This is a genomic window from Bradyrhizobium sp. T-12 (assembly GCF_058314695.1).
The window spans coordinates 746,650-861,992 of the sequence record NZ_JBZFQJ010000002.1 but is presented as its reverse complement, the minus strand read 5'-3'; the positions used below and the strand labels follow the sequence as shown (position 1 = coordinate 861,992).

General features: G+C 59.1%; 69 protein-coding genes and 28 pseudogenes (1 of these 97 running past the window's edge). 60 read left to right on the top strand and 37 right to left on the bottom strand.

Annotation, left to right across the window (positions count from 1 at the left end; translation table 11 throughout):
• The 5 genes from istA (AC0WRY_RS38310) to AC0WRY_RS38290 all read right to left on the bottom strand — a co-directional run.
• Positions 1–685 carry the 5' portion of an IS21 family transposase gene (gene istA / locus AC0WRY_RS38310; protein ID WP_164934314.1) on the bottom strand. 215 nt of this gene lie to the left of the window's left edge, so only the first 685 of its 900 coding nucleotides appear in the window; its start codon is at positions 683–685; its stop codon lies beyond the left edge, outside the window.
• 291 nt (positions 686–976) lie between these two features.
• Complete coding sequence (locus AC0WRY_RS38305) at positions 977–1,216, bottom strand: hypothetical protein (protein ID WP_128929832.1); 240 nt, start codon at positions 1,214–1,216, stop codon at positions 977–979.
• On the bottom strand, positions 1,213–2,406 hold the full coding sequence (locus AC0WRY_RS38300) for an IS91 family transposase (RefSeq protein ID WP_128929833.1): 1,194 nt from the start codon (positions 2,404–2,406) through the stop codon (positions 1,213–1,215). Before AC0WRY_RS38300 ends, AC0WRY_RS38305 begins: the two co-directional genes overlap by 4 nt.
• A gap of 9 nt (positions 2,407–2,415) precedes the next feature.
• Positions 2,416–3,276, bottom strand: a complete 861-nt coding sequence (locus AC0WRY_RS38295) for a tyrosine-type recombinase/integrase (RefSeq protein ID WP_164935788.1) — start codon at positions 3,274–3,276, stop codon at positions 2,416–2,418.
• Between the two features lie 130 nt (positions 3,277–3,406).
• Positions 3,407–3,538, bottom strand: a complete 132-nt coding sequence (locus AC0WRY_RS38290) for a transposase (RefSeq protein WP_371746382.1) — start codon at positions 3,536–3,538, stop codon at positions 3,407–3,409.
• Positions 3,539–3,704: 166 nt separating this feature from the next.
• Between AC0WRY_RS38290 and AC0WRY_RS38285 the strand changes: the two genes are divergently transcribed.
• From AC0WRY_RS38285 to tnpC (AC0WRY_RS38265), 5 genes and pseudogenes are all read left to right on the top strand, one after another.
• Entirely contained in the window at positions 3,705–4,016 is a 312-nt protein-coding gene (locus AC0WRY_RS38285) for a transposase (protein ID WP_128929863.1), read from the top strand.
• Positions 4,017–4,278: 262 nt separating this feature from the next.
• Complete coding sequence (locus AC0WRY_RS38280; RefSeq protein ID WP_128929864.1) at positions 4,279–5,583, top strand: IS110 family RNA-guided transposase; 1,305 nt, start codon at positions 4,279–4,281, stop codon at positions 5,581–5,583.
• Between the two features lie 30 nt (positions 5,584–5,613).
• Positions 5,614–6,273: pseudogene (locus AC0WRY_RS38275) on the top strand (IS3 family transposase); the annotation flags it as partial.
• Between the two features lie 82 nt (positions 6,274–6,355).
• Complete coding sequence (locus tag AC0WRY_RS38270; RefSeq protein ID WP_164934318.1) at positions 6,356–6,520, top strand: hypothetical protein; 165 nt, start codon at positions 6,356–6,358, stop codon at positions 6,518–6,520.
• Positions 6,521–6,599: 79 nt separating this feature from the next.
• Positions 6,600–7,457, top strand: a pseudogene (tnpC, locus tag AC0WRY_RS38265) (IS66 family transposase); the annotation flags it as partial.
• A gap of 136 nt (positions 7,458–7,593) precedes the next feature.
• Here tnpC (AC0WRY_RS38265) and AC0WRY_RS38260 read toward each other — a convergent pair.
• The 3 genes and pseudogenes from AC0WRY_RS38260 to AC0WRY_RS38250 form a co-directional block, all read right to left on the bottom strand.
• Positions 7,594–8,162, bottom strand: a pseudogene (locus AC0WRY_RS38260) (IS5 family transposase); the annotation flags it as partial.
• 65 nt (positions 8,163–8,227) lie between these two features.
• Positions 8,228–9,322: a C45 family autoproteolytic acyltransferase/hydrolase gene (locus AC0WRY_RS38255; protein WP_164934298.1), complete on the bottom strand. Its 1,095-nt coding sequence runs from the start codon at positions 9,320–9,322 to the stop codon at positions 8,228–8,230.
• Between the two features lie 275 nt (positions 9,323–9,597).
• Positions 9,598–10,278 (bottom strand): hypothetical protein, encoded by a 681-nt coding sequence (locus tag AC0WRY_RS38250; RefSeq protein WP_128929867.1) that lies wholly within the window; start codon positions 10,276–10,278, stop codon positions 9,598–9,600.
• Between the two features lie 216 nt (positions 10,279–10,494).
• On the opposite strand from AC0WRY_RS38250, the gene AC0WRY_RS38245 reads away from it, so the two are divergent.
• The 10 genes and pseudogenes from AC0WRY_RS38245 (at position 10,495) to AC0WRY_RS38200 (ending at position 18,296) form a co-directional block, all read left to right on the top strand.
• Positions 10,495–11,169 (top strand): transposase, encoded by a 675-nt coding sequence (locus AC0WRY_RS38245; RefSeq protein WP_164939080.1) that lies wholly within the window; start codon positions 10,495–10,497, stop codon positions 11,167–11,169.
• A 14-nt stretch (positions 11,170–11,183) separates the two neighbouring features.
• Complete coding sequence (gene istB / locus AC0WRY_RS38240; RefSeq protein WP_128929869.1) at positions 11,184–11,945, top strand: IS21-like element helper ATPase IstB; 762 nt, start codon at positions 11,184–11,186, stop codon at positions 11,943–11,945.
• A gap of 375 nt (positions 11,946–12,320) precedes the next feature.
• Positions 12,321–12,674, top strand: coding sequence for an IS66 family insertion sequence element accessory protein TnpB (tnpB, locus tag AC0WRY_RS38235; RefSeq protein WP_128929870.1), 354 nt, complete (start codon positions 12,321–12,323; stop codon positions 12,672–12,674).
• Between the two features lie 51 nt (positions 12,675–12,725).
• Complete coding sequence (locus AC0WRY_RS38230; protein ID WP_232995629.1) at positions 12,726–13,001, top strand: transposase; 276 nt, start codon at positions 12,726–12,728, stop codon at positions 12,999–13,001.
• Positions 13,002–13,037: 36 nt separating this feature from the next.
• Positions 13,038–14,232: pseudogene (gene tnpC, locus AC0WRY_RS38225) on the top strand (IS66 family transposase).
• Positions 14,233–14,273: 41 nt separating this feature from the next.
• Positions 14,274–15,512 (top strand): tyrosine-type recombinase/integrase, encoded by a 1,239-nt coding sequence (locus AC0WRY_RS38220; RefSeq protein ID WP_128929871.1) that lies wholly within the window; start codon positions 14,274–14,276, stop codon positions 15,510–15,512.
• Positions 15,509–16,434, top strand: a pseudogene (locus tag AC0WRY_RS38215) (tyrosine-type recombinase/integrase). The gene AC0WRY_RS38220 and the pseudogene AC0WRY_RS38215 overlap by 4 nt, the downstream one beginning before the upstream one ends.
• On the top strand, positions 16,431–17,432 hold the full coding sequence (locus AC0WRY_RS38210) for a tyrosine-type recombinase/integrase (RefSeq protein WP_128929872.1): 1,002 nt from the start codon (positions 16,431–16,433) through the stop codon (positions 17,430–17,432). The pseudogene AC0WRY_RS38215 and the gene AC0WRY_RS38210 overlap by 4 nt, the downstream one beginning before the upstream one ends.
• A gap of 113 nt (positions 17,433–17,545) precedes the next feature.
• Positions 17,546–17,698: pseudogene (locus AC0WRY_RS38205) on the top strand (transposase domain-containing protein); the annotation flags it as partial.
• Positions 17,699–17,741: 43 nt separating this feature from the next.
• Complete coding sequence (locus AC0WRY_RS38200; protein ID WP_232995630.1) at positions 17,742–18,296, top strand: plasmid pRiA4b ORF-3 family protein; 555 nt, start codon at positions 17,742–17,744, stop codon at positions 18,294–18,296.
• A 41-nt stretch (positions 18,297–18,337) separates the two neighbouring features.
• On the opposite strand, the gene ccrA is transcribed toward AC0WRY_RS38200, so the two are convergent.
• Together ccrA and AC0WRY_RS38190 are read right to left on the bottom strand one after the other, a co-directional pair.
• Entirely contained in the window at positions 18,338–19,615 is a 1,278-nt protein-coding gene (gene ccrA / locus AC0WRY_RS38195) for a crotonyl-CoA carboxylase/reductase (protein WP_232995631.1), read from the bottom strand.
• A 517-nt stretch (positions 19,616–20,132) separates the two neighbouring features.
• Positions 20,133–21,674 (bottom strand): acyl-CoA synthetase, encoded by a 1,542-nt coding sequence (locus AC0WRY_RS38190; protein WP_237867202.1) that lies wholly within the window; start codon positions 21,672–21,674, stop codon positions 20,133–20,135.
• Positions 21,675–23,391: 1,717 nt separating this feature from the next.
• Here AC0WRY_RS38190 and AC0WRY_RS38185 point away from each other — a divergent pair.
• The 4 genes and pseudogenes from AC0WRY_RS38185 to AC0WRY_RS38170 form a co-directional block, all read left to right on the top strand.
• Positions 23,392–24,783, top strand: coding sequence for an MATE family efflux transporter (locus tag AC0WRY_RS38185; protein WP_128929874.1), 1,392 nt, complete (start codon positions 23,392–23,394; stop codon positions 24,781–24,783).
• 656 nt (positions 24,784–25,439) lie between these two features.
• Positions 25,440–25,598 carry a hypothetical protein gene (locus AC0WRY_RS38180; RefSeq protein WP_164934297.1) on the top strand — a complete coding sequence of 53 codons (159 nt, stop codon included), beginning with the start codon at positions 25,440–25,442 and terminating at the stop codon, positions 25,596–25,598.
• Between the two features lie 461 nt (positions 25,599–26,059).
• Positions 26,060–26,281: a hypothetical protein gene (locus AC0WRY_RS38175; RefSeq protein ID WP_128929875.1), complete on the top strand. Its 222-nt coding sequence runs from the start codon at positions 26,060–26,062 to the stop codon at positions 26,279–26,281.
• Positions 26,282–26,546: 265 nt separating this feature from the next.
• Positions 26,547–27,227, top strand: a pseudogene (locus AC0WRY_RS38170) (transposase); the annotation flags it as partial.
• Between the two features lie 338 nt (positions 27,228–27,565).
• Here the strand turns inward: AC0WRY_RS38170 and AC0WRY_RS38165 are convergent.
• Positions 27,566–28,594 (bottom strand): IS110 family RNA-guided transposase, encoded by a 1,029-nt coding sequence (locus tag AC0WRY_RS38165; protein WP_128929876.1) that lies wholly within the window; start codon positions 28,592–28,594, stop codon positions 27,566–27,568.
• Between the two features lie 128 nt (positions 28,595–28,722).
• On the bottom strand, positions 28,723–29,400 hold the full coding sequence (locus tag AC0WRY_RS38160) for a hypothetical protein (RefSeq protein ID WP_128955123.1): 678 nt from the start codon (positions 29,398–29,400) through the stop codon (positions 28,723–28,725).
• An 84-nt stretch (positions 29,401–29,484) separates the two neighbouring features.
• Here AC0WRY_RS38160 and AC0WRY_RS38155 point away from each other — a divergent pair.
• Positions 29,485–29,595 (top strand): annotated as a pseudogene (locus AC0WRY_RS38155) (IS110 family RNA-guided transposase); the annotation flags it as partial.
• A 132-nt stretch (positions 29,596–29,727) separates the two neighbouring features.
• On the opposite strand, the pseudogene AC0WRY_RS38150 reads toward AC0WRY_RS38155, so the two are convergent.
• From AC0WRY_RS38150 to tnpB (AC0WRY_RS38125), 6 genes and pseudogenes are all read right to left on the bottom strand, one after another.
• Positions 29,728–29,830, bottom strand: a pseudogene (locus AC0WRY_RS38150) (IS66 family transposase); the annotation flags it as partial.
• 140 nt (positions 29,831–29,970) lie between these two features.
• A pseudogene (gene istB, locus AC0WRY_RS38145) lies at positions 29,971–30,769 on the bottom strand (IS21-like element helper ATPase IstB); the annotation flags it as partial.
• Entirely contained in the window at positions 30,766–32,238 is a 1,473-nt protein-coding gene (gene istA, locus AC0WRY_RS38140) for an IS21 family transposase (RefSeq protein WP_128955187.1), read from the bottom strand. The gene istA (AC0WRY_RS38140) and the pseudogene istB (AC0WRY_RS38145), both read right to left, overlap by 4 nt.
• Positions 32,239–32,519: 281 nt before the next feature.
• Positions 32,520–33,545 carry an IS110 family RNA-guided transposase gene (locus AC0WRY_RS38135; protein WP_164934317.1) on the bottom strand — a complete coding sequence of 342 codons (1,026 nt, stop codon included), beginning with the start codon at positions 33,543–33,545 and terminating at the stop codon, positions 32,520–32,522.
• Positions 33,546–33,828: 283 nt separating this feature from the next.
• A pseudogene (locus AC0WRY_RS38130) lies at positions 33,829–34,454 on the bottom strand (transposase domain-containing protein); the annotation flags it as partial.
• A 69-nt stretch (positions 34,455–34,523) separates the two neighbouring features.
• Entirely contained in the window at positions 34,524–34,790 is a 267-nt protein-coding gene (tnpB, locus tag AC0WRY_RS38125; RefSeq protein ID WP_367401008.1) for an IS66 family insertion sequence element accessory protein TnpB, read from the bottom strand.
• 866 nt (positions 34,791–35,656) lie between these two features.
• On the opposite strand from tnpB (AC0WRY_RS38125), the gene AC0WRY_RS38120 reads away from it, so the two are divergent.
• Entirely contained in the window at positions 35,657–36,382 is a 726-nt protein-coding gene (locus tag AC0WRY_RS38120; protein ID WP_128955124.1) for an outer membrane protein, read from the top strand.
• Between the two features lie 445 nt (positions 36,383–36,827).
• The gene (gene ectB, locus AC0WRY_RS38115; RefSeq protein WP_128929879.1) at positions 36,828–38,108 is read left to right on the top strand and encodes a diaminobutyrate--2-oxoglutarate transaminase; all 1,281 of its coding nucleotides are present in this window, start codon (positions 36,828–36,830) and stop codon (positions 38,106–38,108) included.
• 580 nt (positions 38,109–38,688) lie between these two features.
• On the opposite strand, the gene AC0WRY_RS38110 is transcribed toward ectB, so the two are convergent.
• On the bottom strand, positions 38,689–39,774 hold the full coding sequence (locus AC0WRY_RS38110) for an amino acid kinase family protein (RefSeq protein WP_237867293.1): 1,086 nt from the start codon (positions 39,772–39,774) through the stop codon (positions 38,689–38,691).
• Positions 39,775–41,036: 1,262 nt separating this feature from the next.
• Between AC0WRY_RS38110 and rpoN the strand changes: the two genes are divergently transcribed.
• Entirely contained in the window at positions 41,037–42,641 is a 1,605-nt protein-coding gene (gene rpoN / locus AC0WRY_RS38105) for an RNA polymerase factor sigma-54 (RefSeq protein WP_128929881.1), read from the top strand.
• A 579-nt stretch (positions 42,642–43,220) separates the two neighbouring features.
• Here rpoN and AC0WRY_RS38100 read toward each other — a convergent pair.
• Positions 43,221–43,482 (bottom strand): annotated as a pseudogene (locus tag AC0WRY_RS38100) (transposase); the annotation flags it as partial.
• Positions 43,483–43,685: 203 nt separating this feature from the next.
• On the opposite strand from AC0WRY_RS38100, the pseudogene AC0WRY_RS38095 reads away from it, so the two are divergent.
• Together AC0WRY_RS38095 and AC0WRY_RS38090 are read left to right on the top strand one after the other, a co-directional pair.
• Positions 43,686–44,140: pseudogene (locus AC0WRY_RS38095) on the top strand (IS110 family transposase); the annotation flags it as partial.
• Positions 44,141–45,159: 1,019 nt separating this feature from the next.
• Positions 45,160–45,366: a cold-shock protein gene (locus AC0WRY_RS38090; protein ID WP_128929882.1), complete on the top strand. Its 207-nt coding sequence runs from the start codon at positions 45,160–45,162 to the stop codon at positions 45,364–45,366.
• Between the two features lie 706 nt (positions 45,367–46,072).
• On the opposite strand, the gene istB (AC0WRY_RS38085) is transcribed toward AC0WRY_RS38090, so the two are convergent.
• From istB (AC0WRY_RS38085) to AC0WRY_RS38070, 4 genes and pseudogenes are all read right to left on the bottom strand, one after another.
• Positions 46,073–46,885 (bottom strand): IS21-like element helper ATPase IstB, encoded by an 813-nt coding sequence (gene istB / locus AC0WRY_RS38085; protein ID WP_206736872.1) that lies wholly within the window; start codon positions 46,883–46,885, stop codon positions 46,073–46,075.
• On the bottom strand, positions 46,882–48,354 hold the full coding sequence (gene istA, locus AC0WRY_RS38080) for an IS21 family transposase (protein ID WP_128955127.1): 1,473 nt from the start codon (positions 48,352–48,354) through the stop codon (positions 46,882–46,884). Before istA (AC0WRY_RS38080) ends, istB (AC0WRY_RS38085) begins: the two co-directional genes overlap by 4 nt.
• A gap of 281 nt (positions 48,355–48,635) precedes the next feature.
• Positions 48,636–49,661, bottom strand: a complete 1,026-nt coding sequence (locus tag AC0WRY_RS38075) for an IS110 family RNA-guided transposase (protein WP_164934317.1) — start codon at positions 49,659–49,661, stop codon at positions 48,636–48,638.
• Between the two features lie 2,105 nt (positions 49,662–51,766).
• Positions 51,767–52,655 (bottom strand): annotated as a pseudogene (locus AC0WRY_RS38070) (IS110 family RNA-guided transposase).
• Positions 52,656–54,389: 1,734 nt separating this feature from the next.
• Between AC0WRY_RS38070 and AC0WRY_RS38065 the strand changes: the two are divergent.
• The 5 genes and pseudogenes from AC0WRY_RS38065 to AC0WRY_RS38045 all read left to right on the top strand — a co-directional run bounded on the left by AC0WRY_RS38065 (position 54,390) and on the right by AC0WRY_RS38045 (position 59,046).
• Entirely contained in the window at positions 54,390–54,701 is a 312-nt protein-coding gene (locus AC0WRY_RS38065; RefSeq protein WP_128929884.1) for a hypothetical protein, read from the top strand.
• Between the two features lie 131 nt (positions 54,702–54,832).
• Complete coding sequence (locus AC0WRY_RS38060; RefSeq protein WP_128929885.1) at positions 54,833–55,747, top strand: transposase; 915 nt, start codon at positions 54,833–54,835, stop codon at positions 55,745–55,747.
• A gap of 217 nt (positions 55,748–55,964) precedes the next feature.
• Positions 55,965–56,891 carry an AAA family ATPase gene (locus tag AC0WRY_RS38055; RefSeq protein WP_237867165.1) on the top strand — a complete coding sequence of 309 codons (927 nt, stop codon included), beginning with the start codon at positions 55,965–55,967 and terminating at the stop codon, positions 56,889–56,891.
• Positions 56,892–57,237: 346 nt separating this feature from the next.
• Positions 57,238–57,418, top strand: a pseudogene (locus AC0WRY_RS38050) (hypothetical protein); the annotation flags it as partial.
• A 914-nt stretch (positions 57,419–58,332) separates the two neighbouring features.
• Positions 58,333–59,046, top strand: coding sequence for an ATP-binding protein (locus tag AC0WRY_RS38045; RefSeq protein WP_128929887.1), 714 nt, complete (start codon positions 58,333–58,335; stop codon positions 59,044–59,046).
• Positions 59,047–59,353: 307 nt separating this feature from the next.
• On the opposite strand, the gene AC0WRY_RS38040 is transcribed toward AC0WRY_RS38045, so the two are convergent.
• Together AC0WRY_RS38040 and AC0WRY_RS38035 are read right to left on the bottom strand one after the other, a co-directional pair.
• Positions 59,354–59,734 (bottom strand): response regulator transcription factor, encoded by a 381-nt coding sequence (locus AC0WRY_RS38040; protein WP_128929888.1) that lies wholly within the window; start codon positions 59,732–59,734, stop codon positions 59,354–59,356.
• 56 nt (positions 59,735–59,790) lie between these two features.
• A complete protein-coding gene (locus AC0WRY_RS38035; RefSeq protein WP_164934295.1) occupies positions 59,791–60,462 on the bottom strand; it encodes a response regulator transcription factor in 672 nt (223 codons plus the stop codon).
• A 776-nt stretch (positions 60,463–61,238) separates the two neighbouring features.
• Between AC0WRY_RS38035 and AC0WRY_RS38030 the strand changes: the two are divergent.
• Positions 61,239–61,985, top strand: a pseudogene (locus AC0WRY_RS38030) (IS256 family transposase); the annotation flags it as partial.
• A 51-nt stretch (positions 61,986–62,036) separates the two neighbouring features.
• Here AC0WRY_RS38030 and AC0WRY_RS38025 read toward each other — a convergent pair.
• The gene (locus AC0WRY_RS38025) at positions 62,037–63,425 is read right to left on the bottom strand and encodes a transposase (RefSeq protein WP_128929889.1); all 1,389 of its coding nucleotides are present in this window, start codon (positions 63,423–63,425) and stop codon (positions 62,037–62,039) included.
• 72 nt (positions 63,426–63,497) lie between these two features.
• On the opposite strand from AC0WRY_RS38025, the pseudogene AC0WRY_RS38020 reads away from it, so the two are divergent.
• A pseudogene (locus AC0WRY_RS38020) lies at positions 63,498–63,747 on the top strand (transposase); the annotation flags it as partial.
• 312 nt (positions 63,748–64,059) lie between these two features.
• Here AC0WRY_RS38020 and AC0WRY_RS38015 read toward each other — a convergent pair.
• Positions 64,060–65,276, bottom strand: a pseudogene (locus tag AC0WRY_RS38015) (IS110 family RNA-guided transposase).
• Positions 65,277–65,528: 252 nt separating this feature from the next.
• Here AC0WRY_RS38015 and AC0WRY_RS38010 point away from each other — a divergent pair.
• Together AC0WRY_RS38010 and AC0WRY_RS38005 are read left to right on the top strand one after the other, a co-directional pair.
• Positions 65,529–65,788: pseudogene (locus AC0WRY_RS38010) on the top strand (transposase); the annotation flags it as partial.
• 2,635 nt (positions 65,789–68,423) lie between these two features.
• Positions 68,424–69,230 carry a helix-turn-helix transcriptional regulator gene (locus AC0WRY_RS38005; protein WP_128929890.1) on the top strand — a complete coding sequence of 269 codons (807 nt, stop codon included), beginning with the start codon at positions 68,424–68,426 and terminating at the stop codon, positions 69,228–69,230.
• Positions 69,231–71,127: 1,897 nt separating this feature from the next.
• Here the strand turns inward: AC0WRY_RS38005 and AC0WRY_RS38000 are convergent.
• Together AC0WRY_RS38000 and nolL are read right to left on the bottom strand one after the other, a co-directional pair.
• Positions 71,128–71,414 (bottom strand): annotated as a pseudogene (locus AC0WRY_RS38000) (transposase domain-containing protein); the annotation flags it as partial.
• 9 nt (positions 71,415–71,423) lie between these two features.
• A complete protein-coding gene (nolL, locus tag AC0WRY_RS37995) occupies positions 71,424–72,554 on the bottom strand; it encodes a nodulation factor fucose acetyltransferase NolL (protein WP_128929892.1) in 1,131 nt (376 codons plus the stop codon).
• A gap of 985 nt (positions 72,555–73,539) precedes the next feature.
• Between nolL and dctA the strand changes: the two genes are divergently transcribed.
• Positions 73,540–74,769: a C4-dicarboxylate transporter DctA gene (dctA, locus tag AC0WRY_RS37990; RefSeq protein ID WP_206733223.1), complete on the top strand. Its 1,230-nt coding sequence runs from the start codon at positions 73,540–73,542 to the stop codon at positions 74,767–74,769.
• Positions 74,770–75,608: 839 nt separating this feature from the next.
• Positions 75,609–76,280 (top strand): FkbM family methyltransferase, encoded by a 672-nt coding sequence (locus AC0WRY_RS37985; protein ID WP_128929894.1) that lies wholly within the window; start codon positions 75,609–75,611, stop codon positions 76,278–76,280.
• 169 nt (positions 76,281–76,449) lie between these two features.
• Here the strand turns inward: AC0WRY_RS37985 and AC0WRY_RS37980 are convergent, their stop codons facing one another.
• Entirely contained in the window at positions 76,450–76,620 is a 171-nt protein-coding gene (locus AC0WRY_RS37980; protein WP_476727273.1) for a transposase domain-containing protein, read from the bottom strand.
• A 232-nt stretch (positions 76,621–76,852) separates the two neighbouring features.
• On the opposite strand from AC0WRY_RS37980, the pseudogene AC0WRY_RS37975 reads away from it, so the two are divergent.
• From AC0WRY_RS37975 to istB (AC0WRY_RS37960), 4 genes and pseudogenes are all read left to right on the top strand, one after another.
• Positions 76,853–77,167: pseudogene (locus AC0WRY_RS37975) on the top strand (integrase core domain-containing protein); the annotation flags it as partial.
• Between the two features lie 331 nt (positions 77,168–77,498).
• Complete coding sequence (locus AC0WRY_RS37970) at positions 77,499–78,524, top strand: IS110 family RNA-guided transposase (RefSeq protein ID WP_164934317.1); 1,026 nt, start codon at positions 77,499–77,501, stop codon at positions 78,522–78,524.
• 281 nt (positions 78,525–78,805) lie between these two features.
• Positions 78,806–80,278 (top strand): annotated as a pseudogene (gene istA / locus AC0WRY_RS37965) (IS21 family transposase).
• Positions 80,275–81,159: pseudogene (istB, locus tag AC0WRY_RS37960) on the top strand (IS21-like element helper ATPase IstB); the annotation flags it as partial. The pseudogenes istA (AC0WRY_RS37965) and istB (AC0WRY_RS37960), both read left to right, overlap by 4 nt.
• A gap of 948 nt (positions 81,160–82,107) precedes the next feature.
• On the opposite strand, the gene AC0WRY_RS37955 reads toward istB (AC0WRY_RS37960), so the two are convergent.
• Both AC0WRY_RS37955 and hisC read right to left on the bottom strand, forming a co-directional pair.
• Positions 82,108–83,121, bottom strand: coding sequence for an LLM class flavin-dependent oxidoreductase (locus AC0WRY_RS37955; RefSeq protein ID WP_128955129.1), 1,014 nt, complete (start codon positions 83,119–83,121; stop codon positions 82,108–82,110).
• A 37-nt stretch (positions 83,122–83,158) separates the two neighbouring features.
• Positions 83,159–84,211 (bottom strand): histidinol-phosphate transaminase, encoded by a 1,053-nt coding sequence (gene hisC / locus AC0WRY_RS37950; protein WP_232995662.1) that lies wholly within the window; start codon positions 84,209–84,211, stop codon positions 83,159–83,161.
• A gap of 655 nt (positions 84,212–84,866) precedes the next feature.
• Here hisC and AC0WRY_RS37945 point away from each other — a divergent pair.
• From AC0WRY_RS37945 to AC0WRY_RS37935, 3 genes and pseudogenes are all read left to right on the top strand, one after another.
• On the top strand, positions 84,867–85,259 hold the full coding sequence (locus AC0WRY_RS37945) for a transposase (RefSeq protein WP_128929899.1): 393 nt from the start codon (positions 84,867–84,869) through the stop codon (positions 85,257–85,259).
• Positions 85,193–85,333, top strand: a pseudogene (locus tag AC0WRY_RS37940) (IS3 family transposase); the annotation flags it as partial. The gene AC0WRY_RS37945 and the pseudogene AC0WRY_RS37940, both read left to right, overlap by 67 nt.
• The gene (locus AC0WRY_RS37935) at positions 85,331–85,528 is read left to right on the top strand and encodes a DDE-type integrase/transposase/recombinase (protein WP_167506288.1); all 198 of its coding nucleotides are present in this window, start codon (positions 85,331–85,333) and stop codon (positions 85,526–85,528) included. The pseudogene AC0WRY_RS37940 and the gene AC0WRY_RS37935, both read left to right, overlap by 3 nt.
• A 151-nt stretch (positions 85,529–85,679) precedes the next feature.
• On the opposite strand, the pseudogene AC0WRY_RS37930 reads toward AC0WRY_RS37935, so the two are convergent.
• Positions 85,680–86,218 (bottom strand): annotated as a pseudogene (locus AC0WRY_RS37930) (IS30 family transposase); the annotation flags it as partial.
• Positions 86,219–86,778: 560 nt separating this feature from the next.
• On the opposite strand from AC0WRY_RS37930, the gene AC0WRY_RS37925 reads away from it, so the two are divergent.
• Positions 86,779–87,195: a MerR family transcriptional regulator gene (locus AC0WRY_RS37925; RefSeq protein WP_128929901.1), complete on the top strand. Its 417-nt coding sequence runs from the start codon at positions 86,779–86,781 to the stop codon at positions 87,193–87,195.
• A gap of 205 nt (positions 87,196–87,400) precedes the next feature.
• Here AC0WRY_RS37925 and AC0WRY_RS37920 read toward each other — a convergent pair whose 3' ends face one another.
• Positions 87,401–88,342 (bottom strand): LysR family transcriptional regulator, encoded by a 942-nt coding sequence (locus AC0WRY_RS37920; RefSeq protein ID WP_128929902.1) that lies wholly within the window; start codon positions 88,340–88,342, stop codon positions 87,401–87,403.
• Between the two features lie 725 nt (positions 88,343–89,067).
• On the opposite strand from AC0WRY_RS37920, the gene AC0WRY_RS37915 reads away from it, so the two are divergent.
• The 12 genes and pseudogenes from AC0WRY_RS37915 (at position 89,068) to nifA (ending at position 104,885) form a co-directional block, all read left to right on the top strand.
• The gene (locus tag AC0WRY_RS37915) at positions 89,068–89,661 is read left to right on the top strand and encodes a NodA family N-acyltransferase (RefSeq protein ID WP_128929903.1); all 594 of its coding nucleotides are present in this window, start codon (positions 89,068–89,070) and stop codon (positions 89,659–89,661) included.
• 11 nt (positions 89,662–89,672) lie between these two features.
• Complete coding sequence (gene nodB, locus AC0WRY_RS37910; RefSeq protein ID WP_128930191.1) at positions 89,673–90,317, top strand: chitooligosaccharide deacetylase NodB; 645 nt, start codon at positions 89,673–89,675, stop codon at positions 90,315–90,317.
• A gap of 7 nt (positions 90,318–90,324) precedes the next feature.
• Positions 90,325–91,635, top strand: coding sequence for a chitooligosaccharide synthase NodC (nodC, locus tag AC0WRY_RS37905; protein WP_128929904.1), 1,311 nt, complete (start codon positions 90,325–90,327; stop codon positions 91,633–91,635).
• Positions 91,636–91,715: 80 nt separating this feature from the next.
• Positions 91,716–92,324, top strand: coding sequence for an SAM-dependent methyltransferase (locus tag AC0WRY_RS37900; protein WP_128929905.1), 609 nt, complete (start codon positions 91,716–91,718; stop codon positions 92,322–92,324).
• A 30-nt stretch (positions 92,325–92,354) separates the two neighbouring features.
• Complete coding sequence (gene nodU, locus AC0WRY_RS37895) at positions 92,355–94,067, top strand: nodulation protein NodU (RefSeq protein WP_128930192.1); 1,713 nt, start codon at positions 92,355–92,357, stop codon at positions 94,065–94,067.
• Positions 94,068–94,075: 8 nt separating this feature from the next.
• Positions 94,076–94,990: a nodulation factor ABC transporter ATP-binding protein NodI gene (nodI, locus tag AC0WRY_RS37890; RefSeq protein ID WP_128929906.1), complete on the top strand. Its 915-nt coding sequence runs from the start codon at positions 94,076–94,078 to the stop codon at positions 94,988–94,990.
• Entirely contained in the window at positions 94,987–95,775 is a 789-nt protein-coding gene (locus AC0WRY_RS37885; RefSeq protein ID WP_128929907.1) for an ABC transporter permease, read from the top strand. The genes nodI and AC0WRY_RS37885 overlap by 4 nt, the downstream gene beginning before the upstream one ends.
• A 139-nt stretch (positions 95,776–95,914) precedes the next feature.
• A complete protein-coding gene (locus AC0WRY_RS37880; protein WP_128929908.1) occupies positions 95,915–97,948 on the top strand; it encodes a carbamoyltransferase family protein in 2,034 nt (677 codons plus the stop codon).
• Between the two features lie 181 nt (positions 97,949–98,129).
• Positions 98,130–99,158: a nodulation protein NodZ gene (locus AC0WRY_RS37875; protein ID WP_128929909.1), complete on the top strand. Its 1,029-nt coding sequence runs from the start codon at positions 98,130–98,132 to the stop codon at positions 99,156–99,158.
• A gap of 646 nt (positions 99,159–99,804) precedes the next feature.
• Complete coding sequence (gene gmd, locus AC0WRY_RS37870; RefSeq protein WP_128929910.1) at positions 99,805–100,875, top strand: GDP-mannose 4,6-dehydratase; 1,071 nt, start codon at positions 99,805–99,807, stop codon at positions 100,873–100,875.
• Positions 100,856–101,805, top strand: a pseudogene (locus AC0WRY_RS37865) (GDP-L-fucose synthase family protein). The gene gmd and the pseudogene AC0WRY_RS37865 overlap by 20 nt, the downstream one beginning before the upstream one ends.
• A 1,364-nt stretch (positions 101,806–103,169) precedes the next feature.
• Positions 103,170–104,885 (top strand): nif-specific transcriptional activator NifA, encoded by a 1,716-nt coding sequence (nifA, locus tag AC0WRY_RS37860; protein ID WP_128929911.1) that lies wholly within the window; start codon positions 103,170–103,172, stop codon positions 104,883–104,885.
• 2,122 nt (positions 104,886–107,007) lie between these two features.
• Here the strand turns inward: nifA and AC0WRY_RS37855 are convergent.
• Positions 107,008–107,619 (bottom strand): hypothetical protein, encoded by a 612-nt coding sequence (locus tag AC0WRY_RS37855; RefSeq protein ID WP_128929914.1) that lies wholly within the window; start codon positions 107,617–107,619, stop codon positions 107,008–107,010.
• 1,642 nt (positions 107,620–109,261) lie between these two features.
• Between AC0WRY_RS37855 and AC0WRY_RS37850 the strand changes: the two genes are divergently transcribed.
• A complete protein-coding gene (locus tag AC0WRY_RS37850) occupies positions 109,262–110,371 on the top strand; it encodes a glycoside hydrolase family 28 protein (RefSeq protein WP_232995663.1) in 1,110 nt (369 codons plus the stop codon).
• Positions 110,372–110,584: 213 nt separating this feature from the next.
• On the opposite strand, the gene AC0WRY_RS37845 is transcribed toward AC0WRY_RS37850, so the two are convergent.
• The gene (locus tag AC0WRY_RS37845; RefSeq protein ID WP_128930193.1) at positions 110,585–111,559 is read right to left on the bottom strand and encodes a pectinesterase family protein; all 975 of its coding nucleotides are present in this window, start codon (positions 111,557–111,559) and stop codon (positions 110,585–110,587) included.
• 262 nt (positions 111,560–111,821) lie between these two features.
• Here AC0WRY_RS37845 and AC0WRY_RS37840 point away from each other — a divergent pair, with 262 nt between their 5' ends.
• The 3 genes and pseudogenes from AC0WRY_RS37840 to AC0WRY_RS37830 all read left to right on the top strand — a co-directional run.
• Positions 111,822–112,133 (top strand): transposase, encoded by a 312-nt coding sequence (locus tag AC0WRY_RS37840; protein ID WP_128929916.1) that lies wholly within the window; start codon positions 111,822–111,824, stop codon positions 112,131–112,133.
• Positions 112,134–112,273: 140 nt separating this feature from the next.
• A pseudogene (locus AC0WRY_RS37835) lies at positions 112,274–113,363 on the top strand (IS110 family RNA-guided transposase).
• A 9-nt stretch (positions 113,364–113,372) separates the two neighbouring features.
• A pseudogene (locus AC0WRY_RS37830) lies at positions 113,373–114,257 on the top strand (IS3 family transposase); the annotation flags it as partial.
• Between the last annotated feature and the right edge of the window lie 1,086 nt (positions 114,258–115,343).

Below are 115,343 nucleotides of genomic sequence, written 5' to 3'. Positions count from 1 at the left end.
GCTCCTGGTAGGTGCGGTTGATGCCCGGCTCATAGCGACAGGTGGCGGTGACGCCGGCCTTCAGATTGTCGCAGACGATCGCCTTCGGCACGCCGCCGATCGCGCGCAACGTATTGGCGTGCAGCCCGATCCAGTCGGCCAGCCCTTCCGACCAACGCGCCTCGGCAAAGGTGTAGTTGGATGCTCCTAGCACCGCGACGAAGACATGGGCCAGCCGCTGCGCGCCGGTCGCGGCGTCGAACACCGGCACCGTGTCGCCCGCGAAGTCGACGAACAGCTTCTCTCCAGGCCCATGCGTCTGCCGCATGGTCGGCGAGATCGCCTCGCTCCATTCCCGGTAGAGATCGCAAAACCGGCTGTAGCCATAGCCGTCGGCGTGCTCCGCGCGATATTCCTCCCACAACAGGAGCAACGTCACGCTGCGCCGCTTCAGCTCCCGGTGCACCGCCTTCCAGTCGGGCAACGGCCGCGCCGGCTTCTCCTCGAATGTCGGCGGCGTGAACAGCCGGCGCTCGAGTTCGCCGTCGTCCATCCCTTCCGGCACCGGCCAGGTGATGCCGATCACGGCAGCCCGCCGCAGATACTCGCCAACCGTCGATCGGCTGATGCCGACCGTGACGGCGATCTGCCGCTCGCTCACGCCAAGGGCGTGCCGCAGTCTCAAAACTTCTCGAACCTTCCGCATCGGCGCTCTCTCGGCGGGCATCAGACCTTCCCTTGCTTGGTCGCAAAGGTGGGCTGGTCCGCGATTCGATCGCCGTCTTCGAGAGCGTCAGGCGGTCTCAACAGGGTGGCCGGCTTCGATCGGAATGGGTGGCCGACTTCCGTCGGAATCGGTGGCCGGATTGCGTCGGAATACTGGAGGGTTCAAATAGGTCCCGCGTCGCAGATCTCGCCGCAAGTCCAGCGCGGGACCTATTTGAAGCTGGATTGAACGAAGCCGCGTCTTGTGAGCGAGGACCTATGGGGGCTCGATCTAGGCGCCGGTAGGCGCGATTGACCCGATGTCGGGCCCGCGAGCGAGTGTGGCCGCAGATTGCCGTTGATATTGGCAGCAGAGGATGCCGGCGTCGATAGCGTCGAACGGCGCGTCAAGCCCAAGCGGCTGACTATCGCCCGTTCGCCGCGCGTTGTGAGCGTGCTTGATCGTTCCGACGGAGAACGTCGGCATGGCGATGCCTGCAGTGGGAGCGAACAAGTCGAGGTAGTCGGTCATGATGTATCGCAGCGAGGTGCTGCGCGTCGCGGCGTTTGCGCACGCGGCACAGGCCCAATCTCGACCATGCGGCCTCCGCAGATGGGGCACAAGTCGAGGCGGTGACCAATGAGGATGGCGCAGCGCTCACGATAGTCGACAGCTTCGGCAGGCGGAGGCGGCTCTGGCGCCTTTAGCGCCGCTCGGATGCGCGCGAGTTTGGCGACGCGGCAGGCGTTCGCCAGGAAGCCAAAATGACGGATGCGGCGAAACCCCTTCGGCAATACGTGGAGCAGAAAGCGACGAAGGAACTCCTCAGTGTCGAGCGTCATCACTTTGGATCTGTTGCCAGCGCGATAATCCTTCCACCGGAAGCGGACGTGGCCCTGGTCACAGGTAAGGAGCCGGCCGTTGGCGATTGCAACGCGATGGGTGTAGCGCCCGAGATAGGCCAGAACCTGTTCTGGTCCGCCGAAGGGACGCTTGGCGTAGACGACCCACTCGACCTTGCGGAGGGCGGTTAGATGGCGGGCGAATGCCGCTGGCTCGACGAGGTGCGCGAGATGGCCGAAGAACTGGAGCTTGGTGCCATTGAACGCCGCCTGCAGGCGCTCCAGGAACAGCCGACGATACAATCGTGACAGGACGCGAACGGGAAGGAAGAAGCCGGGGCGACAATGAACCCAGCTTCCATCAGGGGCGATCCCGCCGCCTGGCACGAGGCAATGGGCATGCGGATGATGCGTCAGGGTCTGGCCCCAGGTATGGAGAATGGCGATCATCCCGGTCTCGGCACCGAGATGCTTCGGGTCGGCGCTGATGAGACGGATCGTCTCGGCTGCTGCCTTGAGCAGGATGTCGTAGACCGCCGTCTTGTTCTGCAGCGCGATGGCGGCCACCGGCGCCGGCACGGTGAAGACGACATGGAAATAGGGGACCGGCAGCAGGTCGGCCTGGCGCTCGGCGAGCCATTGGGCGCGCGCGAGCGCTTGGCACTTTGGACAGTGCCGATCGCGACAGCTGTTATAGGCGACGCGGACCAGGCCGCAGTCGTCGCACCGCTCGACGTGGCCGCCGAGCGTCGCTGTGCGACACGCCTCGATGGCCGCCATCACACGGCGCTGATCGGAGGACAGCCGAGGACCCTGCGCGGCACGGAAGGCGCCGCCGTGGCGGCGGAGGATGTCCGCCACCTCGAGCACGGGGCGCATATGCGCAGCTCAGTCGGGTGGGATCACCCTGACGGAGAGTCCATCGAATGGGCTGGTCGTGCGGGCGAGCAGGTTGGTCGCAACCTGAGCGTAGCGCGCGGTCGATCCCAGGTCGGCATGTCCGAGCAGAACTTGAATGATGCGAATGTCGATCCCGCTTTCCAGGAGATGGGTCGCAAACGAGTGCCGGAGCGTATGGACAGTAATCGGCTTGGCAAGCCGAGCGCGGCGGCGGGCGGCGCGGCAGGCCGCCTGGACGCAGCGGACGCTGACATGTTCACTTGGGTCTTGGCCTGGAAATAGCCACAGCCCCGGTCGGGCTCGCATCCAGTACGTACGCAGAATCTCCAGCAGTCGCGGAGAAAGCATCGCGTAACGATCCCTGCCGCCCTTACCGTTCTCGATGTGGATCAACATTCGCTTGCTGTCGATCGAGCTCACCTTCAGGCGGACGACTTCACTAACCCGTAAGCCAGCCGCATAAGCCGTCGCCAGCACGACGCGATTGCGCACCCCTGTAACCGCGTCCAGGAAGCGCTCGATCTCTTCGGCACTAAGCACGAGCGGGAGCTTGTCGGGCTTCTGGCCACCAATGATCCGCTCGAATGCCTCCGTCTGCCCGAGTGTGACGCCGTAGAAGAACCGCAGCGCGCAGGCCACCTGATTGATGTGGGACCACGAGCGCTTTTGGCCGATGAGATGTAGTTGGTAGGCGCGGACCTGCTCGAAACTCAACCGGTCCGGGGCATAGCCGAAATGGCGGCTAAACTTTGCGATCGCATAGATATAGGATTGTTGAGTCGACGGCGACAGATTGCGGACCGTCATGTCCTCGATCATGCGCTGCCGAAGAGGGCTCATCGTAGCCATCTGGGTCTCCTGTCTTGAGAGGGGTGGTGCGAAGACCAACATCCTCTCAGACAGGACACCTCAGTTCAGCAGGTTTGCCCCCTACTGCCGCGTAGCGGGTTCGTTCAATCAGTGGCCGGCTTGCATCGGATTACGCATGCTGGGGCCGGCAGCCATGGCGACGGGCGACGTCTGTGACAACCGCCCCCAGCTCGAGGCTTTCCGCGGCAATCTGTGCCTTCAATTCATCCGGCCACCGCTTGCGACCTGCGCCAGCGAACACTTCAATACGCGGTGACAACGGTCGTCTTATGGTAAGCGCGAATTTCTCCGCACCTTTTGCTTTTGAGTGCCGTGATGCATGAGGTGTCCACCAAAATAGGTGGACACTGAACCTCCTCCGAATGAGTGGACACCTGTAGTAGGCTCGTTGAGCCCGGAGGTGTCGAATGGAACGTCAACGTCGGTCGTTTACCGAGGATTACAAGCGTCGGGCCGCCGAACTGGTCGCGTCGAGCGGTCGCTCGATCGGGTCGGTTGCTAAGGAGCTCGGTCTGCGGGATTCGGTGCTGCGACGGTGGGTAGATAAGCTCCGGCAGGAGCCGGGATCGGCGGCGTGGCGACCCACCACGCAGGCGACGCCGATGCCGGCGGACCAGGCTTCGGAGATCGCCCGCCTACGTCAGGAGAACGAACGGCTGCGCATGGAGCGCGACATTTTAAAAAACTGTCCAGCGTCGTGGCGCGCCTGCGCGGAATAGAAACAGCCTTGTGCTATCCTTTAGCTCGGAGGGTAGCGGCCGTCAGCTTATTGGAGGCGCTGTCCCCGTTAAAAAACGTGGTCCATGGGCGCATGCGGACTTGAGAGTGGTGACGCCGTTTCGACGGCGATCCCGATTAGGAAGATGACAAATTGGCATAGCCCTGACCCTCCAGCCCATCATCGGACGGAGGAGTTGCGATGCCTAACAGGACAACCGACCGCGGCCCGGACCTAAAGCTGGTCAACCTCGGCGCGGCCCTATCGATATCGGATCAAAGATGCACATGGCCGCGGTAAACCCGGCCTGCACCGACAAGCCAGTGCGTGCATTCGGCACATTCACGCAAGACCTGCATGAACTGGCGGACTGGTTCAAGATGTGCGGCGTGACCAGTGTCGCGATGGAATCCACTGGGGTCTATTGGATCCCAGTCTACGAGATCTTAGAACAGCGCGGGTTTGAGGTCATTCTGGTCAACGCGCGGTACGCCAAGAATGTACCTGGCCGTAAAACCGATCTCAGCGATGCCGCTTGGTTACGCCAGCTCCACTCCTATGGCCTGTTACGGGGCAGCTTCCGACCCGATGCCGAGATCGCAACGTTGCGAGCCTATCTACGCCAGCGCGAGCGGCTCGTGGAATATGCTGCCGCCCATATCCAACATATGCAAAAGGCTCTGATGGAGATGAACCTGCAGCTCCATCATGTTGTGTCGGATATCACCGGCGCGACCGGCATGCGGATTATCCGAGCCATTGTTGCAGGCGAACGCAATCCCGACGTCCCGGCAACCTATCGGGACGTGCGCTGCCACTCATCGATCGAGACGATCCGCGCAGCGCTCGTAGGCAATGACCGCCACGAACATGTTTTCGCGTTAGCTCAATCACTGGAGCTCTACGACGTTTATCAGGCAAAGATGCTCGACTGTGATCGCAAGCTCGAAGTCCTGATCAGTGCATTGAACACCAAAGGAGCAAGACCGGTCGGAAACCTAGCCAAGCCGCGCGTAAAGACCAAGCAGGTCAACACCCCCACCTTCGATGTCAGGACCGCACTGTACAGAGTGCGGGGCGTCGATTTGACTGAGATCCACGGGTTGGGTCCGTCGCTCGCATTGAAGCTCATTGGCGAGTGCGGTATCGATCTAACGGCATGGCCGAGCGCCAAACACTTCACTTCCTGGCTCTGCCTCGCACCCGGCAACAAGATCTCCGGCGGCAAGGTGCTGTCTTCGCGCACACGGAGATCTTCAAGTCGCGCAGCTGCGTTGTTGCGTTTGGCAGCCACAACCGTGGGGCGGAGCGAGACAGCGCTGGGAGCATTCTATCGCCGGTTGTCAGCACGTGCGGGTAAATCGAAGGCGGTGACGGCGACGGCTCGCAAGATTGCGGTTTTATTCTACAACACACTCCGGCACGGCATGAGCTACAAGGATCCTGGCGCCGACCAATATGAGCAGCAATATCGTAGCCGCGTCCTCGCCAACCTACAGCGCCGGGCGAAATCGCTAGGCTTCGTGTTGCAGGCCATCCCGGGCGACGCCAATCCGGCTGTTTCTTAGGAAGTCGATCGCGATCTTCGTCGGAACCCGGACATGAGCTTCCGCTTCATCGAAGACCATCGCGAGACCTATCCGGTCCGCCTGATGTGCGCCGTGCTCGAGGTCTCGCCGGCCGGCTATTACGCCCGGCGCGAGCGCCCGGTGAGCGAGCGGGCAAAATCAAATGCCACGCTCCGGGCAGCGATCCGGCTGGTCCATCAAGACAGCAGCGGACGCTACGGCAGCCCCCGCGTCCATGCCGCCCTGCGGGCGCAGGGCCGTGGTCCCAGTCGCGGTCGAATTGAACGGATGATGCGTCGGTACGGTATTCGCGCCATCATGGCACCGCCGCGCCGTGTGCGCACCACCGACAGCCGCCACGGTCTGCCGATCGCACCGAACCTGATCGCGCGGGACTTCACCGCGGAAGACCCGAACCGGGTCTGGCTCGCCGATATCACCTATATTCCGACCGCTGAAGGTTGGCTGTATCTGGCGGCCGTCATGGACCTGTTCAGCCGAAAGATCGTCGGCTGGGCCATGCGGGATCATATGCAGGTCGAACTTGCATCTGCCGCCCTGACGATGGCGATCCAGCAGCAACTCGCGCTCAAGTCCAGAGCGATATCTTCGCCTTCATCGAGGGCTTCTACAACCGAACCAGGCTCCATTCCGCCATCGGATATATCCCCCCGATCGAAATGGAGCTAAAAGCCGCTTAACCCGTCCACTTTTTCGAGGGAAGATCAGGATCGCTTATTATGGGCAATACACCCGCTCAGCGCTTTATCCGTTGGCGCGCTACATCAACCAGACGTTAGGTATTTGGTTGAAGCGAAAGTACAAGCGCTTCCATCACCGTTTAGGACGCGCGCGTCTCTTCCTGGAGAAGATCGTGCGTGAGAACCGCAGGCTCTTTGTGCATTGGCAACTCGGCGGTGGCGGCAAGCTTGCCTGATGGGAGCCGGGTGAGGCGAGAGTCTCACGCCCGGTTCTGCGAGAGGCTGGAGGTGAAATCCCTCCGGCCTACTCACCCCACCATCCGGATCCTGGCGAAGGGCAAATGCACGACCGGCCGGATCTGGACGTATGTGCGGGATGACCGGCCGTTCGCCGGGCCTGCGCCGCCGGCGGCGGTCTATTATGCCTCGGGCAACCGACGGGGCGAACATCCTCAGATGCATCTGGCCGCCTTCGCCGGCATTCTGCAGGCGGATTGCTATGGCGGCTTCGAGCCGTTGTTCGATCCAAAAAGGAAAGCAATGCCGATCACTCCGGCATTTTGCCTGGCCCATGCGCGGCGGGGATTCTTCGAGCTGGCTGACATCGAGAAAGCCGCCCGGGAAGGCAAGGGCAAACCGGTCTCCCCGATCGCGCTGGAGGCGGTCAGGCGTCTTGACGCCCTGTTCGAGATCGAGCGCGCCATCAACGGCCGTGGTGCCGACGAGCGGCGTGCTGTGCGCCAGGAGCGGAGCAAGCCGCTGCTCGACGACATGCACGCCTGGCTGCTCCGCGAGCGAGAAAGCCTCTCCCGCTCCGCCGAGGTCCTGAAGCCCATGAACTACATGCTCAAGCGCTGGGACGGCTTCGTCCGCTTCCTCGACGATGGCAGGATCTGCTTGATCAACAATTGCGCTGAGCGTGCATTGAGAGGCATTGCCTTGGGAAGGCGCAACTGGACCTTCGCTGGCAGCCAACGTGGCGCCGACCGTGCCGCTATCATGCTGACGATGATCACGACCTGTCGCCTCAACGACGTCGATCCCAAGGCTTGGCTCGCCGACGTCCTCGCCCGGATCGCCGATCTTCCCACCTCGCGTCTGCGCGAACTGCTGCCCTGGGAATGGAAGCTCCTTCACCAAGCCGGCAAGTCCGCCGATCAGCAAGCCGCCTGACCTTCACGCAACGCCATCGTAGAACTCGCCGTGCTCGCGCGCATGCGTCAATCAGGCGGCCTTCGTCGTATGCGTACGCTCCTCAAGCGGTGGAATTGGTGAAAGCTCCTGTCGCGGCTTAGCCCCGGCGGATACCGACAGGCTTGGCACCACGATCGATGATTTCGGCGCGAAAGCCGTCGCCGTCGTACCCTTTGTCACCAATGAGGGCAGACATCGGTGGCGCGAGTTCCAAAAGGGCCGGCGCTGCGGCTATATCTGCATCCTGGCCTGGAGTGAGATGAAATGCGCAAGGTCTGCAGTCAGGGTCGCTCAGCGCATGGATTTTCGTGGTCCGCCCACCGCGCGAGTGGCCGATCGCTTGTTCATGCTCCCCCCCTTTTCCGCCGCTCGCCGAGCGATGCGCTTGATCGAGGTGGAGTCGATGGATAAAGTCACGCCGTCCTTGCCACAGCGGGCGAGCGCTTCAAAGATCGCCTGCCAATGTCCACGCTTGGCCGAGCGATTGAACCGATTGTAGATCGTTGTGTAAGGACCGTAGTCGGGCGGACAATCGCGCCAGCGTGCGCCGCACTGAAGCATGTGAATGATACCGCTGATGATGCGCCGATCGTCATCGCGCGCCGGGCCGGTCTGGTTCATCGGCAGATGCGGCTCTATCTGAGCCCACTGCTTGTCGTTAAGCCAAAACAGCCCTTTGCGCATCGAAGTCCCCCGTGCCGAATCAACTCGGTGCGAGGGAATCAGAACCGGCTAATTAGGTACAGACCCTAAATCCAAAGATCAAATCGCTCAAGCGGCGCGCTGCACGGGGGTCCGTCAGTGGCGAACAAAACACGCTTGCTTAGATCCATAATGATGGCGGAAAGGGTACTATTCGGATACTGCGTATCCTGGTTCGGGTGACAGCAAATGGATGCCGGGTAAGAGAAATGGTCTTTGAGGCCCAACAAAATATGATCCACATCCACCTGCCCGAGCCTTGAGCGCAGATGTCGACCAAAGCGACGGGACCGAAACGGACTGTCGGGCACAAAGCGCTCCCATTCTGAAGGTATTCGTGTTCCCGGCTCAAAATGATTTGCGTGTGAAATTACCCCATCCTCAGGATAAATGTACCGTTTGTCATTGGGGGAGCTCTCAATGTTGATAATCTCGCCATCAGCATGGCCAATCAGGTAGTTCATAGAGATGTTTCGATCAGCGCGGATAATCGCGCTTATCGCGCGGTCGAATGTCGGCGCCTGAAGGATGGACCGGCACCTCAGCTTAAACGGGGCGGTCATGAGTGCCGAGCCATCAATAGGCGAAACCAAGCTGTTGCAGACTAGCCCGATCCCAGCTTCATTCAGTCCCGCTATGGGGCCGGCGCAGCCTGCTTCGAAGATGCCCAGCCATTGCGGGTTAGCGGGCGTCACTACTTTGCCTACAAAAAGGGTGCCCCGAACTGCCGCTTGCCCATCGATCGTTTGCGCCAGCATTGTTGTATTTTGCGCGGTTACCTCGGGCATTAATCCGGCAGACGTGCAGCCATCCAAAATCCCATACGATAGATCGGCGGCTCGACGTGCCATCAGGCGTAGCCAAATCTCATGCCGGACGTTAAGCATCACAACCGTATAGAGGGGCATAAAGGCAGCGTCGGCAATTCCCCTCAGCTCTTCAACGTAGTCGGGTCGTAGATCTTCAAGGAAGCGCAACCAACCAGTTGCTTCAGCTTGAATTTGCGCAAGATTAGTTCCGTTAGCGCAAAAGCGTTTTAAATAAAAGTCAGCATTGGCCGCGATTTCCGATCGCATCAGCTCTCCTTGCTGCTGTCCCCTTTCGCGGGGTATCGCAGTAAAGACGGTAAGCTTAAGACTCATTGAAAGATCTCCTTGCATTGGTATGTCCGCTTCTACGCGGTGGGCGGAGCGACGCGATAACTCGGATCGAAGTCGTGAGCCTTGTACGGTGACCCGGATGGTGTATAGAGATCCGATGGAGAGGCTGCTGGTAGCTGAAGTGCTTGGCACGCTCATTAACTCACAAGCGTATGGCATCTAGTCTAGAGAGCGGCAATCGGTGGGGCGTTAGCTCAAGACCTTCGTCGCCGGTATTGTTCCGGCCCGCAGCCCGCAAATGCAACGACGTTAGACGATCAGTTCAGGTCCGGCGTTACGTCTAACAATTGCTTAAGTTCATAGCCTGTCATCCAGAACAGCCAATCGTTAGCGACGATATTCTCTTGCACCAGGTGAATGTCTGCTCCGCCTGGTTCATTGTGAACCGGATCATAGACGTTCTTATCCAACGACCACCGCCCAGCTAGGCCACAGAGAAAGTCGGGAGCCCACATCGCAAGACTGACGCCACGCATAGTCCCCGTCATGATCTTGAGCAGGCCCGAGCCCCTGAAGTCGGGGCGGATCCAGATATCCCCGTGGTACACCACTTTACCTGTAATGCTGCGCGCCATCTGAGCAGTACAAACGCAGCGATCTTCAGGATGTGCATCTATCGTCGGATTCGCATAGAAGAACTTCAGCGTTTCGAGGTGTGCTGCAAGGGTGGTTTGCGACAGGTCATAGAAGCGCGCGGCCTCGACGAGCGCCACTTTGTTTTCCTTATCAAAACCCACAAGCCAATACCCTTCGCCCGTTCGAATCGGTGAGCGGTCTGGCCGAAAGATGGGATAAGTATTGGGTTTGTCTGCTAGCGAGGCTGTGATCGCGATGTACTCGTTGAAATCACACCCAATGGAAAGCCTGATGCCCATTTTCGCGGCCGCGTCATCGTAAACCTGGAGAAAGCGCAGCAAGGGATTCAAGGTGTATGTCATATTTGTTAGTCCTCTGTGTGAGGCTGGTTGTATCCTTTTATCGATCCTCACTGCTCGGCCGCAAGAGATTCCTGCCTATCTACTCTTGTAGGGTGAGTGATCTAGGCCGACCGCTCGTAGCTAGGAAACGTTCTCTTCCTGGATTGCCTAAGGAAAACCATGCTGTGAAAGCGACGGCCGTGCGGACGGCATGTCCTATCGTTAGGAGCAATAGGATTGAGGCGACGCCGATCCTATGCCAGGATCATGCGTAAACTCGGCGTGAGCCGCAACGAGCTGTTCGCACAGATCGACAAGCCGGCGCTCAACGCCCTGCCGCCGATGCCATATCAGTATGCCGAGTGGAAGAAGTGCCGAGTCGCGCCCGACTATCACGTCGAGATCGCCGGTCACTACTACTCGGTGCCCTCGCGTCTGATCCGCGAAGAGCTCGAGGCGCGCGTCACCGACAGGACGGTCGAGATCCTGCACAAGGGCAGCCGGGTTGCCAGCCACGCCCGCTCTGACGTACCCCAATGCCACACCACGATCCCGGAGCACATGCCGAGCGCGCACCGGCGTTATGCCGAATGGACCCCGGCGCGGATCAAGCGAGAAGCCGCCAAGATCGGCCCTGCCACGATCGCTCTCGTCGAAGCAATCATGAAAGCCAAACCACACCCCGAGCAGGGCTTCCGGGCTTGTCTCGGCATTTTGCGGCTCGCGCGCAGCTACGGCTCGGCCCGCATCGAGGCCGCCTGCCAGCGTGGCAACGACATCGGCGCGACCACCTACGGCTCGATCAAGTCGATCCTGCAGCACGGGCTCGATCGCGCCTACGCCAACGAGAGACCGCCAGACGGCCCACCGATCCGACACGGCAATATCCGCGGCACCGATTACTACCAGTGAAGAAAGGAGAGACGATGTTGACACATCCCACCCACGACCGCCTCGTCGCGCTCGGGCTTACCGGCATGGCGAAGGCCCTCGACGAACAGCAGCGACAACCCGACATTGCCGCGCTGGCCTTCGAGGAGCGCCTCGCACTGCTCGTCGACCGTGAAGCGACCGAGCGCGAGAACAAGCGGCTGGTTGCTCGGTTGCGGTTCGCAAGTCTCCGGCAGAACGCCGTCGTCGAGGATATCGACATGAAGGCGCCGCGCGGGCTCGACAAGCCGCTGTTCCAAAAGCTCGTCGCTGGCGAGTGGATCGACCGGCATCAGAACCTGCTCATCATCGACCCGACCGGCGTCGGCAAGAGCTGGATTGCTTGCGCCTTGGGCCACAAGGCCTGCCGGGACAACCGCTCCGTGCTTTATCAACGGCTGCCGCGGCTGTTCGAGGCGCTCACTCTCGCGCGGGGCGACGGCCGCCACGCTCGCCTGCTCAGGACCCTGGCGCGCGTCGAGCTTCTGGTCCTCGACGACTGGGGACTTGCCCCGATGACTGCCGAGCAGCAACGCGACCTGTTGGAGATGATGGAGGATCGCCATGGCCGCGGCTCGACCTTGGTGACAAGCCAGCTCCCGGTCGAGCATTGGCACGAGCTCATCGGCAACCCAACCATTGCCGACGCTATCCTCGATCGCCTCGTACACAACGCCCACAGGCTCAATCTCAAGGGCGAGAGCCTGCGCAAAGCCGCCGCCAAGCGTCAGACGCTTGACGACGAGCCCGCCAACTGACCTGATGACGACGTCGTCGCGAGACCCCGCCTCGGCAGGCGGCCGGGATCATCGGAATCCACGGCCGGCTTCAATCGGTACAGGCGGCCGGCTTCGCCCGGAATCCGCGGCCGACTTCGTCGGAATACGCACCCAGCAGGTGCACGACTGGCGACGCCGGGCACGTTTGGGCCAGTTGGTGCTGCCGACTTCGGAGACGCTGTCGTTCGTGCCGGTGGTATCGGAATCGGCGCTACCGGCGGCCGCAGAGCCGACCAGGTCGCCGGAAGCAGCCATTGTGACGGTTGAGCTCCAGGGAGCACGCGTGGAGGTGCGGGGGGCGCCTGGCCTTGCTGTGTTGAGCGACGTGTTCTTAGCGCTTCGACGGACACGTTCATGCTGACGCCGCCCGCGAGCCTCATGCTTTACGTGGCGACGCAACCTGTAGACTTCAGAAAAGGTGCGGAGGGCTTGGCGCTGTTGGCGAAGGAGACGCTGGGCCATGACCCGATGAAGGGTGTGCCGGTGGTGTTCCGTGCGATGCGCTCTAACCGGGTGAAGATCGTCGTCTGGGATGGCAGCGGCCTTGTGATGTACTGGAAGCGGCTCGATGGCAGCGGCTTCAAATGGCCTCACATTGTGGCCGGCGTGATGCGGATGAATGCCGCCCAGCTGTCGGTGCTTCTGGCTGGCATGGATTGGACGCGCATGCATGCGCCTCGCGACGCACCGCCGAAAGCACTTGCGTAAAGATACAAATCTTCGCTGCATCGGGGCGCGAAGCATGGCAGACTCGGGGCAATGAGTGATTTGCCTGATGAACTGCCGAGCGATCCGGCCGAGTTGCGGGTCTTTGCCGCGGCTCTGCTGGATCGCTGCGCCAGGCTCGAGCGGTTGCTCAAGCTTGCAAAAGATGCGCAGTTCGGTCGGTCCTCGGAAAAGCTGGACGCTGATCAGCTGCAGTTTGTTCTGGAGGATATCGATCAGGCCGTCGCCGCCCTCGAAGCAGCCGAAGATCGCCCCAATCCCAGAGTTTGCGAGAAGAGAGCTGCCGCGCGCAGAGCCAACAGGGTTTAACTTCCGTGGCATTTGCCGCGCATCGTCGAAATCCTGATGCCAGCGGAGACCAGTTGCCCGTGTTGTAACGGCGACCTCTTCGAGATCAGTCACGATGAGAGTCAGAGGCTCGATGTCGTTCCGGCGCAGTATCGCGTCATCGTAACCCGCCGGCCCAAGCTGGCCTGCCGCGCCTGTCACGGCGTCGTCCTCCAGCAGGCTGCGCCCGAGCGACTGATCAGGGGAGGATTGCCCACCGAGCGGCTGGTCGCGCATGTGATCGACGCCAAGTATCATTGGCATTTGCCGCTTTACCGCCAGGCGCAGATGTTGGCGACCCACGGAATAGCGCTGGATCGTTCCACGCTCGCCTTCTGGGTCGGCTATGCGGCCCAGGAATTGAAGGCATCGTCTGCGCCAGCTTCTGCTCGCCTCCTCGAAGCTCTGTGTCGATGAGACTCCCGCACCGGTGTTAGATCCGGGGCGCGGCAGGACGAAAACTGGCTACTTCTGGGCGCTGTCACGCGATGACAGGCCCTGGGCCGGACCTGACCCACCTGGGTGGTTTACGCTTATGCACCGGGCCGTGGAGCCGTCCGGCTTGAGGCTGCTCGAAGGCTATCGCGGCATCATCCACTGCGACGGAGCTTACAAGACGATGATCCGAGAGAGGCGTGCGGACGCCCTGTCCGGGACGCTCGCCTTCTGGTCGCATCTGCGGCGCCAGTTTGTGAAGATCGAGCGCGAGGCTTCGCCGGCGCCAGCTCCGGTTGCCCGCCAGGCTCTTGAACGCATCGCCCAGCTTTACGCAGTCGAGAAGGCCCTCCGCGGCCGATCGGATGCGGAGGGCTGTGCCGGCAGGCAGGCGCATGCTCGGCCTCTCGCTACAGCCTTGAAGCAGTGGGTTGAGGCCAAGCTTGATCACCTTGCACCGAAGAGCGACACGGCGAAGGCCTTGCGTTACGCGCTCCGTCATTGGAGCGGCCTGACACTCTACCTTGATGACGGGCGCATCGAGATGGACACGAATGCTGTCGAGCGTGCGATGCGGCCGATCAAGCTCAACGCCAAGAACTCTCTTTTTGCCGGGTGCGACGAGGGCGCCGAGGATTGGGCAGTCCTGGCTTCGTTCATTGAGACAGCCCTATGCCGCGCGCGGCATAGGGCTGTTTATGCCGCCCGCCGAACTATGCCGAGTCGGGTCGTTTTCCCCAGATTTCTGGCTGACCGGCGTTTGGTCGGTTCGGCATAGTTCGTTCTGTGCCTCCGCTTTCAACAGCGGAGAACAGGAAGATGGAAGTTGAAAAGTACTTGGGCAGAAGCCGGCTGTACCGGCGTCTCAGAAGCGGGCCGCACGGACAACTCGTCGAGCGCTACGCCGCTCGTCTCATCGAAGAGAGGCTCGTTCGGCACGGCACGTGGCGTTGCCTCAACGTGGTTGGCGGGCTCCTGAGTTGGATGGCGGGCCGTCGCTACAAGCTGGTCGATCTCGATGAGCAGGTCGTTGAGCGGTACCTCCGGCATCGAGGCGGAAGGCAGTCTATCCAACCCGGTGACCGGGCCGCGCTCAAGCGATGGCTGTCGGTGCTGCGCGAGGAAGGCGTGATCGCGCCGTCGGTGCTGCCGCCTCTCACCCCGCACGAACGGATCTTCAAGGAGTTCGATGCCTACCTGCGATCAGAGCGCGGCTTGGCCCCGAGGTCCATCGTCCGCCATCTCCCGGTCATCCGCAGGTTCCTGCACGAGGTGTGCTCCGGCGGCGCCGCCCTGGGCAAGATCAGCCAAGAGGACGTGATCCGCTACATTGAGCGCCACGCCCAGGATTGGAGCCCGGGAACAGGCAAGGCGATGTGCTGGTCGTTGCGCGCCTTTCTCCGTTACCTCCACCATCGGGGGCTGAACGCGCGCCCGTTGGCGGATTGCGTTCCATCGATGCGGCGATGGAAGCTCGCAACTCTGCCGACCTATCTGCCTGCGGCACAGGTGCGGAAGGCTCTCGACGGTTGCGACCGAGAGACAGTGATGGGACGGCGGGACTACGCCATTCTGTTGTTGCTAGCCAAGCTCGGCCTGCGGGCCGACGAGGTCGCGACGCTCACCCTTGATGATATCGACTGGCGCGCCAGCGAGATACTCGTTCGCGCCAAGGGCCGACAGCGTGCACGGATGCCGATACCGCCAGACGTTGGCGCGGCCATCGTTGCATATCTCCGCAATGGCCGCCCAAAGTCGTCGTGCCGACGATTGTTCGTCCGTACGCTCGCGCCACACGTCGGCTTTGCTTCCGGATGTGCGATCACCATGATCGCCAAGGCCGCTCTCGATCGCGTTGGAATCGAAGGTTGCGCACATCGCGGCGCCCATATCTTCCGACACAGTCTCGCTACCGAGCTTCTCCGATCTGGCGCCACCTTGTCGGAGATCGGACAGTTGCTGCGGCACGAGAACCACGACACTACCCGGATTTACTCGAAGGTCGACATCGATGCGCTGAGAACATTGAGCCTGCCCTGGCCGGGAGGCGTGCAATGACCAATCTGCGCGCCGCACTCGATAAGTACCTGAGCATGCGCAAGGGTTTGGATACAAGTACGAGCACCAGACCCGTCGGCTCGCCGACTTCGTCGCCTTCATGGAGAAGCGCAAGGCGAGGATCATCACGACGAAGCTGGCCATGGAATGGGCAACGCTGCCGCCCGATCGTCATGCATCCTGGGCGCTGCGATTGAGCGACGTGCGCGGGTTCGCGCGCCATGTCGCCAACTTCGACCCGAGAACGGAGGTGCCGCCCGTCGGCATGCTGCCCGGATGGAAGCGCGCCAAGCCCTATGTTTACAGCGACGCGGAGATCGATGCGTTGCTGACGGCAGCGCTGGCTCTGCCACCAGCGGACGGGCTGCGCCGATGGACCTACCATGCCTTGTTCGGGCTGATCGCGGTGACGGGCATGCGTATATCCGAGGCGATGGGCCTGGAGCGTGATGACGTCGACCTCGACGCCGGCGTGCTGACGGTCCGGCTGACCAAGTTCGGCAAGTCGCGGCTCGTGCCATTGCATCCGACGACGAGAACCGCGCTGCGCGACTACGCCCACCGGCGCGATGCGCTGCTCGGGTCACGCTGCGGCTCGACCTTCTTCGTTGCCGAACAGGGAGGCCGCTTGCTGCACCAGTACGTTCATCGCGTCTTCTGGCGATTGTCCAGAGAGATCGGGCTGCGGCGCCCAGGTGATCGTACCGGGCCACGCGTGCATGACTTCCGTCATCGCTTCGCCATCCGGACGCTGCTCAACTGGTATCGCGAAGGCAAGAACGTCGAGCAACAACTCCCAGTGCTCTCCACTTACCTCGGCCACGTCTGCGTGCGCGACACTTACTGGTATCTCTCGGCCTGCCCCGAGTTGATGGAGGAAGCCGCGCGGCGTCTCGATCGGCGATGGGAGGTGACGCCATGAAGCCCGCTTGCAATGTCGCCACGTTGATCGAGCGCTTCTTCACCGAGCGCCTCATGCGCCAGCGCAATGTTAGCGGCAACACGATCGCCTCCTACAGAGACACGTTCCGGCTGCTGTTCATGTTCGCTCGGGTGCAGCTGCGCAAGTCCCCATCGGCCCTGACGCTCGCCGATCTGGATGCAACGTTCATCGGCGCGTTCCTCACCGATCTCGAGGTAACGCGCGGCGCCAGTGCGAAGACGCGTAACCTGCGTCTGACGGCCATCCGATCCTTCTTCAGGTTCGTGTCCTTCGAGGAACCGGCACACAGTGCGCTGATCCAGCGCGTGCTCGCCATACCGAGCAAGCGTCACGACAAGCGAAAGGTGCACTTCCTGACGCGCCCCGAGATCGAGGCGGTTCTCGCAGCGCCCGATCGAACGACGTGGCTTGGCCGCCGCGATCACACCTTGCTGTTAGTCGCGGCCCAGACAGGCTTACGCCTCTCAGAGCTGACTGGCCTTGACCGGGATGCCGTCCACCTCGGGTCTGGCGCACACGTGCGATGCGTCGGTAAAGGGCGGAAGGAGCGGACCACTCCGCTGACCACACTCGCTCGGTGTGCGCTCCAGGCATGGCTCAAGGAACCGTTGCGGAAAGGAGCAACAGCGTTGTTCCCGAACGTGCACGGGGGCCGGCTCAGTGCCGACAGCGTCCAGTCCCTGCTGGGAAAGCATGTTCGTGTCGCTCACAAGAGTTGCCCGTCTTTGAAGGCCAAGAGCGTGTCGCCGCACGTGCTGAGGCACAGCGCTGCGATGGAACTGCTGCAAGCCGGCGTCGACTGTTCTGTGATCGCGCTGTGGCTCGGTCATGAATCGGTCGAGACGACGCAGACGTACCTGCACGCCCACCTCGCCCTCAAGGAAGCTGCCCTGGCGAAGCTCAAGCCGTACGAGCGCGGCAAGCTAACCCGCTTCCAGCCGAACGACCGCCTGCTCGCCTTTCTGGAGGCGCTCTGAACGACCAGACTATGCCGAATGGAATGGGGCTGCCCTGCACGCGATCGGCGGTGCCAGCGTGACAACGGCGTGCCATACCAACTCCGTTCGGCATAGTTCGGCGGGCGGCATAAACCTGTAAGCTCAATGGCGTCAGTGCCGAGCACTGGCTCGCTGATGTTCTCGCCAATCTCGTCAATGGTTGGCCTGCGGCGCGACTGGACGAACTGCTCCCTTGGGCATCGATCTACACGATGCTTCCATACGATCCGAGGCTGGCGGCATGAGCCTGAACACGACCGCGGTCCGGATCAAGGTGACCTCAAGGACGTGAAACCGGAGGTGATGCGTCGCCTCGTCGTACCCGTCACCCTGCGCTTGGATCGGCTGCATCTGTCGCTTCAGGCGGCATTTGGCTGGACGAACAGCCACCTCTTCGAGTTCTTCGCTGGTGAGGTCCGTTGGGGGATTCCAGATCCTCACAACGATTACGCCCACCAGCCCATGGATGCCAGCAAAGCGCGGCCTTGCGATGTCGTTCGCGAGACTGGCGCCAAGACGATCCATTATCTCTATGACTTCGGCGACAGCTGGGACCATGTGATCAAGCTCGAAAAATGGTTCGAGAACACCACGACGGAGGGACTTCCCTTCTTGCTCGAAGCCGCCGGTCGTTGTCCTCCGGAAGACGTCGGCGGTGCGCCGGGTTATGCCGAATACCTTGAAGCCATCAGAGACCCTGCCCATCCGGACCACGAACATATGCGCCTCTGGGGTCCGGCGCGGTTCGATCCCAACATCGTCGACCGGAAGGCGCTCGAAGCCGCCGTCAACGCGCTGTCCGACACATGGAAACCGCGGCGACGCGCGACGCGAACAAAATAGGCGTCAAGGGCCAGTCAAAAGCCGCAGAACTGCGCTTACGGTTAAGGCAACGCAGCCGCGGATAAAATGTCCTCCAAATTTCGTAGTCCGATTCGCGGCGCATTGATCAGAACAGCCATGTTTCCGGGCCTGTGCTGATTCTTCCACATCTTCGTATGCGCTCGCGCAACTTCCTCCCACGGCAGGACCTCGCTCATACTCGGGTCGATTCGGCGATCGAGCACAAAACGGTTCGCAGCATTTGCCTGTTTGAGATTCGCGAAATGAGAACCTTGAATTCGCTTCTGGCGCATCCAGATATAACGGGCATCGAAGGTAAGATTGAAACCTGTTGTGCTGCCGCAAACGACTACCATGCCACCGCGCTTTACGACGATCGTCGAGACGGGGAATGTTTGCTCACCTGGATGCTCGAACACAATATCGATATCGCGCTTTCCAGTAACATCCCAAATTGCCCTTCCAAACCGCCGCACCTCCTTGAGCCAAGGCCCGTATTGAGGTGAATTTACTGCCGGCATAGGGCCCCAGCAATTGAATTCAGTGCGGACTATAACACCCTTTGCACCAAGCGATCTTACATAATCGGCCTTAGTCCGATCGGAAACGACTCCGATTGCATTGGCGCCGCATGCTGTTGCAAGCTGCACTGCAGATACCCCGAGCCCGCCCGTAGCACCCCAAATCAGCACGTAGTCGCCAGCCTTTAGAATGTGCGGCGGGTGTCCGAACAACATCCGGTAAGCCGTTGCAAGCGTTAGCGTGTAGCAACAGGCCTGCTCCCAGCTGAGGTGAGCTGGCTTCGGCATCAATTGCCGTGGCTGCACGCGGCAGAACTGGGCGTAAGAACCATCAGGCGTCTCGTATCCCCAGATCCTCTGGGAAGGTGAGAGGAGCGGTTCGCCACCATTGCAATCCTCATCATCCCCGTCGTCCTGATTGCAGTGGATGACCACCTCGTCCCCAACCCTCCACCGGCGCACCCTTGCTCCTACCGCCCAAACCACTCCAGCCGCATCCGATCCGGCCACATGATAGGAGCATAGGTGCACATCAAAGGGGGACATCGGCGCCCCTAACGCCGCCCACACTCCGTTATAGTTGATGCCTGCAGCAGCGACCATGACCAATACTTCATCCTCGCCGATCGGCCAAGTCGGCACCACTTCTACCAGCATCGAACTCTCTGGCGGCCCGTGGCGCTCGCGCCGTATGGTCCACGCGTACATACGTTCGGGAACGTGTCCGAGGGGCGGCACTTCGCCGACCTTGTACAAATCCTTCTGGCGGGAGGCCTGTCGTGATGTATTGGGGTCCAACTTCAACTCCTCTGCGCTGTGATGTGGTGCGCGGGCAGAGTGCTCTCCGCCTTAGTACAGTCGTCGGCCTGCGCAGCCTCTCCAAGCAAGCAGCAATTAACGTGCCGCCACAGTGAGAGGAGTAGACGGAGGCAAACGCTTAACGTGGACACGATGCAAACGGGACAGCTTCACCTTGCACCAGGATCGTCGACCGCGCCTGTCGAGGCTGCACGAAACGCTTCCATTGGAGACTTCGACTTCTAAGTCTATCTGCCACCATCCTAGCACTACGACGTCGGTAAGTCGGAGTGGACACCTCATCGAACGGTAGACCCATCCAGCCGCTTCGTCGCGGCCACAGTCAGCGTAGAGAGGACCAATCAACCCTTCTGTCATCGCGCATCCCGAACTGACGACCTTGCGACAGAGGAGATCCATGACGGCAACCAATTGTAGCTAGCGACCCTCAAGCCGAGGGCCCACGGGCAGAACAGTGCCTTTTCAGATGCGGGGTTTTGTTCCGTCTCGAGTCCTCTCAAATCCTGCGTCCTGACTTCTCCCAATAAGGATCTTTCAGCAGCCTCTTGAATAACTTGCCAGACTCTTCACGCGGAAGGCTGGTCCGGATCTCGATTATTTTCGGAATCTTGTAGTCCGCCAACACCGTCTTCAACTTCTCGCGGATGTCATGGACTCTAAGCACCTCCCGTCGGCGCGGTTCGATCACCGCCATCAGTGCCTCGCCAAAGTCCGCGTCCGGAACGCCAAACACAGCACAGTCTTGAACGCCCGGTATCATATGGAGAGCCGCTTCGATCTCCGCGGGATAAATGTTGACACCGCCTGAGATTACAACCTCCCGTTTTCGGTCACAAAGAAATACATATCCATCAGCGTCGATATAACCGAGGTCACCGGAAGCAGTGAAACCGTCGTCATCGGCCTCGGCAGAGCTCCCAGGTCGATTGTGGTACTTGAACTGTGGGTACCATACGTTGCGTGAACAGATTTCTCCTATTTGTCCGGCCGACAATTCTCTTCCGTCTGCACCAATCACACGCAGCTGAACGTGCTCTAGCGGCTTGCCGACCGTTCCCGGCTTTGCAAGTGATTCTCGCGAACTCGCAAATGTTACCGCACCGGCCTCCGTCGAGCCGTAGAACTCGCATATAATGGGGCCCCACCAATTTATCATGGCATTCTTCACGATCGGGGGGCAGGGCGCAGCCCCGTGGACTACGTGTCGCAAGGACGCGAGATCATAGCTTCGTCGAATACTGTCGGGCAGCTGCAGAAGGCGAATAAACATAGTCGGCACCATCAAGATGGTGTCGATCCTCTCCGCCTCTATCAGCCGCAACAACTCTTCAGGCTCGAACCGCGGCATCAGCACAAGCGCACCACCGCGGCGGCTGAACCACATTCCAAATAAATTCGGCGCTGAATGATAAAGCGGGCCTGGGAGTAGCGCGCGAGTGCCAGATCCATAGACTATGGCTCGCATTTCCTCCAATCCGATCGCCTGCTCGCTGGTTGGTGGGCTACGACGCACGCCTTTAGGACAACCAGTCGTTCCTGAGGTGTAGATCATCGTCATCGGCTGCCGCGCGGGCGCTCCTGCAAAGAGCGGCTGATCCGCTATCCACTCTTCAAAATCCCGCGCGAAGTGCGGCACTTTGAGGCGCGTCCCTTCAATCTTGTACGCCTCTGCTACTTCGGGCGGCGTCGGAACGCTTAGAATTGGCAATCTGCTAGCGAGATCGGCATCCAACAAATGCAAGAGGTCCGCGTGGCCTATTAGCAAACGTGCTCCACAGTCGGCCAGAATGTACCCGATCTCCTGTCGCTTGAAATGCCAGTTTACAGGTACTGCAAGGGCTTCGGCTCTCATGATCCCATCGGTAACTTCGACGAATGCGATATCATTCCGCATTAAGATGCATACACTGTCCCCTTTCCCAATGCCGAAGCGCTTGAGCCCCCCAGCAACGCGAATTGCGCGATCTGAAACCTCAGAATGACGGCGGCGCCTCTTACCTGAGATAATACCCCGAAATCGTTTAGACGGCTGATACATCGCTCTTCCTTTAGTGGAGAAGGGCGACGTCGACGATCCGGCCGTTGGCTGGACATGCCCGAGACACGTGCCCTGCCTTGCCTCAGAGCAAAGCGCGTGCCGATTTCATACAAATTGGGACAGTGTAGAAACGCAAGAGACACCTCAGCTGCTCTGACAACTACTATGCTTTTTCTGACACTCGTGTTTGTCCGCCGCACGCGGGTACCTTTTCATCCGGCTTCACCACTCTGGAGCCCGCGTCGACATTATGGCAAGGCGCGTCGGCCCCCTTTTCCTGCAACACAAGCTCGCAATCGGAGAACTAAACTCAATCCCATTCGATGTGTTGGAATCGGCTTACTGACCGGCGACGACTTATCTGATGTCGGTCCACAGACTTGGTTGTCCCAATATCGCGATCATGATGATGATGGAGATCGACCTGAAGTCGCTGACGAGGGTCGAAATACAGTGCAGGCTAGCTGCGAACCCGGGTCGTGTTGGCTTTCTTGCAGAGGGCAGAACCAGAAGGAGACGACCACATGGACCTGAAGTCCGAAATGGGAGAAGTGGCGGCGCCCGATTCCCGCATCGAAGCCGGTGATCGCGCGAGGGAAACTGCCCCAAGACGACCAACCATCGGAGTTTTCGCGGCACGGTAAAGGCCAGCGGCGGCCGGTATCGACATGCACCGCATTCGCCGGCCTTCCGGCTCCCCGCGCCTCGGATCAGAGAGATTCAGGCTCGACCGATCCGTACGTCTTGATCGACATTCGCGATGCCGTCGGATTTTAGGGCTCCCCAAGGATCGTTTCGTGTGCGGACACACAGTAGTAGCCTCAAGTCATGCTTTGGGCCGCAGCGCGCCGATGTTGCCGATGCGTCCTGGCCACCCAGCCGCAAGGAGCCATGACTACAAGCTGCATGGCGCCAAATCGCTATTCACGTTTAACATTGCGAGGCAAACGCCGAACTGGCACTGCGAATAACCCGAAAGAAACACCTAGATACTACTCAGTAACTGGTTTCAAGTTATTATTACAGCCGCCTCAGGCTTTGAACCGCAGGAGGTCATGGCCCGAAGCTGACTTGAGGCTTTAATCGTTAGGTTGTTTGGACCACAAAGAGTTGACCGTGACACTCTGCGCGGCTGGTTGGATTGACCGCAAGTGCCAGCCCTGAGTGACCCAGCAGCCCCGCTCTTCCCAACGGGGACTGTCGCAGATGCGACAGCTGTCCGCCTCATGGCGCCTTCCCTTCGGCAAATTCACTCAGACTTTCATTGTGGCACAGGTTTTGAAAGGACTTGCTCATCTGCCGGGACGGTAGAAAACGCCCCAATGACAGAGCACTACCTTACGGCACTTCGGCGCATCCTACACTGCGCACTTAACCTCAAGACTAGCTGGACAGCGTTAGCGATACTTTCTTGGAGAGAGAGACGCACCAGCGCGCGGCGCTCACTATGGCGGCTTCCGTACGTTCATCATGTCTTCTTCCAAACCAACATGCACCTTAGCACGTTGATCGCGTTTTCGTTGTCAACGGACACAGGCTCGCTTGGGCCTACCAATGACGGCACTAGCATCGAACCGGGGCACCGTATCCTGAGGGCTGCGACGCACCTGGTTCTACCTTCTTTACAGAATCAACACCTTTTGCACTCGACGCCCAACATCGCGGGACCGTGGGCTCGAGGCGGGCAGGCGTCTTCACCGAGCACGAAATACACCAAATGAAGCAGCTTTCTGCCTTGCGTCGCAATCCAAGGACACGAACGGTTTTGAGTAGATTCGCTGTCGAGCTCCGTGCGACCGCGGTGTTGGCTTGGCCAATGGCACTGGCGCAGCTTGCTCAGGTCGCAATGATGGCGACGGATCTTGCCTTTGTTGGTCGTCTTGGGCCCCGGGAGCTCGCGGCCGCAGCATTGGCCACCACCCTGTATGTCATAAGCTTCACGTTCGGCGCCGGGTTACTGACGCCGATCGCACCTTTGACGGCACAATCTCTTGCCGGCAAGGGTGCGGCCGATGTGCCGCGTGCACTGCGCATGGGGCTTTGGCTGGCCCTGCTTTTCTCGTTGCCTATTATGGCTGTTTGTACGGCAGGCGAACAAGTTCTGCTCGCCCTCGGTCAGGAACATTGCGCAGCACGGCTATCTCAGCAGTACCTGCTTGGACTCGCGTGGGGCGTGACGCCAGCGCTGTGGTTTCAGGCCATTCGACATTTCATGGGCGCAGTGGGACGGCCGCAACCGATCTTCCGAATTACCCTGGCCGCTATCCCGGTCAACGCGGCCATTGTTTATCTTCTGGGCTTCGGAAAGCTCGGGCTGCCACCACTAGATCTTCTTGGCGTCGGCATTGCGACCGCCCTCGTAAATTGGGGCATGTTCGTAGCAGCTCTATGGCCCGCAATAGCTTGCCGCCCGTTCCGCGACTACCAGGTGCTTGCGCACCTGTGGCACTTCGACTGGCCGCTCCTACGAGCGATCATTTTGATCGGAGCGCCGATCTCGGTAGCAGTCATCATGCAATACGGCGTGTTCGCCGCCGCCGCACTCCTTGTAGGTAGGATCAGCCCGAGCGCGCTTGCCGCTCATCAGATTACGATGCAGATCGCCACAATCGCCTACACGGTGCCCTTCGGCATCAGCATGGCGGCCGCAGTGCGGGTCAGTCATGCGGTCGGGCACAATGACGCCTCCGGTATCAAGCGCGCAGGCCTGGCTGCGATCCTGCTCGGTGTTTTGGCCTCTGCGCTTGTGACGGTTGGGGTCATTGCGACGCGTTTTCGGATCGCCGCGTTTTTCTTAAACAAGTCACTGAACGACACGGACACGGCAATCGGACTGACGTCATCCCTCCTTATGGTTGCCTCAAGCTTTTTCGTAGCTGATGCAGCGCAGGTCATTGCGGGTGGCGGGCTCCGTGGGCTGAAAGACACGGCAAAACCGCTTCTGTTCGCAATCTTTGCGTACTGGCTAATCGGCTTCCCGGTCAGTTTCGCCTTGAGCTGGGTCTTTGGTGCAATTGGAGTCTGGATCGGGTTATCCGCCGGCGCAATTACCTATGCAGGTTTCCTCGTCACCCGTTTTCTGTTGCTGGCAAGTCGCTTTACTGTATAGGCCGCTCCTATGCCTCTTAAACCCAAGGAGAAGATTCCGTGCTCGCGCGTGCCTCCGGGGTGAACTTCATGTTCGGCCTTTAAGCAATGAAACGCTGACTGCAGCAGCATTTTTAGCGTTTCGACGGGAGATACTCTCATTACGAAGGCCGCCTTACGAATCGGAGGAGGCCGCCGGCCACGAAAACAGTCATACAAAAACGGGGTTGCACACCGTCCTCACCATGAGCTTACCATCGGGGCTCCCAGTGACTGAATACATCCGTCACAATCTGAGCCCCGATGGTAAGCTCACGGTGCGGGCGTCGAAACTAGCGGCCGGGATGACGCAGCCGGAACACCAGGACGAATTCCTGTGCGAAGTCCCGGAGGGTGCGAAGTTCGTATGGGATCAGTAAATCGAGGGTGTGAGTGACGCTCGATGTAGATGTGATCTGTACTGCGGCCATATTCCATAGCTCGTGTGGCAGCGAGCGAACGGGGCCTTCGTTCAGAACCGTCGCTCATATAAGAGCGCGTATTCCGCTTTTAAATGACAACGGGCAAATATCCCGGCCTCCTCGGTTGTTGATTTACTCAGCGCAGCGGCAGGGCGCTATTTTCGCGCCGTTGGCGCACGCGCAACAATAGTCCCCTTCCTACAAGGAAAGAGCGATCATGGCTAAAGTCCCTCCATTCCATTCGATCAAACCCTATTCAACGAATGTCTATCATGACAACGACAAGTGCACTGAAGGCAACAACATCGAATGGCAGTATCGCCTTCTGGCGCAGCCGGTCGGCCCCGTTGCGAGCCACTGCATCCGGCTTGCCTGACTTCAACGGTGGTCGTGGTGTACGGCGCAAGCAGTCCCACGCTTCGTGATTATCCAATGCGGCACCGAACAACCTTGTTGGGGAGCACGTCCGCTTCCATCACCATCGGAAGCAATATTCGCGCTTTGGCGGCCTTCTTTCCGGCGATAGTTAGCGCAAAACGCCGACAAGTCGCATCCGATATGGATTCTAGCCTGCCCGAGCCGCCCCTGTCTTCAAAGGCTCGGGTCCTGTCGCAAACGCAACACTATAGCGACCGTATCGCACCACGCTCCTCGGCGGCAGGTATTCTAATAAGTTGGGCAGTTCCGAGGTCTGTTTGGGCGAGCTACGAGATCGGTTTGCCCTTAGCAAGTCGGCACATGCAAGACAACTGTGGGTCCACGCTGCTTCAGGCCAGCCTTTGGCAAGGATTTCGCAGGAGATCCCAGCAGATATTGCCGGATTCGCCAAGAGAGCCGATGCCCATCAATGATGAATTGGCTGCCATGCGTAGTCATCGTAACCGCATTCACCGCTACAGCCAGCTCCTGGAACGCGAGCTGCCAGAGCACGATCGCAGCTATTTGGAAGGACGCTTGTCTGAAGAATGCCGCGCGCTTAGACGCCTGACAGACGCCGTTTTTCCCATCGCGCTTGGACTCCCGCGCAGAATTACTCTTTCCGTACGGTCAGCCGAGTAGAGTAGGCGGCTAGCACGTGGCTAAAATCCAGGTCACGCTGCCCGACTGTGCCATACCGTAAACCCAACGGCTCGCCACTCGTAAGCTAGTCCCCCGTGAAGTAACGCGAACAGCCTGAAGTTACGGGCTAGTTCGAGGAATGCCGGCGATTGATTTTGCCGGCAATCGCGATGGCGAGGCCGATTTCCTTGCAAGATCGAATGAGGTATTCCGTCGAATTCAATCGTGATCCTCTGCTCGTCGGAGTGCATGAGCGGAGGTTTTGATGCGGCCACGGGAGCGGCGCGAGACCGGCGAGCAGGATCTGTTTCGCTCCCTGCTCGATCAGATCATCGATAGAAAGCATTCGCTGGCGACGCTGGCGCGCACGGTGGATTGGGGCTTCCTGGAGCAGGCGTTCGGAATGGTCTACACGGACGGTCCTAGCCAGTCGCCGCTGCCGACGCGCTTGATCGCAGGGCTCGGGATCCTTAAGCACACCTATGACCTGTCCGACGAGGTCCTGTGCGAGCGCTGGGTGGAGAACCCCTATTACCAGTTCTTCTGCGGCGAGGAGTTCTTCCAGCACCGGCTACTGGTGTTCGATCACTCGTCGTTGAGGCGCTAGCGCAACCGTATGGGCGAGGAGCGGCTTCAGGCCCTGCTAAGAGAGCCTGTCGGTTGCCGTCAGGACCAAGGCGATCGAACCGTCGGAGTTCTCCCGGGTGATGGTCGACACGACGGTGCAGCCCAAGAATGTGATGTTTCGGACTGATGCCAAGCTTCTGAACCGAGCGCGCGAGAAGCTGGTGCGGCTGGCGCAGCTCACCCGGGTGCGTTTACTCCAGTCCTATGCGAGGGTGGGCAAGTTCGCCCAGATAAAACATTAGCGCTACGCCCATGCCAAGCGGTTCAAGCGTGCCAGGCGGGCGCTGAGACGATGCGTACCTATTTCGGCCGGGTAATGTGTCATTGTCAAGCTCACATTTTTGAACTCTCCAACGGCAAGGTGGTAGCGCTCGTGCCGTCGCAGCTGGTCAGGGTTGCGGAGACGGCACGGGCGCGGGTGATACATGGTTTGCCGGCCAGGCTTGGGATCGCTCGGACCGGTTGACGTCGTCGCTGGGGTCATGGTCCTTTCCGAGGTCGCGCAGCGCCTCATGATGATGTCCGGGTCGGGTGCCTCAACGTCTGCAGCGGAGTACGGTCAAGCCGCCACCAGCCGAATGAACGAGGTCGCCACAACACCGTCCCAGCTGGACATCGCCAGTCCGGCGGACCGGACCAGGAACTTCACAAATCGGATCAGGCTTCCTTCGCCTGGCCCCAGTCGAACGATGTGCCGTCTACCCAGATACAGTGAAGAACTAGGGCGATCTTCCGCGCGATAGCAACCTTTGCCTTTCTCATGCCAATCCGCTTGGCAAGCTTCATTCCCCAAGCCTTGAGAGAAGACCATTTCTTCGTCCGATAAAGCAGAACTGTCGCCGCTTCGAACAGGTAAGTTCGGAGAAGACGGTCGCCCCATCGGGATATCTTGCCATTGATATCCGTTTCGCCAGACTGACTGCGCCGCGGTGTAAGACCCAGATAGGCGCCGACGCTCGATGCTGATCGGAATCGCGATGGGTCATCGATCGTATGCCGGAACGTCAAGGCAGTCACCACACCAACACCAGGAACCGTCATTAAGCGACGCGTCGTCTCATCCGACCTCGCAAGCTGTCGGACTTCATCGTCGAACTTGCTTTGCTGCTTGCAGATCTGCTCATGGATCGACAGAAGCGGCGCGATCACACCGAGGAGCTGATGACCGTCAGCCAACAGGTCACGGACCAGATTGCGGAACTGCAGGCCTATCGCGCGTGGAAACAGCAGCCCGGATTCTTTGATCAGGCTGCGGACCTGGTTTTCGATATCTCGACGAATGGCCACGAGCCGGGATCTCGCGACGAGTATCGCGCGAATCTTCTGACTTTCCTCGCTCTTGACTTTGACTTCTCGATACCAGCCAACTCGCACCAGTTCGGCCAGACCTCGAGCATCATTCTGATCGCTCTTGTTCATGCGTACCGACAAGGCCGCGTGGGCATGCCGAGCGTCGATGCAAACCACCGGAAGATCGACCCTGCGAAGTTCATGCCACAGCCAACTCGCCATCGCGCCGGTCTCAAAGCCGATGCGCTCCGCCTGTGGCGCCCGCTTGCGAAGCAGTGCCGTGAGCGCCCCCGGGTCGGACTTGGCCTTCCCCTCGAACAAGACCTCGCCCTCTTCATTGACCACGCACATCGAAGTTTCTTTTTGCGATACATCGAGTCCGACATATTGCTTCATGACAGGTTCTCCGAATCGGTTGATTGCGAGAGCTCGATTCTAATGGAGCTTTTCGTGCCCACGAGCGCTGACCGCAATTACGTCATCGTTTGCAATATTGACCCCCCGTATTGCCTCACCTGAGGATGTTACTTTCGCTTGACGGATGTAGACCCCACTGTCAGCCGGTCCGAGGTTGCGTCATTGCTCGCAGGATCGGAGGGACTGGGGGACGTCGCGGAATGCCCATCACACGCAGCGGCGGCCCCAGTCCCGGGATCACCGGCCAGTGCCGCACCCTCAGCCGTGCGCGGGATGATCGTCTCGGCTGCTTTGCGTCTGAGCGATCGCAACAATCGCTGCACGATGGTGTGCTGCGGCGGACCGAATTGTTCGGGGCGTTGTTCAGCGAGGCGACCGAGAATTGCCAGCGCGGTTAGACGGGGCTCGGCCGCCAGCCAGCGCTCGATGTCGGCGAGGTGCGGATCGAGCATTGATGGCATTCTCATGCGCTTTTTGTATGGCTTGTGCAGACGCCGATGGATGATGCGCTGCTCCCCCAAATGCACATCATTGCCGAGCCTCTTCGCGAACGCTGCTGCGTTCGTTGTCGGTACCGGTGGGCTGGCTGCTGCCACGAGCTTGCCCGCTCGGGCGTCGACGCGCGTGCCGAGCTCCGCCTGGGCGTCTCTCATCTCGGCCAGCAGGGCCACAGGATCGAGCGTGCGATAAAGCTCTCGAAGACGCCGTTTGACGACCTTGCTCAACCTCGGATGCGCCAGTGCGCGTTCATAGGGCGTGGCTGGAACATGATAGCGCTTGATCACTTTGGCGCCCTCGCGTCGCTTGTCCTTCAGCTTGGGGAATGTCCGAAGTTTTGTGTAAGCGATCGACGACGGCAATCAGGATAGAAGGCAAAGGTAGCCGTTGCCCGGAAGATCGCCGTAATCCTGCACTGTATCTGGGTCGACGGCACATCGTTCGACTGGGCCAGGCGAAGGAGGCCTAACCCTATTTTTTAAGTTCCTGGTCCGGCCTGCCGGACTGGCGATGTCCGCTGGGACGGTGGTCGTGGCGACGGCTCCAGCATCTGCTGGTGGGCTTCGATCGGAATGCTGCTGTATGTTGGAGGGCTCTCGAAAAGATCCCCCTGACGACGCAGTTGCCCAGTGTCGCCCGATCAAGCCGCAGGCCCTGGCGCGCATAGATCTCGGACTGGCGGTAGAACGGCGTATGGTCGCCAAACTTGGAGACGATGTAGCGCGGCAATCTGGGTAGGAGGTGCGCGGCGATCAGGATGGCGAGGCAGTGTCGCGGCCTGATGATGATTGCCGCGATGATTGTCGCGCGCAAGAGTTTTGTTGAACTCTGATTGTCGCGCAGCGTCAATCAGCGACGGTTTTAGGTGTCGCGTGCGATGGCGGCCGTCCTGGACCGCGTTTTCGTTCGAGGGCGGTCCGTCTGCGATAGCTCTCGACGTTCATCTCGACGATGGTTGCGTGGTGAACGAGGCGATCGATAGGCGAGGGTCATGGCGGGATCCGGGAAGACCCTGTTCCATTCGCCGAATGGCTGATTGGCGGTGATCAGCATCGAGCGGCGCTCGTAGCGTGCACTGATGAGCTCGAACAGCACGCTGGTCTCGGCCTGATCCTTGGTGACGTAAGCGAGATCATCAAGGATCAGGAGATCGAAGCGATCGAGACGATTGATGGCCGCCTCGAGGGTGAGCTCGCGTCGCGCCAGCTGGAGCTTCTGCACGAGATCGGTGGTGCGGGTGAAGAGGACGCGCCATCCGTTCTCGATGAGGGCCAGGCCAATCGCTGCCGCCAAGTGGCTCTTTCCGCCGCCGGGCGGGCCGAACAACAGCAAATTGGCGCCCTTGCCCAGCCAGCTGTCACCGGCGGCGAGCGCCATCACTTGCGCCTTCGAGATCATCGGCACGGCTTCGAAGTCGAAGCTATCGAAGGTCTTTCCGGCGGGCAAACGTGCTTCGACAAGGTGTCGTTCGATCCGACGGCGTCCGCGTTCGGCGATCTCGTGCTCGGCGATGGTCGCGAGGAAGCGGCCGGCCGGCCAGCCTTCCTTGTCGGACTGTTCGGCAAATTGCGCCCACAGCACCTTGATGGCAGGCAGACGGAGCTCATTGAGCAACAGATTGAGGCGCGCGGCATCAACCGTGTTCGTTACGCTCATGCGGCACCTCCGGTCTCGGCGGTACCGATGAGGCATTTGTAGGTCGCAAGCGGCACGAGCTGCACCACGACGTTCGGCAGGTTGGCGGGATCGGGGGCGAAGTGAGCACCTAGCCGGTTGAGGTCGGGCAGTCGGCCGGCCTCGAGGTCGGCGGTGAGCTGACCGGCGAGTTCGGTCTCGCAGCCGCGTTCATGAGCGAGCGCGAGGAGATCGACCATGATCCGGCAGGCTTTTTTGTCCGGCAAGCGTTCGCGCAACCGATCGAAGGTCTTCCGATAGGCATCGCGCGGGAACAGCCGATCTCGGTAGACCAGATTGAGAAGCGCCATCGGCTTGCGCCGCAGGGAATGGATCACGTGCCGATAATCGACGACCTGGTCGTACTTGCCATTGGGATGCGGCCGCCCACGCGGCAGGGTGACGAGATGGGTGCCGCCGACGAACACGTCGAGACGATCATCGTAAAGGCGCACCCGCAGCCGGTGACCGATCAGGCGCGATGGCACCGTGTAGAACACCTTGCGCAGGGTGAAGCCGCCGGACGATGTCACGCGGACGATCACCTCTTCGTAGTCGGAGGTGCGGCGATCGGGCAGCTCCTGCAACACCATGCGCTCGCTATCGATCCGCTTGGCGTTGCGGGCATTGCGGCGGCTGACGATCTCGTCGATGAAGCCGCGATAGGTGGCAAGATCGTCGAAGTCGACAGTTCCGCGCAGCAGCAAGGCGTCCGCGATTGCTCGCTTGAGATGACCGTGGGGCCCTTCGATCGAGCCATTCTCGTGGGCGACGCCTCGATTGTTGCGGGAAGGCCTCATGCCGTAGTGGGCACAAAGGGCCTCGTATCGCTGCGTCAGATCGTCCCGTGCATCACGATCGAGATTGCAGAATGCGGCCGACAGACTGTCGGTCCGATGCTCCCGCGGCGCCCCACCGAGCGACCAGAGGGCATTCTGCAGGCCTTCGGCCAAGGCAACGAAGCTCTCACCGCCAAGCACGACGTGGGCGTGCTCGAACCCGCAATAGGCCAAACGGAAGTGACAGAGACGATGATCGAGCGGGACCCCCGCGATCGTCACACCCAACTCGCCCATGTCTGTGAAGTCGGAGAGCCCTAGTTGGCCAGGCTCGTGGGTTTGGCGGAAGATCACCTGCTGCTCCTCGCCGTGGATCGCCCGCCAGGCACGGATACGGCGTTCCAGGGTACGACGGATACCGCTGCCGAGATCCGGATGACGTCGGAGCATCTCCTTGAACACCGCCACCGGGCGTAAGCCAGGGGCCGCCTTCAGGATCGGGACGATCTCGGTCTCGAACACCTCGCTCAACGGGTCCGGTCGTCGCCGGCCGCGGGGCGCCTTCCTTTGCGATGGAAGTCGGGGGTCTCTCTCGATCCGATAGGCGGTCGACGTACTGAATGACGCCTTGGCCGCCGCCACTGGCGGGCTATCGGTCTGACGGTACTTCATGTAGAGCCTTCTGTGGTTGCCGCCCGCAATGCAAGAAGTTTCTGACCCTTTGGCGTGTGATCGAGTGCGGTCTTCTGTCAGGCCTTCCTTTACGGCATTTTCAGAAGCCGCTGGCCGGTATGGTGATCCGCGGACCAGGTCCAATTCTCATCTCCGAGCACGTCGGCTCTTTGGCTCTAGCTGGTTTCCTGATCCAGATCTGTTCGATCGTTGCGCCCATTCGGGTCGTCGCCTTCTCACACCCCCTTCGCCAACGTCAGGCTATTTCGTGCTGCATGCAGTCATGCCGTCACTGCCTGCGCTGGGTTCCGATAATCCTCCTTCCGGGTGAGCATGGCCCAAATCGTCCGAGCCATCTTGTTCGCCAAGGCGATCGCCACAAGCATGCGCGGCTTCCTCGCCAGCATCTGCGCCAGCCAGGATCCGCTAGGGATCGACTTGCGCCCGAGCCAGTTCAGCCGCGACATCGCCCCAACGATGAGCAACTGGCGAATGTCCGCCTGTCCTTCCTTCGAAACGCGTCCGAGCCTTTCCTTTCCCCCTGAGGAATGTTGCCGTGGGACCAAGCCGAGCCAAGCCGCGAAGTCTCGGCCACGTCGAAAGGCCGCCATGTCGGGCGCGAAAGCCTCGATCGCGAGTGCGGTCAGCGGGCCGACCCCCGGCATTGTCTGCAGCCGCTGCGCCGTGACCGTCCGCGTCGCCAACTTCTTGAGCTGCTCTGCCTTGGCATCGATCCGCTCCGTCTTGTAGGCGATCTGATCAATGAGACTCCGACATTCCTCGCGGACCAGTTCTGGTAGATCGCTGTTCGGATCTTCGAGGATTGCGTCAATGCGTTTAAGTTGTTCGATTCCTTGCGGGATGATATGGCCGAATTCGTAGAGAACAGAACGCAGCGCATTCACCAGATCGGTGCGCTGATGAACAAGGCGCTTCCGAGCCCGAAAGAGCACTGCCCTGGCCTGCTGTTCTTCCGATTTCGGCTCGACGAAGCGCATCTCGGGGCGCTGTGCCGCGATCACGATTGCTTCGGCATCAGCCGCGTCGTTCTTTTGGCGTTTCACAAAAGGCTTCACATATTGCGGAGCGATCAGTTTCACTTCATGGCCGAGCTTGACCATCTCCCGTGCCCAATAGTGGGCGCTGCCACAGGCTTCCATCACCACCACTGCCGATGGGTGGCCCGCCATGAACTTCCGAAACTGAAGCCGCGACAGTTTCTTTCGAAATTTCAAGTGTCCCGCCATTGACGCCCCGTGGAGCTGAAACACATTCTTGGCTAGATCCACTCCGATCACCGTATCCATCAATTTGCCGTCCTCTTCGCTTCGGGGTTCAAACACTGCGTTCTTGGCACATTACGATGCCGTCTGGGGAGGGCGGCAACCATCCCATCTCATCTGGTGATCTGTGATGTGTCGGCCGGGCACGCGAGTGATTCCTCTTGGCGGAAGAACCACTTGCATAATCCCGACCGGCCGCGATCACCAGTCGGCGCGGTCCTCCTAGGGATCGCGCCGACGCTGGGCTCGTAACTCCGGTCGGGCTACGCCCTCCCTACGTCACGAGCCCAGCGAAACTCTCTCACCTTGATTGACGCTGCCTTCCATCCTGATCGCCGCGCGACAAGACGATCACGTGCGCAATGGCCGCTTCGGTCGGCGGCCCGCTGAGTACGACGTGCTCCGGCGCATGCGCCTGCACGACAGTGCCGGAGTAGCGGCGGCAGATGTATTTCGGGCGGCGTGTGACCAGCACGCGCCATTGCGCCGGGATCACGTCAAGGCGCTTGCTGACGTCCTCGCCGATCTTCGTCATGGTCCGCAACCGCACGGGCAGAGCGTGCTCGCAGGCTCGATGATCCGTTCCACGCGCGGCAAATGGGCAGGCAAGCAGCCGCGATTGCGATGAGAACCTTGATCCGGTACGCTCCGCGATCGGCCCTTGATCACAGCCTCGGCTCTCTCCTGCGCCGCGTCCAGGATGCCTTGCGCGATCTCCACGTCTTCCAACGGTAAATGATACTGATCTGGCCGCAGCTTCTCGGATTTCGCGCCGAACCTGTCGCGCCGCAATTCGCCGAGGATGACCTCCAGCCGACGCTGCGCTTCCTCCGACGCCGCCAGCGCCCCCTGATGCTCGCTCAAGGCCGCCCGCGTTTGCGCCAAAAGGGCTTTCAGTTGTTCATTTTCGTCGCGCAGCGCCGCGATGCTCATGCGCTATTTCGAGCACATCGCCGCCGCGCGTGCCACGCTCAAAATAGCTGCCGAGTCATTCTGCCGCAGTTATCCCGCCGCCTGGGGGCGCCGTGCTTCTTCCGGGCGGACCAACCTCCAATCCAGCCCCTCGAACAGTGCCGCGAACATCGCCGGTGATATCCGCATCACGCCGTCTGCGATCGTTGGCCAAACGAACTTGCAACCTTCAAGACGCTTGTGCACCAACACCAGGCCCGTTCGATCCCAGACAAAAGTCTTGATCCGGTCCGCTCGTTTCGATCGGAACGCGAAGGCGCCTCCGCTGAATGGATCAAGACGAAGTATCTCCTGCACTTCGCCGTAAGCCCATCGTGGCGACAGTGGAAGTCGATCGGCCGGTTGCAATGTAACTCTTATCAGCAGCGGCCGCGATCATCGTGACGCTCGCACCTTGCGGATCACCCCGGACAGCTGCTCGCCATCTGTCGCCGTATCCGTCTGCAACACGACATCGTCGATTGCGGCGTCTCAAGCTTGATCGCGGAACTTGACACTCCTCCGACGCATCTCCCACGATCAGCGGCGCGAATGTCGGATGCGACTCGGATAAGTCGCCGAGAGTCTGTTATCCCGTGTCGCGGTGGCCGAGGGGCGCGCAAGCACGGAGCGACGCGCTAGCAGATCTACGATTGGCGACGGCAGTTTCGGGAGCGAGGCGTGTTGCCGCCGTGCGAGGCGGCTCTCAGCCTCCGAACGCACGCGGCGCCCCGAAGGTCCTCCAAGAACCTCCAGCCGGCTCACCGACCTCGCCGATGAGACGTCCAAATGGACATCCTTTTTGCCGTCTAATCCCATCTAAACCTCGATCCAAGCCGGACGCTTCTTCGCACAGCTATCCGCTCTCGCTAAGCGCTTACGCGCTCTCGTTCCGCATTCAACAAAAGCCTATAACGGCGTATACATCCGGGCCGCAGCCGGCACGCACTGTCAGCTATCATTTGCTACACGAGCCAACACGCAACATCGAGCGCCGCAGGCGCCTTCGTTCGCCTCGAATTCCGACGCCTGCGCGCCATGCTCGCACTATCTCTTCACAACCTGACACTACGTCAGGTTCGGCTCTGCTATCGTCGAGCTCTGTTGCACTTCAGGTACAGCAATTCGCGTAAGCGCTGATACAACGGCCACACTGGGGGCCATTAAAGAGAGTAACAACCGAAATGAAAAAGCAGTCACTCGTTTGCGCGAGCATTCTTGCGATGGCCGCTGCGACGTCCGCGTCTGCCGCAGATCTCGCCGCGCGTCCCGCATTTCCGAATACGCCGACGCCCAGCCCGGCTGTCATCGCGCTCTACGACTGGAGCGGCTTCTATGCCGGCGTCAATGGCGGCTGGGGCTCGAGCCATAACTCCTGGGATTTTCTCGGCTCTATCCCCGAGGGCTCTCACGACGCAACCGGCGGCACAGTAGGGGGCCAGATTGGATATCGTTGGCAATTCGGCAATACCGTGCTCGGACTCGAAGGGCTGGGCAACTGGGCCGATCTCAGCGGCTCAAACGTTAGCATTGCCAACCCGGGCACCACCAATCACACAAACATCGACGGTTTCGGCTTGCTGACCGGCCAGATTGGCTATTCGGCCGGCAACGTACTGCTCTACGCCAAAGCGGGCGCGGCTGTGGTAGGGAGCACTTATCGGATCACTAATTCGGCTGGCTTTCTGGGCGACGCGGATACCACACGTTGGGGAGGTACGGCCGGTGCCGGTCTTGAGATTAGCCTAACACCGAACTGGTCAGCTGGCATCGAGTACGACCACGTGTTCATGCCGGCTAGTGACGTTAGCTTCGCAACAGGACTAGGAAACGACCGCATTCGTCAGGACTTTGATCTCGTCACCGCCCGCCTCAACTACAAGTTTGGCTGGCCACTCGCGAGCAAATAAGGATCTCAGTTTCTCAATCAATGATCGAGGGCCCCGGCGCCTGCCGGGGCTCTTTGTCCAGGGTCATCGTCCTGTATCGCCGTCGGCCTTTCAATAGGTGTTATCAGCTCTCTTGATCCATGAGGGCTGCGTATAATTAGGCTCGCTTCGCCCGGCGATCACGGTCTGGCCTCCGACGAGTCCCTATATCGCCGCCTCAAGCTCGATGTTGGAAGCTTGATATTGCCACGGCGAGCCGTCCGGCATCGGCAACAGTGCGCATGCCAGCCGTATTCAAGCCGCGCTTAGTGAATGGCCTCCTGACCAAACCGCAACAGCGTCGCACCGGCTCGACGATTCTCCCTCGCTCGACGAGGGACTACCAACGCTGAGAGGTTTAATATTCCGCATGGTGGAGTATGTCACGTGCACCAGCCATATTCATGGACAAAGTGAAGGTGCGATCATGAATAACTCTGCCGACCCCTCACGTACTCTTCGAACGTTAGAAACGTTGGAATCCAACGTTCGCCTGTACTCGCGTCTCTTCCCAGCGTGCTTTAGTCATGCGCGCGGGCCCTTTCTGCTAAGCGAGACGGGCGAACGGTTCATCGACTTCTTTTCCGGGGCTGGAGCGCTCAATTACGGCCACAACAATCATCAGCTAAAGGCAGCTATTACAGAATATCTGGGATCTGATGCTGTCGTTCACGGCCTCGATATGGCCACTCCGGCCAAGGTCGACTTTATGGAGACTTTCAACTCAGTTATTCTTCGTGAGCGGGGCTTGGATTATCGATTTCAATTTACTGGACCTACAGGTGCCAATGGCGTTGAGGCGGCATTGAAGCTGGCGCGTAAAGTAACCGGGCGCCACAACATCATTTCATTCACACGTGGTTATCATGGCCTCAGTCTCGGCGCCGCGGCTGCGACCAGCAGTCGCTTTCTTCGCGAAGCCAGTGGAGTCCCCCTGTCCGGCGTCACGATAATGCCCTATGATGGTTATCTTGGAGATGAGATTGATACGGCGGAGCACCTGCGGAACATATTGCTGGACTCTAGCAGCGGCATCGATGCGCCAGCCGCCATTCTCCTTGAAACAGTACAGGGGGAGGGCGGCATCAACGTCGCTCAAAAGGAATGGCTACGATCCGTACAAGCCCTAGCGGCAGAGATTGGAGCCATATTTATCGTCGACGATATTCAGATGGGTTGCGGCCGTACTGGCGATTTCTTCAGCTTTGAGTTCGCCGAGTTGTCACCAGATGTCGTAATATTGTCGAAGTCCTTAAGTGGATATGGTCTGCCGTTATCCATGTTGTTGATCAAAGAGGCAATTGATATATGGGAACCGGGAGAGCACACGGGCACCTTTCGAGGAAATAACCTAGCGCTTGTCTCTGCAACTGCAGCTTTGAATATCTACTGGCGCACTGAGATCTTTTCGCAAAGCATTTATCGACTGGGAACGCTGATGCGTCACCGGCTTAATGCTATTGCGCGCGCGCATGGAGACCACTTCACTGTCCGCGGCCGCGGAATGGCGCTCGGCTTTGATTGCCGAAATACTCACCTCGCTGAGACTGCAGCACGCAAGGCGTACGATAGGGGCCTCATCATTGAACGATGCGGCCCGGCGGACGAGGTCATCAAATTCTTTCCTCCGCTAACGATCGACCCGGAGACGCTGACTAAGGGTTTGGACATCTTTGAAGATAGCTTAGCGGAAGCAGCCCCGCTCTGACATGACATCTGCATCGGGCCTCGCTGCCTCGGCGAGGCCTCACGCCAGACGCTTGATCACCGCGGCAGGCTAGCACCTGTTCCGCATCTCGCTGGTGCTACACTTCGAGTACCACGACCGTCTAACTCTTGTTTCTCCCTGAACATGTTCCAGCTTCAGTCGACTAGCTCCCTGGGGACGGGCCTAGTCGTCGGGCAGGTCGCCTACCCGCATCACACTGCGGCCCAGGTCAACCTGGACTCGGATACGGATACGCTAACCGCCCGCACTCACGGTGAGCCCGGCTACAGAACCAGTAGGCTAACGAAGGCCGTTTGCATGTTGGGCGCGCGGTAATTGGTTGCGCATCACTTGCCTGGCAGGCACCTGGCAGATCGTGCGTTCTGGCGTTGCGTAACTCAACTGCCCAGTAGCGGAATGCACTTATCGAAGGATCGGTCCGCTCGGCGATGGTCATCGTGACAAGCCATCTCAAGACTTCTACAAGGGAGGTGAAGTTGCCGCTGACGACTCATTTCCGCGGTGAGTAGCCGGCTCTCCCGACCTGCAGCGCGGTATATCGCCAATCAGGAGGTGATGGCTAGTGAGGTGCTTCCACCCCACTAGTGCGGAGCTCTGCATGGACCCTCTGAGCACAGTAAGAAGCGGCCTCAAGATCTCGCAATTCGTATGTCTTTGGCTTGGACCCGGTGAGCGCTAAAACAACAATCTTCTGCGCACTCCTCACGGGGTGGATGCCTTCCCGATGCAGAGCGGTAAGCGCGGCCTCCGCGTCATGCGTCAAATACCCCTCGGGGCTTTCATCCTGCTCGAGATCGATCCACATGATACCAAGCCTTCGTAAAACGTCTTCAGCATTACGTTTTTCGAAGACGCTTTGAAATGCAACCCGTGTTGCTGACGGGTTGATGACCACGCAAACCCCGCCTCCTGCGTCAGTCACCAAAGTACCGGCCATCTCATTCGGCAGTAACGATTTGCAGGAGATGGCTATTCTCCGGCCGGCAGCATAGTCGATTGCGCCATGGTGAAGCACTTTCGCCCCGCAGCGTGCTATCCGACTTGCGTTGGCATAGGAGACTGTCGGGAGCAGCCTTGCTTGCCTCACAATCCTCGGATCGGCGGAGTAGATGCCACAGACATCCGAGTAGACTTCGCAAACGCCACTTCCCACCATATCGGCGGCTATTACCGCAGTCAAATCCGAGCTATTGCGGCCGAGCATTGAGACCCGTCCACCTTCATCCAGACCCTGCGCTCCGGCAAGGATTACCACGCGGCCATAATCGAGCGCCTTTAGCAGCGGTTTGTTGTCGACCTCCTCGATGACCGTCCTACCTAGAACCAAGGATGTCTTGATTCCAATCGAATAGCCAAAGAGCGATGATGTCGGCACCGAGTGTCTTTGCAATGCTGCCTCAAGAAGTCCAGCGGAAATCATTTCTCCCGCTGTCAGGACGGTGTCCAAGGCAACGGTGCTGCAGATTTCATTCACAGAGAGCGCTAGAGACTTCAGTACGTCCGTCTGGCCGTGCATCGCGCTAACGACGACCACGACTTGCCGCGCGTCATTTGCAAGCCTATCTACTATATGTCTGGAGACAGCGCGGTACGCCTCCGCATCACGAAAGCTCGATCCCCCACACTTCATTACTTTGATTGACATGCGCCGTGGCCCAACGTGCGAGATCACTTGCTTTAACTCACCCGGCGCCGCATTAGATCAGACGACGAGCCGCTTCGCGCGCTCGACATCCGGCTGCTTCTTGAGAGCTGCTCCTCGCGCTAGGCTTGTCATCGTCGCAGCAATAGCTGTACCACGAGATAGCTCACGATTAGCGCCGCCCGGCATCTCGCTGGCGGCTTGGGCGTGTTGCGGCAGCACAGGACGATGCACCTAAACAATGGCGCGCTAGTTGCCTGAGACCTCCATCCCGCGTTGTTCGATGTCGCCCATCTTGATTGTTGCGGTTGCCACAAAGGTCGATCGGGCCGCTAGTTCACACACCGCAGCGAGCTCCGTCGTACTGCATCACTACCTGAGATCATCAACAAGGGACATGAGCGGCATCCGGCGTACTGGCTTGGCACACCTCTTGCTGATGCTTCCACTGAACAGATCTCGGGAGGCCTCTTGCTCAGTCCGTTGAATGATGTCCGGCACGCCGCGTTGTTGCTGCCCGGTCTCCGGCACTTGCCGCCCCAGACCTGCGATGGAGCGACGTGTTTCGCCCGGTTCACTCGAACGGGCGACCCACTGCGCCGAGCCAGAATTTGGCCAAATACGGCCTTGCACGGAAGAGCTCGCCTCTGGGAACGCGTTCCCAAGATGGTGCTGCGACCGCAGCGGCAAGCGGAGCGTTGCAAAAAGCGCTCCGGACCCTATGCCACCCTCGGCGGGGACAGCACCAAGCGATTATATGCGCTCTACCTCAGCCCGGGCCCCGCCGGGACACAAAGCCCTCGCTTTTTTTCAGCTGGAGCGACCACCGCCGGTAAGCAGTCCGGTCCTGCGCCTGTTAACAATCGAGGCGCGCCAATCGTGTCAGGCCAAGAACGTATTGTGTGGAAAGGCCGGACGATGACACACGCCTGCGGCGTAGGTCGCCGCGACAACTTCGATGCGAAACCCGGCAAAAACTATGGCCTCTGGCAATCAGAACGCAGATTCTATTTGCCAACTGGACAGTTCATTGTCGTGGCGCCCTCGTCTCGGTTCACCAGAACCAGACTATCAACAGCAGGCCGCATCCTTGGCCTCCCCACAGGCGGCCATCAAACATTCTATGAAGATAGAGCGAGAGGGGACTCTGCGCCTGTAGGGCGGGAGATCGCCTTGCGCTTCCATATCCACAACCGTCTGCGTGCCGAACATCAATTGGTAACTCGCATACAGACGCCGTACATCAGCCGGGGAGAGACCTTACAATGAGCCTGGGATATCAGCAGAATGTTCGGCAATCGCAATCAGCCGTACTATCGCCGCGCCTGGCGAAGGCGATAAAGCTGCTGAAATTGTCTAATCTCGATCTGGCTGATTTCGTGGAGGAGGAGCTCGAGTGCAATCCATTGCTGGAGCGCGACATAGACATGCTGACGCAAGAGGATGCCGGAACAACGACCGACCTCTTCAGCGAAGCCAGCGGTCCGGACGACGCTAGTGATCTTGACAGCGACGCGTTCGACAATAGCCAACAAGACGGCTTGAGCGTAGACCCTGGCACTCGCCCCGAGCTCGACGCGGCGCCCAGCCCGGAGCTTGACGATCTTCATTCCGAGCCATTTGATGAGGACATTCCTCAGAATTCGGACCAAGATCGGCTGGACGTCGGCACAGAGGCGTCCCGCAGCCGATCTTGTCAGGAAGACTATAATCTAGAGGCGTGCGTACCGAAAGAGATCACCCTCCGCGATCATTTGACCGAGCAGCTCGGACTCGCGCTGACGTCGCCCACAAAGCGACTCATCGGACGCTATCTAATCGACCTCGTCGATGACGCCGGATACTTGCCGCAAGACCTAGGAAATGCCGCCAAACGGCTGGGGGCCTCGCAAACAGATGTTGATCTCGTTCTGGCAACATTGCAGACGTTTGACCCTCCTGGCGTCTTCGCTCGTTCTTTGAAAGAATGTTTCGCGATCCAGCTGCGCGAGCGCAACCGCTATGACCCAGCGATGCAGGCACTGGTTGAGAACCTCGCTCTTGTACCTGAGGGGGTTCCTGCCCTGCGCAGCGTTTGCGGAGAGAGCGATGAGGACATCGCCGATATGATTGCGGAACTTCGGTCACTCGACTCGAAGCCGGGACATAAGTTTGGTTCGGTGCGCCTGGAACTTTTGATCCCAGATGTCTTTGTTCGCCGGGGTCATCACCACAATTGGGTAGTCGAGCTGAACAGTGAAGCGTTTCCCAGCATTTCGCTGAATCAGGTTTATTATCGCGATTTCAAGGGCAAAATGCGCAACCGTAATGACAAGGCCTACCTGGCCAATAAGTGGTCTGATGCACGCTGGCTGGTAAGTTCACTTGAGAGACGTGCGAACACAATCTTGAAAGTTGCGAGCGAAATTGTGCGTCAGCAACATGACTTTTTCTCCTACGGCGTAGAGCATCTACGACCCCTCAATCTGAAAGCAGTGGCCGACGCCGCGGGGGTGCATGAGTCCACCGTTTCACGCGTAACGAACAACAAGTACATGGCCTCCAATCGTGGACGGTTCGAGCTCAAATACTTCTTCAAACCATCCATTGCTTCAGCCGTCGGCGAGACGGCTCACTCGGCAGAGGCTGTTCGCCACCGCATTAAGAGGCTCATCGACTCCGAGGCCCAAGCATCAGTGCTCTCAGATGACGCAATCGTCGAGCTATTGCGTTCCTCTGGGATCGATATAGCGCGCCGGACGGTCGCAAAATACCGTGGCAAAATGGGCATCCCTCCGTCCGTGGAGCGACGGCGCCAGAAGCAAGCTGCTCTCGGCTATGTTTCCTCAACGACTCCGCTCAATTCCCCAGACCGTACGGAGGCGGCTTGATCCTATTGAAGGATTTCGTTCACAGCGGCGGAGAAACGCATAGTTGAGCTGTCAGGCAGGACCATCAAGCTTGCTAGGCGCCGGGGATTGCCCCCAACCGCCTAAAGCCCTTAGATTGAAGACGGCCAATTGGGGCGTTAAGTCGCCCCGACGGCCGTTCTGCTAGGCTCAGGGGCAACGGCTGCATCCTTTCGCAGCCCCGATGGCCCCGCGTGAGCGTGATCCTCTCTCAGGCTGCTACGCGATTTTCATAAGCAAGAAATGGGTTGACTGGTTTAAGCAGGGCATCCGAAGCATCGATTGGAGCTCTGCCGCTAAATTGCTTGGTCAACCCTGCACTGATGAACCATAAGATGCCATCGGCGAGCATCCTGTGGGACGCTTGAACACTTCGTCTCACAAGATCGCCGTGTTGATGCCTAGGCCGCTCCTCGACGGGTAGATACCGCGCCTCAAATGCTGAGAAACGAAGAGACGTTCGATCCAATTGACGCAAGCTCCGCTGCCAGCACCCTGCCGGGGCATGGTGTAGCTGACGGTAGGTTACCTGCGATTTTCCGGCAGGCGGGTCGGAAGGCATCAGCCTGCCACGTCGGGCAGACCGACGATGAATTCATCGCTTAATGGCGCGATGCTTTCCGGCGTCATGTAGCGGGCGCCTGGACCGCACATTCGTCGTTCTGCTCGACAGGGTCGCATCGATTAGGTCGGCGATTGCGTCTCCGTTAGGGAAGATGCCGACGACCTCGGATCGCCGCTTGATCTTGCCGTTGAGGCGCTCGATCGGATTGGTAACCGGTATTTGAGTTTCTCGGTGCCGATGTCCCGCTGCGATATTCAAGATAGTGGCGTATGGTGCAACCATCGGGAGAGAGGCACCGGGAGCACCAAGGTGCGGGCAGGCCGATGCATACGATCAGCCACGAGCTCGGGTTAGTAGCTGGCCGCCTCTGCGACCAGCCCGGTTGCGCTGAGAGCGCGCATCCGTAGTTGTCGTGTCGCCCGTAGCTCCCGTCATGTGGTCTGATTTGGCAGGAGGTGCAAGTGCGACGGGTGATTGACATCGACGTCCGAACCTCGGAGAGGTGGTGGTTTGGGAGGATGGCAGCCTCCGACATGCGGGCCGTATTGATATAGACGCGGACTGCGTTGGACGGTTTTGGCAAGACCCTGCTGGCCAGTGATGCGGTGGTGGTCGAAGCGACCGCGAACAGAGTGGCGGTGTCGCCGGTTCTGGCGTCGTTCGTGGCACGCGTGATTGTCGCCAATTCGCATCAGGTGAAGGCGATCGCCCAGGCTCAAGTCGAGACCGACAAGATCGATGCCGGCACACTCGCGTGTCTGCAGGCGCCCGCGGCACCTGCCGCAGATCCGGACGCCTGACGCAGAGACGGAACGCAAGCGTCGGCTAGCGGCGCGGCGCTACCAGGTCGTGCGGCATCGCGCGGCTCAAGAACGAGGTGCAATCGATCCTGCACGCGCACCTGATCCCGAAGTGCTCCAGGCCTGCTCGCGGTCCCCGAGATCGTCCGCGCCACTTGTCGGGCCAAGCGCGCGTCCGCCGGGTTTCAGCAACGGTGCGCTTGATCTAACACCAGGCAGTACGATTATTGTTAGTTTTGCGCCAGCTGCCCATGTTAGATGTCCAACGATGGCAGCATGGGCGCTGCAACTGCTGCCGCGCATACCGTCATGGACCGCCTACATGCGGCAAGAGCCTCTCCCTCATAGCGCCAGGACCTATCTCAGGAGATTGAGCGTCACTCTCAAGCTTCTGGGCAACGGCCCAAATGTTCTGCGGCCGAGGCAATGCTGCGAGCAGGAGCATAGTCTCTCCCACACTCCTACATCACCAGAACCAAAACGGCAGAGCAACCTAGTCGGCAGTTGGTCCCGTTGTCATAAGGCGCGGCACGCTACTTGCTTAACGGCCAATGAGAATAGATGCATTGGTCTCTCGCGAGAACAGGTGCTCGATGACTTTTGTCAGGATACTTCTGCCAACACTTTGGCGCCGAGGCGCTGCAATCGCAAGCGGCGGTGCATCTTATATCCGAAGTAGCGACATGAGCTCTCGCTTGGATTCCATGCGAGCGGCCACAGCTGCCCCCACTAGCGCCGTGTCCGCTTTCACCGCCGTAGATCTCATCCAAACCGACCGGCGCACTTGCTCGACCGCTTTGCGCCGAGCGGTGCGCCTGACGGCGAATGACGGTCACCACCACCTTTCACTCTTCTTCCAACCTGCGTCGCTCGGACATGCGATAATGACGCCTTGCGTTGAGCAACGGCAAGCTGACAGTGCACCAAAGTCCGCAATCTTGTCGCGCCGCGATCGCACTTTTCATGGAGCACAAGCGAGCGCATCAAGTGAGATACGCAATTGTATGGCATACCGACGGCTTTTTACCTTCTTTCGCAATCTTACATTGTTCTACAGCGCCCTTGCGTGCGGCATGAGCTTCGCTGGCTGAGTGCGTACTTTTTGTTAGCTTTTGAAGACGCCGGAGTTCGACACATGGCAACAGGTATCGTGAAATGGTTCAACGCAAGAAAGGGATATGGCTTCATCAGACCGGATGACGGAGGTCCGGACGTATTCGTACACGCCAGCGCGGTCGCAAAAGCCGGAAGAAGCGACTTAGCCGAAGGCATACGAATTTGCTACGAGCTCAGGACCAGTGCGGCAGGCCGAACCTTTGCAGAGGACCTCAGCATCCCCTAGACCCTTTGTCCGCCCTGTGAGGTGACGGGCGGCCCCGCGGCAAGCTCCTATCGAGGGTTGCGCCGGATGGTCCGGCGCCGAACCCCAAGCATGGGGAGCGGGCCTGATGAACCATAGCATTTTCGTAGGGCTGGATGTACACAAGGCAACGATTTCGGTTGCGATGGCCCAAGGAGTGCGCGGCGAGGAAGTTCGCAACTTAGGGATCATCCTAATCGCGCCGACCAATCAACAAGCGGGCAAAGAGCCCAGGTCAAGCTGTGCATCCTCTATCACCCCTTGTCGGCGGCCAGCAAAGCCGGGGTGATCGTCACCACCGCCATTGCACGCGAGATGGTCGGCTGCCTGTGGGCGACGCTCTTCAAGTAAGAACTCGGCCCGGCCGCGTGTGAAGAGCGCTGGTCGAGCGTATCGGTGCCAGGGCGGGAGGCAGGGCGCGGTGGGGACTCCTCGTATGAGCCGGCATTGTCGACGCTCGCTCGCAGATCTCGCCGCAAGTCCAGCACGGGACCTATTTGACGCTGGATCGAACGAAGCCACGTCTTGTGAGCGTGTAACTATGGGGGCTTGATCTAGGCTGTAGCGCGGCAATCTGGGTAGGAAGTGCGCGGCAATCAGGATGGCGAGGCGTGTCGCGGCCTGATGATGATTGCCGCGATGATTGTCGCGCGCAAGAGTTTTGTTGAACTCTGATTGTCGCGCAGCGTCAATCAGCGACGGTTTTGGGTGTCGCGTGCGATGGCGGCCGTCCGGGACCGCGTTTTCGTTCGAGGGCGGTCCGTCTGCGATAGCTCTCGACGTTCATCTCGACGATGGTGGCGTGATGAACGAGGCGATCGATAGCGGCCAGGGTCATGGCGGGGTCCGGGAAGACCCTGTTCCATTCGCCGAATGGCTGATTGGCGGTGATCAGCATCGAGCGGCGCTCGTAGCGTGCACTGATGAGCTCGAACAGCACGCTGGTCTCGGCCTGATCCTTGGTGACGTAAGCGAGATCATCAAGAATCAGGAGATCGAAGCGATCGAGACGATTGATGGCCGCCTCGAGGTTAAGCTCGCGTCGCGCTAGCTGGAGCTTCTGCACGAGATCGGTGGTCCGGGTGAAGAGGACGCGCCATCCGTTCTCGATGAGGGCCAGGCCGATCGCTGCCGCCAAGTGGCTCTTTCCGCCGCCGGGCGGGCCGAACAACAGCAAATTGGCGCCCTTGCCCAGCCAGCTGTCACCGGCGGCGAGCGCCATCACCTGCGCCTTTGAGATCATCGGCACGGCTTCGAAGTCGAAGCTGTCGAAGGTCTTTCCGGTGGGCAAACGTGCTTCGACAAGGTGTCGTTCGGTCCGACGGCGGCCGCGTTCGGCAATCTCGTGCTCGGCGATGGTCGCGAGGAAGCGGCCGGCCGGCCAGCCTTCCTTGTCGGACTGTTCGGCAAATTGCGCCCACAGCACCTTGATGGCAGGCAGACGGAGCTCATTGAGCAGCAGATTGAGGCGCGCGGCATCAACCGTGTTCGTTACGCTCATGCGGCACCTCCGGTCTCGGCGGCACCGATGAGGCATTCGTAGGTCGCAAGCGGCACGAGCTGCACCACGACGTTCGGCAGGTTGGCGGGATCGGGGGCGAAGTAAGCACGTAGCCGGTTGAGGTCGGGCAGTTGGCCGGCCTCGAGATCGGCGGTGAGCTGATCGGCGAGTTCGGCCTCGCAGCCGCGTTCATGAGCGAGCGCGAGGAGATCGACCATGATCCGGCTGGCTTTTTTGTCCGGCAAGCGTTCGCGCAAGCGATCGAAGGTCTTCCGATAGGCATCCCGCGGGAACAGCTGATCTCGGTAGACCAGATTGAGAAGTGCCATCGGCTTGCGCCGCAGGGAATGGATCACGTGCCGATAATCGACGACCTGGTCGTACTTGCCATTGGGATGCGGCCGCCCACGCGGCAAGGTGACGAGATGGGTGCCCCCGACGAACACGTCGAGACGATCGTCGTAAAGGCGCACCCGCAGTCGGTGACCGATCAGGCGCGATGGCACCGTGTAGAACACCTTGCGCAGGGTGAAGCCGCCGGACGAGGTCACGCGGACGATCACCTCTTCGTAGTCGGAGGTGCGCCGATCGGGCAGCTCCTGCAACACCACGCGCTCGCTATCGATCCGCTTGGCGTTGCGGGCATTGCGGCGGCTGACGATCTCGTCGATGAAGCCGCGATAGGTGGCAAGATCGTCGAAGTCGATAGTTCCGCGCAGCAGCAAGGCATCCGCGATTGCTCGCTTGAGATGACCGTGGGGCCCTTCGATCGAACCATTCTCGTGAGCAACGCCTCGATTGTTGCGGGAAGGCCGCATGCCGTAATGGGCACAAAGGGCCTCGTATCGCTGCGTCAGATCGTCCCGTGCATCACGATTGAGATTGCAGAATGCGGCCGACAGACTGTCGGTCCGATGCTCCCGCGGCGCCCCACCGAGCGACCAGAGGGCATTCTGCAGGCCTTCCGCCAGGGCGACGAAGCTCTCGCCGCCAAGCACGACGTGGGCGTGCTCGAACCCGCAATAGGCCAAACGGAAGTGATAGAGACGATGATCCAACGGAGCACCCGCGATCGTAACACCCAACTCGTCCATGTCTGTGAAGTCGGAGAGGCCGAGTTGGCCAGGCTCGTGGGTTTGGCGGAAGATCACCTCCTGCTCCTCGCCGTGGACCGCCCGCCATGCACGGATCCGACGTTCCAGGGTACGACGGATACCGATGCCGAGATCCGGATGACGCCGTAGCATCTCCTCGAACACCGCCACCGGGCGTAAGCCAGGTGCCGCCTTCAGGATCGGGACGATCTCGGTCTCGAACACCTCGCTCAACGGGTCCGGTCGTTGCCGGCCGCGGGGCGCCTTCCTTTGCGATGGAAATCGGGGATCTCTCTCGATCCGATAGGCGGTCGACGCACTGAATGACGCCTTGGCCGCCGCCACTGGCGGGCTATCGGTCTGACGGTACTTCATGTAGAGCCTTCTGTGGTTGCCGCCCGCAATGCAAGAAGTTTCTGACCCTTTGGCGTGTGATCGAGTGCGGTCTTCTGTCAGGCCTTCCTTTACGGCATTTTCAGAAGCCGCTGGCCGGTATGGTGATCCGCGGACCAGGTCCAATTCTCATCTCCGAGCACGTCGGCTCTTTGGCTCTAGCTGGTTTCCTGATCCAGATCTGTTCGATCGTTGCGCCCATTCGGGTCGTCGCCTTCTCACACCCCCTTCGCCAACGTCAGGCTATTTCGTGCTGCATGCAGTCATGCCGTCACTGCCTGCGCTGGGTTCCGATAATCCTCCTTCCGGGTGAGCATGGCCCAAATCGTCCGAGCCATCTTGTTCGCCAAGGCGATCGCCACAAGCATGCGCGGCTTCCTCGCCAGCATCTGCGCCAGCCAGGATCCGCTAGGGATCGACTTGCGCCCGAGCCAGTTCAGCCGCGACATCGCCCCAACGATGAGCAACTGGCGAATGTCCGCCTGTCCTTCCTTCGAAACGCGTCCGAGCCTTTCCTTTCCCCCTGAGGAATGTTGCCGTGGGACCAAGCCGAGCCAAGCCGCGAAGTCTCGGCCACGTCGAAAGGCCGCCATGTCGGGCGCGAAAGCCTCGATCGCGAGTGCGGTCAGCGGGCCGACCCCCGGCATTGTCTGCAGCCGCTGCGCCGTGACCGTCCGCGTCGCCAACTTCTTGAGCTGCTCTGCCTTGGCATCGATCCGCTCCGTCTTGTAGGCGATCTGATCAATGAGACTCCGACATTCCTCGCGGACCAGTTCTGGTAGATCGCTGTTCGGATCTTCGAGGATTGCGTCAATGCGTTTAAGTTGTTCGATTCCTTGCGGGATGATATGGCCGAATTCGTAGAGAACAGAACGCAGCGCATTCACCAGATCGGTGCGCTGATGAACAAGGCGCTTCCGAGCCCGAAAGAGCACTGCCCTGGCCTGCTGTTCTTCCGATTTCGGCTCGACGAAGCGCATCTCGGGGCGCTGTGCCGCGATCACGATTGCTTCGGCATCAGCCGCGTCGTTCTTTTGGCGTTTCACAAAAGGCTTCACATATTGCGGAGCGATCAGTTTCACTTCATGGCCGAGCTTGACCATCTCCCGTGCCCAATAGTGGGCGCTGCCACAGGCTTCCATCACCACCACTGCCGATGGGTGGCCCGCCATGAACTTCCGAAACTGAAGCCGCGACAGTTTCTTTCGAAATTTCAAGTGTCCCGCCATTGACGCCCCGTGGAGCTGAAACACATTCTTGGCTAGATCCACTCCGATCACCGTATCCATCAATTTGCCGTCCTCTTCGCTTCGGGGTTCAAACACTGCGTTCTTGGCACATTACGATGCCGTCTGGGGAGGGCGGCAACCATCCCATCTCATCTGGTGATCTGTGATGTGTCGGCCGGGCAAGCGAGTGATTCCTCTTGGCGGAAGAACCACTTGCATAACCCCGCCGGCCGCGATCACCAGTCGGCGCGGTCCTCCTCGGGATCGCGCCGACGCTGGGCTCGTAACTCCGGTCGGGCTACGCCCTCCCTCCGTCACGAGCCCAGCGAAACTCTCTCACCTTGATTGACGCTGCCTTCCATCCTGATCGTCGCGCGACACTAGGCGCCCGTCGGCGCGATTGACTCGATGTCCGCGAGCGAGTGTGGCCGCCGGTTGTCGCTGAACTGGCAGCAAAGAACGCTGCCTATACCGGGACGCGACTTGCACGAGCGGCTCAGGCGCCACAGTTTGCTCGTTTTGACCGATGGCGGCGACGGTGCGAGGAACGCGATGCTCCAGCTGAAGCGGCAGGCCTGCTGTAGAGTGAGGGCAGCTGTGCTACGTCTGATTATGGGATCAACACCAGAACGCAACTGACGTCCCCGTCTGTCAGACTCGGGACAGTTGTCGCACTAACATGGCGTCGCGACGCTCTCGCAATGGTGCTCAGAATCCCCTAACTCATTTATACGTGTCAGAACTGTCATGCTCCCGCCGATGGCATCGGACTTGCTGATCCTCTCCTTGAGAGGCTTGCCCGGAGCTACTCCGGGGAGGTTTATTTGGCCCTGGAGGGGAATTGTAAATGGCGGAGAAGGCGTGCTCGAGATGCGGTCGATATCAATAAGATCAGGCTACGCGCTGACCAATACGTCCATTATCCAAGATACTGTTCGACCGATCCCACCTTCGGGCGCTCACGACCGCCTAAAACGGTAAAGCATGGAGCGCGCGGTGATCTTGGCACTCTGCGTGGCCGCTCTCGCAGCCGGTGGAGTGCTGCTTTCGTTCGCCAAGCAAGCGCTATACGTCTTGGCATTGGGGTAGGAAAGTAGCGTAGCGATCATGTGGCTGTGGCACTTGATTGGCGGCAGCCAATATTTGGATCAGCAGCACTGGCTGCGCAGGCCGCCAGGCGGGAGCTTTTTGACGACATCTTGGAGCCGACTGTCGAAACGACCGTGATAAGGAGTCGAACGATGAGCAGCTGGAAGTCCCTATTGAGCTGTACGGTGGTGGGAGTCCTGATGGTTGTCCAGTTGGAGCTGGCGACGGCAGCGCCGATGCCGAGGAGTGTCGGAGTCGTGCAGGCCTTTCCTGGAGGCACGACCACGATGTCCCCTGTCTCTCACTGCAACTGCGAACGGAGGATCTCCAGTCTTGCAAGAGCCGAACTCTTCCGTGGCGCAAGTACGAGCGGCGGCTGTTATGGCCCTTATTGCGTATATGCGGAGCCGCCTTATGGATACCCTCCGGTCAGTTATGGCTGCAGTCCGTACCATACCGGCCCGCGGTCGTACCCGTTCCGCGCATATCCCTGCCACGGTTATAGGCACGGTTGTTACGGACGCCACTGTTGTTATCGCCAGTACGACTGCCCGGATTTGTGACCGACCGGCGAGACGAAACTGTCGGCTACTGGTGAAGCGGATCTATAGCAAGGAGCAATATAAATGACCCCGATGTATGGTCCGGCCGTGCGTTGCAAGTGGTTTCGCCGAGCTGGCGGTGAGCGGTCTTGCATCAATGTATCCGGCCTTTGATTGGAGCATTTGCTCCGGCCACCATGGATATCAGCGCGCGTGCGTTCTCGTTAGCGGACAGGCCTCGATTGGACCATTCGGGTCACCAGTGTTCGCATGCGCCGGGAAGACCGAACCTCCATCTCGTCTCATCCTCTCGCAGACCTCGGCTGGAAATTATTGATAGGGGCTTACGTCATCGCTTGCTCCTCATTTTGCTCAGTTCCTTTGTTCGAGCCAAGGGCCGTTCCTTCGTCCCGGCCCGCAGAACGTCGATCGCGTCGCGCGCAGGGGCGGTCAAGGCCAGCCGTCGCGCTTGGCTTGCGGCTGGCTCCGGCGTTGCCAGGCTGCGCCTTGACCGCGCCCAGCACGGCGCGAGGATCAAGCGGGTCGGACGCCTGCATCGTCAGTCCTCGTCAGCTCGAAGGCGCGTCCTTTGGCCAGCACCGCCCAGGCGATGCGGGCAAGCTTGTTGGCGAGCGCGATCGCGAGCACGTTGTGGTGCAACCGCCTTTTGGCGGCTTCGATCCAGGACTTGAGCCCATAACTTTCCCAGTTCTTTATCCTGACCAGCACAACGCACGCCGCCTGCACGAACAGAACGCGCAGGTAGCGATTGCCGCGCCTCGAGATTTTGCCGAGGATCGTGCGGTCTCCCGTCGAGATCTGCTTGGGCAAGCCAAGCGCCGAAGTCGCGGCCTTTGGAGAATACGTCTCCGGTGCCGATCGCGGCCACCATGGCGCTCGAAATGATCGGCCCGATGCCAGGCACCGTCATTAGGCGCGAGCATGCCTGATCTTGACGGGCCAATGCTTCAATCTCGCCGGAGAGGCCATCGATGCGCTGATCCAGCCGGTGCCAGTCGCCTGCCAGCTCCTCGATGACACGCAACATGCGTGGCGACAGGGCATCGGCGCGCGTCGCAAGGATGGTGGGCAGTTCGGTGCGCAAGAAGCCGATACCTTGGCGCACGGCGATCCCGCGCTCCAACATGAAGGCGCGAATCTGGTTGATGATGCCGGTGCGTTGCGATACCAGCCGCTCGCGCACCCGGTGCAGCGCCTGCAGATCCAGTTGCTCCGCGGTCTTGGTCGCCACGAACTTCATCGTCGGGCGCTGCACGGCTTCGGCAATCGCTTCGGCGTCATTGAAGTCGTTCTCCTGTCCCCTGCTATAGGGGCGGACATATTTGGCCGGCATCAACCTCGCATCGTGACCAAGCGATGCGAGTTTGCGGCTCAGGTGATGTGCGCCGACGCAGGCTTCCATACCGATCAGGCAACGCGGCAGATTTGCGAGCCGCGCCTCCACTTGCCCACGCGGTCACTTTTGACGCAGAACGATGGCGCCGCGCGCATCGTGGCCGACGACGTTGAACGAGTTCTTGCCGATATCGATGCCGATCACGGCGATCGCGGTATTGGGTGTCTGAGACATGGTGTGCTCCTTGTCTTTGCCGCCCCTTACCAGCTTCGCTTGCTGGCGGGGGCAGGAGGCCCATTAGCGGAGCTCGGAAGAGGAGGCGAACATGCCGTCGATATCGGGAGAATCAGGCTCCGCGATGACCAATATGTCCGTGAGTTTATTCGAACCTGATAACGACGTTCCAGGCGGCAAGCAATTGTAAAAGAGAACGCATGGAACACGTGGCGTCTAGGCACTCCGGGGCGTCGCTCTGTCGAGGAATGTCTTGGCCATCTCGCTGTCAGTCATGCAGGTATACGTCGGCATTCATCTCCAGTGCCGGATCGAGGTCTGCATCCAGGTGCATCTCCGGCGCCGACATGCTCCGGCAACACTATCCATGCCTGTTGCGAGTGACTGTCGAGTTACGAAGAACTCATGACCGCACATGGACGCATGGAGCACGCAGAGCATGCTTTGCTGATCGCCGTGCTGGCGCTATTCCGGTATCCTGGGCGATCTCGGACAAGCTCGGTAAGAGTGCACAAACCGAAGCGATCAGCAAACCTGTGGACGCCGTCATCGACTGGGCCTTGTTCATGGCCAAGACCAGCCGCCGCACAATGGTGGAGATGGTAGCTGAGCTGGAATCTCCTGCGGCGTCTATGTCACGCGTTCGCCGAGCTTCGACAAGCCAGGCCGATCGCCAGGACGGGCACTACGTTGGGGCCGGCAGCAATCACGCCCTCCCGCTCGATGCCGTCGGGAGCGCTGACCTAAGCGATGTCAGGTTGATACTTTGTGCCTCCGTTATGAAAAGGCTTGAATCGCACCTAGCGTCACATTGTACGATCCTGGAATGAAGTCGAGACCTCTGGTGAACCAACGCCGGCTACTCCTTAGCACCTGGGATGGCATACTTGGCTGTGGAGTTCTCGTATCTGTTCTAGTGGAAACCGGATGAAACGCGCGCTTTTGACTACGGCCGCACTGCTTTTGTTGGTAGGCACTGCTTCAGCCCGCACGCAAGAGGGCCCACCGGAAGGCGCGCAGGAGCCCCCCGCCCGGGAGACTCCCTGGGACCCTGATGACCCGGGTGCGGCGTGCCGCCGGGTGCCGGTTCCTTGTTCTGAGGAAGAGAGAATTAAACATCCAGGCCGGCTGATTTGCGGCCATCAACGGCGCGGCAACTGCCGCACCTGACAAAGAGAGCCCGCCGACGACCGTGCAACTTGATCGATCGGCCGCTATTTGGACTTGTGTTAGTTACCGCCGTCCACATCGAGCCTCGACGTCAGCACACCGAGGCCTACTCACCGCGCCGCAACCTAATCTCGGCAGAGGCTACACTTATCGATGCGGAGATTCCGTTCCGGACAGCAGGGACCATAAGAGCCCGTCGATGGGGATAGTGCTCTAGGGTTGGGTGATGGCTCCGCGACAGCTGCAATGTCGCGGTCGATCTCTTGCGCAAGCGAGGCCAGTTCGCTCCTCGCAGTATCCACGATCCATTGATCGAGACCGAAAGCATCTTTGCCCCCATAACAAAGCCGTGAGCCGTCGAGCGAGCTCGCCGGCGGTGACGAACTTGCATTCCAGATGACTACTGTCCTGACTCACAAGTTCGCAATCGTAAAATCGCATTGGATTCGCTTGGTTGTGCCAGAGCTGGGTGCTGGAATAGCGACGAAGGATTTGATGTCGGTCCAGCTACTTGCGCCCCTGATATTGAGCGATGATGAGCGTGCCGCACTGACGTCACTGACGAAGCGGCGGAACACGGCGCAGGCGCTGGCTCTGAAAGCCCGGATTGTGTTGACCTGCGCGGAGGGAGGACAGAACAAGAAAGTGGCGGCCAAGCTGCGCCTGGAGCGGCGGGACGGTAGGCAAGTCGCGCCACCGTTTTTGTAGAGCAGCGCGTGGCCGGGCTTCACGACGAGCCGCGTTCCGGGGCTCCGCGCACGGTTGATGATGTCCGAATCGAAGTCGTGACCGTGCGAACGCTGGAGAACTGCCCCGCCACGCATTGGAGCTCCCGCAGCATGGCAAAGGCGAGCGGTCTGTTGGTGTCGACGGTTCAACGCATCTGGCGGGCCTTCGGGCCAGCCGCATCGGATGGAGACGTTCAAGCTCTCGACAGACCCGTACCTACTGGCCAAGGTCCGCGACGTCGTCGGCTTTACGTCTCGCCGCCGCAGCACGCCATCGTCCCGTGTGTGAGCGACAAATCCCAAATCCAGGCTCTGGATCGCAGCCAGCCGATGTGGCCGATGCGACCTGGCCAGCCGGCCCGAAGGAGCCATGACTACAAAAGGCATGGCACCACCTCGCTGGTCGCGCCCTCGATATTGCGACCGGACGGGTCATCGGCAAGTGCTACCGACTTCACCGCGCCGCCGAATTTTGCAAGCTCCTCGACGAGACCCAGCCCGCGCCGGCTCGACGTCCATCTCGTCATGGACAACTACGCCACGCACACGACCCCGCTGATCCGGCGATGGCTAGTTAAAAGGCCGCGTTGGCATGTGCACCTGACCCCGACCAGCTCGTCATGGCTCAATCAGGAGCGCTTCTTCGAGCTCCTGACCGACAAGAACATCAGGCGCAGCGTCTATCGGAGCATTGCCGCCGTCAGGGCCGACATCGCTTCATTCATCGAACGGCACAACGCCGATCCAAAACCATTTCCATGGACCAATTCAATCGAGCGCTTCTGCCGATCCAATGCTCTGGTTCAGGACACTAGACTTGCAGCAGCACCCAGTGTGGGGCTCTGCGCATTTGGCCATAACGTTAATCATGGGCATGTACTCGAAGAGCGACCAAACACAGTTCGGCCCGCCGAACGGAATCGAGGCAAGAATGTGTCGACCCACGATCACGAGGATAAGTCTGGCCAGACCGCCCAACTGCTCGCAACGGCCAGGCCACTGAATGCCGAAGTGATACTTCATTGAAAACAAGAACGCCGCGGCATTGCTTGGTCGATTTCGGACAAGTCTGTCGAATTAGCCACACATCGGTGTCGCAACGGGTGAATACATAAGCCTTCCCTTCACCAGCCACGTGACTGCCGCCGGTCAGGATCGCGGTCGCTATACGGACCTCGTTTGCGATGGCACAACTATTGCTACCCCTTTACTCTGACACTCCATCTAACAATCGAGGAAGTACATGAAAGAGGCCTTCTCCGTAAACGAGAACAAGGACGAGTGCGTGGACGAGTGCGTCGACGAGTGCGTGGACCAGTACATGGATCACGAATTCCATCTTAATGCTGCGCTGTGGGCGCGGAGCGGCACGACCTTCCTCCCAGTCTCTGACGCTTCCTTGGAATTGCCAGCAGGTGCTTATCGCTGCCGCGAAAATAGTTGCACCGTTTTTTTCGAAAAGGTGCCGACTGTAACTGACACGCTCTTGAACTTGCCGGACACCGCCGCGGAGAGGCTTTTGGTCGAGTTCGACAAGTTCTGGGCTCTGCGCGAGGAGTACGTCGAGTACGGCTTCACGCACAAGCGCGGCATGCTCCTGTGGGGCCCTCCCGGTAGTGGCAAGACCTGCGCAATCGGACAAATGACACAGGTCGTTGTCCGAGATCATAATGGCGTAGTTGTCTTTATCGATCGCCCGCAACTGGCTAGCGCGTGTGTCGGTCTGCTGCGTCGCATTGAGCCCGAGCGGCCCGTGGTCATGGTTATGGAGGATCTGGACGAGCTCGTGGAAAGATGGGGCGCTGAGCACTTTCTTGCGTTGCTCGATGGCAACGCGCAAACTGCGAACGTGCTGCACGTTGCGACCACCAACCACCCTGACCGTCTGGACAGGCGCTTTGTCGATCGCCCTTCTCGCTTTGACACCATCATGGAAGTTGGTATGTCGTCCGCCCAGACCCGCCGCGCCTACTTCAAAGCCAAGGAGCCATCGCTTGACGATGCTACGCTCGACCGCTGGGTCGAGCAAACCAAACGCTACAATATAGCACATCTGCGAGAAGTCATCATTGGCATTAAGCTCTATGGCCAGAATGAGCGATCAGTGTTCGAAAGGTTGAATAGCATGCGTCAGAATCGCTTCGACTGCGAGAGCGAGGACAAAGAATGATGTCTTACTCCTAAGCTATGGCGACGCTGATCCTGTTTTAGGACCCGAATAGCTCGGCCGGAAGGTGGTGGCTCGGCACGCGTCATCCGGGTGTCAACTCGGGGGACGGACAATGGAGCCCTGCCGCCTGAGGCAAACGTACGCTACGCTCCATTGATCCTGACGAACCTCTGGCGGGGGTACGGTCACCCTGCGGCACGTTTCGTCGGGCCTTCCGCTGGCGCTACCGAAGCACGGACGCGTCGATCAAAACAGCGGTCTTCGAGCTTTGAATACCCGGGAAGGAGTACGTAGCTTGATCGTTCCCGTCATTAGTGTGACCGTCGCACTTCAAACATGATGCGGAGCCGAACCATGGCGGATGAGCAGCGAGCTTCTGTCCAAACTGCACGCAGGATACTCTATTTTACAAGGTCCTACTAACCCTTCAGCGTCGCCTTAACTCTTCGCGAAACGAGCAGGCGAACGCGCTGCTGCTTGCATCGGCCGTCAGCACAGCACGAACTGACGACGTCGCAAATGCCTAGTAACGAAAGGAGCCGGTCATTGCGCAACCCCGGCCAGCTCCACGGCCGGCCTTCTCCTCCGTTCCCCCCGGGGGCGAATTTGCACGGGGCAACCACCGCACGTTCGGGAGCCTCCACATACGCTCTCACCCTGACCGTCGCGCTAGGTCGTTCTCGATCCGATCATGAGAGACCGTGAGATATCGTATGGAAGAGTTCACTCCTGCGCGCCTTTTGCTTCGTGGTCTCAATCCAGGAGTGTATAACGATGCCTGCCCTGCGGGCCAGCCGAGAGGCCTCAATCAAAACCACGGCGCCAACTCGCCCTTCGCAAATGCGGCGAGCAGCTTCTCGAACCCGCGACGCGCGGTGCCACCACCAAAGCGACCGAGATCATGGTCGATCACGCTCACCTCGCTCCAGCCAAGCTGCCGCGCACCGTCACCTAAGCCTTACTGCCGGCGCGGTCCACTCGGTTGTTGATAACCTGGTCGTCCGCCGACTGACGAACGTGCACGATGGCCCGGCGAGGAGCGTGCTCAGGCGTGTTCTTGCTCACCGCTGTCCTCCTCATGTCGTTTGCGTCGGTCACCCCGTCGGTGAGCGATTCGGTAGGAAGCTCCTTCAACAGCTCCAGCGTTGCTGGCAAGTTTCAATCGGAATGCTGCTGCATCTTGGAGGGCTCTCGAACCGATCTCCCTGTGAGGTGACGCGCTCGCCACGACGACGTCCCCACAAATGGGACGAATAACCCTAAGAGGAGGATAAAACCGCGTCGACAAGAGCGCGCACCTCCAGCGACCGTCCACCGCAAGCCGCGGAGCAGGGATCAATCGGAAGGACGCGGTGGTGCACCGTCCATGCCGGCAGGAGCGTTAACATCCCATCAGGTTGCCTGATAACTAAATCGGTCTCACCCTCAAGCCGCTTGCAAGGTGACAACGACGACTAACGCTGCGCATTGCGGATGGAACGGGGAGGATCTCAATCGGGCTCCTAGACATCGGCCAACGCTGGTTGCCCCGGGGACTGGCAAGACTAACCTCGCGATCGCAATTGCCCGCAGCTGTGTCCGCGCTGGCGCCCGTGGCCGCTTCTACAAGGACGTCCACCTCCTCAACAGGCTAGGAGCCGAGGTCCGCGATGGCCGCCAAAGACGGCTCGCCGATCACCTGACCCGGTTGGACTTCGTTGTTCTCGACGAGCTCGGCAATCTGCCATTCGCCCAATCCGGTAATCAGCTCCCTGTTCCACCTCATCGGTCGCCTACGAGCGCACTCGTGCTGGTGACCACCAATCTGGTAGTCGGGAATGGCCGAGCGTCCTTGCGGACACACCAAGATGACCACCGCGCCGCTCGACCACCTGAACCTTCATTAGGATATTATCGAAAGCGGAATCGACAGTTGGCGCTTCAACAGTCGGGAAGAAGATCACGCCCGAACGCGCGCTCCCCGCGTCTCCGCAACCCCGAAATTGTGAACGTTAATCGACATTCCGACATTCCGAACTTGACGGCCACTTCTCGCCTTAGGGGGAAAACCATCGCATTCGCGTTCAAGACGCACCGCCCACCGAATCTCCCTTATTCGGCAATAGTCAGGAAGCGGACGCCGGAAGCGTACGACTCGCCCACGCTCAGCCTTTAGGGACCAGGGCCGAGAGTTAAACCCGCCGAAGATGTTCGGCGACCGCTTCATGATCAACGATGTGCGACTTCGCCCGAGCGCCTCAACTGGAAACAGCTTTCACTTGAAACTGCGCAGTAAGATGAGCGCGTCGGCAGGATTTGGCCGCCAAGATTAACTGCACTGAACATCAAGGAGCCTCCGTCAACGCACGCGTGCATCGCAATTGCAAGAGTTCCGATTAGGACGTAACGTGTACCGCGAGTGCAGGCGATTATCTCAGACTCACCAATTCCGTTGAGGTGCTTTCCGCAAAGAGTGGTCGCTTTCATTTCCTTGTGTCGTCAAGTCCTTCGAGCGCTGCAATGAGGCAGTTGATCAATGTCATTGTGGTAAATGGTTTAGCGAGAAGGCAAATACCGCCAGCTTCGATTGCGCGGGCGCGAACTGATCTCTCTGCATTGGCCGTAATGAAGATAAACGGCGTTTGACGACCGTCGTTTCGCATTTGCCGTAGCAGCTCAAGCCCGTTCATGAAAGGCATCTGGATGTCGGCGATTACACACGACGTGGCAGCCAGCACCTCCGAGCGTAGAAACTCTGGGGCGGATGCAAACACTTGAACGTCGTAGCCGCGAGAGGACAGAAGGTTGTTCGTGGCGGCACGAACGGACGGATCATCGTCAATGATCGAGATGAGATGAGGCATTATAAGCGGAAAGCCTTTAGCTGCAGCGCTATCCAACCGAGAGCCGCCGCTCGTACTCAGGTTTGCACGTTTCCATTTGAGCGGGACAGGCCCAGCAACTCAATCATTCTTATGAGATCGGCGAGCGACTTAGCGCCGACTTTGCGCATGGCTTGGCCACGGTGGACTTTGACGGTGATCTCGGCGAGGCCGAGCTCACCCGCTACTTGCTTGTTCAAGAGCCCTGACGCAACCAGCGTCAGAATATCACGCTCTCGCTGCGTCAGACCTTCAAAGCGTGAGCGCACGCCGGCTCGCATCTTCTCAAGCTCTCGCCTTTGTCGATCTCTTTCGATTGCAATCTGGACTGCGCGAAGCAAATCCCGATCGCGGAAAGGCTTTGTCAGGAAATCAACCGCCCCCCCTTTCATTGCCTGTACCGTCATTGGAACATCCGCATGACCCGTTATGAAAACAATTGGCGTATGCATATTCGCGCTAGCGAGACCGGATTGCAGCTCGAGACCGCTCAATCCAGGCAACCGAACATCGAGCACAAGGCAGCTCGGCCCCTCGGGGCGGTCCGCTTTTAATATCTCCGCGGCGGAGGCAAAGTCCTTCACTTTCAAACCCGCCGATTGGAAAAGGTTCGTAAGAGCCTTCCGTATCGAGGCATCGTCGTCGACAATCAGCACCACTGCTTCGTTGTGATCCGGCACCAATTGCGATGCTTGCAAGCGCTCGTTCACGTGCCATCCTTTCAAACAGAACCATGGCAAATCCAAAAAACCTAGATTCTCGGCCTTATAACGGCTCTGCTTGGTCCGGGATGAGGGCCGATTACTGCTCTCGCCCAAAACCTACGGACTTCCGATTATAGGCCCGCTCCGGTATACACAAGTATGACCCGGGCCCTCACTGCTTTCTTCTCGAGCTACCCCTCCGAATTCGGCAATTCAACCTGACGTAGAGAACAAAGCCGCAAACGAGCGCGACCAGCCCAGACTTCCCGCTCAGGACTTCGCCTGCCCGAAGATCACCGTGCTCCGATATTCCTGGCACACCTCGATCGACAGTACCACGTTCCAACATACCAGCAAAATCAACAACCTGAATCCTTGCCGCATGAGGTGGCAAGGTACCTTGCAGCCGCCACTTGGGTTGTACAGGTCGAGGCAACTTGTTTCAGCTGAAACGGCCTGATTGAGGCAGATAGGGCAAGCCGGCGCTCCTGCGACTACCCGCTGAGAGGCGAGCATTTACACCATCTTTGCTTGCATTGCGCATACGTCACACCTTTTGGCGTTGGATTCCGACGCGGTACTCGCAACTGGCTTACCTCCTTAATCTCGGAGTGACGAGAGTGGGGTCGTGTCCCAGGGAGTGGTGTAGCTCATTAGCAAAGCCGCTCGCGACGCGCGCTCCCCCATAGCGCTGTAGCGAGCGAGCGGCTTTGCGAGTGGTCACCGATGATTCGTCGGTAAGGTTTGGATTGCGACAGCCAACCTGACTCGAGGAACCACCGATGACCGACGACATGATGAACCTGCGCACGCTCGTAGAGAAGATCCCCGATGCTGATCTGTTGCGCGAGATGATCGGCTTTGCTGCCCACCGGCTGATGGAGCTGGAGGTCGAGGGCCTGACCGGAGCCGCGTACGGCGAGAAGAGCCAAGAGCGGCAGGTCCAGCGTAACGGCTACCGCGATCGGAGCTGGGAGACCCGCGCCGGCACCGTCGAGCTGCGCATTCCCAAGCTGCGCAAAGGCTCCTACTTCCCCGGCTTCCTGGAGCCGCGGCGGATGGCCGAGAAGGCGCTCACCGCGGTGGTGCAGGAGGCCTATGTCCACGGCGTCTCGACTCGCTCGGTCGACGACCAGATGCAGGCGAAGGGCATGAGCGGCATCTCCAAGAGCCAGGTGTCGCGGCTGTGCGGTGAGATCGACGACAAGGTGAAGGCCTTCCTCAACCGCCCGATCGAGGGCAATTGGCCCTATCTGTGGATCGACGCCACCTATGTGAAGGTGCGCCAGAACGGGCGCATCATCTCGGTCGCGGTGATCATCGCGGTCGGCGTCAACAGCGACGGAAGGCGCGAGGTGCTCGGCATGGACATCGGCCCGTCCGAGGCCGAGACGTTCTGGACCGCGTTCCTGCACAAGCTGGCGCGGCGGGGATTGCGCGGCGTCAAGCTGGTGGTCTCCGACGCCCACGAGGGGATCAAGGCGACCGTGGCCAAGGTGCTCAACGCCTCCTGGCAGCGCTGCCGCGTGGGGTCGTTGAAGAAGTGGCCCATAGATTCGCGCGATGCAGCGACCGGCCTATCATGGCCCTCGCGTCAAAGCCCGCGCTACGGCGCGATCTGAAGCCGCAAACGCATTTTGAGGGACAATCCAAGACAGAATAAGCGCAAGGAGAGCGGTTGCCAGCCGCTTGAGGTTGATGGCGGCGGCCGTCAGGTAGGCCTGGATCTTCATATTCGGTAGACCGCGCCGTACGGCGCGCGCCAGCCCATGCCAAGTTTTGGCTTCGCCGTGGAATCCCTCTGAGCGCCAGCGATGGCGTTGATAGAGATGTCGATCCTGCTTACTCCATCGCTCGCGACGGCGGCGGGCGCGCAGCAGTGCCGGATAATGGTCACCGACAACGACCGCTTTGTTAACCCGCCCTTTGGATAGGCAATCCCGCTTGAGCGGACACCGGGTGCAATCCTTCGCCTTCGCGTAAAAGAAACGGCCGTGCTTGATGGGCCGCGCGGGGCGCAAGATACGTCCTCGCGGGCACTTCAAGATGTCGTTCTTGGCATCGTACCGGAAGCGTCTGAGCGGTACGCGACTCTTGATTGGTTCGGCTTTAGCTGGGATGAGGGCATCAATGCCGCGCCGCTCGAGCGCGCCGTAGACTTTAGCGTAGGCATAGCCCGCATCGGCGGTGACGACCTTGATGTCGATGCCCGTAATCGCTTCGATCTCATCGACTTGCGGCTCGATCATCTCTCCTTCGTTCGTTTGTTCAGTCGTGACCGCGACATCCAGAATGACACCGACCTTGTCATCGACGGCAGTGTGCTGCTTGTAAGCGGGTTCCAGCCGCCGGTTTCGGGCATTCGTAGCCATTGTCGCATCGGGATCAGTCGTGCAGACCTTTTTGTACTTCCCGCTTTGCCGGCCCTTTCTCTCATCCTCGCTTTCATCTTCGCTTTGATTTTCGCTCAGCACATCCACCGCATGCTGCTCGGTGAGGCTATCCCAACTCACGTTGGCGCGGATTAGCGACGCATCGATGTGAACCACTTCGGCTGTTGCGATCTTGGCCTTCAGACAGGCCTGGACCGTGCGTTTAAAGATCCTACGGAATCGCTCTTCGCCCCAGCGCTGGCGGATGCGCGTCAGGCTGGAATGGTGCGGTAGCCGCTCATGCAGGCCATAACCAGCAAACCAGCGAATGGCGATGTTAACCTGAGCCTCTCGGATCAGCTTGCGATCGTGTACGATGCCGGTGAGCAGACCCGCGAGCATCAGGCGGACCGCGGCCTCCGGATCGACGCCCGGCCGACCGTCGTTCGCGCTATAGCGGTCGGAGACCTCTTCCCTTAGCCAAGATAGGTCGAGCACACGATCGACCCGTGCCAGCACGTGCTCATCTGGGACGAGCTGTCTGAGCGAGCCAGTGATGAAGAGCTCCAACTGATCCCGCTCCTTGCGCCCCAGCATCTCGTTTGCTCCGCCAATCGCGAATCGCCGACGAGAACGGAATCAGCCAATTGCAGCTTTTTCAACGACCCCCGCGTGCACTTCATGCGCAACGCGCTGGCGCATGCCGGCAAGAGCGGCCGGCGCGTCGTCTCCTCCTTCATCGCCACCGCCTTTGCCCAGGACCATGCCGAGGAGGCGCGGGCGCAATGGCGGCGCATCACCGACCAGCTCCGCCCCAAGCTCCCGAAGCTCGCCGCCTTCCTCGACGAGGCCGAAACCGACGTGCTCGCCTACATGAGCTTCCCAGCCGCGCATCGCGCCAAGCTGCACTCGACGGATGAGATGGACAAGCGATTTCTTCAGACCGAGACGACGACTGCGAAAATCGCTGTAAGTCCATTCTTTTGTTCGGTCGCGCGGGTCATTCTTCCGTCCCGGCCACCGATCACGCAGCCGCCGCGCGCAGGGGCGGTCAAGGCTGGCCGCATTTGCGGCTACCGCAAGGCTTGGCCATGATCCGCCCGAGCACGGCGGCTGCGTGGAACGGGACTGGCCCGGCTGGAAGTTGCCGTCAGCTGCGATTATGATTGTTGGGCGCGGGCGACCTCGTGGCGAAGCGTGACGCGTCGGCTGCAAGCGTCACCGGACTGCCCTATTTTGTCTTGCCGAACTGAGGCGCCCGCGCGCCGGTTTTTGGCCGCCGCGCTTTCCATTGCGACATGAACCGTTCGTAGCTTCGCTCCGCCTGGGCGGCAATCGACATCTCGCCATCGCGCAGCGCCTTGATGTTGCAGGTATAGGCTGGTCCACGCCGGTTGCCTTTCTGTTGCGGATGTCCGGCTTGAAGTTGCATCGCGCGGGTCTTATTGGCGACCATCGCTGGGCGGGCCCACAGGTAATCTTCGCCCCTTGTCAACAAATGCCAGCAGAGCACAGTGAGCTTCCGAGCCACGGCGACCGCGGCGATCTGGTGGCCACGCCGCGCACGGATGCGCACGAAAAACGCATGCAGTGGACCGGGCGCCTTGGCCGCTGCCCAGGCCGCCTCAACCAGTATGGCGCATGCGTGACTGCGGCCGATCTTGCTGATTCGACCGTGATGGGCGGCTCCCAGTCCCGACTGCCGCACCCTCGGGTTCAGCCCGAAATAGCTCACCAGCTTCTGCGGGCTGCTGAACCGGCTGATGTCGCCGATCGCCGCCACGATCCCGGTAGCGACTGTCACATTCACGCTGGTGATCGTCATCACTCTGTTGACCGCGGAATCGTCGATGGCGTCCTGCGCGATCTCGCGGTCGAGCAGGGCCAAGTCCTCCGCCAGCCGGTCGAGCTCACGAACGTGCCGATCGATCGCCGCGCGCTCATCGTCCGGAAACTGTTGAGCGGCCAGCCACGCCCGGCCGCGGGCATTGAAAAGATCGGCATGCGAGCACTTTGGGATCAGGTGCGCATTCAGGATCGAATGCACTTCGTTCTTGAGCCGCGTGCGATGCCGCACGACCTGGTAGCGCCGCGCCACCAGCCTGCGCTTGCGTTCGGTCTCCGCATCAGGCGTCCAGATCTGCGGCAGGGAGCCCGCCGCCTGCAGGCTGGCGAGTGTACCGGCGTCGATCTTGTCAGTCTTGACGTGCGCCTGAGCGATCGCCTTCACCTGCAACGGATTGGCGATAGTCACCCGCGCCACGAATGGCGTCAGCACCCGCGACACCGCCATGCTATTTCCAGTCGCCTCGATCACCACTTCGTCGGTCGACCGCAGACTCTTGCCCATCCTTCAAGGGCGGCCCGGGTCATGTCGACCCGGCCCGCATGTCGAAGGATGCCGTCTTTCCAGATTACCACCTCGCCGAAGGTTCGGTGAACATCGATACCAATCACGCGTCGCATCTGCGCGTCCTCCCTTCCGTTGATTATTGCGGGAGCGGCGGGCGACACGACAACTACGGACTCGCGCTCACGGCGCAACCGGGCAAGTCGCAGAGGCGGCCAGCTACTAACACGAGCTCTCGGCTCATCGTGTGTATCGGCCTGCCCGCACCTTCGTGCTCCCGGTGCCTCTGTCCCGATGGTCGCACCATACGCCACGATGTCGAACACCGCAGCGGAACGTTGGCACCGAGAACTCTCATACCGGTTACCAATCCGCTCGAACGGGTCAATGGCGAGATCAAGCGCCGCACCGAAGTGGTCGGCATCTTCCCCAATGAAGACGCCATCGACGCCTCGTCGGTGCGATCCTGCTCGACCAGAACGACGAGTGGGCGGTCCAGCGCGGCCGCTACATGACACTGGAAACCATCGCCCCGTTGGGCGATGATCCCGCCGTCAGCTTCCCGGCAATCGCCAGCGACCGATCCGGCCCATGCCGGCGAACGCGGTGACCCGCACTCAGCTACACCACGCCACGGAACACGATCTCGAATTGGTCGCAAATCATAAGAGTTTGTCGCTGATCTCGTAGCTGCAGAACTCCAAGGCCGGCCCCAATTAGACTCGAGCCAGGCTGAGTGTCAGCGCTTTTGGGTTGAGGCGCAAGGGAGAGCATCAATTTTGCCCCACGCATCGTCGCGCGGCTCTGGGCTCTTACATCATCACGCGCCCAATCGAGACCGTAACTCCACGTCCCACTGATTGGGCCGCACGAACGAGTACGGTCCATCAGGAACTTGCTGCGAGGTCCTCGAAGCAGCACAGTTCTTCGAGTAACAGAACGTAACAGCTACTCGTTGCACTACAAGCTTCTACTCTGTTGAAGCGAACCAGCGGACACTTCGCTTCTGATCGAGGCAATCAAAGGCAGCCGCGAGGATGAGCGACGGCATGCCACAATACCCATGCTCCTACCTAACACAACGGCAGACAGCGCTTCGAGATCGCCGAGAGAACAAGTCGATTCGGCTCCATCAACGAGCCCTCGTTTGAGACCCGACAAGCGGTCCTTTGGCACCCCTGCAAAGCGAGCTCGCGAACCAGCCCCTTGCGCGCGGATTAACGGCTCGATCATCCACCGCTAAACGCGCCATCTTCTCGCAGATCACAAGACGTTCGGCGTCACGGAGCATGGAGCGAACTGCGACCATGCAGCAAGGACACAGCGCTTTGCACGGCACGTGCCGCGAATCACAAATAGGTTGGCCTAAGGCCCACTCTCATCTGTTATCGTCTACGATCGTCGGGGCGGTCCGGCAGCAGCTGGTCGTGCCGAACCCGCCCCTAACATCACCACAAGGGAGGCGGGATGGTGATGCTTCTTTGTAGGCAGCAAGAGCCGTGCCTCGACTAACCAAGAGAGAAGAGGGGGACACGCTGAGAGGCGACAAGATGAACTCACTGCCCTGCATGCCGTCGCATAGAAGTAAGTTGCCAAATGAGCGTCGAGTTCTGGCCAAGACTAGATAAATTCCATGCGATGGACAGGCAGCCCGACCACGGAACGCTCTTCTGGCATTTCCTTCGAAGCGAGCCCACCGGCCATGACCACCGTTCCGCAACCATCCTTGTATTTCCCGGGGAGCGAGGCCAGCCGAGGTACGGTTGCGATGGCATTCGCGCAAGCGGTAGTCACCGCTGAGATCAGGAGCGAAACGAGCGGCCGAGGACGGTGGGCCGGCCGAGCCGGGTCCCTTTTCGTACAGAGGCGTTGGATAGCGCGCATGCGACGTTTTTTTGGGGGCACACCTCTGTGCTCCTCGTCTGAAACGAAACACCTCACCGCGCCAGCCGTGCTCGGCTGACTTGAATGAGCTAAAGCGAGAGCCCCTTGGGTCCCAACAACTGTTTGTTTTAGATCGCTCCATAACTAGCGTTGATCTCTCACAATTTGTCTTGGCTCAGCAGAGTGACTGACAAGACGCTTACCTCCCAATATTCCGCTAAAGCAAGGCCTCGCTAGACGGCGTAAATCGCCGCATCTGAGCACCGTATACGCTGGTGTTATTAGCCGCTTGACGGTGCCTTCGATACCGCTGAGAGCGGGCACCACGCTTAGCCCGGGCATGCGGCGGCCAAGAGATCTCACGATAGAACATTGCAGCGCGCCCGACTGTCATGCCCGAAGATCGGCGATCGTCTTTTGAGAACGGAACCCAAATCAACACACCTGATTCAAACGTGCCGCTTAGGTCAGGGTCTCTCGGCCAGAGCCGCTCCTAAGCGATAACGGATTTCCTCAGGAAGTTAGCGAGCTCTGGGCAACTGCGCTCGCGTGGCATCCGATCGATACCCCTTGGGCCATTTCGGCTGACCCATAGTCCCTGTTTCATTGTGATCGCCTGCTCGCGATCACAAGCGAAGACTTCCATCTTCAAGAACAGAAGTCACCGCTCTCGCCCATCAGCTGTGCATTACCCGCTAGTTCTATTGTGCTCCTAAGCACGCGCATCACCACGGCATTCTTAACAACAATCGTAACATGGCGCCTGCATGCAGCTGGTCGACCCAGCGGCACGCAACTTGCTCACCGAGCATAAAAGCGTTGGAGATCCACATGAGCAATGGCTTCGTAGCTTGTCCCCACTCAGACACCGAACAGCGGCGCATACGCAATAGGAACACCGCAAGAAAGCGCGTCAAACCCGGTCATAGAGTTGTGAATGCTCACGACAACCGCGCGACGCTGACCTCGCGATTACCTAAAAAGTTACGTCTTTGCGTTCATCCGAGCCTATGTGGACGCCGCACGCGCCTTAAACAAAGCAGGGCCTTTAGGCAGCACGTCGTTAGTTTTGCTCGCCGGCTTCCGCAGCGCCGGTCCGCCGGATACATCCCGCTCGTCCTGCACGAGTCGGAACAAGCGGCGCATCACACCGTAGGAGCGACGCCACCGCCCGCACCCAGTCTTATGCCAAAGCGCCAAGAAAGGCAGTCGCTACTACCGTCTCGGAGTGAGGACCTACAACCAAGCCCGCTGGTCCTCATCTCGGCGGCCACCGGGAGACGGATGACAGTCGATATCAGTCGGACCGCTCGTCTACCCCGCAATCAACTCCCCAAGCATGAACCCATCGCGTGGCAGCTATGAACTACGACTTGATCAATTGCGCAGCCAACACGCAGTCGCTTTCACCTCTGTTCCAAATGCTGGTAAGCAAAGCAGGAAAGCTGGGCTTCGGTTCAGTAGCATATGCGGCAGTAACATACGCCCCGCCCAAACGCCTTCGTGAAAGTCCTGCCCCCATGATCGCCTCGAACTTTCCATCCCACTGGAGTAAGCCCTACGCAGAACACGAATACGGCAATATAGACCCCGCAATTCATCGATCACGGCGTTTTTCACGCCCAATATGCTGGGAGGAGCTGTCTGCACGATGTCGATTGCTGCCAGAAGAGCAACGCGCACTGGATTTCTACAAAATAGCGGGCTTTAAGCGCGGCATAAGCGTTCCCCTTTTCGCAGCGCAGGGCCATGTATCCGTGGCGCTGTTTGCCTCCGAAAGCGATCGGGCTGATCCGAAAGGCTCCTTACTTCACCTCGCCGCACTGGCCTCTCAATTCCACATCGGTTATGGCCTTATCGCGCCCCTACCAGATGAGAACCGATATCTGAATGTTACTTTCACTCCACGTGAAAAAGAGATCCTCTTGCACGCGGCGGAAGGCAGGTCTTCCTGGCATATCGGCCGGCTCCTCCACATCAGCGGGAATTCAGTCGACTTCCACATGAAGAACATTATGCGAAAGATGGGTACAAGTACGCGCACTGTGGCAATCAGAGAAGCCTACCGCGCCGGCCTTATTCACTACGCTTCCCCAACGAACGAGGAGTGCCGCTTCTCAAAGGGACATACAGTGAAATCGAAGAACCGTACTTTGGCAAGGCAATGAAGCATGGCCGCTGCCGGGTGCCCACAAGTTCAGACGATCCCCTGAGCTTTTCTGGTCCTGATCCGACGGATGCCCGGCGCGCGAACTGCTCAGAGAATAATTCCGGTGCTACCGATCCAACGCTGCGCTTGGTCACGTCCGGCTAAGTGAGAACAACCATAGCTTGCACCCGAAGTGATGGATAGTTCGCTTACAATGCTCGACACTGCGCCGCCTAACTTGCGTGGGAGATCAACACGTTCGCTGCGCCCCGATTTCTCAGGCTCATGCCGCGCGGCAATTAGGGTGGAAGCTCCCCACCCAGATTGTCGCGCTATACAGGCTCACTTGCTTTCAAGCGAGAGGAACGGTTGATGCGACTGCGAACAGATACTCCCGATCCATCATGCGCTCGCAAGTCCCGACTGTTCGCGGATCAATCCTTGCTGATGATGCAAATGCGACGCTGGCACATTCAGGCGCTTCCCCCGGGGTGGCGATAAAAGATGCCGCCGAAGACATGCCGCTCTTCACGAATGAGGCTGGCACGGCCGCCGACTAGCGAATGCATCCCAGAAGTGCTTGTAAGCCTTGGCAAGACCGGTGCCTTCCTGATATTGTTCGCGTAAATAGGACACCGGAGCAAGTATGGCAAAACAGGTAAAAAAGAAGATTGCGCGACGCGAGTACAGTAGAGCGGACGTGAAGGAACTCCGCGCCCATTCAAGGGCCAAAACACCGGTCATTCAAATTGCAAAGCTTACAAAGCGTACCGTTGGGTCGCTGCGTCAGAAGGCGCGAAAACTTGGCTTGCCTCTCGGTCACCGGCGCTAATCAGGGTCCTAACTCGATGGCTCTCTATTATTATCCCTCTCGTAACCACGCCATTGATGATGGCATTAGCTAGTGATCCGCCCTTCAGGGGGCCTGCGCCCGAAGCAGCAGTCGTGGGCAACGACAAACCTTCGCTATCGGGCCAGTGCAATTCTCTCGTGTTCCATGTGGATTGGAACGTGCGGGGTCGTTCCCGTATTCCACAACATCTCGGTAAATTCGTCGCCCCCCGGGCAGGATGCTGCATCTCGTTCACCCTTGAAGGGAAGGGCGCAAATAGAGCTTGAGCCCCCCTAACCCGATTTGGCGGTTTCGCGATCGCATTTGATGTCTGTATCTCGTCTGGCTTGCCCAATCACAAGCGTCACATTATGCAACTCTCAAAGCATGGTGCCCCGCGGACCACACGAGCTCTGCGCCTGCCGTCACGACATCGCGTTTTGACGAGTTGAGTCTGGATTAGTGCGCTGCATCGCTCGGCTCTCACGAGCTTATCGTGGTGCGGTGATCCATTCATGTGTGTCTACCTTACAGCGATCAGGCGCGAGCATCTCCTGCAAATGGGACGCTATTTAACTTGCTCAGCCGCGAATTCGTCTCTCTTATCTTTCTGATATCCCCTGGAGCTCGCGTACGGTTTTCGATTTAATCCACCAGGTGTGTGCGGCTACCAAGTGGGTTTCAGATAGGTCGGGTAAGAGTGGATGATCGCGCTAGCTCCTGTCACCATGCGCACGGCTCTGCGGGGCTGGTTGAGCGATCCACGAGCCGAATAGCCGGCACTAGCCGAGCCGCGGCAGCGAGGGAGAGCCCCGGCAACTAACCGGATCTAGTGACTTTTATCGCGGGAAAGGCCCCCCGTCCGCCAGCGGCGGGCTCGCCACAAAGCCGTGGGACCGTGCCACGACCCTTGTCGAGGCGTGGCCCAACGCGAGCCGTCGCTGGACTTTGTGCAAGACAGGTTCTCCAGTGGATCTCAGGATGGCGCGTCGCCCGCGAACTGACGGCGATCGTCGAGCGACGCGACAAGCCAGGAATGATCGTGTCCAACCACGGCACAAGTGTAAGCGGCAGGGTGAGGCCGTCAGATGGCGTGGTTCCATGGCATAAGGGCGTGGATTTCGCTGCTCAGCCAGCCGTTGGCGATACGCTGAAGCGTGAGAGCAAGCCAGCGAGCGGATCGACGTTGTTCTTCTTCGCTGTCTGCAACAGTGTCGCGATGGTCGCCCAGGTTCGTCTGCCGCCGTCGCTGCCGGCAAACAGACTATTCTTTCTCGTAATTGTTTGTGGCCTGATGGCGCGCTCGACGATGTTGGAGTCGAGCTCGATGCGACCATCGGTCAGGAAGCGTTCGAAGATGGCACATCTGGCGTCACGACGCTAAACGCTTCTGTCCCAAACGGAGGCCACACGGCCAATAGCGATCCGAGTAGCGCTCCGGCGACACTCCCAGATCCTTCGAAGGCCGCGCACAATCCACTGAATCGCTGCGGCGATGACAACAATTCCCGCCCCTAGCGCCGCAGCGATTGCGATTCTAACTGATAGCTCGAAAGGTCTTTCAAACGAAATAAAGTCCATCAAGCGGAACACGGCGCCCTGGATCAGATAAAGGACCAGCGTACGCTGCCCAAGACCTACCGCAACGAAGAGAACCACGCGACTAGAACAGCCAAAGCGCCAGACCTGCAGCAACACTTCCATTGCAATTGCCGAGGCAGATGCAGAGCCAAGAAACATAAGCAACACTTGCTTTGTATCGTGAACCAGTACTAGGTTGTTGTAGGCGTAGGTTGTTTTGTTCCAGTTGAAATAGCACGCACAAGCCATTCCACTAAGCAAGACCATCAAGAGCGATTTGTATCGTGAGATTATGGCCGTCCGCCATTCCTTCGAATGAGCGAACACGACTCCAAGGCAAAAGAATGGGTAAGTGTATCGCGCCAATGGCACTATCGAAACTGTCAACGGAGTGAGGGCAACAAAGATCGCTGACGTGCCAATCACCCAGGCCGATACCCGGCCGCACAACGCGAAAAGACTCCTCATGACGAGGAATGAGGCAAATGTGGTCCAAATGAACCAATATGAGCCTACTAGCTCCTTCGCAAGGTCAAACAGTACATCACGCAGGCTTGTTGGCACTGACCCCGTAGCTAGCTTGAACGCCCCCAACTTGATTGCTTCGAGAAGCGTGCCGCAAAATAGCGCCGGCAGCAACAATTGCTTCACACGATCAGCGACGCTGCGCGACAGCGACTTGTAAACTAGCGCTCCGTGGGACAAATAGCCGCTTATCGCCATGAAGAGCGGCATGTGAAACATGTAGATGAACTTGAAGTAAGGCGAATGCCAATATTCGTTATTTCTACAAATAACGTATTGTATCAAATGTCCGATGATCACCAAGATGATGAGCATGCCTTTAGCAAAATCAAGGCTTAGGTCTCGCGGCGCTCCTTTGAGCGCCTGCGAACTACACTCGGTTGATTGTGCTGAGCAATGAAACATGATGCCTCGGCATGCGATTTACGACCCGCGGAGCGCCAGTTGGGCTGACCCGATCGGGCTCGAAGGCTTCCCGACCGATTGGTGCACCCTCCGACGAAACTGACGTAATCATTGCAACGAATGCGACAATTCCGCCGTTCCGTTCCTCGTCTTTGCTCATCTTTCCAGATTGGTACAATCGGTTGTATTGATGCGACACATCCAGATGGTGAATGATGTGAGACGATCGCCGCCCGGCCACCGTTACCAGAGCTCTTGCACAATTAGTCGTCTTGCTACCCGCAATCAATCGGCTGCGTTTACGCACCCCATGGTCTCCGCAATAATAAGGCTCTCCTTGAACAGTAACACTCGTGGCACGCAGTTTGCTCTTTTAGGGCAAAGCTCACGAGAATAGGGGAGGTCCGCATGCACACTTCGTCTGCATGATCCAGATGCCCGGGAATAACCAGATTCCTCATCCCGTTACTATCATGCGCCACGCAGCCTGATCGATCTCGAAGAAGAACGCAGTCTTCTCTAGCGAGGCGCCCTTAGACATTGGATGCAGGAACGTGAAATAGTGAAGTACCTGCGCTTACGCCCACAGACCCTCTTGGCGGAACGCTGCGACTGGGAGATGAAGGTCGTGATTTTGGATCACCTAGACTGGGAGCGTGTAAGGCAGCTATTGCCCGCTGACCGGTGGCGACGAGGCTGCGCAAAAACAGCTCAATCGCTGGCTCTTTTTGGTTTGATCCACGACAGCCTAAAAATACTCGAATGAACTCGGGATCGGCCTGAGGCGAAACCGCTTAAGCCGCCTTCCTGAGCACGCCCACATGCCCCAATAACATGCCGGCCACTATGCCTCACTGGCGCTGCCAACGCCAAAGCTCGTTCTGCACACTGGGAGCCGATCGCCAGGAAGGATGGAGACATGACCAAACCCATTGGAGGCGTCGGGCGCGCCGAGCAGCCGCGTGCCGGAGCCCGCTCACATAAAATGCTATATGTCCAGGTTTTGGCGGCAATTGCTCTCGGCGGCATCGTCGGCTGGCGCTGGCCGCACCTGGCCACTAATGACTGGATCAAGGCGCTGGGCGAGGGCTTCATCAAGTTGATCAAGATGGTGATCGCTCCGATCGTCTTCTGCACCGTCGTCTCCGGCATCGCCCATATCCATGATGCCAAGAAGGTCGGACGCATCGGCGTGAAGGCGTTGGTCTATTTCGAGGTCGTCTCCACCTTCGCGCTCATCATCGGCCTCATCATCGGCAATGTCGTGAGGCCGGGCGCGGGCTTCGGCAGTGCGGCGGCCAACGCGCAGGCGGTCGCCAACTACGCCAAGCAGGCCGAAGGCCAGAAGTCGGTCGACTTCATCCTGCACATCATTCCCGACACCGTGGTCGGCGCCTTCGCGCAAGGCGAGATCCTGCAAGTGCTGCTGTTCTCCGTCCTGTTCGGCTTCGCTATCCTGGGGCTCGGCGAACGCGGCCATTTGATCCGCAGCTTCATCGATGATGCCGCGCATGCGGTGTTCGGCGTGATCTCGATCGTAATGCGCGCGGCGCCGGTCGGCGCCTTCGGCGCGATGGCCTACACGATCGGCAAGTTCGGGACCGGCGCGATCCTCAATTTGATGGGCCTGATCGCGACCTTCTACGTCACTGCGGCCCTATTCGTGCTCCTGGTGCTCGGCATTATCGCGCGCCTTGCCGGCTTCTCGATCTTCAAGTTCCTCGCCTACATCAAGGACGAGCTGCTGATCGTGCTCGGCACCTCGTCCTCGGAGAGCGCGCTGCCGTCCTTGATGGAGAAGCTGGAACGTCTCGGCTGCTCAAAATCGGTGGTCGGCCTCGTGGTGCCCACGGGTTATTCGTTCAATCTCGACGGCACCAACATCTACATGACGCTAGCGACGCTCTTTATCTCGCAGGCGCTCGGCTACGATCTGACGTTCAGCCAGCAACTCACGATCCTGCTCGTGGCGATGCTGACCTCGAAGGGGGCCTCTGGCATCGCCGGTGCAGGCTTCATCACGCTGGCGGCGACGCTCGCGGTCGTAGATCCACGGCTCGTGCCGGGCATGGCCATCGTGCTGGGCATAGACAAGTTCATGAGCGAATGCCGCGCGTTGACCAACCTCTGTGGCAACGGCGTGGCCTGCGTGATCGTTGCCTCGTCCGAGGGCGAGCTCGACCGAGAGACCTTTAATGCGGCTCTGAGCTATTAGTTGCAGCCGTTATGGCCGTCATCTCGCACCCTGTCATGGCGCGGCGGCCTGCACGGTGCACAAGTTGGTATGAACATAGGTCTTGAAACCGAGCACCGGAGCCGTTCACTCGGCAGTATGTCAACGGCCATTGATGCCATCTTTGTAAGTGACGTGCCATCGTGGTGTCGCACATCAACTTAGAGAGGGCAGGGCATCGGGTCCCCACCTAAGTTTGAATGACCATAATCATCGCGAGTGCGGGTGGCCCCGTACGCCCGGCAGCACGCGGCCAGACCCCAGGCGCCACCATCGGACGGTGATTGCGCGTGTGTTGTATTTAAATGACCTTTTCGCTGGCCTCTGGAGGCCAACTATCCATTAGCCAAATATAGCCCATCATTGAAATCGATTGTACAGCCGAGGGTGGGCCGCGCAATAGTAAGCAGCAGCTCGGTGCGAGCTCGCAAATAGAGATCCCTCAATGAATATTAGGGCGCAGAACGCTACCGGAAACACGATTGTTGATACGCTCCTATTTGCCTACTGCTTGGCCAGATCTCACCGATTGTGGACGCTCTATCCAACCATAGGGTTGCCTGTCTCGCCTCCGATCGCGTGCTCTCGGGTAGCCGCACCGTTTCCTCGACCTCGCAATTTCCACTTGTGAACGCGGCTCTGAGCCAAAGGCTACTTACCCCGGTCAATGATCCGCCAGAGCCTCGCAACAGAGCTGCCATTGCCCTCTCAACGTTGTTACTCGTTACTCGACGAGTGCCCTTATTGAGCAACCCGCCAGCACCTCCCAGGCTCCTGGTTCCACCGGTTAACACACATCGCAACGAAAAGGATAAGGACAGATGCTAGAGTCGTTACCTACACTGGAAATACACCAGAAGATCGTTTCTCATCTTCGGGTCACATGCCCGGTTATCTTGGACATTGGATGCAATGATGGTAGCGACACACAGCGATTTCTTGAGCTGTGTCCAGACGCCAGCGTATACTGCTTTGAACCTGACCCTCGCGCAATAGCTCGCTTCAAGGAGAATAAGCGTCTGGCTCGACCCAACGTGGCGCTCATGCAGCTCGCCATCAGTGATCGAAACGGTACCATCGAGTTTCATCCGAGCAATGGGGACGGAGATGCGAGGGGGTGGGACTTATCGGGCTCCATACGTAGACCCAAAAATCACCTTTCAGAATATGATTGGGTTCGCTTTGATGACTCGATTCTGGTCGAGACCCAGCGACTGGATGACTGGAGCGGCGAAGCTGGTCTCAGCGGCCCTGTTGATCTAATCTGGATGGATGTTCAAGGAGCTGAGTCGGACGTAATCGCTGGCGGTCAGAAAACCCTGGGCAGAACACGGTTCATCTACACCGAGTATAGTGACCGCGAACTGTACGAAGGCCAGCTTTCACTGCGCTCCATCCTTGACCTCCTTCCCGCGTTCGAAGTGGTTACTCTGTATCCGCGAGAGATTGAGGGCGACGTTCTGCTTAGAAACAAGGTGCTCCGGTCTGTTTGAGGAAAGCCACGCTCGGCAGAGTGGATGACCGACATGCGCGGTTCGCGGGCTTGTTTGTACCGCAGCACTCCTATCGCGGGGCCGACGATGAAGTGGCAAGTTGCCGAAGCTTTGTTTGCATACCGCCTAGGGTGGCTCGTTGGCTATCCAAAGCGCGCCAGGATACGGCTCAGACAATTCCCAGCCCGGAGGCATGCATGGGCAGATCGCAGGTGGCGCATAGATCGATGCGTTCCCGTGGGAGATGCTCCGCCAGTGGCCGGCGGGCTGGCTTGCGGCGCTCGAACGATGGCACCGCCATCTTGTCCGCAGCCACCTGAGACCGGTCTGGACTGCCCAGCTTTTTCCTCCAGGCCAGCGAGCTGCAGCTCGAGCCAGTCCAGCAATGCGCCTCGCTCCGGAGGACTGTCCGAACTGCTCGTGCTGGAGCTTCTTGAGCGTGAGCTTCTCGATCTCTCGATCAGCTAGGTCCCCGCTTGCCTTCCGCCCCGCCGGCGAACCGGACTTACGTCCGCCGCGCAGGCTGTCTGCAGCGTCCGAACCGCTGATCGCGCAACCGATTTAACTCCATTGAGCGCGGCAACTCCAAGATGGTGGTCAACGACAACAGCGAGGCCGACAGCAATGGCATCATGTCGTGGGCTGATCAGAGCCGCCTAGCCTGGCACTAAATGGGGCCCGGCAAGCCTATGCAGAATGCGCATCGAAGACTTCAATGGCCAGCTGCGGGGCGAGCCGCTGTTTACGTCCCTGCCCAGGCCCGTGTCGTGCCTGGGTGCCGGCGGGCCGATTACAACGACGCGCGACCACACTCCCAGCTCGGATGGAAGACCCCGTTCGGGTTCGTCTTCACCTGCCGGGATCTGGCACTGCGCTATGCGAAGGCTCCGCGTCAGCTTGTCGCGCGGCGATCAGGATGGAAGGCAGCGTCAATCAAGGTGAGAGAGTTTCGCTGGGCTCGTGACGTAGGGAGGGCGTAGCCCGACCGGAGTTACGAGCCCAGCGTCGGCGCGATCCCGAGGAGGACCGCGCCGACTGGTGATCGCGGCCGGCGGGGTTATGCAAGTGGTTCTTCCGCCAAGAGGAATCACTCGCGTGCCCGGCCGACACATCACAGATCACCAGATGAGATGGGATGGTTGCCGCCCTCCCCAGACGGCATCGTAATGTGCCAAGAACGCAGTGTTTGAACCCCGAAGCGAAGAGGACGGCAAATTGATGGATACGGTGATCGGAGTGGATCTAGCCAAGAATGTGTTTCAGCTCCACGGGGCGTCAATGGCGGGACACTTGAAATTTCGAAAGAAACTGTCGCGGCTTCAGTTTCGGAAGTTCATGGCGGGCCACCCATCGGCAGTGGTGGTGATGGAAGCCTGTGGCAGCGCCCACTATTGGGCACGGGAGATGGTCAAGCTCGGCCATGAAGTGAAACTGATCGCTCCGCAATATGTGAAGCCTTTTGTGAAACGCCAAAAGAACGACGCGGCTGATGCCGAAGCAATCGTGATCGCGGCACAGCGCCCCGAGATGCGCTTCGTCGAGCCGAAATCGGAAGAACAGCAGGCCAGGGCAGTGCTCTTTCGGGCTCGGAAGCGCCTTGTTCATCAGCGCACCGATCTGGTGAATGCGCTGCGTTCTGTTCTCTACGAATTCGGCCATATCATCCCGCAAGGAATCGAACAACTTAAACGCATTGACGCAATCCTCGAAGATCCGAACAGCGATCTACCAGAACTGGTCCGCGAGGAATGTCGGAGTCTCATTGATCAGATCGCCTACAAGACGGAGCGGATCGATGCCAAGGCAGAGCAGCTCAAGAAGTTGGCGACGCGGACGGTCACGGCGCAGCGGCTGCAGACAATGCCGGGGGTCGGCCCGCTGACCGCACTCGCGATCGAGGCTTTCGCGCCCGACATGGCGGCCTTTCGACGTGGCCGAGACTTCGCGGCTTGGCTCGGCTTGGTCCCACGGCAACATTCCTCAGGGGGAAAGGAAAGGCTCGGACGCGTTTCGAAGGAAGGACAGGCGGACATTCGCCAGTTGCTCATCGTTGGGGCGATGTCGCGGCTGAACTGGCTCGGGCGCAAGTCGATCCCTAGCGGATCCTGGCTGGCGCAGATGCTGGCGAGGAAGCCGCGCATGCTTGTGGCGATCGCCTTGGCGAACAAGATGGCTCGGACGATTTGGGCCATGCTCACCCGGAAGGAGGATTATCGGAACCCAGCGCAGGCAGTGACGGCATGACTGCATGCAGCACGAAATAGCCTGACGTTGGCGAAGGGGGTGTGAGAAGGCGACGACCCGAATGGGCGCAACGATCGAACAGATCTGGATCAGGAAACCAGCTAGAGCCAAAGAGCCGACGTGCTCGGAGATGAGAATTGGACCTGGTCCGCGGATCACCATACCGGCCAGCGGCTTCTGAAAATGCCGTAAAGGAAGGCCTGACAGAAGACCGCACTCGATCACACGCCAAAGGGTCAGAAACTTCTTGCATTGCGGGCGGCAACCACAGAAGGCTCTACATGAAGTACCGTCAGACCGATAGCCCGCCAGTGGCGGCGGCCAAGGCGTCATTCAGTGCGTCGACCGCCTATCGGATCGAGAGAGATCCCCGATTTCCATCGCAAAGGAAGGCGCCCCGCGGCCGGCGACGACCGGACCCGTTGAGCGAGGTGTTCGAGACCGAGATCGTCCCGATCCTGAAGGCGGCACCTGGCTTACGCCCGGTGGCGGTGTTCGAGGAGATGCTACGGCGTCATCCGGATCTCGGCATCGGTATCCGTCGTACCCTGGAACGTCGGATCCGTGCATAGCGGGCGGTCCACGGCGAGGAGCAGGAGGTGATCTTCCGCCAAACCCACGAGCCTGGCCAACTCGGCCTCTCCGACTTCACAGACATGGACGAGTTGGGTGTGACGATCGCGGGTGCTCCGTTGGATCATCGTCTCTATCACTTCCGTTTGGCCTATTGCGGGTTCGAGCACGCCCACGTCGTGCTTGGCGGCGAGAGCTTCGTCGCCCTGGCGGAAGGCCTGCAGAATGCCCTCTGGTCGCTCGGTGGGGCGCCGCGGGAGCATCGGACCGACAGTCTGTCGGCCGCATTCTGCAATCTCAATCGTGATGCACGGGACGATCTGACGCAGCGATACGAGGCCCTTTGTGCCCATTACGGCATGCGGCCTTCCCGCAACAATCGAGGCGTCGCCCACGAGAATGGCTCGATCGAAGGGCCTCACGGTCATCTCAAGCGAGCAATCGCGGACGCCTTGCTGCTGCGCGGAACTGTCGACTTCGACGATCTTGCCACCTATCGCGGCTTCATCGACGAGATCGTCAGCCGCCGCAATGCCCGCAACGCCAAGCGGATCGATAGCGAGCGCGTGGTGTTGCAGGAGCTGCCCGATCGGCGCACCTCCGACTACGAAGAGGTGATCGTCCGCGTGACCTCGTCCGGCGGCTTCACCCTGCGCAAGGTGTTCTACACGGTGCCATCGCGCCTGATCGGTCACCGGCTGCGGGTGCGCCTTTACGACGATCGTCTCGACGTGTTCGTCGGGGGCACCCATCTCGTCACCTTGCCGCGTGGGCGGCCGCATCCCAATGGCAAGTACGACCAGGTCGTCGATTATCGGCACGTGATCCATTCCCTGCGGCGCAAGCCGATGGCACTTCTCAATCTGGTCTACCGGGATCGGCTGTTCCCGCGCGATGCCTACCGGAAGACCTTCGATCGCTTGCGCGAACGCTTGCCGGACAAAAAAGCCTGCCGGATCATGGTCGATCTCCTCGCGCTCGCTCATGAACGCGGCTGCGAGACCGAACTCGCCGATCAGCTCACCGCCGACCTCGAGGCCGGCCAACTGCCCGACATCAACCGGCTACGTGCTTACTTCGCCCCCGATCCCGCCAACCTGCCGAACGTCGTGGTGCAGCTCGTGCCGCTTGCGACCTACGAATGCCTCATCGGTACCGCCGAGACCGGAGGTGCCGCATGAGCGTAACGAACACGGTTGATGCCGCGCGCCTCAATCTGTTGCTCAATGAGCTCCGTCTGCCTGCCATCAAGGTGCTGTGGGCGCAATTTGCCGAACAGTCCGACAAGGAAGGCTGGCCGGCCGGCCGCTTCCTCGCGACCATCGCCGAGCACGAGATTGCCGAACGCGGCCGCCGTCGGACCGAACGACACCTTGTCGAAGCACGTTTGCCCACCGGAAAGACCTTCGACAGCTTCGACTTCGAAGCTGTGCCGATGATCTCAAAGGCGCAGGTGATGGCGCTCGCCGGTGACAGCTGGCTGGGCAAGGGCGCCAATTTGCTGTTGTTCGGCCCGCCCGGCGGCGGAAAGAGCCACTTGGCGGCAGCGATCGGCCTGGCCCTCATCGAGAACGGATGGCGCGTCCTCTTCACCCGGACCACCGATCTCGTGCAGAAGCTCCAGCTAGCGCGACGCGAGCTTAACCTCGAGGCGGCCATCAATCGTCTCGATCGCTTCGATCTCCTGATTCTTGATGATCTCGCTTACGTCACCAAGGATCAGGCCGAGACCAGCGTGCTGTTCGAGCTCATCAGCGCACGCTACGAGCGCCGCTCGATGCTGATCACCGCCAATCAGCCATTCGGCGAATGGAACAGGGTCTTCCCGGACCCCGCCATGACCTGGCCGCTATCGATCGCCTCGTTCATCACGCCACCATCGTCGAGATGAACGTCGAGAGCTATCGCAGACGGACCGCCCTCGAACGAAAACGCGGTCCCGGACGGCCGCCATCGCACGCGACATCCAAAACCGTCGCTGATTGACGCTGCGCGACAATCAGAGTTCAACAAAACTCTTGCGCGCGACAATCATCGCGGCAATCATCATCAGGCCGCGACACGCCTCGCCATCCTGATTGCCGCGCACTTCCTACCCAGATTGCCGCGCTACATCAGCTCCCGTCGCTACGACCCCAATCGGGAATCCAACAGCCAGAGTGTACTCAGGGCTGGATAATCGTTGGGGGTCAGTCAAAGTCTACGGCTGCTGATGTAGTTCCAGAAGTTCCAAATGGGAGTCGCCAAGTTCCATGCCTTTGTCGGAACGAGCCGCCCGTCCAACAGTCAAGCACGGATGACGCCAGACTGGGGACAGACGCCGGCACTGTCGTCCCCGGAATGTCTACTGAAGGAGCAACAACGGCTCACATCTAGGGCCAAGTAATCTCACCCCACGCGCCAAATTGCTACCTCTCGGTAACATGGCATGATCCAATCCGTCGGGCAGGAATGACAAATTGGGGTTCGCTTGCTGGCTGTGGGCCCATCCGGTTTGGACCGTGCAAACCACAGCCACGGCAATCGAGGACGACGAACCGTCCGTGATGACGACTACCGCATCCTGCTCGCATCTCGACAAAAGCTCGACAAGTTCACAAACCTTCATCTTCCTAACCAACTTCTCGCCATCTAACCTCCTACTACAACAGCTTCTGTCTCTCTTTGACATTTCGCATTGCTCGGCTGACTGATCCGCCCTCAGTCGGTCGTCACTCTCCTGTTAAATACAGAGCCCACCTCGAGGTCATCGGACCTCGCCACCTTGCGAGGCACCACCACTCGCTCGTTCAGCGCCCGGAAAGCCCGCCGAATGAGCAGACCTGGAGTACTCACCCGCGCCGCCTGGGACAACCATGCTTCGAACACTTGATGTGCCCGCTCGACTGCACTAGGTGCAGCCGAGCGGGCATCCGCTTCACAGGCGCTCGACCTGGCGCCGCAGCGCCTGTCCAGAGAGGATCATGGGCTTCAGCCCACCGAAAGGTTTATCACTCTTATCCTAAGAGGTTCATGGGCCGCCTCCCGCCATAAGTTCGGACCGGAGAATAGTCGCCGTGTTCAAGGCCGCAACAAGCGGGAGATCGCCAAAGGCCACTTGGCAGAGAAGATAGTTAGCTCCCGCTTGCTCCAGGTGATCAATAAGGACACTTCGCACAGAAGCGGCGGTTCCGACAACGCACAATTCACTTTCAATTGCTGCTTCGAAGGTTGGCGGAAGGTTCGGAGGGGCAGGTACCCCGCTGAGATCATAAAGGACCCTAAAGCTCGTGAGCCATCTGTCGTAAGCCGCTGCAGCTAGCGAATACGCATGAGCTTCCGAAGTGTCTGCTACAATCATGCGAAGCAAACCGACAAGCGGAGCCCCTCCGCGCCAATTGCACGCGCGGTACGCGTCAGTCGATTTCCGAACCATAGAGGCCGGGCCAATGCTCGCGATATTGGCACCGATCTCAGCGGCCGCTCGCGCAGAGCCGGGCTGGCTCACGGGAATCCAGGTCGGTGGATGGGGACGCTGATAAGGCGTAATTGCTAACGGCACTTCGTGGAGGCGATAATGCTGACCTTCGTAGGACAAGGTCCCGCCTCGCATCGCTCTGGTCAAGATCTCCATTCCTTCGGAATACAGCTCGCGAGCGCTCTCTGCGCTAACCCCGAAGTACCCCAATTCAATCGGTAGAGAGCCCCACCCGATACCGAGCTCAAGACGACCGCCGCTCAAATGATCCAGCATGCATGCCTCTTCATAGGCCCGAAGGGGGTGCTGAAGGCTTAGCAGCATGACCATCGGCCCGATGCGGAGCTGCTTCGTACGCTGCGCAACGCTCGACAGAAATACGTTAGGCGAGGGCGATCGCCCGTGCGGTGTGCAATGGTGCTCGGCAAGATGGTACGCGTGGTATCCCAACCGGTCACACGCTTCGGCCAACACCAGTCGATCGTTATACTGCTGCGATAAGTCGAGACCGTCTTCGTCCAAGTGGTCAAAGATTCCAAGCCGTATTCGACGTGATACATTTGTCACGTTAGTCCTCCCGATTTGACGAAATCGTTCTCATTAATCAGATCAGCCCCCCAGCAATGCCACTGACCACAGATAAACAGGTGTCCATCTGCTCCGCCGCACCTATTGAGATTCTTATGAAGCCCCCAAGGTCCCCCTCGGGAAACACCGCAACGTTCACATTCTTCCTCTCTAAGGCTTGCTGCCACCATCTACCGTCGTACCCAAGCGGTACGCGAGCCAATACAAAGTTTGCATGTGATGGCAGGACATAGAATCCAAGCGCCGACAGCGCCACCATAGTTCTCTCCCTTTCCTGAACAATGCATTCAATGCACTGATCGTAGGCATTACGATGCTCGAGGATGCTGACGCCAACGGACTGGCTAATCACGCTCATGTTGAAAGGGTTCTGTATGCTACGCAGTCTTGCAATCACCCGCGGGTTACCGAGGCCAAAGCCGATGCGAAGGCCCGCTGCAGCGTAACTCTTCGAAAACGTCCTTAGCAGCAGAAGATTCTGATATCGGTCGATCAGACCCAGTGCATTGTCTGGAGCAAAGTCGACATACGCCTCATCGAGCACGATAAGCTGATCCGTTTCAGCGACCAGTCGCTCAATTTCCGCGATCTGAACGAATGTCCCTGTTGGGTTATTTGGGTTGGCGAGCACGATGAACTTTGCGTCTCCTGCCGCCTGCCGAACACTTTGGCTCGCCGGCAGAGCATTGTGATCGGCCCAATCAACTTCAAGCAAGCGCGCTCCGTTCACCGCCGCCAATTTATGATTGAACGAAAAGCCGGGCGACAACATTCCGACAGTATCGCCAGCGGCAAGAAACCCCCGGTAAATAAGTGCGAGAATCTCCGATGAGCCATTTCCTGCGATCACCTGCTCGACAGAGACCCCATAGGCTCGCGCGGCCGCTGATCGTAAGCCGCCGCTGTCCTCCTCCGGATACCTATTGTGGGTTCCAATCGCGGCAAACGCAGCCCGCATGACTACGTCAGGCATCGGGAACGGGTTTTCGTTCCTGTTGAGGTTCACGCATGGCAGCGAGTACGCAGCGATCCCGGCGGATCTGCCTTCCGCGAGACTCCTGTCTGCCATAGCATGTCGATGAAGGTATTCCTCGTCACCTGACATCCAGATCCTCCTCTATGCAGCCCGACATCCGCCTGCTGCCGCAGGTCGCGCTGCTTTCCCTATCTCTGTTGCGGACCAGCCGCACCTCACCTCTTGGTTTGTTCAAAGCCGGTCACAGTGCCCCACATTGGGCTCTATGGGTTCGGTTGAAGACACTCGAGGCTGTCACACAGCAAGGCGTCAAAATGCAGCCCTAACCGACAGCATCTAGCGCGATCGCCATAGCCATTGCTTACCAATCGAGCTCACTCGGCACGCCTGTGCGCTTCCACCTTTTCCGTGTACAACCTGACCCTGCGGTCGATTCAAGTGGTTTATCCCAAGGCCGCTCCTGCAGACCGACATTAATCAGCTGGAAGCACACACAATCCGAACCAATAATGCCGCCGTTCACAGATCACTCCTTTCGCCACAGGGCCGCCAAAAGCAAACCGCCTGCCCCCCGGCCTGTTCAAATGACCTGTTGAGCCTCTGCCGCTGAATGCCGCACCGATCAGAAACAGCCCGGTGCCACACCGCACATTGGCTCCGGATATTACCGATCTCCCTTGTTGCACCCGTGAACCTCCTCCGAATTGATGGACACCTGTAGTAGGCTCGAAGAGCCAGGAGGTGTCGGATGGAAGGACGTCAGCGTCGGTCGCTTACGGACGACTACAAGCGGCAAGCGGTTGATCTCGTAACATCGAGTTGGCGCTCGATCGGATCTGTTGCCAAGGAGCTTGGCTTGCGAGAGTCCGTGCTGCGGCGGTGGGTGGAGCAGCGAGGGGTTCGGCTGCAGCCGACGGCGGCGGCGCGGCGCCCCACGACGCGGGCGACGCTGCCGTCGGCGGACCACGCGGCAGAGATCGCGCGTTTGCAGCGAGAGAACGAGCGGCTGCGCATTATGCCTGGCGCTCGCGCCCGGGGAGCCGACGATCTGCTGCCAATCGTGACCTCGTCGACGACATCAGGCGGGTCCACCGCGACACCCGCGGGCGTTATGGCAGCCCGCGTATCCATGCCGAGTTGAAGGATCAGGGCCGCGGGGCGAGCCGTGGTCGCATCGAGCGGTTGATGCGGCGTCACGGCAGCAGGGCCATCATGGCGCGGCCACGTCGGGTGCGGACCACCGACAGCCGCCACGACCTGCCGATCGCCCCCAATCTGCTCGACCGCAACTTCATCGCCACTGCGCCGAACCGGATCTGGCTGGCCGATATCACCTACATCGAGACCGATCAGGGCTGGCTCTATCTGGCTGCCGTCATGGATCTGTACAGCCGCAGGATTGTCGGCTAGGCGATGGCGGATCATTTGCGCGCCGAGCTGGCCTTGGCGGCGTTGCGGATGGCGATCGCGGCGCGGCGGCCAAGTGCCGGCCTGATCCACCATTCCGATCGCGGCGTTCAAGGCGGATTCAAGCGGTCGTCGCAACACAGATTGTGTTCACTCACGATAGCAACTCGTCAAGGGCCTCTGCCGGCGTTTTCTAACCCAGGGTTTTTCTCGGTCGAGCATTGAGGGCCGCGGCCACAGCGGCGATCTCGTCGGCGCTGTGGCCGCTCAGGTCGGTGCCTTTCGGGAAGTACTGACGCAGCAGCCCATTTGTGTTCTCGTTGGTGCCACGCTGCCATGGGCTTTGCGGATCGCAGAAGTAGATTTGGACACCCGCGTCGATCTTAAGACGATCGTGCTGAGCCATTTCAGCTCCCTGATCCCAGGTCAGCGAACGACGCAGCTCTTCGGGCAAGCTGATGATGGTGCGCGTAATCGCGCCGCGCACCGCTTCAGCTCCGTGCCCTGCGAGAGCAGGCCCATTCTTCATGCGCGGAGCTTCGCCATGCCCCGCAACCCGGGGAAGATGCAGCAGCATCGTGAAGCGCGTCGTACGCTCAACCAGCGTGCCGATCACCGAGCTGCCAAGACCAAGGATGAGGTCTCCCTCCCAGTGACCGGCACCGCGCGATCGGCCGCTTCGGCGGGGCGTTGTCGCTTAAACTCGCTCCTCTAGGCGGGGGCACCTGAGAGCTTCTCCGTGCCCGGGCCGAGGAGCCTGCGTTTTTTCAAGTCTCCGGTCCTACGCGCCCCAGGTCCGTCTCCGTTCTGCCTCATAGCAGCCAAACCCCTTTGTAAGGAGCCGCGCCGACGTGACGGATTTGAATACAAGCTAAGGGACCACGTTGCATATGCCAGGCCGCATCTATACTCCCGAAGACCTCTTAATGCTCGGACGTCTTCTTGATGAGGCCGTCGTTGCGCTCCCCGATTGCATGCGAACTCCTGCGAATCGCACAGCACTCGCGACGCTCATTCTTGAACGCACGTCCGCCGCGGACGATCTGCGTTCATTTGTCAGGCTGATGCAGCTTGTAGCGCCCTCAACGTAGTTCAGGCCGGATGCGCTATTAGCGCAATATTGCGCTACATGGCCTGCCGCAACACCCGCGTATCGCAAGCTTCGTTCGATCTACGACACGCCGCCGCCCTGCCAGGCAAGCGGTCCGAAAGCGCTTGAACCTCCCCTGGCGTCAGGTTGTACAGGTCCGGCTATGAACAGGCCTTCATTCTATAAGCGTCGGTGGCGGCGCATTGGTGAACTTGCAGATGCCACCGGCGTCACGGTGCGGGCATTGCGTCACTATGAGCAGACAGGACTGCTCACTGCTTCTCAGCGTACGTGCGGCGGCCATCGCATGTACGACGCCGACAGTTTGACACGCGTTTACCACATAGTCGCACTTCGCCGGCTCGGCCTTTCGCTTCAGGAAATCCGGAGCGCTCTTGAAGGACGCTCGTCTCTTTCGCGTTTGTTGAGCGAGCAGCTGGAACGTGCAGAGCGCGAAGTGATGCGCGCAACCGCCGTCCGCGATCTGCTGCGCCGCCTCGCTCAGAATGTCGACGCAGATGTCCGGCTAGACGAGCTACCCAACCATCTGAACCGACCTCCGGGTAAAGTCGACATGTGAGTACCTCTGCTCGAACGGCGCGCTCGGCGGCAATCAGAGTGGGGCCGTCGCCTGTCTGGACGCCGCTGCGCGACACCGTTTCCGACGACCAACAAGGGCATGCGGGTCATTTGCTGCGGCCAACCCGTGTCACGTGGAGGCCAGTAATTGAAGGCTTAGCGCGACATGCTCCGCCGCGTCTGAACGGCCCCAATTGGGGGACGCGCTACTCAGGAGCCAGGCTTGGTTCCTCCTGTGACGAACCGAGGCGAGCGGCTTCCTCAAGCAAGACCTGGCGCATCCACTTGCTTGCAGGCTCATTGTTGTGCAGTGCAGGCCATTGCAGCGTCTCCGTAAAGCCAGGCAACGGCAGGGGAAGCTTTGCAACGCGCAAGGGTAGCGATTTTGCGAAATGCCGCACCAACGTTGCCGGCATGGTCGCTACCCGGTTCGTCCCGACGAGCATGTGGGGCATCATGCTGAAGCCCTGAACCACGACCTCCACGCGCCGCTTAACTCGATGCTCCTGCATGAACCATTCGTCGATTGACGGGACGCGAGAACGGCCGAACCGGACAGCAACGTGCCCCATGGACATGTAGCTTGAGAACGTCAGCGGTCGCGCCAATCGCTTGTTGGAACGGCAGCCCACGCAAACCAGCGTCTCATCAAATAGCGTGGCCTTCGGATGCTCATCCGTCGTGTACACGTCGGGAAGAATGATAAAGTCGACCGCACCCCGCTGAAGGGGGTGGTCGAATGGATCGGCCAGTGGCATCAGCTCGAATTTGATGCCGGGCGCCTCTCGCGCGACGCGCTCAATCACCTTGCGAATAAGCACGATAGCCGCGAAATCGGACATGCAAAGGCGAAAACGGCGATTTGATTCGTCCGGCCTAAAGGGCTCGCGAGACGTGATGGAAAGCTGAATGTGCAGTAACGCTTCGCGAGTAGGTGAGGCGAGAGCCTCTGCGCGTGGGGTCAGGACAAGTTCACGGCCGCTCATCGTGAACAACTCGTCCTTGAAATACGCACGCAGGCGGGCGACCGCCGCACTCATTGCGGGCTGGCTCAAGTTGATGCTGCGTGCTGCTGCCGTCAAGTTACGCTCTGCTATCAGGGCATCAAGAGCGACGAGCAGATTTAGATCTAGGCCACGAAACCGCATTGTTCATTCATCCGCAGTGTAGATGTAACTCATCTAAACAATCGATTTTACCCGCGCGCGCCACGATGGAATAAAAGTGACGTGTCCGACGCAACACGTTAGATTTTGGAGACCACGATCGTGGCGCTGCGCATTGAACATAGTGAACCGCGAATCATAGCGACACCGCCCCAGGCATTTCTTGAAGCTCACATATGGTCTCAGCCCTGCAGACCCCTTGGTCTCGCGACCCAGTTATCAAGCGGCAATGGGCTCTTTACAACGATCAATCGGACAGCGCGCCCCATCCAATCGACACCACCATGCGTGCCCCTTGCAAACAGCAACAGGCGCTATCCCAGTTCGAGCGCGCCATGTCTTACATTAGTAGCCCGTACCAGTTCACACATTCAAACCACCTCGATCACCCCATCAAACATCTTTAAGGCGAGTAATACATCAGAGGTGCTTTGTCTCGCAACTCGCAGGACGCCGATATGTCCGCGAAAGGACGCCGATATACCATCGTATATTGTACAACCTGACCGCACCCACCTTCTTTCTAGCAGGATTCCTGTAGGGCTCCCGCGGCCTGCTACGCATTGCGCCGCATTCCCAAGTCGTTCTTCGCCGAACCGCAGGAGAGCGCCTGCAGCAGCCCCGTGCGCTCGATTCCGTGCGCACCCTGCTGTAGCGCCTCACCTCATGCATACACGGCAATGAAGCCAAACGTAGGAGATGGGTCGATGCGCCCCCCAATACAGTGGCGGACGTGCTGGGAGAATGAGTTGGAGCTATCGGATCATATCCAGCTCTCGGCATTCTTACGAGCGGCTTACGGACCGACCGGAACGTTCAATGCACGTCCCTTTGAGGGCTATCGGAGCTGGGCGGGTGCGAGGCCCGAGCTCCGATGTGTCGGCTACGACAGCAGGGGCGTTGCGGCTCATCTTGGCGCGCTGCGACGGTTCATCAAGGTCGGCGATGCCGACGTGTTGGTGGCCGAACTCGGATTGTACGCGGTACGCCCCGACCTAGAGGGTCTGGGAGTGCCACACTCTGTACGCGCAATGTATCCTACACTACACCTGATGGGCGTTCCTTTCGGATTTGGCACAGTCCGTCATGCGCTCAAAACGCACATCACGAGGTTGCTCGATCGCCCAGGGCTGGCCTCGATCATTCCGGGTATACGCGTCCGTTCTACGCTGGCGGAGGTCTATCCTGCTTTGCCGCCCACGCGAACAGACGACGCTCTTCTCGTCGTTTTGCCTGTCGGAAAGCCGTTGAGCGAATGGCCGCCCGGAACGACAATTGAGCGAAACGGGCCCGAACTGTGACAGGCCTCTCTATGCACTTAACAAGCGTTGGCGATGGCAGGCAGTATGCTGACTCACCAAGCGTCCACTTGACGTTCGACGACGGGCCGCACTCTTTTTATACCCCGCACATCTTAGACATCCTCTCCCAACATAACGTGCCGGCGACGTTCTGCGTCATCGGCAGATATGCAGCAGAACATCCGCACATTACGCGCAGGATAGTTTCCGACGGACACGAACTCGCAAACCACACCATGAACCATCCCGATCTCTCGAAATGCGAGCCAACGAAAGTCGCGTCGGAGATTGCACACGCGAACTGTGCCATTAAGTCGGCTTGCCCGGAGGCTCGGCTCCGACATGTGCGTGCGCCATATGGGCTCTGGACCGAACATGTGCTCTCCTGCGCCGCGAGCGCTGGGCTCGGCGCACTTCACTGGTCTGTAGACCCTCGCGACTGGTCTCGGCCTGGTGCGGATGCGATCGTCAGCGCGGTACTGAGCTCCATCCAACCTGGAGCCATTGTTCTTTTGCACGATGGCTGCCCTCCCGATGAACGCAATTGGGGTCATGATCAAAGGCTGCGCGATCAGACAGTATGCGCCGTCAGCCAGCTAATTCCCGCATTGCACAGTCGCGGCTTTGCAATTCGTCCCATTCCTCACTTTCACTGAGACCAGAATGAGCCTGCTTGTGACCGCCAGCACTGCCGCGATTGGATCATACACAATCCTTTCAGCGTTTTATAAGAGCGCTCAAATGATCTATGCAATAAAGAGCCGGGCCTCATCGCCGCCACTCACGGACGTCGATCACGAAACGATGCCCAGTGTCGACGTTATCGTTCCTTGCTACAATGAAACGCCAGACACCCTGTCGGCGTGCTTAGGCTCGATTGCCGCCCAGGATTTTACTGGACGACTGCGCGTCTATGTCGTTGACGATGGCTCTCAAAACCTCGCTGCTGTCAAAGCTGTCCACGACGCTTACGCGCAAGATACACGATTTCGCTTTATCATTCTGCGAAAGAACGTAGGCAAGAGGAAGGCGCAGATTTGTGCCATCCGGCAGTCATCTGGAGACCTGGTTCTCAACGTCGACTCTGATACGACGCTCGCAGTCGATGTCGTCACAAAACTAGCAGCTAGCATGCACGAGCCGGAAGTTGGTGCCGCTATGGGCCATCTGGTCGCGACCAATCGGGATCGCACTTGGCTCACGCGGCTCATCGACATGGAGTACTGGCTTGCTTGTAACGAAGAACGCGCTGCACAAGCCAGCTTCGGTGCTGTTATGTGCTGCTGCGGACCCTGCGCCATGTATCGCCGTTCGGCTCTTACATCGCTGCTCGACAAGTATGAAACGCAATATTTCCGCGGGAAGCCCAGTGATTTCGGCGAGGATCGTCACCTCACAATACTTATGCTGCAGGCAGGGTTTCGAACTGAATACGTTCCAGATGCGATAGCCGCAACCGTCGTTCCCGACAGGCTCGGACCTTATTTGCGTCAACAACTACGCTGGGCACGCAGTACGTTCCGCGACACGCTGCTAGCACTGCGGCTGCTGCCTCATCTTAATGGCTATCTCACATTAGATGTTATCGGACAGAACCTTGGCCCTCTTCTTTTGGCTCTGTCCATAATGACCGGGCTCGCTCAGCTTGCGACCACGCACACCATACCATGGTTGACGATCGTTGCTATTTCATCGCTAACGCTGATGCGGTGCACCACAGCGGCGATTCGTGCTCGTGAGGTGCGATTTCTTGGCTTCGCGTTGCACACGCCAATCAATCTGTTCCTAGTGCTTCCCTTGAAAGCCTATGCATTGTGTACATTGGATAACAGTAACTGGCTCTCCCGTACGACGCCTCCGGCATCACTCTGCGGGGCTCCGGAAACGATCCACGAACGTGACGCCTGTCACCATGATGCCGCTCGGCGACAGCCGGCAGCGCTGGCGGTCACCGGGGAGGGGACCACCCGTTAAGGCGCTCCAACGCTCGGCCTGTGATCTAGGACCGCGCTCAAACGCGGCGAAAACAAGCGCACTAAAGTAAGGAAGGGTGAATGACATTCGATAAGGTACTGCGCTTGCTCGAGCGGGAGATGGAGGCGGACGACCCGTGGCGGCTCAACGCGAACCCATTCGAGCAAGAGCGCCACGCGCACTTGCTCCGTCTGTGCCTCGCGGAAGGCGCGGTCGGTAACGCGCTTGAGGTGGGTTGCGCAGCGGGCGTCTTCACGGCAAAGCTGGCGCCCCACTGCCAGCAACTCGTAGCAATCGACGTTCTGCCGCGTGCGATCACTCGAGCAAGGGAGCAAGCTCAATGGCCTCATATCGCCTGGCACATCTCTGACGTGCGGGACCTCAACGCAACTAATCCATTCGACCTGATCGTGGTGGCGGAAGTGCTTTATTATCTTGAAGATACCGGCCAGATGGGTGACGCCATCGAGAAGCTCACGCGAATGCTGGCGCCCAGCGGACGGCTCGTTTTCGGATCAGCGCGTGACGCCTCTTGTCAGCGTTGGGGGCATCCTGCGGGTGCCGAAACAATGCTTGATGTTTTGAATGAACATCTGGTCGAGACTGAGCGCGTACAATGCCGTGGCGCGAGCATCGACGAAGATTGTTTGATTGCGTCTTTTCGCACTAAGTCGAACTTGCCAGACTAGTGCATTCGCTGCGGCGAACACGGAGTGACTATGCGAATCTGTGGAATCAAGCTGACACATGACGGAGCGGTTGCCGTTGTGGAAGATGGGCGCTTGCTCTTCTGCATAGAGCAAGAAAAGAGAGCCAATAATCCACGCTATCAAGCCATCACCGACCTCTGCGCAGTCACTCTCGCGCTGGCCGAACACGGCTTAAGGCCCACGGATGTTGACCGATTTGTCATCGACGGCTGGGACGGGCTGACGCACTCGCAATTTGATGTCCTAAGTGAAGGGGTGCCGCTCACCATTAAGGGAGCGCCATATATCGAGTCCCACGAAAACACGCTCCTCACGCCCTATGCCGGGTCGGGCCTCGTCCTCGATCGGGTGCCTTTACGTTATCATAGCTATGCTCACGTAGCCGGCCACGTGGCCGGCGCTTACTGTACCAGTGCTTTCGCCAAAGCCCGAGCCCCTGCATTGTGCTTAGTGTGGGACGGCTGCATCTTTCCGCGCCTGTATCATGTAGATCCGACCGGAGCCCGCTTCCTCGACACTCTTTTCCCTTTCATCGGCCATGCCTATGCTATCGCTGGGCAGCACTTCGGGCCCTATCGTCAAGCCAGCAGGGCAGGCTGGGATCTTGGTGTCGCAGGTAAGCTTATGGCGTATATCGGGCTAGGCGCTCTCGATGAGGGCATTCTGGCAGTCTTTCAAGAGATGTATGAAGCGTGTCTAGCCGGTCCTTCCGAGCGTGCTCGCGCTTACCGTGCCAGCATAAACGATCCTGAAGCCTTACTTGCCGCCACTGACTGGTTTTTCGAGGCATGCGGTCGTCGGCTCACCGGTACGCCTTCCGAAGATGTACTCGCATCTTTTCACGTTTTTCTGGAGCGGCTGCTGGAGCAAGAAATAGGACTTGCTCTGCTACGGCACTCAGGTCTTCCGGGCTTACGGCACCTGTGCATCGCTGGAGGGTGTGGACTTAATATAAAGTGGAATAGTGCTCTGCGCGCGACGGGATTGTTTGATTCAGTTTGGGTACCCCCGTTTCCAAATGATAGCGGCTCAGCAATTGGCGCGGCTTGCGCCGCCATGGCCGAGCCAAACGCTTTGACTCCTTTGGAGTGGTCAGTTCACAGCGGACCGGCCTTGACCGGAAGCAACCCATCAGGCCAATGGGAGGCTTTGCCCTGTACCATCGTAGAGCTTGCGGCTCTCATCGCTACAGGCAAGCCCGTAGTGTTCCTCACCGGCCTCGCGGAGCTCGGACCCAGAGCACTCGGCGGCCGCAGTATTATTGCGGCTGCAACCTCCAAGGAGATGAAAGACCTTCTGAACGATATCAAGCTACGGGAACGATTTCGTCCCGTCGCTCCTATTTGCCTCGAGGACCGGGCTGCTGAAATTTTCGATCCCGGCAGCCCAGATCCTTACATGCTCTTCGACCATCAAACCCGTCGCGAATGGCGGACAAAAGTTCCCGCTATCGTGCACCTGGATGGTTCTGCCCGATTGCAAACAATCTCCCGAACGTCTCCGCAAAAGATCGCTGCTCTTCTGGTCGAGTATGAGAAACTTACAGGAATTCCGCTGCTCTGCAACACGAGCGCCAACCATCCTGGCCGGGGGTTTTTTCCTGATGTTGCTAGCGCTTGTGACTGGGGTCGCGTCGACCATGTTTGGTGCGACGGCTTTCTCTGGCAACGATCCGTCGAAGCTGGTCTGACATTATCCAATTCCGCTCTGGTCACTGACTAAGACAGCCTATGTCCAATCCAGCGATTCAACTGACTGACGTCCAAAAGACTTATCATGATCGAGGCGTCGTACGGGGTCTGACCTTTAGCGTCGCTAAGGGAGAGTGTTTCGGGCTACTCGGTCCAAATGGGGCGGGTAAAAGCACGATCGTTCGGATGATCCTCGGCCTCATATCGCCCGATGCCGGCCGGATCACTGTTTTGGGTGAGCAGGTGCCGGCACGCGCCCGTTTGGCGCGCGCGGGCATCGGCGTCGTCCCACAAGTTGATAATCTCGAGGATGCGTTCACTGTGCGCGAAAATCTCCTCATATTTGGACGGTACTTTGGACTGAATACGCGCGAAAGTGAGGAGGCTGTGCCTTCGCTGCTCGAATTTGCGCGACTTGAGGGTAGAGCAGAGTCACGGGTCGCGGATCTGTCCGGCGGCATGAAGCGACGTCTCGTGCTGGCCCGTGCCCTGATCAACGATCCACAACTGCTCATCATGGATGAACCCACGACCAGCCTCGATCCCCACGCCCGCCACTTGATTTGGGAACGCCTGCGTCTTCTGCTCGCTCGAGGAAAGACTATCCTGCTGACGACCCACTTCATGGAAGAGGCTGAACGACTTTGCGATCGCCTCTGCGTGCTAGAGAATGGACGTAAGATCGCCGAGGGTGCGCCCAATGCTCTGATCGACTCTCAGATTGGCTGTGATGTCCTCGAGGTCTACGGCGGAAACCCACTCGAGCTCCGTGCGATAATAGAGCCTCACGCTTCGCGCATCGAGGTGAGGGGAGAGACGCTGTTTTGCTACGCGCCGGATCAGGCGGCGGTGCGGCTTCGGCTTCGTGGATGCACCGGTCTGCGCCTTCTGGAGCGGCCGCCTAACCTGGAAGACGTCTTCCTGCGGTTGACGGGACACAGGATAGACGCATGAAGACGATATCCAAAGCAGCCTTGCCATCGGACGCACTCAGTTGGATCAGCGTGTGGCGCCGCAACTATCTGGCATGGAGGAAGGCCGCCGCTGCTTCGCTGCTTGGCAACTTGGCCGACCCGTTGACCAACCTCTTGGGTCTCGGCTTTGGGCTCGGCCTGATTGTCGGCAATGTAGACGGTCACTCATATGTCGATTTCTTGGTCGGCGGAATGGTGGCAACCAGCGCTATGACCGCGGCAAGCTTCGAAACTCTGTACGGAACGTTCGCTCGCATGCGCAGCCAACGAACCTGGGACGCAATGATGTGCACTCCGCTCACGCTGGGTGATATCCTCCTCGGTGAATTGGTTTGGGCAGCAAGCAAGGCCACTTTGGCGGGCACCGGAATCGCGCTTGTTGCTACGGGGCTTGGCTATGGCACCTTATTATCCACGTTCTATTGTTTCCCCGCTCTCGCCCTCACCGGCCTTGCGTTCGCGAGCGCGGCGCTCGTCGTTGTCGCGATTGCCCCAAGCTACGACTATTTTGTGTTCTACCAGACTCTCATCTCGACCCCTATGGTGTTCCTATCCGGGGCAGTCTTTCCCGTTGCGCACCTTCCGCCCGCTCTCCAGTTGGCTGCAGCCGCGTTACCTTTGGAACATTCGATTGCGCTAATACGGCCTGCAATGCTCGGGCTACCACTCGATAGCATCGGCGCGCATGTTGGTGTCCTTTTCGCTTACGCAGTACTGCTCTTCTTACTGTCGGCAAAGCTATTTCGGCGACGCTTATCACACTGACGATGCCCAGCCGCTTAATGAACGCACACCCTGTTTCTCGGCCTGCGCTTGCCGGCCTATTCGCGTTCAACGTCGCGGACGTTTCATTACCCGGCCGCCCTAAAGATCATGATTACTACCACACTTGCTGGAGGATAGAATGCTGTGTCTTGGATTGAGCGGCGGATTGGATAAGGTCCATGAATATCGACCTGCACTCTCGCACACATTCTTGCATGATGGCGCAGCTGTCATGGTGCGTGACGGGCGTGTGTTAGCCGCGGTTGAAGAAGAACGCCTAAACCGAATTAAGCATTCCAACAAATTTCCCGCCCAGGCCATCCGCTACTGCCTGGCTGCTGCGGGAGCGCAATTAAAGGACATCGATCGCATCGCATTCTATGCAACCGAGTCCTATTGCAACGCGATGCTTCGGCTTTTGTTTGGTTCGGAGACGCAGAGTGGCATCCCTCTCGACGCCAGAACCCTTCTACAGCTTATGCTATCGCAGGAGTTTGATACAGAGATCGAGCCATCGCGCTTGTCATTCGTCAGTCACCATCATGCGCATGCAACAAGTGCTTTTGCTGTGTCCGGCTATGACGAAGGTCTAGTCTTGGCAATCGACGGCGGCGGTGATTTCCTCTCCGGGATGGTGGCCATTGGATCGGGAAGTCGTCTTACTCAACTACATACCTTCCCAGAGGACGGTTCCCTCGGATTGTTTTACTTAGAGGCAATCAAGTGCCTCGGTTATGGCTTGTTCGACGAGTACAAGGTTATGGGCCTTGCTCCGTACGGGGACTCCTCGCGTTTCCGAGAACTATTTCAGCAATTCTACGAATTAAAGGAGAACGGTGGCTACAAGATACATTTGAACGACATCGCTCCGGCGTTAGAGCACGACATACACGTTCGCGGCAAGGGAATGCCGTTCACCCAAGAGCATAAAGATGTTAGTGCAGCCTTGCAGGAGGCCTTGGAACGTATTGTTTTTCATGTTCTCAGGCATTACCGTGAGGTGACCGGCATGAAGCGGCTATGCTTGGCTGGTGGTGTCGCCCACAACTGCACCATGACCGGTAAGTTGCTCTATACAGGACTATTTGATGATATCTTCGTGCAGCCCGCGGCGCACGATGCTGGATGCGCACTCGGCGCTGCTCTCATGGTTTCCGAAGAACAAGGACGTCCCGCACCCCGTGAGCGGCTTCAGCATGTCTATTGGGGCCCGGCACTTGGGGATGACCATGCTGTAGAGCGAGAGGTTGCTGCATGGCGCGGGCATATCGACGTGCAAAGAAGCGCGAACGTGGCGAGCGTGGTAGCTGAATGGATAGCCAACGGTTCGGTTGTTGGCTGGGTCCAAGGCCGCTCCGAATTTGGACCGCGCGCCCTCGGTAACCGCAGCATTGTTGCTGACCCCAGACCAGCAAAGAATAAGGACCGCATAAACGCCATCGTTAAAAAACGCGAGGGCTACCGGCCGTTTGCACCTTCCGTATTGGAGGAACATGCCGCTGAGTTTTTCGATCTTCCTAAGACCGCGGGAGCTTTTCCGTTCATGAACTTTGTCGTTCAAGTTCGTGATTGCAAGCGAAGTGTGCTTGGTGCGGTTACGCACGTCGATGGTACAGCACGGCTGCAGACGGTGTCACGTAGATCGAACCCGCGGTACTGGGAGCTGATTAATCAATTCCACAAGCGGACGGGCGTCCCTGTCCTCCTCAATACATCTTTCAACAACAATGTCGAACCGATCGTGCAGTCGGTTACCGACGCAATGGTCACGTTCCTTACGACAGATCTTGACGCCCTCGTGATCGGATCGCTTCTCATCACGAAGCGCGTCGCCACGCCGGAGGACTGGGCTGCGCTCCGCGTTTCCTTACCGGCCTACACTTCACTTCGCCGTACCCCGGATCACGTCACCGCAGAGTGTCGGGAGATCGTCTGCGAGACTTATACCACCTTCTCCGATGGCGGCGCTGTGCGCATCTCGCCCGATCTATTCGAGTTGCTGCATGGAATCAAAGGGGACGCCGCCCTCGGCGAGCTTCTCGCTCACGTAAAGGGCGAGCGGCGCGACGCAATCATCCTTGAACTTCGGCAGTTGTGGGAAAAGCGCCGCATCTGCTTGCGTCCCGCCGCCAACAATCTGGGAGATCTGCGCGATCAGGCGCATGCGACTTGATAGGTATCTCTTTGTCTAGCTAGCGAACGGCAATCCATAACCGACCTCTTGGTCGCGAAGCGGACAAGCTCTCGCAACCTAACATACGGCTCGCGACGGCCTGGCGGACGATAACACTGCCGGTACTTTCCTGCCGTCCAGGGTGAGCAACTTATTCAACTGCCGGAGCAATGGATTCAAGATGACTCATCAACAGCGCTTCGTCATTTCCAGGCGTCGCACCGGTTTCGGCGATTGCTTATGGTCGCTCGCGTCAGCCTGGCAATACTCCAAGCGAACAGGGCGCACTTTGGTCATTGACTGGCGCGGATCTTGCTATCTCTCTGACCCCTTTACAAACGCCTTCAGCGTGTTCTTTGAGCCGCTCGACAACATCTCGGGCGTACCCGTTATCTGCGACGATAAGATCAATCAACTCTGCTTTCCTGGGCCGTTTTTTCCACATTGGTGGAACAGGCCTGCAATTGACGGCGTTTACCGGTCGGATGACCAAATTTTCCACGAGCGTGATGAGCTGCGCAGGTTGTTGGTAACGTCAAGGGATATCCAGGCGAATACTATCGTTTGTGACGCTTGCTTAATGTGGGGCTGTGATCAGGAGGCCGAGCGCAACATATTCCAAAGCATCACACCACGCCAGGAGATCAGGCGTCGCATCGACGATGTTTACCATCGAGCGTTTGAGGGGCACGATGTAATCGGGATACACGTTCGGCACGGGAACGGTGAAGATACTATGGGTCATAGGCCTTATTGGACCGACCCACGAGTCGCTATGGAGCAGGTATGCGCTGCAGTTGAACGGGCAAAAGCATTGCATCATACACGACCGACAAGGCTCTTTTTGTGCACTGACAGTCCCAGCGTCGCTGATCACCTTTCGGCTGTCTATTCTGAGCTCTTCAGCATTCCCAAACGCTTCCGAGCGAACGATGCTGGCCCGCTGCACACTGCAGATCTTGGAGTCGAGGGCGGATTCGCTGCTCTCGTGGAAATGTACCTCCTGGCCTACTGCCATACCGTTATCCGATTTCCGTCGACAAGTGCTTTCTCGCGCTACGCAAGCCTAGTCGTCCCCCAAGTAATCGAATTTAGCTTGGACGATCCAAGCCACTTGATCTTAGCCGAAAGGTCATCCGCCGAGCACGCGCCAGATGCGCGCTCTCTCGCCGGTCCTCACGAGCGGCGGCCAGCGAAGCCGGCCTTTTGATGCTTGCCACAGGACGTCAAGCCCCACCAGCGCCAAGAAAGGCTTAAATGAGCCTAGCACTTACTTCAGCAGTCACCAGGTACAACGCCTCGGTGCCATATCTGGACATCGGTTCGAAGCCATCCAATGGACTCCGCGCGAAGCGAGGGTGCGACACTGCTGTCGTAATGTCTCACCGACCTATGCCGTTCTCCGACGGAGCCGGCTCGGTTCGTATCCCAAGCACCTTGTTTGGTGAAGGCGAGTGCTGCGGATGAAGGTGCGGCGGGAGTAGATTTCTCAAATGAGTTACCGATGCCCATACCTGGAGATAAGGTGGTCACACATTGTGCTGGACCTCTCTATGCACACGAGGGAAGGGCGCCGAGCTCACCTCGCGCGGGTTGATGCCGGATGCAGGCCTCCCAGGATCGTTAATTCAGGCCCCAACGTACTTGGTATTCCTTGCTGCTTTCACCACACAGCGCCTTGCCAACTTCTCCACGGCTGAGAGATGGTGGAGCCAGGGCGCGCCGCCACACTTCCCCGGAATATGAGCACTAGCGCCATAGTAGGTTGACCACGCCGGACGATATGTCAGAGGGACAGGCTTCGGCCGTTGCTGGAAGTCGGTAGGCCCCTGAGGCATTTGGGAGCATTTGTGAATATGGCTGAGCGCGTCGCTCTCATCACCGGCGTAACCGGGCAAGACGGGGCTTATCTCGCCGACTATCTACTGTCGCTCGGCTATGTTGTGCACGGCATCAAGCGCCGCTCGTCCTCGTTCAACACAGCGCGCGTCGATCACCTTTACCAGGATCCGCATGTCGGCAAGGTCCCGTTCCTGATGCATTACGGCGACATGACGGATTCGACCAATCTGATCCGCCTGATACAGCAAATCCGGCCGACTGAGATCTACAATCTCGCCGCCCAAAGCCATGTTGCCGTCAGCTTCGAGAGCCCGGAATATACCGCTAATGCGGACGCAATCGGGGTGCTGCGCCTCCTGGAAGCAGTCCGCATTCTTGGAATGGAGAGGCACACGCGGTTCTATCAGGCTTCGACCTCGGAGCTTTATGGCCTGGTGCAGGAGATTCCGCAGAAGGAGACGACCGCATTCTATCCACGCTCGCCTTATGGCGTCGCAAAGCTGTATGGCTACTGGATTACGGTAAACTACCGCGAAGCCTATGGCATGTTCGCCTCCAACGGTATTCTGTTCAACCATGAGAGCCCGATCCGTGGCGAGACCTTCGTGACCCGCAAGATCACGCGTGCCGTCGCGCGCATCGAGGTCGGCCTGGAAGATGCGCTCTATCTTGGCAATCTCGAAGCCAAGCGGGATTGGGGCCATGCCCGCGACTATGTGGCGGGCATGCATTTGATCCTGCAGGCCGATAAGCCAGACGACTTCGTGCTTGCCACCGGAGAGATGCATTCCGTGCGGGAGATGGTCGAGCTGGCCTTCGCGCAGGTCGGCCGCCGCATCGAATGGCGGGGCGTGGGCGTCGAGGAAACCGGCCTCGACGCTAGAAGCGGCAAGACCGTGGTCCGCATCGATCCGACCTATTTTCGCCCCACCGAGGTTGATCTTTTGGTCGGCGATGCCAGCAAGGCGCGCACCAAGCTCGGGTGGAAGCCAAAGCGGAGCTTTGTCCAACTGGTTCAGGAAATGATGGCGAGTGATCTGGCCGAAGCAAAACGGGACGCCGACAATGGCAGCCACTTCCTTTGAGCTGAAGGTCACACGCGTCTACGTCGCCGGTCATCGCGGCATGGTCGGCAGCGTGCTGGCGCGCCGGCTCGCGCAGGAGGAGGTTGAACTTGTGACTGTCGACCGGCACGGTCGACCTCTGCAACCAGGCCGCCGTATTCGACTGGTTCGCAAAGAAGACGCCGCAAGTCGTTTTTCCTTGCCGCGGCCAAAGTCAGCGGTATCCTCGCCAACAATACGCGGCGCGCTGAGTTCATCTACGATAATATTGCCATCGCGCCGAACGTGACCCATGGCGCGCATCTGAATAGCGCCGAGAAGCTGATGTTTCTTGGCTCCTCCTGCATCTATCCGAAGCTGGCGCCACAGCCGCTTCGCGAGGACTCACAGGCCAGCTGGAGCCGACCAATGAGCCCTACGCCATGCAAAGATCGCCGGGATCAAGATGGCCGAGGCCTATCGCAGCCAGTATGGCAGCGACTTCGTCAGTGTAATGCCGACTACTCTGTACGGCCTTGGCAACAATTGTCATCCAGAATACAGCCACGTCGTAGCCGCGCTGATCCGGCGCTTTCACGAAGCGACGCTTGCCGGCGCGAAAAACGTTGTGGTCAGGGACACCGGCTTGCCACGCGCAAATTCCTTTATGTCGACGACATGGCGAATGCCTGCCTCCGTTTGATGAAGCGCTATTCTGAGTCCGAGCTCGTCAATATCGGGAGCGGCGAGGACATCATCATCGCCGAGTTCTCCCGCCTCGTCGCCGAGGTCATCGGTTATCGAGGCGAGATCAGCTTCGACACCTCGCGTCCCGGCGGCATGCCACGCAAGCTGCTCGATCTCCGCCGCCTTGACAAGCTCGGCTAGCGGGCGACGACGTCGCTTCGCGACGGCTTGATGCGCGCCTATGAATCCTATCAGGCGTTCACTCGGCTCCCGCCGCAAACCTAGATACGATTACCACAAGCAGGAGTTAGCCGCAGGGAGCAGGAACGACATGCCACACGAGGCTGCCACGCGGTCGTGGCGATGATGCTCACGATCATCTAGGCGCTCATTCTATCGCGTGATGCCTGGGTCTCGGTGTCGTTCGACTCGTCCTGCTGTCCCATGACGCACCCCCTCAGGGTGGAACCGCGGACGAGCTCTATCCTGAGACGCCGCTCTGCGATTCGCTTCTTGGCAACGGTAGTAGCAATGAGAGGCGCTCCGTGGTTGCGGACCAACGCGCACCATCGCCTTACACTCCCTCGTTTGACCTTCTCGCCATTGCGACGTGCCGGTTCCAGACTCAACCGCCCTGACGGCCCTCGTCAGCGGACGTTTCGTAATCGGCCATGCTGACATACCGGGCGCCCTCCAGTGGAGACACGGGATCAGTCGCATCAAGCCGTTGAGCGAACACGCGGAGGACCGCGTCACCGGCCGCGCAAAGCGCCTTTGCCCGACCGCCTCACTCTGCCATTTTGCATGCAGCCTGTCAGTAAATCACTCTAGGTCGACGGCACCAATGCTTCGTCAATAGGCCTCCGACCGTGAAACCACCGCTTACGGGCGCGGTGTTGACGGCTCGAGGCGACCGAGTCAGCCGGCCATTGCGAATGCTTCGTCAGCGTCCTGCGAATCCGGCACAGCTTTAAGCGTCGGAGCGACGCGCTGCGGCCAAAGGAGGTCAAGGAGCACGACGACCTCGCAAACCAGTCTGGTGCCTGATTACGTGTCTCGAGCGAAACGTCCCGGCTCCTACAGCTGCCTCTACAGCTGTTACGGCCATTGTTCTCGCGTAAATCACAGTACCCGGACCTCGTCCGAACGCACTTTTGCCCGACTACGGCTGAGCTCGCATGCCGCGCCTCTCGCAGCCCTCCCAATGGGCAGCAGCGCGCTGAAAGCGATTTGCGGTGGCACCTTCATCGGTACACCAGTCCAGGACGAGCGGAGCGAGCTGCATGACCACGACTTTGAAAGAAGTCCGATTGTCACCAATCGGAAATGGCGGCCCTCGCAGCTTCGCCGAACCTGTTCACCTGAGCCTAGATGCTGCCCGCAGTAGGGACCGGCATGGACGACAGACGACCTGCTATCTCTGAAAGCACTCGAGGATCATTTGCATAAGATGCGCCAATATGGCGCACTCCTTGCGTTAAAGGACCTCACATATTCAAACTGGCGACGCTGCACCGGAGCAAATCTCTCGTCCAGGGCTGACTCTTTAATCATGGTTGGCCTTGTCGTCGCTGCACGAAACGTTGTTAGGTCCGCGACAGCGCAGGCGCCACGGCCGGCGTAACAACGATCGGCGGAAACCGGACAATATGACTAGCGACATTTTGTCTTCAACATCACAGTTCAAGTCACCGGGAGCGGAGGCCTCTCGCAGCGACGCTCAATGGGCACACCCGAAAGTGCCTGAGATCCTGCTGCGCATAGCGGAACAACTCGCCGCGCCCTTTCGGCTCGAGCTTCGGCTGGAGGCCGTCGTCGCGTTAATACAGTCTCAGCTTCAGATGCAACATTGTGTGGTCTGTCTGCATGCCGGTCACAACGCTCCGGCGATTGCCGTGGGCGCGGGCTGGACTGAAGGGAGCGATCAGCGTTTTCGACTCCGCCTGCCGCAAGGAGCTGTCGAGCGCGTGCTCAATACGGCCACACCCCTTATAATAACCCCTACGCAACCGAACAATTCCCAGACCACAAGCGATTCAGGTTCATCTGACGCCACGGCACATAGTCGATTGTCGTTCATCGCCGTTCCAATCGCTGTCGAGAGCACGACCGTCGGGGTGCTCTCGGCCGAGCTGTTCCGGGACGGGTCCCCATCGTTAGATCCCAATTCACACGTGACCCTTCTCCTCGCTATCGCGAACATGCTCGGCCACTTTCTGAGGTCATACCTCTCCACGGCCCACGATGACAGCGAGCCGCCTCTTGCGACCGATGGCAACCAGACAACGTTGCCGCAGGATGATCAAGCCGAAGCGGACCGCAACCTAACGCTACCTGGCGTAGTTGGTCGCAGCCCGGCCCTGCGCAAGCTCCTCCGCAAGATCAATGTGGTCGCTAAATCAAATGCAACGATACTCTTGCGAGGCGAGTCCGGTAGCGGAAAAGAGGTTGCTGCACAAGCGATCCACGACCTATCGCCCCGAGCCAACCGCCCATTCGTCAAACTAAACTGTGCGGCATTATCGGAGACTATTTTGGAATCTGAGCTGTTTGGACACGAGAAGGGCGCCTTTACCGGAGCCATCAATTCGCGCAAAGGGCGCTTCGAGCTGGCTGACAAAGGCACGCTGTTTCTCGACGAGATTGGTGAAATCTCACCTTCTTTTCAAGCGAAGCTGCTGCGAGTGCTACAACAGCAGGAATTTGAGAGAGTCGGCGGTACACACACGATAAGAGTTGACGTTCGACTCATAGCAGCGACTAACAAGGATCTAGAGGTCGCCGTTTCGCAGACACAATTTCGCGCGGATCTCTACTACCGTCTGAGCGTCATCCCTTTGCTTGTCCCACCATTGTGTGAGCGCCGCGACGATATTCCGTTGCTCGCTACTGAATTTCTTCGCACGTTCAACTCCGAAAACGAGCGCTCGTTGACTTTCGAACCAAGCGCGTTCGACGTATTGAAAAGTTGCGAATTTCCCGGCAATATTAGGGAGCTTCACAATTGCGTTCAGCGGACTGCCACCATGGCGGCCGGTCCAGCGATTAACAGTCGCGATTTCGCCTGCAAATCCGATGGTTGCTTCTCCGCTCGACTTTGGAAGAGTAAGCAGCCGCTATCGATGCCGTCACAACCGCTGCCGCATACGGGGCCATGCGATGCTTCATCCGAACCCGCTCACGGAACCACGCTCTCGCACCTGCAGGTTACGAGAGGTGAGCGAATAATTGATCGCGAGCACCTTATCGCGGCCATGGAAAGGGCGGGCTGGGTACAGGCGAAAGCAGCACGGCTACTCAAACTGACGTCGCGCCAAATAGGCTACGCACTCAAAAAACACGGAGTCGAGCTAAAGCACTTATAATCACCCTTGACTGCAACCGGGGGATCGTTTGAAAGCACAGGTTCACGCTTCAGCTTACCGGGCCACTAAGGCACGAGCAAATCACACGCAGACTCCGCCGGATGCTTCTCGTAAGATAGACCGCTTTCAAGGCAGAGGCGCAGTTCAACCGATCATCTACACCACGGTGCGCCAGCGACAGCTCACACCGTTGCTCATCTGATGCTTTCGTGTGGCGGCCCACCTTGACTAACCACTTAGCGACTCTGCTCATCTAGCACCCGACCACACTGGTTCAATGAATTCGCTCCGCCAGGCGCCTTTACTTCGACGATACATCAGGCCCCTTAGGCTGGATACTCGCTTGCAATCCGACGCCACGTACATCTCCTGGACACGCTGCTCACCGTGCGTCGAACGCCGGACGTAACCGACCGCGCTACTTAGTGTCAGCCAGCGCCAACACCGTACGACAATCTATATGATCGCCGGCTCACTTTGATACACCACTCGGCCGCTCGCGGGTTGACAGAACCAAGCGGCATTCCGCACTCACACCGGCCACGTTTGACTTCAGACACGAAGTGATTGCGTTCGCATCAGGTATGGCCGCGCTACAGAGCCGAAAGACGTCGGCGATACACGCCTGCTTTTCCTGTTCCGTGGGTAGAGGCCCGCCGGCTTTGGCGTACATGAATGACAACGAGTTTAGCGCGGCAACAATACTAACCGTTAGCATATAGTACTTGAATCTGTCGCTCCAGCAAGATGAGTTGAGCTGCCTTCGACGCATGATATCCTCTCAAGGTAGGTCGGCTTAGGTGGACACGGTGTGCTATAACGTTTGTAGGTCGCAAGTCGACGACTTCGAGTGCTACCGAGAGGGTATGGCTCGAACGGTTGCTTAGTGGGCCATCGTAACCTGATTGAATCCATCTGCACGGACGATGACCATCAATTCATTGATCCCGGTTTATCGACCGCACGGCCAATCCAAACCACGAGCAGCGCCCCTGTTTGTGGAGCCGCCCGATCTGGCTCACGATGCCCGGTACATCGCCCAAAGATAACACCATTGCGGCCTCGCGCGTCTCGTCTCGAACTGCTCATTTGCTTCACATCGTACAATCTCTCGCTGCGTCCGATTCAACCCCTCTCTTAACCAACTGAGCACATTTGTAAGCAGCCGTGCCCGCGCCCCACACTCGCCGCCCCGGTTCAACGAGCCGGCACCTCAGAGAGTTCTCAACGGCCACCATCATTGCCTCGGGAGCTGTATCTCGCAATCAACAGCCAGCACCGGCCACGTTGGCCTGACTATAGCGCCCGCTTTTCGCAATGCCCTTTCGCTCGGACCTACACTTAGATCGGCGCGGGTCGTGGACAGAGCGCACAGCTGATCCGTTGGATCTGCGCAGGATCTTCTTGATTCTCTCGTTACGTCACGTTGTACGCATCATTCGCCGAATTGCGAAAGGGACACTTCGATGCTTCAGCAGAAATTCACGTTCATCGGGAGCACGCGATCGCGTCAACTTCCATCGCCACTCTCCATTGATCGGCGTGCTTACAACTCAGGTGGGCACGAGCCACGTTCTGACAGTGTGCGCGAGGAGGCGCAGTACGTCTGGCAATTGTGCCTTTCCCCTCAAGAGCGGATAACGTACATTCGAAACAATCGCTCGTATTTTGCTTTTGACAGCTATCGAGAGATGATCGAGGTTGTCCGCGGCCGTCGCTTCAGCGGTTGCGCGCCGCAACTTGTGAATTGGCGCCGCCGATTCAGAGCGGGAGTATGGCGCTTCGCCGCACTGTACTGCCTTGCGACATGGATATTTATTTTTTTTGCTCTCCGCTTGCTTCTCTCCTGATGGCAATACTGCGAGGTTTCCGATCCATAGACCATGAGCGGGCGTACGGCCGTCCGCTCTGAAGCGATTCTCCAGAGAGCCAGGGAGGAGGCGGCGATCCAACATGCGCAGCACCGGAGCGCAGAAAGGTTGTCTGCCCGCTACGACACTATGCGATTGCAACCCGCCCTGCCCAGTCGACTAACAGAAAACGTCAAAGCCGAGCACATCGGCATCTCCTCACAACGCGAGCAATCGCGGCTGCGCTACTTCGGAAACGATGTTAGGTACAGTCACATCTCTTCGGCGGCGGCAGCAATCGCAGCGACGCACTTGATGAAACGATTAAACTCGACTTTGGTTTCAGATGTCCGGCCGAGGATAAGTTTAGCTATATCTGTTCTATGGCATTGCGTCCGCAAACTCGGAGTTAACGCCGATACCGCTTTGTCAAAAAGATGGCCCAATCTCAAGAGCCTTTCCGGCTCATAGATGTCGCTCATTTCTACCGGAGCACGGTTAGCGAAGCGATCCGTCGCCTCAGTAGTGACGCATTTGACTTTGGAAACAATCCCGAGCTGCGCGAGTATGAGTTGATTTGTCAACTCAGTGAGATGGCGGGTTGCTTCGCCTGGCGCTTCACCTCCGCCCACTAACCTGCCAATCTCCGCAACTTGCGCTTCGATATTTTGCCTGAGACGTTCCTGAGAATCGCTCGGGTCAGCCGCATCAGGCGGGTCAGCAAGCGATTCGAGGTGGGGCCGCCGGGAAGGTAAGGGGCTTGTAAACAGTCGCCACCACGACAGATAGTGCCTCAGTTTCGGCAACCACAACGTTAAGGCCTGATCTCCCATGCTGATTTGTTCCGCCGAGGTCGAGTTTCTGGTACTGTTCATCATCATCATCACGTCCACCCGTTATATGGTTCTGTACCAGGACGCGCGCCGTGAGTGAAACGGCTAGTCAGCGTATAACGCACGCCATGCGGCCCCTGCGACCTGAGTACCAGGCTTGATCGACATCAGTGAAATCGATTGTTCTGATAGAGCGCATTCATATTCTGAATTGGTCGGCCGCACTGACATCGAGGCCATGCAGCGAACGCCTCCTCCCACCCGCTCGCGTCTGCCTTTCCCCCAAGACACGCTTTTTGCAAATATGGCAGAACAAATGGTGGTGCAGCATTGCGAGCATGGCCAGCGCTATGCAGTGTTTGGTCCAAGGCGCTCTACGGACGCAGGGAGCGGCGCTGGCCGTAGCTCTGATCCGCCGCAATCGCATTCGAGCGATTAGGGCCGTAACCTCCTGTCCGCGCCAACGTAACTCGTCACGATCTCTCGATCGCTCCGAACCTGATCGCGCTCGACTTCACCACCACAGCTCCACACCGGCTCTGGCTGGCTGACATCACCTATATCCCGCCTGTCGAGTGCCGGCTGTATCGCGCCGCCATCACCGACCGGTTCGGCCGCAAGATGGTCGATCGGCCCATGTGCTATCACATGCGGGCTAACTCCCCTGTGCTGTGATAACGACGATCCGCCAGCAGCCTCTGACGGACTGATCCATGATTGAGGTCGGAGCGAGCAGTACGTTCCACATATCGCGTGCGGAGCCCTGCGGCTGCGGGCTGTACCCGATCGACGCGCCACAAGGGCGACTGCTTCTACAATGCTTTGATGGAGAGCTTGTCCACCACCCTGCCGAGCTCGTTCACGATCGTCAGGAGGAGACTCGTGCCGATGCACCGCGTGTATATCTCCGCGTTCGTTCGTGACTGCTACATTCCCGCCCGGCTCCATTCCACCATCGGATCGCCCCTCCGATCATCGCCTCAAAAGCCAAAGTGGCTACGATCCATCATTTAAATGGGCCCCATCCAAACACTCAATTTTACTAAGCTCGGACAAACGCGCATACGCGAGACGGGCATTCGACAAGCTGCGCGGGGCGCGACCCAGCTGTTTTCTGATCGGTCACTTGAGGGACTTCGATGCAAGCCAATTGCGTAAATAGGTCGTACCCTCCGGGTGACTGCGACGGGCAGACCGGAAGACAAAGGCAAATACGGTCATAGTATGCGGACGTAGCAGTACATTCGGATGGCTAAATGACCCGCCAGCGATTTCGTTCGACTCCGGGAATAGGGAGACGTCTGCGGTCGTCGCTTTCCACCAGCGCACTTCCGCCGGATGGCCATCCGTTTCACCACGCGGCAATTGCACCCGCATCTACAGGTTACGAGACTTGCACAGCCGTAGCGACCGCCCGCACTTGCCTGCCTATGAAACCAATGGAGTGGCAATGGCCGCCCGTTTCCGCTACCTAGCCGCAGTTTTCATACTTGCGGTCGGGCTGCTTTCCGCCGCGTCTCAGGCAAAGGATCGCCGCAATGTTCGCGAACCGGCCGCGCCTAAAGGGGTATGCGCGCGCCTAGACCCGTCAGGTGGAAATGACACTGCCAGATTGCAAGCCGCCATAGACCATTGCGTCCCAAGCGCCGCCGTATATCTAGGCCCAGGGCCGTTCCTTTCGGGTCCAATCGAAATGAAGTCCGGCACAACACTGTGGCTCGCTGGGGGCGCGATACTGACGGCTGTAGCCGACCCAAAAGCATACCAAAAGAGCTCGGGAAGCTGTGGCCACATCGATCGGAGCGGTGATGGCTGTCGGCCCCTCATCAGTTTCACGAAGACTAAAGGCGGCGGTCTCTATGGATACGGTACAATAGACGGCGGAGGCGGGACCTTGATGGCGGGCACGGCTGAGACTTGGTGGCAACTGGCCCGTCGTGCACAAAGTGAGGGCGCAAAACAAAACGCGCCTCGATTGATCCAAATGGACCGTGCTGAGGACGTCTCTGTTCATGGCATCACCTTGCGCAACGCAGCAAACTTTCACATTGCGATGAGCCACGTGGAACGTGCTACCATCTGGGCGGTCATCATTGATACACCCGCTGATGCCCGCAATACCGACGGAATAGACCCAGCCGCAAGCGAGGATGTGACGATAATCCACTCCTTTATCCGCACCGGAGACGACAATATCGCGATCAAGGCTGGCACAAGCGGCCCTGCACGCCACATTTCCATTTTAGACAACCAATTCGGCTGGGGGCACGGCATGTCGATTGGTAGCGAACTGAATTCCGGTGTCAGTGACGTGCTGGTTCGCAACCTGACCTTGGACGGCACGACATTTGGTCTGCGCATTAAAAGCGATCCCAGCCGAGGCGGCTTAGTTGAGCGGGTTAATTACGAGAATATATGTATGAGAAATAACAAATGGCCCATACACTTCGACACGCGCTACGGCCCCTTCGCTGGCAATAACTTGCCACTTTATCAACAGATCGTCCTAAGGCACGTCTATGGGACTGATGGTACGCTCGTAATGCGAGGCTTTGATCAACAGCATCCGCTCGATATTGCGATGGAAGATGTGCGCTTTTCTCCCCGCGCAACTTGGCAAGTGGAGAATGCAACAGTGACCGCGGTCAATGTATTTCCATCTCCGCCAGGTGCCGCCGCTACTCCACATTACGGCGCATCGAACCCGTGCGTAGTTGCCTTCCGCCCGTTCCCTGAAGCCACCAGTAGCAAAAACGGTGGCATTGAGCGCGACCCTCGGGCCGCAGCTCCAATCGATCGCTGACGATCACAAAGGATTGGCCGGTGTAAAAGCCGGATTGCATGGTTGCGGTCAGCTTCGTACCCGCCGTGCTTGGTACGCAACTCGCACCAGTGCTTCCTGATACTCACGCTCCCACACAGATGGTCCCAATTCGGGCCCGCCAAGACAGCCCGTCTGCAGGCCTGTCGCTAATCGGCACCGGCGCGCTGCTATTGCGGGCACTCCCGCTGCGTTCTATCGCGCTTGCGGGATCCAGCTCGTATCGTGCGAGAAGAATGTCTGGAGCGACCATTGCATTGCCTCCCGATCGCTTAGCTGGCGCGCATATCTTTCTCTTCCTCTAGGATCGGCACCAGTACCGGAGGATCTGTATTCAGCATAGTAGGCGTTCATTAAGCGGCGGCTCTTGCCCGGGTCCCATTCCACCCACCCCTCAGCCATGACCGGCGCATTAATCTGCGACGATAAGAAGATCACCGCAGCATAGGGACGCCATGGACGCCCAAGAGCAATGTCGCGCGCGCCCTTGTCGGCTGTCAGCGTGCAATGATCAAACACAAAGGCGCTGTCTTCGTCCGGGAAGGCTCTGCTTTGTGCGGTATAGACGACTGCGTGGTTTGCAACACCGTGTAGCTCACATTGCCTAAAGTAGGCCTTGGCGTTACCAAATATAAAATCGATATGGCCTTCGACGTAGCAGTTTACGAAGAACTGACGACTGGCGTTCCTGTTCGGCCCCTTGTTGACAAACAATGTGTCTTGCGCACCAAGTATTCTGACGTTTGCAAAAACATCCTTGTCGCCGGTGACAGAAAGTGCCACTGCCTGAGATGCTGGATTGCCCGAATTGGCAGAATAGTCGTTCCAAACAGTCAGATTTTCGAGCCGGAAGTTATCGCCCGACGCATCTAAGGTCGCGGAACGGACAGTCCCACCCGCAGTGACGGCGCTATCACCGTAGACAATCACCGCTTCATCCGGCCCACCACCGGCGCCCTTGATATTGACATTGGGTTTCGTCACTCTAACCTTTCCGCGATAGGTACCCGGCGCGACTACTATACTTCCACCAGCCTGAGGTAGCGCGTCTACCGCGTCTTGTATTGACCTATACGCGCCCTTTTCAGATAACGATACCTTCAGTTGCTCGGCATCGCCTGAGCGAACACTCGCAATCGTTGCCATTAATGCGACGACGCACAACACCATCTTCAACTCGATCTCCTCCTGTTTTGGCTTGCGGTGGGGCTTGATTATCCGCTTGCCTGGAATAGCGCAATGACACTGCTCGCGACCACTCTCCCAACCGGCTGAGCTACTCGTCGAACATGGCCGCGCGTATGTGGCGCACTTTAGATTCACGTGACTAGCTAGTCATCTGGAACGCAAGTTCGTCACATTAGTTGATAGCTGAACTTCCTCCCGAATGAGTGGACACCTGTAGTAGGCTCGTTGAGCCTGGAGGTGTTGAATGGAACGTGCACGACGGTCGTTTACTGAAGAGTACAAGCGCGAGGCGGCAGGATTGGTGGTGTCGAGCGGCCGCTCGATCGGGTCGGTCGCCAAGGAGCTCGGTCTGCGCGACTCAGTGCTGCGGCGCTGGGTCGATAAGCTCCGGCGCGAGCCGGCATCGGCGGCGTGGCGCCCCACCACGCAGGCGACGCCGATGTCGGCGGACCAGGCTTCGGAACTCGCCTTGCTGCGCCAGGAGAACGAGCGGCTGCGGATGGAACGCGACATTTTAAAAAACTGTCCAGCGTCGTGGCGCGCCTGCGCGGGATAGAAACAGCCTTGTGCTATCATTTAGCTCGGAGGGTAGCGGCCGGAGAGTGGTGACGCCGTTTCGACGGCGATCCCGATTAGGAAGATGACAAATTGGCATAGCCCAGACCCTCCAGCCCATCATCGGACGGAGGAGTTGCGATGCCTAACAGGACAACCGACCGCGGCCCGGACCTAAAGCTGGTCAACCTCGGCGCGGCCGCTATCGATATCGGATCAAAGATGCACATGGCCGCGGTAAACCCGGCCTGCACCGACAAGCCAGTGCGTGCATTCGGCACATTCACGCAAGACCTGCATGAACTGGCGGACTGGTTCAAGATGTGCGGCGTGACCAGTGTCGCGATGGAATCCACTGGGGTCTATTGGATCCCAGTCTACGAGATCCTAGAACAGCGCGGGTTTGAGGTCATTCTGGTCAACGCGCGGTACGCCAAGATTGTACCTGGCCGTAAAACCGATCTCAGCGATGCCGCTTGGTTACGCCAGCTCCACTCCTATGGCCTGTTACGGGGCAGCTTCCGACCCGATGCCGAGATCGCAACGTTGCGAGCCTATCTACGCCAGCGCGAGCGGCTCGTGGAATATGCTGCCGCCCATATCCAACATATGCAAAAGGCTCTGATGGAGATGAACCTGCAGCTCCATCATGTTGTGTCGGATATCACCGGCGCGACCGGCATGCGGATTATCCGAGCCATTGTTGCAGGCGAACGCAATCCCGACCTCCTGGCAACCTATCGGGACGTGCGCTGCCACTCATCGATCGAGACGATCCGCGCAGCGCTCGTAGGCAATGACCGCCACGAACATGTTTTCGCGTTAGCTCAATCACTGGAGCTCTACGACGTTTATCAGGCAAAGATGCTCGACTGTGATCGCAAGCTCGAAGTCCTGATCAGTGCATTGAACACCAAAGGAGCAAGACCGGTCGGAAACCTAGCCAAGCCGCGCGTAAAGACCAAGCAGGTCAACATCCCCACCTTCGATGTCAGGACCGCACTGTACGGAGTGCTGGGCGTCGATTGAGGCGGTGACGGCGACGGCTCGCAAGATTGCGGTTTTATTCTACAACACACTCCGGCACGGCATGAGCTACAAGGATCCTGGCGCCGACCAATATGAGCAGCAATATCGTAGCCGCGTCCTCGCCAACCTACAGCGCCGGGCGAAATCGCTAGGCTTCGTGTTGCAGGCCCTCCCGGGCGACGCCAATCCGGCTGTTTCTTAGGAAGTCGATCGCGATCTTTGCCGGAACCCGGACATGAGCTTTCGCTTCATCGAGGACCATCGCGACACCTATCCGGTGCGGCTGATGTGCGCCGTGCTCGAGGTCTCGCCGGCCGGCTACTACGCTTGGCGCGACCGCCCCGTGAGTGAGCGGACAAAATCCCATGCCGCGCTGCTGGCCGAGATACGGCAGGTCCATCAGGACAGCAGCGGCCGCTACGGCAGTCCGCGCGTCCATGCCGCCCTGCGCAGGCAGGGACGCAGCGCCAGCCGCGGCCGGATCGAGCGGACGATGCGCCGGCATGGCATCCGCGCCATCACCGCAAAGCCACGCCGTGTGCGCACCACCGACAGCCATCACGACCTGCCGGTCGCACCGAACCTGATCGCGCGCGACTTCACGGCGGAAGCCCCGAACCGGGTCTGGCTCGGCGACATCACCTACATCCCGACCGCCGAGGGATGGCTTTATCTGGCCGCCGTCATGGATCTGTTCAGCCGAAAGATCGTCCGCTGGGCCATGCGCGATCACATGCACGTCGAGCTCGCCTCCGCAGCCCTGACGATGGCAATCCGGGAGCGGCGGCCGCAGGCCGGATTGATCTGCCACACCGACCGGGGTGTGCAGTACGCTTCGCACGCTTATCGCAGCACCCTTATGGAGGCCGGCATGACGGCATCAATGAGCCGCAGGGCCGATTGCTACGACAACGCCCCGATGGAAAGCTTCTTCCATACCCTGAAGACCGAGCTCGTCCATCATCGCAACTACAAGACCCGCGCCGAAGCTCAACGCGATATCTTCGCCTTCATCGAGGGATTCTATAACCGGACAAGGCTCCATTCCGCACTCGGATATATCCCCCCGATCGAGATGGAGCTAAAAGCCGCTTAACCCGTCCACTTTATCGGGGGAAGATCAGATCCAGGTCAATGTGTTGGGCGCCGAACGTCGGCGGGATAGAGTTACTTCGAGTAGGTCTGCCCGGTCGAGGAAATCTTGCAGGCCGGGGAGAGGGTCTGCGGCATCATGCGGCTGGGATGGCTCATAGGTTCTGTTCACATGGTGTCGGATAACGCCCTATCGATCAGGACGGCGCAAATGACTTACATGCTAGCAGGCATCGGCTGGCGGAGTTCCACATTGAGTTAGCAGCCGCAGAGCGCAGGCTGAGCGCGGACTCTGTCGCTTCTTGCATTTTGGTGAATCCCACCGCGTCCAATTGCTTATTCACTGCGTCGCACAAATGTAGATCGCGACGCTGTTCGGGATCCCGTTCCCACCCCGAAAGCGGCGCTGGCAGCCGAGCGTGCGAAGGTTTGGCGATCGGCGCTGAGCCGTTCGCTGTGGCCTACGCCCAACAGCTACCTTACGGAAGAATGTCGGAACCAAAAGAACTCGAGCCATTTTCTGCGGCCACCACAATGTCTGAAGATCCTCGGCATTCATTCAGTTCCCGAGAACTGCCGGGCGCCGGGCCGGCCTTAGCGAGGCACCTATGTTGTATGCCGCATGAGAGCTCAAGCCCGCCGAACTCCCTGGGAAGCAGCGATCATCACTGCAGGATCGATGCGCCTTTGAAGACTGCTCAGAGACGTTCGGCGGATTTTGCCGGCGCGACGATCACGATGTTCGCGCGCCGGGGACCTTCAGATTGCCGATTGCAAGACACAATCGGTGGCTTGATCGGCGCAATAGCAAAATGGCAGCTCCTGGCTCGACGAACCCACGGCTTGACATCTGTACTACTAGCGCCACTCTTTCCGCTCGCTGGCCTCCGGCCCAAAGCAGCTTTTTTAATAGACAACTGTGAGACCTTCTCACTTATGATCAAAACGCCGATTGGCCATTCCACGCCCACGCGTCGAGCCTATCTAGCCGTCACTTGCACATGAACTTCGCCTCCAGCCGAGCTCTCAATGATTGCGCTTCAAAAGCACAAGGCCATAGCGGTCGGCCGGCTTGTCCGCAAGTCAGCGG

Coding starts and splice junctions, on each gene's coding strand:
- AC0WRY_RS38040 (WP_128929888.1), bottom strand. CDS start 59,734: ATGCCTCATCTCATCTCGATCATTGACGATGATCCGTCCGTTCGTGCC.
- gmd (WP_128929910.1), top strand. CDS start 99,805: ATGGCTGAGCGCGTCGCTCTCATCACCGGCGTAACCGGGCAAGACGGG.
- AC0WRY_RS38065 (WP_128929884.1), top strand. CDS start 54,390: ATGACTACTGTCCTGACTCACAAGTTCGCAATCGTAAAATCGCATTGG.
- AC0WRY_RS37845 (WP_128930193.1), bottom strand. CDS start 111,559: ATGGTGTTGTGCGTCGTCGCATTAATGGCAACGATTGCGAGTGTTCGC.
- istA (WP_128955127.1), bottom strand. CDS start 48,354: ATGAAGTACCGTCAGACCGATAGCCCGCCAGTGGCGGCGGCCAAGGCG.
- AC0WRY_RS37900 (WP_128929905.1), top strand. CDS start 91,716: ATGACATTCGATAAGGTACTGCGCTTGCTCGAGCGGGAGATGGAGGCG.
- AC0WRY_RS37880 (WP_128929908.1), top strand. CDS start 95,915: ATGCTGTGTCTTGGATTGAGCGGCGGATTGGATAAGGTCCATGAATAT.
- ectB (WP_128929879.1), top strand. CDS start 36,828: ATGAATAACTCTGCCGACCCCTCACGTACTCTTCGAACGTTAGAAACG.
- tnpB (WP_128929870.1), top strand. CDS start 12,321: ATGCTGACGCCGCCCGCGAGCCTCATGCTTTACGTGGCGACGCAACCT.
- nifA (WP_128929911.1), top strand. CDS start 103,170: ATGACTAGCGACATTTTGTCTTCAACATCACAGTTCAAGTCACCGGGA.
- AC0WRY_RS37850 (WP_232995663.1), top strand. CDS start 109,262: ATGAAGTCCGGCACAACACTGTGGCTCGCTGGGGGCGCGATACTGACG.
- nodB (WP_128930191.1), top strand. CDS start 89,673: ATGCACTTAACAAGCGTTGGCGATGGCAGGCAGTATGCTGACTCACCA.
- AC0WRY_RS38120 (WP_128955124.1), top strand. CDS start 35,657: ATGAAAAAGCAGTCACTCGTTTGCGCGAGCATTCTTGCGATGGCCGCT.
- AC0WRY_RS37885 (WP_128929907.1), top strand. CDS start 94,987: ATGAAGACGATATCCAAAGCAGCCTTGCCATCGGACGCACTCAGTTGG.
- nodU (WP_128930192.1), top strand. CDS start 92,355: ATGCGAATCTGTGGAATCAAGCTGACACATGACGGAGCGGTTGCCGTT.
- nolL (WP_128929892.1), bottom strand. CDS start 72,554: ATGTTTCATTGCTCAGCACAATCAACCGAGTGTAGTTCGCAGGCGCTC.
- AC0WRY_RS38110 (WP_237867293.1), bottom strand. CDS start 39,774: ATGTCAATCAAAGTAATGAAGTGTGGGGGATCGAGCTTTCGTGATGCG.
- rpoN (WP_128929881.1), top strand. CDS start 41,037: ATGAGCCTGGGATATCAGCAGAATGTTCGGCAATCGCAATCAGCCGTA.
- AC0WRY_RS38055 (WP_237867165.1), top strand. CDS start 55,965: ATGAAAGAGGCCTTCTCCGTAAACGAGAACAAGGACGAGTGCGTGGAC.
- AC0WRY_RS38300 (WP_128929833.1), bottom strand. CDS start 2,406: ATGCGCCCCGTGCTCGAGGTGGCGGACATCCTCCGCCGCCACGGCGGC.
- istB (WP_128929869.1), top strand. CDS start 11,184: ATGTTGACACATCCCACCCACGACCGCCTCGTCGCGCTCGGGCTTACC.
- AC0WRY_RS38255 (WP_164934298.1), bottom strand. CDS start 9,322: ATGAGTCTTAAGCTTACCGTCTTTACTGCGATACCCCGCGAAAGGGGA.
- hisC (WP_232995662.1), bottom strand. CDS start 84,211: ATGGCAGACAGGAGTCTCGCGGAAGGCAGATCCGCCGGGATCGCTGCG.
- AC0WRY_RS37920 (WP_128929902.1), bottom strand. CDS start 88,342: ATGCGGTTTCGTGGCCTAGATCTAAATCTGCTCGTCGCTCTTGATGCC.
- dctA (WP_206733223.1), top strand. CDS start 73,540: ATGCTATATGTCCAGGTTTTGGCGGCAATTGCTCTCGGCGGCATCGTC.
- AC0WRY_RS37925 (WP_128929901.1), top strand. CDS start 86,779: ATGAACAGGCCTTCATTCTATAAGCGTCGGTGGCGGCGCATTGGTGAA.
- AC0WRY_RS38250 (WP_128929867.1), bottom strand. CDS start 10,278: ATGACATACACCTTGAATCCCTTGCTGCGCTTTCTCCAGGTTTACGAT.
- AC0WRY_RS38175 (WP_128929875.1), top strand. CDS start 26,060: ATGCCCATCAATGATGAATTGGCTGCCATGCGTAGTCATCGTAACCGC.
- AC0WRY_RS38060 (WP_128929885.1), top strand. CDS start 54,833: ATGGCAAAGGCGAGCGGTCTGTTGGTGTCGACGGTTCAACGCATCTGG.
- AC0WRY_RS37970 (WP_164934317.1), top strand. CDS start 77,499: ATGGATACGGTGATCGGAGTGGATCTAGCCAAGAATGTGTTTCAGCTC.
- istB (WP_206736872.1), bottom strand. CDS start 46,885: ATGAGCGTAACGAACACGGTTGATGCCGCGCGCCTCAATCTGCTGCTC.
- AC0WRY_RS38220 (WP_128929871.1), top strand. CDS start 14,274: ATGGAAGTTGAAAAGTACTTGGGCAGAAGCCGGCTGTACCGGCGTCTC.
- AC0WRY_RS37915 (WP_128929903.1), top strand. CDS start 89,068: ATGCGCCCCCCAATACAGTGGCGGACGTGCTGGGAGAATGAGTTGGAG.
- AC0WRY_RS38230 (WP_232995629.1), top strand. CDS start 12,726: ATGAGTGATTTGCCTGATGAACTGCCGAGCGATCCGGCCGAGTTGCGG.
- AC0WRY_RS38295 (WP_164935788.1), bottom strand. CDS start 3,276: ATGGCTACGATGAGCCCTCTTCGGCAGCGCATGATCGAGGACATGACG.
- AC0WRY_RS38165 (WP_128929876.1), bottom strand. CDS start 28,594: ATGAAGCAATATGTCGGACTCGATGTATCGCAAAAAGAAACTTCGATG.
- AC0WRY_RS37945 (WP_128929899.1), top strand. CDS start 84,867: ATGGAAGGACGTCAGCGTCGGTCGCTTACGGACGACTACAAGCGGCAA.
- istA (WP_128955187.1), bottom strand. CDS start 32,238: ATGAAGTACCGTCAGACCGATAGCCCGCCAGTGGCGGCGGCCAAGGCG.
- AC0WRY_RS38180 (WP_164934297.1), top strand. CDS start 25,440: ATGGCTAAAGTCCCTCCATTCCATTCGATCAAACCCTATTCAACGAAT.
- AC0WRY_RS38135 (WP_164934317.1), bottom strand. CDS start 33,545: ATGGATACGGTGATCGGAGTGGATCTAGCCAAGAATGTGTTTCAGCTC.
- AC0WRY_RS37840 (WP_128929916.1), top strand. CDS start 111,822: ATGGAACGTGCACGACGGTCGTTTACTGAAGAGTACAAGCGCGAGGCG.
- AC0WRY_RS38185 (WP_128929874.1), top strand. CDS start 23,392: ATGAAGCAGCTTTCTGCCTTGCGTCGCAATCCAAGGACACGAACGGTT.
- AC0WRY_RS38005 (WP_128929890.1), top strand. CDS start 68,424: ATGAACTACGACTTGATCAATTGCGCAGCCAACACGCAGTCGCTTTCA.
- AC0WRY_RS38285 (WP_128929863.1), top strand. CDS start 3,705: ATGGAACGTCAACGTCGGTCGTTTACCGAGGATTACAAGCGTCGGGCC.
- nodI (WP_128929906.1), top strand. CDS start 94,076: ATGTCCAATCCAGCGATTCAACTGACTGACGTCCAAAAGACTTATCAT.
- AC0WRY_RS38305 (WP_128929832.1), bottom strand. CDS start 1,216: ATGACCGACTACCTCGACTTGTTCGCTCCCACTGCAGGCATCGCCATG.
- AC0WRY_RS37875 (WP_128929909.1), top strand. CDS start 98,130: ATGACTCATCAACAGCGCTTCGTCATTTCCAGGCGTCGCACCGGTTTC.
- nodC (WP_128929904.1), top strand. CDS start 90,325: ATGAGCCTGCTTGTGACCGCCAGCACTGCCGCGATTGGATCATACACA.
- AC0WRY_RS38210 (WP_128929872.1), top strand. CDS start 16,431: ATGAAGCCCGCTTGCAATGTCGCCACGTTGATCGAGCGCTTCTTCACC.
- AC0WRY_RS38075 (WP_164934317.1), bottom strand. CDS start 49,661: ATGGATACGGTGATCGGAGTGGATCTAGCCAAGAATGTGTTTCAGCTC.
- AC0WRY_RS37985 (WP_128929894.1), top strand. CDS start 75,609: ATGCTAGAGTCGTTACCTACACTGGAAATACACCAGAAGATCGTTTCT.
- AC0WRY_RS37855 (WP_128929914.1), bottom strand. CDS start 107,619: ATGATGATGATGAACAGTACCAGAAACTCGACCTCGGCGGAACAAATC.
- AC0WRY_RS38090 (WP_128929882.1), top strand. CDS start 45,160: ATGGCAACAGGTATCGTGAAATGGTTCAACGCAAGAAAGGGATATGGC.
- AC0WRY_RS37935 (WP_167506288.1), top strand. CDS start 85,331: ATGGCGCGGCCACGTCGGGTGCGGACCACCGACAGCCGCCACGACCTG.
- AC0WRY_RS38025 (WP_128929889.1), bottom strand. CDS start 63,425: ATGCTGGGGCGCAAGGAGCGGGATCAGTTGGAGCTCTTCATCACTGGC.
- AC0WRY_RS38190 (WP_237867202.1), bottom strand. CDS start 21,674: ATGTATCAGCCGTCTAAACGATTTCGGGGTATTATCTCAGGTAAGAGG.